Genomic DNA, 108,235 nt, shown 5'->3' on the forward strand with positions numbered 1-108,235 from the left:
GCCAGAAGGGCGTCCAGGCAAGGAGTCACAACCAGGCCAACGGGCGCCCTTCGCCATGGTCGCGGCCAGCGCAAACATCGGACTCATTCATCTAGGCCGCTCCCGCCGCCAGCTCGAACCACACCACCTTCCCGACCCCGTGCGTCCGCACGCCCCAGGCGTCCGCGAGGGACTGCACCAGGAGCAGGCCCCGGCCGTGCGTGCTGTCGCCGGCGTTCGGCGTGCGGGGCTGCGGGCGGCGGGAGACGAAGTCCCGCACCTCGACCCGCAGTCCGGCCGGTCCGACGGTCGCCGTCAGGACCGCCTCGTGATCGGTGTGGACGAGCGCGTTGGTGACGAGCTCGCTGGTGAGCAGTTCCGCGATGTCCGACCGCCCCGGTTTCCCCCAGTGCCGCAGCAGCTCGCGCAGTGCCCGCCGCGTCTCGGGGACGGCCCGCAGGTCCGCCCGCCCGAGTCTGCGCCGTAGCTGGGACGCCGGCGCCTGCCCGACGGCGCCGTCGGCCTTGTCCTCCACTGTCCGCTCCGCCGAGGTGCCCGCGATCACGGTCGAACCGCTGCCTCGTGCCTGCCTCTTCATGACCCCCGCCCGCGTGCCGATGTCGGTTTCCCTCCTGCTCGAACACGTTCACGGGGATGCTTGCCCCGTCGACACCCGGGCAGTCATGTCGAATCGTCAACGACCAGGTGTTCGGCCACGGCCCGGGCGGGCGGGCGGTGTCCCGGACGGTGGGTGACCCGTCGGCGCCGCGGGCCGAGCCGCCCGCCGACAGAGCCGCGACCGGTGGCCTGTCCCTGGTGGAGACGCGCCGGGAGCGCGCGATGCGGCCGACCGTGCGTCCCGCGCGGTACGGGGCGGGGGTGCCGTGGGTCCTCTCCGTGCGGCGTGTGCCCGATGAGCCGCTGCCGCCGGGCCGGGCCGTTCGGGTCTCCCACGAACGCCTGGCGACGGGCGCCGAGCCGGCGAAAGACCTGGTCGACGAGGCGGCGCCGGCAGGAGGGGCGGGTTCCGGAAAGGTGGGCGGGCGGCCGGGTCGAGGCGGTGATCGCACGCGGCGGCACCGGCGGCCGGCCGGGCGCCCAGGTGGAGGGGCTGCCGTGCGGGGGCGCGCAGGGCCCTGAAGGTGCGTGCACCCGCGCGACCGGCATCCGCCGATCGGCGCGCCCGCGCGCCGGGTGGTGAGCCGGTGCGTCCGCCCGCCGGGCGGGCGCCGATCCGGCCGTCCCGCACGCTTTCGGGCCTACGCACCCGGCGGACGTGCTGACCGCCCGGGATGGGCCGCTCTGCCGATGCGCCGCTGCCGAGCCGGCCGTACTCGGGGAAGAGGTGTGACGGCTGATGCCGGACGTCGGGACCTGGAGGAGCTGACGCACGGGCTGGATCCGCGGTGGGCCCACGCCCCCGGGAATCAGGCGCCTGCTCCGTCGGCTGCGCCGCCGTCCTCCCCCAGCCGCCGAAGTTGGCCGGAATCCGCTCGTCCTCACCCGGGCACTCGGCTGTTCGTCACCCGCACGGTTCGCCGTACGGCTCGTGACGGGCGTGGGCGTGGCCGCGGTGGCGGTCGCGGTTACGGTCGTGGTGGTGCGGGGCCGCCGCCCTCCCGACCCCCGTGGCGGGAGGGCGGCGGCCCCGTCTTTCCCGGTGGTCCGCCGGGTGTTCTCCAGTGGTCCGGTGGTCCGGTGGCCCACTGGTCCGGTGGACTTCGGATCAGTGGAGCTTGTCGACGGCCGTGACGGTCGTCTTCTTGAAGGCCTTGACCGGCGCGTCGCCGAAGTCGCCCATCTGACCCCACTGCACGAGGGTCACGGTCCGGCCGTCCCGGCCGACCGAGAGCAGATGGACGTCGGTGGCGCCCCAGGAGGTCTCGGTGTGCAGACCGTGGACGCGAGCGCCCTCCTCGACCTGGAGACTGCCGTAGTCCCTCACGGCTGCCTCCGTCTCCGGGTCGGCCTGCTCGATCTCCGTGGCGCAGGTGCGCATCTCCTCGTTCAGGCGGTTCGCGAGCGCCTTGGCCTTGGCAGTGCTGCCGACGACGATCGTGACCTGCACGGCGCCGGTGTCGAGCTCGGTGCGGAACTCCCGGTGGCGGGCGTCGTAGCCCGGCAGTGCGTCCGTCACACAGCCGAGCAGCGTCTCCGGAACGCCGTCCTCGATCGTGTCGGCCGTCCATGCCGACGAGGGGTGCGGCGGCAGGTCCTCGGCCGAGAGGAAGCCGGGCACCTTCGGGGCTGCGCCCGCCGGGACGGCGAGCACGGTCCCGAGGGCGAGGCCCGCTGCGGCCAGTGCGGTGAGCGCTGCCGCTCGGGTGCAGTTGGGCATGGGTGTCCCCCGTGGGTCGATGAGTGAGTACGTGCGTGAGTGCGGTGGGTGCGTGGCGCGGGAAGGCCGCCGGTACGCCGGGTGATCGGTCCCGCTCAGCCCGGCGGCGACACCACGAGCATCGGCCGTCGCCCTGGCCGGCGGCAAGCTCCGGCGGCCGGTCGGCGGGCATGGAACCATCCCAGGCCGTCTGACGTGCAGGTATATGAGTGCCTGGGATGCCGTCCCGGGTCGGGGCAGGACGACGGCGACCACGGAGGAACGGTGTCGACCGGTGACGGTGCGGACGACGTCGCGCAGTTGGCGGCGCTGCTGACGGATCTGAAGGCTCGGACGGGGCGGAGCTACGGCTCACTGGCGCGCCGGCTCGGTATGAACACCTCCACGCTGCACCGGTACTGCGCCGGGGAGGCCGTACCCCAGGACTTCGCGCCCCTGGAGCGGCTGGCGGAGTTCTGCGGGGCGGGGCCGCAGGAACGGCTCGAGCTGCACCGCCGTTGGCTCCGGGCGGTGGCGGCACGGCAGCGGCCCCGTACGGCCGGCACCCCGGACTCGGTGGAGAGGCCCGCCGCGCACGCCGCGCCGGGCTCGGCACTGGCGCCGGAGGAGCCCGCCACGCACGAACACCCGGCCACGGACGGGCCGGGCACCGATCGGCCGACGGACGGGCGGTCGACGGACGGGGGGCCGAACACGGGCCGGGCGGCCACGGACGGGCCGCCGGACACGGACCCGTCGGCCACCGGCATACCTGCCGCGGACGGGCGTCCGACCACCAACCGACCCGTCACGGGCAGGCCGGCCTCGGACAGACCGGCCTCGGGCAAACCGTCCGCGAACCGACCGGCCGCGGACAGGCCGGCCGCGCCCGCCGCCCGGCCCCGCCCCTGGCACCGCCGTCGCCGCACCCCGCTCCTCGCCGCCCTCGCCTGCGCGTTCCTCGCCACTCTCGGCACCCTGTCCGCGCTGCCCGGGGACGAGGACCCGCCCTCCGGCACGGCCCGTTCCTCGTCCACCCCGCCACGGACGACGGCCCCGGCGGGCCCGCACCCCACCCCGACGGCCTCCCCTTCCCTCCCCCCTTCCGCTTCCGCCAGCCCGCACCCTGCCTCCACCCCGCCGGACCCGCGCTCCGGCAAGCCGTCACCGTCCGCGCCGGGCGCCCCGTCGCCCGGCGGCGCGACCGAAGCCGCCGTACCCCTCACCTGGACCGCCGACTCCCAGGCCTGGGCGCAGGGTTGCGGTCACGACTACGTCATCGGGCGGCCTCCGGCCGAGGTTCCGCCACCGCCCGCCGCGCAGGACGCCGGGCGGTGGGCGGCGGCCGAGGGCGCGGTGCACGGGCGGGAGACCAACGTGGAGATCTCCGTGCAGGGCCGCAGCTCCACCGCCGTCGTACTGACGGCGCTGCGCGTCCGCGTCGCCGGACGCACCGACCCCGCGCCGGGCAACGCCTACGCCATGGACCAGGGCTGCGGCGGCTCGATCAGCCCCCGCTCCTTCGCCGTCGACCTGGACAAGGACCGCCCGGTCGCCCGGCCGGTCCCCGGCAACGACAGCGGCACGCCGATCCCGGCGGTCCGCATGCCCTACCGCGTGTCCGCCGAGGACCCGGAGGTGCTGCTGGTCACCGCGCGGACGCAGGCCTGCGACTGCTCCTGGTACCTGGAACTCGACTGGTCGTCCCAGGGCCGTACCGGCACGGTGCGCATCGACGACCACGGCCGGCCGTTCCGCACCAGGAGCATCACGGGCCTGCCGCGCTACATGTACGACACGTCGGCGCGCCAGTGGACCCCCTACCGGTAGGGACAGGTCCGGCGGTCGCCCCCCTAGGGGCGGGGCACGTTGCGCAGGTTGGACCGGGCCATCTGGAGCATCCGTCCGACTCCGCCGTCCAGCACGATCCTGGACGCGGACAGCGCGAACCCGGTCACCATCTCGGCGCTGATCTTCGGCGGGATGGACAGGGCGTTGGGGTCGGTGACGACGTCGACGAGGGCCGGGCCCTTGTGCCGGAAGGCGTCCTTCAGGGCGCCGGCCAGGTCCTTGGGCTTCTCGACGCGCACGCCGTGGGCGCCGCAGGCGCGGGCGACGGCGGCGAAGTCCGGGTTCTTGTTCGTGGTGCCGTGGGAGGGCAGTCCGGCGACCAGCATCTCCAACTCCACCATGCTCAGGGAGGAGTTGTTGAACAGGACCACCTTCACCGGCAGGTCGTACTGGACGAGGGTGAGGAAGTCGCCCATGAGCATGGAGAATCCGCCGTCGCCGGACATCGACACGACCTGCCGCTCGCGGTCGGTGAACTGGGCGCCGATCGCCATGGGCAGCGCGTTCGCCATGGAGCCGTGGGAGAAGGAGCCGATGATGCGGCGGCGGCCGTTGGGCGAGATGTAGCGGGCGGCCCAGACGTTGCACATGCCGGTGTCGACGGTGAACACGGCGTCCTCGTCGGCGAGTTCGTCGAGGACGGAGGCGACGTACTCGGGGTGGATGGGGACGTGCTTGTCGACGTTGCGGGTGTACGCCTTGACGACTCCCTCCAGGGCGTCCGCGTGCTTCTTCAGCATCTTGTCGAGGAAGCGCCGGTTCTGCTTCTCCCGCACCCGCGGGATGAGACAGCGCAGGGTCTCCCGGACGTCGCCCCAGACCGCCAGGTCCAGCTTGGAACGGCGCCCCAGGTGTTCGGGCCGTACGTCGACCTGGGCGATCTGCACGTCGTCGGGCAGGAAGGCGTTGTACGGGAAGTCGGTGCCGAGCAGGAGCAGCAGGTCGCACTCGTGGGTGGCCTCGTAGGCGGCGCCGTAGCCGAGGAGGCCGCTCATGCCGACGTCGAACCTGTTGTCGTACTGGATCCACTCCTTGCCGCGCAGGGCGTGCCCGACCGGGGACTTGACCTTCTCGGCGAACTCCATGACCTCGGCGTGCGCGCCCGCCGTGCCACTGCCGCAGAACAGGGTGACCTTGTCCGCCGCGTCGATCATCCGCACCAGCCGGTCGATCTCGGCGTCGCCGGGACGGACCGTGGGCCGGGTGGTGACGAGGGCGGTCTCGGCGGCCTTCTCGGGGGCGGGTTCGGCGGCGATGTCGCCGGGGAGGGACACGACGCTGACGCCGCTGCGGCCGACGGCGTTCTGGATGGCGGTCTGCAGCAGCCTCGGCATCTGCTTCGGGCTGGAGATCAGCTCGCTGTAGTGGCTGCACTCCTGGAAGAGGCGGTCGGGGTGGGTCTCCTGGAAGTAGCCCAGCCCGATCTCGCTGGACGGGATGTGGGAGGCGAGGGCGAGGACCGGCGCCATGGAGCGGTGGGCGTCGTAGAGGCCGTTGATGAGGTGCAGGTTGCCCGGGCCGCAGGAGCCCGCGCAGGCGGTGAGCTTTCCGGTGATCTGGGCCTCGGCGCCCGCCGCGAACGCGGCGGTCTCCTCGTGCCGGACGTGGACCCAGTCGATGGCTGCGTTGCGGCGGACGGCGTCCACGACCGGGTTCAGGCTGTCGCCCACGACGCCGTAGAGGCGTTCGACCCCGGCACGGACGAGGATGTCGACGAACTGTTCGGCGACGTTCTGTTTGGCCATGGTGCTCTCATGCCCCTTCGGTCTCCGCAGATCCCCTCGGACCCTCCGGTTCCATGAATCCACAGTGAACGCCGTCATGCCTCCCACACGGCGGCGGCCGTACGGTCGTCCGCGTACCCCTTGACCCGGACCTGGACGTCGGCGAGGAACGCGGCGAGGCCGGGCGGGGTGGGCTGCGACCACCGCTCCGCCAGGTGGGCGGGCAGTTCCGGCTCGCCGCGCAGGGGATCGGCGAGGCCGTCGGTGCACATCAGGAGCGTGTCACCCGGGCGGGCGACGGAGGCCCGGAAGCGGAACGGTTCGCGGGGCGGCTCGGGGGCCGGTTCGTACGGGCTGGGCGGGATCGGGATGCCCAGGTCCATCGTGAGACGGTCGCCCTCCGGCGTCTCGGAGGGCGGGGAGCCGAACCCGACGACCGGCTCGCCGACGACCTCGCCGACGCCCGGTTCGATGTCCTGCCAGTGGCCGTCCCTCAGGCGGAACAGCCCGCCCGGGCCGACGCCGAAGAAGACCCGGATCCGGCAGGCGGGGTCGGCGGGCAGCAGGAGGCAGCGCAGGGTGGCCGAGTACTCCTCGGGTTCGAGGCCCTGTTCGGCGGCGCCGGCGCGCAGGCGGCCGAGGCTGCGGTCGGTGAGGCGGTGCAGGCCCGATTTCAGGTCGCCGCGGCGGGCGGCCCTTATGTCCTCGGCGAGCCGGACGTGACTGCGGCCCACGGCCCGCCCGATCCACCGGCACACCTCGGCGGCCGCCCGGTGCGCCCCCGGGGTGGCCCGGGCGCCGGTCGCCATCGCGACCAGGATCAGCGCCTGCTCGCCGGCGCCGAAGCGGGCGGTGAGGAGGCTGTCGCGGCGGGGCTCGCCCCGGTAGCGCGCCGAGTCCCCGCGCACCGACGCGGCCCGCAGGAGACAGGCGCCGTAGCGGGCGCCGTCCAGCACGGTGTCGGAGACCAGGTCGTCGAGCTCGTCCGGGTCGGCGGGCGGCAGCGCGGTGGGCTCGGCGTCGTAAGTGGGCGGCCGGGAGCCGACGTGGGGCGGGGCGGTGGGGCGTGCGGTGTGCCGCGGGGCGGGCGCGGGGGCGGTTCCGCCGAACGGCGCCGCCGTGCCGGTGGCGGAGGTGGTGGAGCCGCTCGGGGCACGCGGGGGTGGGGGCGGGGTCGCGGGGGGCGGCCCGGGGGGCGGCGGAGGCGTGGGCGGTTCCGCGGGCCGGGCGGAAAGGGCGTCGGTGGGCGTGCGGGACGCGGGGACGGACGGGGTCGGCGCCGTCTCCGTGGGCGTACGGCCGTGGGGAGTACGGCCGTGGGGGTCGGCGGGCGACGAGGGGCGCCGGGCATTCCGCCGGTCGAATCCCGGGGGCAGCGGATCGGGCGGGAAGGTGGTGGGGCCGGGCGGTGTGGCCGGCGGGGGTTCCCACGGGGCACGCCGGTGTGCGCGGGGACGGGCGTCGGCAGGGGCGGTCGGCGGCGTTCCGGCGGTGTCGGAGACGGGGGCCGGCGCGTCGGCAGGGACGGCCTGCGGCGTCCCGGCGGTGTCGGAGACGGGGGCCGGTGGCGTCCCGGCGGTGTCGGAGGCGGCGGCCGGCGCGTCGGCAGGGACGGCCTGCGGCGTCCCGGCGGTGTCGGAAGCGGGGGCCGGTGGCGTCCCGGCGGTGTCGGAGACGGGGGCCGGCGCGTCGGCGGGGCCCGTGTCCCGCCTGCCCGACGGGTCGACGCGCCCCTCGCCCACCGGCCCCGTGCCCGGGGCCAGGGTCGGGTCCTCGGCCCGGCCGCCGGGGGCACCGCTCCGTGGTGGGGGGATCGACGGCATCGACGGCATCGACGGTGGAGGCATGGCCGGCCGGGGCGGAGCGGTGGGCGGTGGTGGTGGCGGGACGGCGTCCTGCCGCATCCACCAGTCGGCCTGCCGGGTCGGCGCCGGTCGTTCGGGACGCCCGGACCGCTCAGGAGGCCCGGCCGGTCCGGGACGCCCGGGCTGTTCCGAAGGCCCGGCCGGTTCGGGACGCCCGGCCGGTTCGGGACGCCCGACCGGTTCGGGACGCCCGGCCGGTTCGGGCCCCTCGGCCGGTCCGGGTGGCTCTGCGTGCTCGGCACGCTCGGCCGGTCCGGGAGGCTGGGGATAGTCGGCACGCTCAGCCGGTCCAAAAGGCTCGGGACACCCGGCACGCTCGGCCGGTCCGGGAGGCTTCGTCCGACCTGTCGTCCCCTCGGAATCGGACTCCGCACCGGTTGTCCACTCGGCACCAGCGGTCCCCTGCACCCCAGGGGTTCCCCTCGCACCGGCGGTACTCTCCGAACCGGTCGCACCCCCCGGACCCGGAGGCCGCACCGCACCGGCCGCCGAGGCGAACCGGTCGTCCAGCGAGTCGGCGGCGGCCGCCGGTCCGGTGTCCTCCGTCGAGTCGTCGTACAACTGCCCCCACCAGTCGTCCTCGTGACCGGTGGGCCTTCCCCCCTGCTGGCTCATGCCCCCGATTGTCCACCCCAAGGGCCGTATGAAAACGGGGCATCGGGAAAATGCGACCTGGCGTCCCGCACCGAACGGCACTCCGGACAGCGCTCGGAACGGCTCGCAGAACGGCGCTCCGAACGAAGAGTCGAGGGGCACGCCGAACGGGGGTGCGAGGAGGCGGCTTCGGAGAGGCCGCCGGGCGGTCCCACCCCCCACGGGAGAACCGCCCGGCGACTTCGGGTGACCCTGGGCCCAGATCCCCTTGCGCCCCTGCGCGCCCTGAGCCCGGATCACGTTCCGGGTGCCCACCTGCGCCGTACCGATGCGGTCGGCGGTCACGAGTGTGCCCCGTTCACCTGGAGACCCGCTGTGACGGATTCTCACCTCGCGGCCGCGGATGATCACCACGACCGCCGTGGGCACACCTTGGCAGAGCGACCCCGGGTAGGGCGATGATGTGCGGCGGCGGGATTGCGCCGTGGCGGTTTCCCGCCACGGGGTACGGCGGAGCGGCCGGGAGGACGACACCGATGCTGGGAGCGATCGGGCTCGACGAGACACACGAGTCGGCCTACCGGGCGCTGGTGTCCGTGGGCGCCGCGGACGTACCGGACCTCGCGCGCCGGCTCGTCCTCGGCGAGCACGACACCGAGCGCGCGCTGCGCCGGCTGGAGCGGCACGGGTTGGCGGCGCAGTCCTCGGGCCGGCCCGGCCGCTGGGTCGCCGCGCCGCCCGGCGTCGCGCTGGCCGCGCTGCTCACCCAGCGGCGGCACGAGCTGGAGCAGGCGGAACTGGCCGCTGCGCTGCTCGCCGAGGAGTACCGGGCGGCGGCGGCCGAGCCGTCGGTGCACGACCTGGTCGAGGTGGTGACGGGCGCCGCCGCGGTCACGCAGCGTTTCCTGCAGATCCAGCTGGGCGCGAGCGACGAGGTGTGCGCGCTGGTCACCGGCACGCCGGTGGCCGTGACCGGCGTGGACAACGACGCGGAGGAGCAGGCCGCGGCCCGCGGGGTGCGCTACCGCGTGGTCCTGGAGCGGGCGGTCCTCGACCAGCCGGACGGCATCACGGAGCTGACCGCCGCGCTCGGGCGGGAGGAGGAGGTACGGGTCGCCGACCGGGTGCCGACGAAGCTCGTGGTGGCCGACCGCTCGCTCGCCCTGGTGCCACTGACCGGCCGTTCGGCGGAGCCCGCCGCGCTGGTGGTGCACGCCAGCGGGCTGTTGGAACTGCTGTCGGGCCTGTTCGAGTCGGTGTGGCGGGAGGCGCTTCCGCTGCGGCTCGGCGCGGACGGAGTCGCCGAACAGGCCCCGGAGGGCCCGGACGCAGCCGACCTGGAGATCCTCTCCCTGCTGCTGGCCGGACTCACCGACGCGAGCGTCGCCAAACAGCTCGACCTGGGCCTGCGGACCGTGCAGCGCCGGGTGAAACGGCTGATGGAACTGACGGGGGTGACGACCCGGCTCCAACTGGGCTGGCACGCGTACGAGCGGGGCTGGGTGACCAGGGAGCGGTAGGCGGCCGACGCGCGGGCCCCCCGGCCCTCAGCGCCACAGGCACCGGCCTTCACCGGCACGGGCACCGGTCGCACCGGCACGGGCAGCACCGCAACCGCCACCCCAACCGGCATGACCTGCGTGCACTCCCGCATTCCGGCACGCTGGGCAGATGGGAGTGTGGGAACTCCTGCTGGTCGGCCTGGTCATCCTGCTCGGCCTGTGCGGAGTGCTGGTGCCCGGGGTCCCGGGTTCGTGGCTGGTGTGGGCCGCGATCCTGTGGTGGGCGTTGAAGGACCCCCAGCCGGTGGCCTGGGCGGTGCTCGTCGGGGCGACGGTCGTGCTGTTCGTGTCCCAGGTGGTGCGCTGGGCCCTGCCGCCCCGCCGGCTGCTCGTGTGCGACGCGACCCGCCGCATGGCGCTGTACGCGGGCACAGGGGCGTTCCTCGGTTTCTTCCTCGTCCCCGTCCTCGGCGCGATCCCCGGCTTCCTGGGCGGGATCTACCTCTCCGAACGGCTGCGCCTGGGCCACCCCGGCGCGGCCCGCGCCTCCCTGCGCGCGACCATGCGCGCGGGCGGCTCCGGCATCCTCGTGGAACTGTTCACCTGCCTGCTGGTCCTGGGGGCGTGGCTGGGGGCGGTGCTGTGGGGGTGATCGCCGGAACCGCCCGGACCACGGGACCGCACGAACCGCGGAATCGCTCGGACCACGGGACCGTCGGGGCGCGCCGGGACCGCCGGGACGCGCCGGGACGCGCCGGGACGCGCCGGGACCGCTCCTAGTGCGGCACCGGCGCGTTCCCGAGGAGGTTCTCCCGTCCCCACGTCCCCAGCGGAAGCAGCGCCTCGTTCAGGGATTCGCCGCGCGGCGTCAGGGAGTACTCGACGCGCGGTGGCACCTCGTCGTACTCCTCGCGGTGCACGATGCCGTCGGCCTGGAGCTCACGGAGCTGGGCGGCGAGCACCTTCTCCGTCACGCCCGGCAGTGAGCGCCGCAGCTCGCCGAAACGGCACGGCTTCACGTGCAGCTCCCAGAGGATCAGCACCTTCCACTTGCCGCCGATGACGTCCATCGCCGCGTCGGTCCCGCACACGTACGCCCCCGGCCGCCGGCCGATCGCCATGCCCGCCCCTCCCCTGCCTGGATGCTTTCCCGGTGGTAACCACCCACTCGAAAGTACGTACTTGAGCAGGCCGGTTCCCGCGAACGAGCCTAGTCGCCATGACCGACAACACCCGTTCTCCGATCACCCTGCTCGGCGCCGGCGCCATGGGCGCGGCGCTCGCCCGCGCCTGGCTGGCGGCCGGGCACCCCGTGACCGTCTGGAACCGCACTCCCGCCCGTGCCGAAGCCCTCGCCGCCGAGGGCGCCACCGTGGCCGCGAGCGCGGCGGAGGCCGTGGCGGTGAACCGGCTGGTGATCGTCTGCCTTCTCGACGACGCGTCCGTCGGCGAGGCCCTCGAGTCGGCCGGCCTCGCCGGCCGCGACCTGGTGAACCTCACCACCGGCACCCCCGCACAGGGACGGGCCCGGGCCGCCTGGGCGGAGGCGCGCGGCGCCCGCTTCCTGGACGCCGGCATCATGGCCGTACCGCCGATGATCGGCGTTCCGGAGAGCGGGGCGTACGTCTTCTACAGCGGCTCCGCCGATCTGTTCGAGGAGCACCGGGAGGCCCTCGCCGTCCCGGCCGGGGCGGTGTACGTCGGCGCGGACGCGGGCTTCGCCGCCCTGCACGACGTGGCGCTGCTGAGCGCGATGAGCGGCATGTTCGCGGGCATCCTGCACGCCTTCGCCCTGATCCGGCGGGAGGACGTCGCGCCGTCGGACCTCGCGCCGCTGCTCGTGTCGTGGCTCGGCGCGATGGCGCCCATGGCACTCCAGACGGCGGAGCGGCTGGAGAGCGGCGACTACACCGAGGGAGTGGTCTCCAACCTGGCCATGCAGGTCGCGGGCAACGTGACCCTGTTGCGCACGGCGCACGAGCAGGGGGTCACCCCGGAGCTGCTGACGCCCTACATGGCGCTGCTGGAGCGCCGGCTGGCCGACGGGCACGGGGGCGAGGACCTGACGGGGGTGGTCGACCTGCTCGTGTCCCGTGCGGCCGCCCTCACAGCGAACCCTCCAGCGTGAGCAGCCGTACCTTGCGCTCCAGGCCGCCCGCGTAGCCGGTGAGGGAACCGTCCGCGCCGATGACACGGTGGCAGGGGCGGACGATCAGCAGAGGATTGGCGCCGACGGCGCCGCCGACGGCCCGCACCGCGGCCCGCGAGGCTCCGACGCGGGCGGCGATCTCGCCGTACGTCGTGGTGGAGCCGTAGGGGACGGTCTCGAGGGCGGCCCACACGCGTTCGCGGAAGGCCGTGCCGTCGGCGCGCAGTGGAAGGCGGAACTCCTTGAGGTCGCCGGCGAAGTAGGCGGCGAGCTGCTCCTCGGCGGCGCGGAAGGGGCCGGGGTCGTGCCGCCACCCGTCCTGGACGGTCCGGCCGCCCTTCTGCCCGGGGACGGACACCGAGGTCAGGGCGCCGTCGGGGTCGGCGGTGAGGAGCAGCGGGCCGAGCGGGCTGTCGACGCCGGTCCAGTACACGGGATTGATCGGACCGGTCGGACCGACCGGACTGACGGGGCTGCCGCCGGGGCCGAGGGGGCTGCCGGGACTGAGGGGGCTCATCGGGGTTCCTCCGCTGCGCGCAGATGGTGAAGGGCGTAGGTGCGCCAGGGGCGCCAGGTGTCGGGGACGTCCACGCCGGGTGGCGCGACGTCGGGGTCGCCGAGCGCCCGCGACCGGATCGCCGCCGCCGTGCGGCCGTCCACGCCGGGCAGGGCGAGCAGCGCCTCCTCGGCGTCGTCCCGGTCGGCGCCCGGATCGAGGCGTACGGTGCCGTCGGCGAGGGCGGCGGCGAGCGCGCCCAGGGGTCCGGGGGCGTCCGCCAGAGCGGCGGGTTCGGGGAAGAGGTGGGTGAGGCTGCCGCAGGGCGCGTCCAGGGACTTGCCGCGGGCGCGGACCAGGCGTTCGGCCTCCGTGCGGCCCACCAGCGCGCGCACCGCGTACTCCTCCGGGTCGGCCGCGCCCGGCGCCCGCACTCCGGGGCGGGCGGCGACCAGCGGGGCGAGCCGCGGGTCGGCGCCGAGCCGTTCGTCGACGGCGTACGGATCGGAGTCGAGGTCGAACAGGCGCCGCAGCCGCTGGACGGCGGTGGTGAGGTCGCGCGGGTCGGTGAGGTGCAGGCGGGCGTCGAGCCAGCCGCCGGGGTGGACGGCGCCGGCGCGGCCGGTGTCGCCCGCCCGCTCGTCCACGGCGACGACGCCGGTGCCGTACGGAAGGCGGAGCGTACGGCGGTAGGTGCGGCCGCCCGGTGGGCCGGCCACCTCCTCGACACCGGCCACGGCCTCGCCTTCGAGCAGGTCGAACACGGCCGTCGCGTGGTAGGGGCCCCGGTGGGCGAGCCGCAGCGGTATCCCGGCGCCGGGCGCGGCCGTGCGGCCCTGCCGTGGGGCGGCGGCCCGCAGCTGGGTCGGGGTCTGCGCGTACACGGCCCGGACGGTGTCGTTGAACTGGCGCACGCTGGCGAACCCGGCCGCGAAGGCGATCTCGGTGATCGGCAGGCCGGTCGTCTGCAGCAGTACCCGCGCGGTGTGGGCGCGCTGCGCCCGCGCGAGGGCGACGGGCCCGGCGCCCAGCTCGGCGGTGAGCTGCCGCTGCACCTGCCGTGCGCTGTAGCCGAGCCGCACGGCGAGTCCGGCGACGCCCTCCCGGTCGACGACCCCGTCGCCGATGAGCCGCATGGCCCGCCCCACGACGTCGGCCCGCACGTTCCACTCGGCCGAGCCGGGCGCGGCGTCCGGGCGGCACCGCCGGCAGGCCCGGAACCCGGAGCCCTGCGCGGCGGCGGCCGTCGCGAAGAACCGCACGTTGCGCCGTTTCGGCGTCACGGCGGGGCAACTGGGCCGGCAGTAGATCCCGGTCGTCTCGACGGCGAAGAAGAAGGCGCCGTCGAACCGGGCGTCCCGGCTGCGCACCGCCTCGTACCTGGTGTCCTCGTCCATCACGGCTCCCAGTCTTCGCCCGCGACGGGGAGGGTGCTAGCGGAAATCGGACGTGGCGTTGAGCACAGGGAGACCGACCCGCGGCGCTCCGCGCCCCCACCACCGAGCCGAAGCGGGCCCGCCCCACCACCGGACCGAGACCGAGGCTACGGCCGCGGCCGCCGGCCCGGAGGTGCGGACCCGCCCCCACAACCGGACCGACCGAAGCAACCCCGCCCGACCACCGGCCCGAGGCCGCGGCCCCGGCCGCCGACACGGAGGCACGGGCCCGCCCGACCACCCGACCGATCGAAACAGACCCGTCCCACAACCGGACCGAGGCCACGACCCCGGCCGCCGACACGGAGGTGCGGGCCGGCCCGCCCCGGCTCACCGGAGCCCGGCCCGCTCACCCCCACTGCCCCCGCTTGGCCCGCCAGGCCGCCCGCCCCGCCGCCTGCTTCCGCTTCCAGTCCTGTCGGATGTCGGCCCGCACACGGGCGTCGGACTTGGCGACGATCCACTGGTTCTCGCGGACGAGCTTGCGGTAGCTGTCCAGCCGGCGGACGGGGAGTTCGCCGTCCTCGACGGCAGCCAGGACCGCGCAGCCGGGCTCGTACTCGTGGGCGCAGTCGTGGAAGCGGCAGCCCCGGGCGAGTTCCTCGATCTCCGAGAAGACCCGGCCGACGCCGCCGCCGGCGTCCCAGAGCCCGACGCCCCGCAGTCCGGGCGTGTCGATGAGGACGCCGCCGCCGGGCAGTGGCAGCAGGTTGCGGGTGGTCGTGGTGTGCCGGCCCTTGCCGTCCATGTCCCGGGTGGCCCGGACGTCCATCACGTCCTCCCCCAGGAGCGCGTTGGCGAGCGTCGACTTGCCCGCGCCGGAGGCGCCGAGCAGCGCGGAGGTGCCCCGGCCGAGCACCGTCGTCACCTCCTCGACGCCGGTGCCGTGCAGCGCGCTGACGGTGAGTACGGGGACTCCGGGCGCACTGCGCTCGACGTCCTCGACGAGGTACGCCAGCACGGCCGGATCGGACACGAGGTCGGCCTTGGTGAGCACGACGACGGGCTGGGCTCCGGACTCCCAGGCCAGTGCGAGGAACCGCTCGACGCGCCCGAGGTCGAGTTCGACGGCCAGGGAGAGGGCGATGACGGCGTGGTCGACGTTGGCCGCGAGGACCTGTCCCTCGGACCGCTTGGATGAGGTGGAGCGTACGAAGGCGGTACGGCGCGGCAGACACGTCCGTACGTACCGCGGGGTGCCGTGGGCGTCGACGGCGACCCAGTCGCCGGTGCAGACGACCCGCAGCGGATCGTGCGGGGTGACGAACGCGGTGTCCGCGCGGACGACACCGTCGCCGGTGACGACGTCGCACTGCCCGCGGTCGACCCGGACGACCCGGCCGGGCAGCAGCCCGCGCTCGGCGTGGCCGGCGAACTCGGCCTCCCAGCGGTCGTCCCAGCCGTAGGCGGCGAGGGCGTGCGGGGAGGGCGGGGAAGTGTCCCCGGAAGCCGGGGCGGCCGAGGAGTGCGGGGAGGTGGAGAGGTTCAAGGAAGACCCTTCACAGGGCGGTTCCGGGGGCGCGCTCAAGGGCGCGCGGAGTTTTGAGTGGTGGTCAGCCGGAGACCGCGGAGGTGGAGTGGACGAACGTCTGGTTGCTGTGGACAGCACCCGTGGTGGCGACAGTCATCGGTCACACCTCCTGTTCCTCGACCCGGCCGACGGCAGCGGCGGACGGCCGCTGCGGAAGCCCGCTCAGCATAGGCGGCACATGGTGCGCGCCGCGAGCGGAATACGGTGAGCGGGTCATCCCGACGGGCCCGTGGTAGCCGGACACCCGCCCGGGCTCGACCGGTCCGCCGCTCCGGTCGGCGGGCGGCCCGCACCACCGGGACGTGAGGGGAGGCGCGGGTCGGTGCCGCGCGCCCACGCGAGCCGTCGGGGGTCGCCGTGCCGCGGGCGACCGTGCACCGGGGCGGTGAGAACGGGCAGGGTAGGCTGCCTGTCCGGAATGGTCATCTTCCGTCGGGATGAGCCACGGACGGCGGATCGCTGAGGAGACCGAGTGTGGAGGCCACGCACGACATGGGGGTATCCGCTCAGGCGCCTGGCGAAGCGGCGCTGGAGGTGAGCCCGTTGGCGGGTCGTGCCGGGATATGTGTCAGCGGCGACATCAGTGTCGTCACCCGGTTGTCCTGGGAGGCGGCACTGGCCGAGTTGGCCCTCCGCCACACGGACGTGTCCTATGTGGAGCTGTCGGGTGTCGGGTTCGTCGACGTGGCCGGGGTGTCGGCGCTCGCGGTCACGGCCATGAACCTGCCGGGCGGACGGCTCGTCGTGGAGCATCCGCCGCCCCAGGTGCCACGGGTGCTGGACCTGTTCTGGCCGGCTCTGTGCGGGATCGAGGTGGCGCCCCGATGAGCATCGTGTCCCTCGACGAGTCCTTCGCCCATCCGGCGTTGTTCTACCGCACAGCGCGGGAGTACGCCGAGCGGATGGTGTCGTTCGTGCGGGAGGGTCTCGCCGCGGGCGAGCCCGTGGCGGTGGCGGTGCCCGGACCCAACCTGCAGCTGATCACGGCCGCACTGGGAGCCGACGCCGCGGACGTCCTCCTCCTGGACATGGCCGAGGCCGGCCGCAACCCGGGCCGCATCATCCCCGGCGTCCTCAGGGCGTTCTCCGACGCCCACCCGCACGGGCGGGTGCGGATCATCGGCGAGCCGGTCTGGGCCGGGCGCAGCCCGGTGGAGTACCCGGCGTGCGCGCAGCACGAGGCGCTGATCAACGCCGCCTTCGAGGGCCGCGCGGTGACGATCCTGTGTCCGTACGACGAGGCCCGGCTGGACGCGGACGTGCTGGCCGACGCCCGGCTCACGCATCCCACCGTCATCGTCGACGGCCGTGAGCAGACCAGCGACGTCTACGACTGGCGGGCCGTCGTCGGCCGCTACAACGAGGCGCTGGTCCCCGCCGCCGAAGCCGCCGTCCGCGACTTCGGCGCCGCGGAGCTTCCCGAGGTGCGCCACTTCGCCGTGGGCCGGGCCAGGACGCTGGGTCTGGCCGGGCAGCGGCTGCAGGACGCCGAGCTGGCCGTGGCGGAGCTGACCACCAACAGCGTGCTCCACGGCGGTGGTCGGGGGTCCCTGGGGATCTGGGCCGAGGGCGGACAGGTCGTGTGCGAGGTCCGCGACCGGGGGCGGCTGACCGACCTGCTCGCCGGGCGCAGGCCGCCGGAGCGGGGGCAGATCGGCGGCCGGGGGCTGATGCTGGTCAACTACGTGGCGGATCTGGTGCGCGTGCACACCTCGGACGAGGGCACCACGATCCGCTTCTACCTCGGTCGCTGACACGGCGGTTGGCCCTGACACGGCGGTTCGTCCGACTCCCCGGGCTCCGCCCCTCGCCCCGAGCCCGTCGTCGGGCGGGCGCCGCGCGGGCGGGCCACGCATGCCGGGATTGTGAAGTTCGCCTGTTTAGCATCTAGATGCCTGCCGCCCGCGCAGGCTCCGGCCCGTGGGCCGCGGACGCACCCATGTTCACGGGAGCCCAGGCCCATGCGCCCGACAGGCCGTCACAGCCCCCTGCTCCACCGGCCACCGGCCCCCCACGATCCCGAAGTGCGCGCCGCGGCCCGCCACTTCGGCCGCCGCAGGTTCCTGACCCTCGGCGCCGCCGCCGCGGCCCTGGCCTTCGCCACTCACGTGCCCGCGACGGGTGCGGCGGCCGCCCGCGAACTCGACGCCGCCCGGATCGCCGACGACCCGTTCACGCTGGGCGTCGCCTCCGGGGACCCGCTGCCCCACGCCGTGCTGCTGTGGACGCGGGTCGCGCCCGCCCCGTACGAGCCGGGCGGCGGTCTGGCCGGGCAGTCGGTGTCCGTGTCCTGGGAGGTGGCGCGGGACGCGGGTTTCGCCTCGGTGGTCCGCAGCGGCACCACCCTGGCGTTACCGGACCACAACCACACCGTCCACGTCGACGTCGACGGGCTGGAGCCCGACCGCACGTACTACTACCGGTTCAGGACGGGCGGCTGGATCAGCGAGACGGGCCGCACCCGTACCGCGCCCGCGCTCGCCTCCGCCGTCGCGTCCCTCTCCTTCGCCGCCGTGTCCTGCCAGGCGTACCACGACGGCTACTACACGGCGCACCGGCATCTCGCCCAGGACGACGTGGACGTCGTCTTCCACCTGGGGGACTACCTGTACGAGTACGCCGTGAACTCCGCCGGCGGCGCCCGCAACTACACCGACCGGGTGCTGCCGGACGTCTTCGACCGGGAGACGGTCACCCTGGAGGAGTACCGGCTGCGGTACGCCCTCTACAAGAGCGACCCCGACCTGCGCGCCGCCCACGCGGCGCACCCCTTCGTCGTCGCCTGGGACGACCACGAGACGGAGAACAACTACGCCGGCGCCGTCGACGAAAACGGCAGCCCGGTCGAGGAGTTCCTGCTGCGCCGCGCCGCCGCCTACCGCGCGTACTGGGAGCACCAGCCGCTGCGCGCCGCACAGCGCCCCGTCGGTCCCGACATGCGGCTCTACCGGCGGCTGCACTGGGGCACGCTCGCCCAGTTCGACGTCCTCGACACCCGGCAGTACCGCTCCAACCAGGCCTACGGCGACGGCAAGCACGTCCCCGGGCCCGAGTCGGACGACCCGGCGCGCTCGATGACCGGGGCGGCCCAGGAGCGGTGGCTGATCGACGGCTGGAGGGCCTCGGAGGCGCTGTGGAACGTGATGCCGCAACAGGTCTGCTTCTCCCAGCGCAGGCTGGACCTCGCCGAGCAGGCGCCGATGTCGATGGACGCCTGGGACGGCTACCGCGCCTCCCGCGACCGCGTCCTCGCCGGGGCGAAGTCGGCCGGGGTGGAGAACCTGATGGTCCTCACGGGCGACATGCACGTGGGATACGCCTTCGACATCAAGGACGACTTCGACGACCCGGCGTCGCGGACCGTGGGCACCGAGATCGTCGCCACGTCGATCGCCAGCGGCAAGGACGGCGCCCAACGCCCCGCGAACTGGCAGACGTACCTGACCGCCAATCCCCACCTGAGGTTCTACGACGGCCGCCGCGGCTACGTCCGGGTCCGGCTGGACCGCGCCCGGGCCCGCGCCGACTTCCGCACCGTCTCCGCGGTGACGACCCCGGACGCCCCCGTCTCGACGGCGGCGTCCTTCGTGACGGAGGCGGGCAGTCCGGGCCTCGTGCCGGTGTGACCCGCCCCCGGCGCAGGCTGGTCAGGAGGCGGTGCACTCCCGTCCGTTGAGGCTGAAGTCGTACGGAGCCGTGTTCGTGCCCTGCCAGGAGGCGAGGAAGCCGAAGGAGAGGGAGCCGTCGGCGGGGACGGTCCTGTTGTAGTCGGCGGCGGTGGCGGTGACACGGGTGCCGTGCTGGGAGAAGCTCGCGTCCCACATCTGGTCGACCTTCTGGCCGTCGCGGAAGGACCAGGCGACGCTCCAGGAGGAGAGGGCCTGCTCGGTGGTGACGGTGACCGTGGCCTGGTAGCCGTCGGGCCACTGGTTGACCAGGTCGTAGTCGACCGCGCAGGTCGCCGCCTGCCCGGTCCCGGCGGTGGAGGAGCTGGTGCCCTGGGGTTCCGGGTCGGGTCTGCCGGTCGTCGTGGGCGTGCGGCTGGCGGAGGGCTTCGGCGAGGGGGCGGCGGAGGCGGTCGACGAGGTCGAGGGGTCCGACGGGGCGGGGACGGCGGGCGGCAGGGACGGGTTGCCGGGGCCGGCCACCGGGGTGCTGTCGGAGGGTGAGCCGCCGTGCGCGGAGGTGTCGTCGCCGTCGCCGAACGGCATCAGCGACACCGCGAGGGCCAGCGCGGAGACGAGGACGGCCGCGACGAGGAGGCCGTTGCGCAGGACGCGCGCCTTGCCCGCGGCGGCGTCCACCGGCTCGCCGTCCGGTTCCGGCGCGTCGGGGCGGCCGGCGCTCATGCGGACCTCGGCGGCGCGGCGGCGGCGCTCCAGGTAGGCGAGGCCGCCCCAGCCGATGACCCCGCCGGCCAGGGCGGCGGGCAGCCCGCCGCCGTGCAGGCGCAGGCAGGCCGCGGCCTCCGCGCACTCCACGCAGGTGGCGAGGTGGCGCGAGAGGTCCTCGGGCGTGTCGGCGACGGGTGAGCGGGTGACGGCGTCGAGGAGCCGGACGTAGCTGCGGCACTCGGCGTCCAGCGGCGTGTCGAGGTGGTTGCGGTGGCAGCGGTCCCGGAACAGGCCGCGGACCTGGTTCAGTTCCTCCATGGCGGCGGCCGGGTCCAGCCCCTGCCGGCGGGCGACGGCGCGCAGCGGCAGCGCCTCCACCTCCGCCAGCCACAGCAGCGCCGCGTCCGGCTCCTGCATGTCGCGCAGCCCGCGCAGGGCGATGGGCCGGCTCAGGGGCGGGCCGGTGTAGCGTGCGGCCTTGTCCGAGTTGAGCCACAGCCGCAGGTCGGGGTCGAGCTTGTGGCCCTGCCCCTGCGCCTCCCAGGCGGCGGCCGTGGTGCGTACGGCGGTCAGCAGGAGGGGGATGCGGGGCAGCCGGGACGCGCGGCGGCCGGCGCTGTGCCGGGTACCGCCCTCGGCGGCGCGGGCCTCGCGTATGCCGAGCGCGAACGCCTCGCGGGCCAGTTGGTTGGCCGCCGTGGAGCCGGACGTGCACAGGTCGGCGTACGACAGGACGGCGTCCCAGCACTCCGAGAACAGCGCGGCCTCGGCGTCGTCCTTCGGGGTCGGCAGGTCGGGCATGGGTCTCCTGCATCCACAAGCAAGGTCAACTCGCCATGTCGCCAATGAAGTTGGGGGAACCTCGCGGCAGGGCCAGAGCTTTTCACGTCTCCCACACAACTGACAAGCGCCCTGTTCAGATGTCAGCACAGGGCGGACGCGCCCCCCACGACGCCGGTGTCCGGCACCTGTCGTACGGACGACGCCTGCCCTGTGACTCAACGCCGTACCGCCTCTCTGAACGGCGTCATCAAAGCGTTATCGGACGGGCGCGGTCTCCTCCGCCGGCAGGCTGTCCATGAAGGAGCTGACGGAGAAGACGGCACGGCCGGGTCCGGGCGGGCCGTAGCCGGGGGGCGAGGACAGGCCGAAGTCGTCCATCGTGGCCCGGTAGGCCTCCAGCAGGCGGATGTGGTACTCCAGCGGCGCGCCCTGCGGGTTGGCCTTGCCGAGGGGGGTGGTCGGCTCCGGGCACCAGGTGGTGAAGCGCGGGGTGATGCCGTGCGACATGAAGAAGCGCAGGCCCTCCGTCGTCGAGGCGATCGCCTCGTCGACCGTCGTGAAGCCGAACGGCTCGGCCATCTCCACGCCCGCGACGAAGTTCGGGATGACGTTGCGGGCGCCGAAGACCTCCGCCGAATCCAGGATGCGCTTGTGCCACTCGTCGCGGCCGACGTAGCGCTCCTTGCCCGGGCAGTACAGCTCGAACAGGCGGCGGTCCCACACCTCGTAGTTGGGGTGGTAGATCTGCACGCCGTAGTCCTTGAAGCGCTGCACGTCGTCGCGCGGGAGGGCCTGGGCGACGACCTTGCCGATCCAACGGCCGGGGAAGCGCTCCTCGATGGCCTTGGCGTAGTGGCCGTAGAAGTCGGCCTCGTCGCGTCCGGAGACCGTCTTGGTGATGGCGCCGCCGGTGAGGGTGTAGGCGGTGGAGGCCTTGGCGGTGTCGTACCGGTCGATGATCTCGAGGGCCTCCAGGACCTCCTCGACGTCCTTGACGCCCGTGTAGGGCCGGCCGGCCGCCTTGTGCTGGCGCCAGTTGTGGTTGATGTCGCAGTACTGGCACTCCTCCTTGGCGCCGAAGTACTGGCAGACCCGGAAGACGGTCAGGTAGATCAGGTAGCCCCACTGGATGGTGGGGGCGACCTCCATCACGGACTTCCCGTTGGAGAGGGTGTGCCGGTAGTACTCGGGCATCGGCGGCACACCGACGTCGGCGATGCGCTTCCCGTCGAGGTAGAGCCCGAGGAGCCCTTCGTCGTCCGCCGCCACCCGGTACGGCGAGGACGGGTTCACCCGCACCGAGACGACCGTCCGCCGCAGGTCGTACGGGCCGCCGGTGAGGATGATCTCCTCCGGGGGGCGCCGCAGCGCGGCCTCGCCCAGCTCGGGGAGGGTGCCGTGGTCGAAGGAGAAGATGAAGTACGACTTCGGCTTGACCTCGCCGCTCTCGTTGTCGCTGAGCGCGGAGGGGTCGAAGGCCACACCTCCGCGCAGCAGGTCCTCCTTGAAGACGGCCTCCCGCGGCACATGCGGAAAGCGCTCCATCAGATCCTCGACCAGCGCGGTACGGCTGCCCATCCGTCTCTCCTCCCGGCTCAGGCGTACGACTCCTCACGGTATGCCCCGGGGTCGGCGGGGGTGGGGGCGGGGGGCCTCGTGTTGTGCGAGCCACGTGGGCTCGGTGACAGGCGCGAGGGGCAGGGCGAAGCCCGCAACCACAGCACCTTTCGCCCCGGCCATCCCAAGAGATTTCTTTTGGCGCCGGGAAACAACCTCAGGTTTATTTTGTCGCACAGCATGTGGCGCAGCGATGCGCTCACTGCCATACTCCGGAACACGTCCATCGCTCGGGAGCCACGCACTTCGTGACTTGCTCTCGGTCACCTGACCTGAACACCGAAGCCGGAAGGGATCATGATCCTACTCGGAAGGCCAGCGTCTCCCGGCCGGGTAAAGGGCAGAGCATGGCGCTGGCAAGGAACAGTTGTTCCCCGTATGGACATCGCTTTGTTCACGGGCCCCCTGCGATTGGATGCCGTGGCCGAGTTAGGCCAGGTACAGGGGGTCGTGGCGGCAATCGGAGGCATCACCTCACACCCTGCCAACATTCTCCGAGCCAGGGGGATCCCTCTCTTGGTCGCGGTATCCGGTGTTGAGCAGATCCCCGACGACGCATATGTGGATCTCGACTGCGACGCAGGCAGGCTCACGGTGATGGCGTGCGGTTCAGGTATCTGATAGGAGTGCCGTTCACAGGACACGGCTCCGATATCCAGTCGTATGTCGGTAGCCAAGCCGAAGACATCTCCTCGGCGACTGTGGTGCCGGCGGCCAGAGTCGGTGCGCTCGACTATGAGCTTCTTAGACCGGCGTTCACCGCAGCGCCCACCGTCATCGGACTGCCAGAGGCGAGCTTCTCCTTCGATCCGAAGAGCAACTCGATCACGTACGACGGCATTCCTTCACCGCGAGCATGCTGGCATCGCCTCCGCACCGACGAAGAACTCTTCTCCAGCTGGATCTCCAGCCGACGGTCCGCCATGCACACTCTGCGCGCACTTCTGACCGATCTCGGAGAAGAGATCCGGCACGGCCGACCCGAAACCTTGGGCAGAGCAACGCGGTCGCTGGTGGACCACCTGACCCTGCACGGCGCGAGCATTTTCTTGACCGTACTGTTCGATGAGCACGTCTTCGACGAATGCGCATACATCCTGCAGGCAGTTCCGGACGACGCCACCAGGAACTTCCTGTACAGCCGCGTGCTGGCCTCCCGACACAGTCTGGCTTATCTGTCGGTCCCCCCGACCCTGCTGCATCTGAAGAGGATCACACTCCCGCTGCGGGAGATGTTTCCACCCCCCGCTACAGCTGATGCCTCTCTTGATGTTCACGCAGGCCACATACAACGTCTTCACCGCAATTCCATCAGCGCGGCGGAGTGGAGATACTACAACCTCGTGCATGACATCTACGACGCCTCAGAAGAACTTTCCGTCACTTGGATCAGCGTGGTGAGTTTACTTTCCGCAAGCCTGACCGACCTCTTCCACGCCGACCTGCTCGAATCCATGCAGAACGGCAGCTCCAAATTGATCGACCATCTTCCCGAGGGATAAAATGGAAATCTACCCACTCGGCGTATGGGCCCTGTCGACCCTGGGGGAAACAAGCTCCTTCATGGTCGACACCGGCACTTCACGGCTCATGATGGACGTGGGGCTGAATCCAGGTTATTCCCTGACGAAGCACTCCGTTCCACTCACCACGATCACGCACATCTTTCTTTCCCACTGCCACAGCGACCACATGCAGGGCTTCGCGAACCTTGTCTTCACCCGTGATGCCCAGCAGCGGTTGCACGGACCCGCCCCAGCTCTGCGGGTCATGGCATCCACCGAAGACCTCGCCAGGGCACAGAGCCTGCTGCGCATCTTCTATCCCGAGCGCACGTTCCCCATCGAGTGGGTGCCCGTCGAGCCAGGTGCCGCCGTTGAGCTGGGCACCTACGCCCTGGAATTCTTTCCGACGCACCACACGGTCACTGGACTGGGCTTGGTGATGAAAAACACCGAAGAGAACACCAAGTTGCTCGTCTATTCCTCGGACACAGCCCCGTGTGAGGCACTACGGGAAGCCGCGACAACTGCACACACCCTGATCGGCGAGTGCTTCGGAACAAGAAGCGATTTCGGCCCCATCGCGGAACGGTTGAAGCACATGTGTGCTGAAGATTTGGCCGAAGTCGCCGCAGAGGCGAATGCCCGCCGCGTCATTCCATTCCACCTACAGGCACCCTATGCGTCGGATGATCGGCGTAGTGAGCTCATCAACGTCATCAGGTCGACGTTCTCCGGCGAGGTCCTGGATCCGGTTCCCAGTCGGCCCATCGGGCTTGCTTTCGATTGAGGTGTGCACTCGATGCTGGTATCGCTCAAGACCCGTATTGTCGGCCTCATCACCATAGATTTCGGTGAGATCAAGTCACTGAGCGAGGTCCGGATCGGCCTTTCTACATCACACCGTTCTCTTTCCGTGTCCGACGTACGGAGAAACTCCCATCATTTCGACACGGAGCATGCCAAGCCTCTGATCAAGATCCAGCACCGGGATCCGACCCCGGTGACCAACCTCTCCGTCGACCCTTTGGAGGTCGGGCACGCAGACGCCAGAAGGGCCCATCTCGAACTTCTCCGGGGCGCTCAGTTTCGCGAGCACCTCATCCTGAGCGCCAGCGGCATCGGCTGTCTGGTCTTCGTGACGGAAATCCAGAAGCCGCTCGACACCGACCAGATCATCTTTCTCAGCAATGCACTGGTGCGCGAGAGGTCCACGCTCGCACTGTCTGACGGGTCCACCTTTGACATCCCGCGCCGTATCGAATTCTTACGCACAACCCTGGATCCGTTCATAGAATCCGCACGCACAGACTACGTCCGCACGTATTCAATGATCCATCTCATCGAGCTCTCCCCGGAAACTGTAAATGCGGCCACCGACAGCGGGATGTCTCTTTACGCTCGATATGAGAACGAGTTCCACGCGCTGTCCGTACGCGTCATCGAAGCTTGGCAGCGACGCTTCCCCCAAGGCTCTCGTTACCCGGACGAACCGAACAGTTCACTTTCACCCGTCGGCGTCCTCAAGATGAACATGCGCAACACGGTGTTCTATGAGCACCCGTACGACGAAGCCGAAGTCGAAGATCTCTACTATCTGGCCATGGTGGAGATCCGCATCTGGGACCTGCTGATCACCGCACAGCTACAGTTGGTGCAGGCCCAACTGGCCCAGTACGAACACTTCGAGTTCGAGGAGATATCACCCGAGCTCGCCAGACGTCTGCACCTCAGTTCGCTTCGAACATTCAACGAGTTCTACGGCTATTACCTCTCGACCAGCAAACGTGCACGCCATTTCTATCGACAGGCCTACAAGACGTTCGACGTGGCAGACCTGCTGGCCCTGCTGCGCGACAAAACCAACCAGCTCGACGCCATCGTCGTCCGCATCAGGGAGACGAGCGTGGGTCTGCACCAACGAGAACTGGTCGCGCACCAGAGGGACCTGCTGGAGCAGTCGACCGAGTCGATGCACCGGGACCGCGCCGTGACGAGGGTGCTGAACCTCATCAGTCTCGTGACGGGCCTCTCCCTGGCCCTGCAGCTGAAGACGAGTCTGGGACTCGGCGACGACTGGCGCCTACCGCTGTTGGGCGGCGCATGCCTCGCCTACGCCGCCCTCTACGCCGCAGGACGGTGGTCCCGCGGCGCCCGCAACCTCAGGCTGAGAGAGGAGATCCGGGTCACCGGGGTCACCTCGGCGGAAGCACTGCTCGACGAACTGCTGAGCCGGAACGTCCGCCGGTCGGTGCAAAACATCGGTCAGTCACGCCAACGCGTGTCCTGGGTGGTTCGCCGGGAGTGGCCCTCCCACCAGGTCGTGCGGTTTCAGATGGTCTTCGCCTTGGCCGGCACGGGAACCGAACGGGAAGCACTCCTCACGGCAGAGGCCTCCATGAGTCTGTGGAGATGGCGCAGGCGGCACCGCGCCGCAGAGCAGTTCCAATCGACGCTGAGACAGCACATGGAAGCCATCGGGGCGCGCCGGGCGAACCAGCCGTGACGGACCGGTATCCGCCCAGCGAGGGCCGTGCCCGCTCTCATCGGGCTGACCGGAAGGATGTGTTCAGAACGACCTACGCAGTATGGGCAGGCCGCTTCCAGCCGTTCCACCTCGGCCACTTCCGCACCATAAGGAGAATGGCCCGACTGGGGCGGCCTCTGACGATCGCCGTCATCGCGACAAGCGCCGCGTCCGGTCGAGGTGCTTACGGCAGGAGGGCTGCCGAGGCAGGCGCGGCCTGCCGTAACCCACTGACCGTCTGGGAACGGATGGAGATGATCCGCCTGGCACTCTCCGCGGAACCCTTGCCCGTTGAACTGAGGGTGATCGGAGTACCGCGGCCAGATGTGGACTGGCATCTCACTGCGAGCTTCTATCCGAGCGCCAGGGTCATCTATCTCACCGATCGCGACGAATTCGAATCGGTGAAGCTGCGACACTACACGTCCCTGGGCGAGGACGTCGTGGTCGTCGGCGTCAAGGACCTGCCAACTGTCTCCGCCTCCGAGGTACGGGCACGCATCCGTGCGGGCGCGGAGTGGCAGAGCATGCTGCACCCCGCAACGGTCGATTATTTCAAGGAAATTCACGGACCCGAACGGCTGACGGGAACGAACCGATCTCCAGGCATCGAGTGATGGCGTTGACGATACGAGAGCGTTCGAAAATTGTACTCATGGGAGGCTATCCCGGAGCGGGTAAGACGACGCAGGCGGCTTCGCTCGCCCGCGTCACAGGTGCCACCGTTTTCTCAGCCGGGCTCCTGCTCAGGGAAGAGGCACACAAGGGGTCGGCCCTCGGAACTGAGTTCCTCTCCTACAGCTCCCAAGGAATCCGGTCACCGGATCGCGTCGTGTGCGGGATTCTGCGTTCTCCTCTCTCCCAGAGTCTCGCGGCGTCACCGGAAGCCCTCATTTCGGACGGCTTTCCCAAATCAGTGGCGCAACTTGATTTCCTCGAAGACATATCAGGCTCGCCGGTGATGGGCATGATCTACCTGGATGCGCCGGAAGAAGTTCTCCTGACGCGGGCGAGCCAGCGACGGTATTGCGCGTCCTGTGGCCCGGCCCGGCGAGGGGCGGCAGACCTCTGCGCACGTTGTCGAAGGCCTCTCCAGGTCCGATATGACGACGACGTTGAGGTCATCAGGAACCGTCTGCGCACCTACGCCGCGAGCAATCGGGAGGTCGTCCGACTTCTGGAAGATCGCGGGGTTTTGACACGGATCGACGGGACCGGCAGTCCGGAGGCGGTGTCCGCGGGTGTCGTCGCCGCATACCGTGGGCTGCTCACCGGGTAACCGCGTCACCGGAGGTCGGTCTCGGCCACTGCTCCAGCGGACGAGGTAGGTTCCAGCGAGGACTCGCAGACCGCACATCCGGAAGGACGGCACCCATGACGTCGACCGTGACGAACTGGGCGGGCAACATCACCTTCGCCGCGAAGGAGCTGCACCGCCCGCGCACCCTCGACGCGCTGCGCCTGCTCGTGGGGGGCAGCGAACGGCCGGTGCGGGTGCTGGGCAGCGGACACTCGTTCAACCGGATAGCCGAGCCGGCGCCCGGCGGCGTGCTGCTGTCGCTGGACGCGCTGCCCGTCGAGGTGGACGTCGACACGACGGCGCGGACCGTGCGGGTCGGCGGCGGGGTGCGGTACGCCGAGCTGGCCCGCCGGGTCCACGCGCACGGACTCGCGCTGTCCAACATGGCCTCGCTGCCGCACATCTCGGTGGCCGGGTCGGTGGCGACCGGCACACACGGGTCGGGGGTGCGCAACAAGTCGCTCGCCGCCGCCGTCCGGGAGGTGGAGCTCGTCACCGCGGACGGGCACCTCGGCGTCATGGGGCGGGACGACGCGCGGTTCGGCGGCGTCGTGACCTCGCTGGGCGCCCTGGGTGTCGTCACCGCCCTCACCCTCGACCTGGAGCCCACGTTCGACGTCGAGCAGCACCTGTTCACCGAAGTGCCCCTGGACGGGCTGGACTTCGAGGCGGTGGCGGGGGCCGCGTACAGCGTCAGCCTGTTCACCGACTGGCGCGCGCCCGGCTTCCGGCAGGCGTGGCTGAAACGGCGCACCGACCAGCCCCTGGCCGACGTCCCGTGGGGGCGGCCGGCCACGGAGGCGCTGCACCCGGTGCCGGGCATGCCGGCGGTCAACTGCACCGAGCAGTTCGGGGTGCCGGGGCCGTGGCACGAGCGGCTGCCGCACTTCCGGGCGGAGTTCACGCCGAGCAGCGGGAACGAGCTGCAGAGCGAGTATCTGCTGCCGCGTGACCACGCCGTCGACGCGCTGTATGCGATCGACGGGATCCGGGAGACGGTGGCCGGTGTCCTGCAGACCTGCGAGGTGCGGACCGTCGCCGCCGACGAGCAGTGGCTCAGCCCCGCGTACGGGCGCGACTCGGTCGCCCTGCACTTCACGTGGGTGGCGGACACGGAGGCCGTGCTGCCCGTCGTACGGGAACTGGAGGCCGTCCTGGACCCGTTCGCGCCGCGGCCGCACTGGGGCAAGGTCTTCACCGTGCCGGCCGAGGTGGTGCGCGGGCGGTATCCGCGGATGAACGACTTCCGGAAGCTGGTGCGGGAGCTGGACCCCTCGGGGGCGTTCACCAACGCGTTCCTGGCGGACGTCCTCGACGTCGAACTCGACCTCGACCCCGGCCTCGACTTCGACCCGGACCAGTGAGGCACTCCCTCCCCACCGACTTCGTAAAGCCCCTTTCCTAACCCCTTGTCGAACCTCCCGGGGACGCCATAGCCTGACGCCGCGCCGGTGCCGACCCCGCCCCGGCCCGCCCGGCACGGAAGGGAGGGGCTCTCCGGTGAAGCGCACGTCACGCGACATCCGCACGGCGAACCGCTACGAGGTGCTGCGTCAGATCATCGCCCGGTCGCCCACCTCCCGGCAGGAGCTGGCCGCCGCCACCGGGCTCAGCCTCGCCACCGTCGCCACCCTCGTCGGCGAGCTGCTCGACCTCCGCATGATCACCGAGGTCGGGTTCGAGGACTCCGCGGGCGGCCGCCCGCGAGGTCTCGTCGCGGTCAACGCCTCGGGGGGTGCGCTGATCGGCGTGGACATCGCGGAGACGTACGTCCATGTCGAGCTGTTCGACCTCGCGCTGAACGTGCTGGCCCGCGCCGAGGAGGACATGCGCCCCGGGGAGAGCCGCCCGGAGCAGGTGGTCGGCCATGTCGCCGCGGCCGCCGGATCGGTCGTCGCGCAGGCCGGTGTCGAGGCCGCCCGGGTGCTGGGCGTCGGCGTGAGCGTGCCGGGACAGGTGGACCGGGACACCGGCGTCTGCGAGTACGCCCCCAACTGGGACTGGCACGACGTGCCGCTGCTCGACCTGCTCTCCGAGCACATCGCGTACCCGTTGTACCTGGACAATCCGCTGCGCGCCTGCGCGGTGGCCGAGCTGTGGTTCGGGGCCGCGCGCGGGCACGGGGACGCCGTGGTCGTCAACCTCGGGACCGGGGTCGGCGCCGGTCTGGTCCTGGGCGGCGGGCTGCACCGCGGGGTGAGCAACAGCGCCGGCGAGTGGGGGCACACCACGCTGGTGCTCGGCGGACGGCCGTGCCACTGCGGCAAACACGGCTGCGTGGAGACGTACGTCGGCGCGCCCGGCATCATGCAGAACCTGCGCGAACTCAGCCCGCGGAGCCCCCTGTTGCACGCCGAGGACCAGACGGCGACCGTCGACGCACTGGCCCGGGCGGTCGCCGCCGGGGACCCGGTGGCCGTCGAGGTGATCCGGGAGACCGCCCGCTATCTGGCGGCGGGCATCGCCGACCTGGTCAACCTCCTCAACCCGGAGGTCGTCGTGCTGAGCAGCTGGGTCGCCGCCCGGCTCGGCGAACCCCTGCTGCGCGAGGTCCGCACGGCGGTCGCCCGGCACGCGCTGCACCGACCGCTGGCCTCGACCGAGATCGTCCTCTCCCCGATCCCCACCGACCCGGTGTGCCTGGGCGCGGCGACGTTCGCGCTCGAAGGAGCCTTGCAGGCCGTCGGGCAGCGCAGGCGATCCCCCGACAGGCCCGGCTCCGTGGCCGGTTGACCCTCCGGCGCTCCGCGCCGTCCGCCCCCACCCTTTCCTCACGTCCGGTATTCCGAACGCTACACAACGCTTCGAACAGGCTTCGTCCAACCCCTTGCCGAAGCCTTAGCCGAAGGTTAACGTCCCGCACCGCAACGCCAATCGAGCCATCTGGCGCTGAAGCCGTCTGAGCCGCAGCCGTACTCGAGACAAGGACGTCAGCATGTCGGCAATGAGCAACAGCAACTGGTCCCGCCGTTCACTGTTCCGTGCCGCAGCGGGCATGGCCGCCGCCGGGACGCTGGCCGCGTGCGGCAGCAACAACGGACGCAGCGGCGGGGCGGGTTCGGGCGTCCACCTCACCCAGTACTTCCACGCCTACGGCGAGGCGGGGACCGAACAGGCCATCAAGAAGTACGCGAGGGCCTACGACGAGGCCGACGTGACCACGCAGTGGATCACCTCGTCGGACTTCGAGAACAAGCTCTTCGCGACGCTGCTCACCGAGAACGCGCCCGACCTCTTCGAGTTCCACCCGCAGATCCAGCTGATCAAGAGCGGCCAGGTGGCGGACCTGACCGACATCATCAGCCCGGTCAAGGACGACTTCAACCCGGCCGACATCGCCTCGCACACGGTGGACGGGAAGACGTACGGCGTCCGGATGATCGACGACCCGCAGTTCTTCTACTACCGCAAGTCGATGCTGGAGAAGGCCGGGGTCGGCGTGCCGACCACGTTCGACGAGCTGATCGAGGCCGCCGCCAAGCTCACCACCGGCAAGGTCAAGGGCCTGTACATGGGCAACGACCTGCACTCGGTGATCAACCCGATGATCTGGGCGGCCGGCGCCGACACGCTCGACGAGAAGAACCAGATCGCCTACCACACGCCCGGCGTCGTCGAGGGCATCAGGAAGATGCGGGGGCTCTTCACCAGCGGACACCTTCTCCTCGGCGCCCCGACCGAGTCCTGGGACCCGTCCTCCTTCAACCAGGGCCTGTGCGCCATCCAGTGGTGCGGTATGTGGGCGATGCCGCAGGTCCAGGAAGCGCTCGGCGACGACTGGGGGGTCTTCCCCTTCCCGAAGGTCACGGACGCCGGCAAGCAGTCCGTCTACAACGGCGGCTGGTCGATGTTCGTCAACGCCAAGGGCAAGAACGTCGACGCGGCCAAGGAGTACGTCAAGTGGCTGTGGATCGACCAGAAGGAGTACCAGGAGGACTGGGCCACGTCCTACGGCTTCCACATCCCGCCGCGCACCTCGATCGCGCAGTCCGCCACCAAGCTCAAGTCGGGCAACGCCGCCGAGGGCGTCAGACTCTTCAACGAGTTCGGGCACTTCGACAACATCGGCTGGACCCAGGCCATGATCACCTCCCTCGAGGACGTCTTCGCCAACTCCGTCCGCAAGGACATGGACCCGGAGGCCGCCCTCGACAAGGCGGACACGGCCGTCAACCGCGAGCTCGAGAAGCTCTTCGGATAGACCGCCGGGCAGGTCACGACATGTCGACGACGAAGACGCCGGACCTCGCGCCCCCGGCCCCTGCGAAGACGGCCCCGGCCAAGCCACGGCGGGGTCTGCGGGGCAGCCCCACCTTCAACTTCTGGGTCTTCACCGGGCCGTTCCTCATCGGCCTGGCGATCTTCATCTACGCGCCGATCCTCTGGAGCGTCTGGCTCAGCTTCTTCGAGGCCCGCTTCACCGTCACGCCCGACACGTTCATCGGCTTCGACAACTACACGTACATGCTGACGAACCCCGACTTCGTCGGCTCGCTCGGCACGTTCACCGTCTTCGCCGCGTTCATCGTGCCCACCACCTGGGCGTTCTCCCTGGGGCTCGCCCTGCTGGTGAACCGGCTGCGCTTCATGCGGGCGTTCTTCCGTTCGGTGTTCTTCCTGCCGACCGCGTGCAGCTACGTGGCGGCCTCGCTGATCTGGAAGATGTCCATCTTCAGCGGGGTCCGCTTCGGCCTGATGAACACGGTCCTCGGCTGGTTCGGGATCGAGAACATCGCCTGGCTGGCCGACCCCAACCCGCCCTGGTACTGGCTGGTCATCGTCACGGCACGGCTGTGGCTGCAGTCCGGCTTCTACATGATCCTCTTCCTGGCCGCGCTGCAGAACATCCCGGGCGAGCTGTACGAGGCCGCCGCGATCGACGGCGCCAGGCCGGGCTGGCAGACCTTCCGGCACATCACCCTGCCCCAACTGCGCGCCACCTCCACGGCGGTGATCCTGCTGCTGCTCATCGCCGCCTACCAGGCCTTCGACGAGTTCTTCAACCTCCTGTCGAAGACCACGTGGGGGCGTCCACCCCTCGTCGAGCTGTACTACAAGGCCCTGGGCGAGAGTCAGGACTACGGCGCCGGCAGCGCGGGAGCCGTCATCCTGACCGTCCTCATCTGTCTCGTGACCCTGTTCCAGGGCAGGATCATGGGCTTCGGAAGGGGGGACGAGTCCAAGTGACCGCCACCATGCCCGAGCTGGACAAGACCCCGCCGTCCCGCGAACCCCGCCGTGCTCGGCGCGGCGGGAGCGTGATGAGCTCCACCGGCCTCTACGTGGCCACCGCTGTCGCCGCGTTCCTCTTCCTGGTCCCCTTCTACCTGCTGGTCCGCAACGCCCTGTCCACCGACGCCGAGATCACCGGGGAGAACTGGAAGTTCTTCCCCACGGACCTCCAGTGGGGCAACGTCGGCGACCTGTTCGAGAACTCGTCGGTGCCCTTCGCCCGGTCGCTGTGGAACTCCACGGTCGTCGCCGTCCTGCACACCGTCGGCGTCCTGCTGGTGTGCTCCCTCGCGGGCTACGGCCTGGCCCGCATCCCGTACAAGCACGCCAACAAGGTGTTCTACGTCGTCCTGGGCACCCTGATGGTCCCGACCGCGGTGACCTTCGTCCCCAGCTTCGTGCTGGTCTCGTCCCTCGGCTGGGTGGACACCTACCGCGGCCTGATCATCCCGGGCCTGTTCAGTGGTTTCACGTGCTTCCTCTTCCGGCAGTACTTCCTGGGGTTCCCCAAGGAGCTGGAGGAGGCGGCGCGCGTGGACGGGCTGGGTTACTGGGGCGCGTACTGGCGTGTCGTGGTGCCCAACTCGCTGAACTTCTTCGCGGCGATCGCGACCATCACCTTCATCAACGGGTGGAACGCCTTCCTGTGGCCGCTGGTCATCGGCCAGGACCCGAGCGCGTGGACCGTCCAGGTCGCGCTCTCCTCCTACACGACCGGTCAGACCGTCGTGTTCCACCAGATCTTCATGGCGGCCACGATTTCCATCCTGCCCCTGGTGTTCGTGTTCCTCTTCCTCCAGCGCTGGCTGGTGCAGGGGATCGCTCAGTCGGGCATCAAGGGCTGACGTCCTCTTCTCACGACCTGGAGACCGATGACTTTCCGCACCACCTCCCCGTCCGCCGACTACGTCGAGGACGTCTCGCCGGGCAGCGGGGCCCTTCCGCCCCGAGCCTGGTACGCCTCCTCGGACGCGCGATCCCTGTCGCTGAACGGAAGCTGGCGGTTCCGACTGTCGGCGACGGCCGACGCCGAGGACGACTCGTTCGCGGCGGAGGGCCACGACGCCGGGGACTGGGCCGAGGTCACGGTCCCCGGCCACTGGGTCCTCCAGGGGCACGGCTCCCCCGTCTACACCAACCACCTCTACCCCTTCCCGGTCGACGCTCCGCGCGTCCCGACCGAGAACCCGACCGGCGACCATCTGCGCGTCTTCGACCTGCCGGAGGACTGGCCCGACCCGGCCGAGGGCGGTGCGGTCCTGCGGTTCGACGGCGTGGAGTCCTGCGCCCGGGTCTGGCTGAACGGCACGGAGATCGGCGAGTTCAAGGGCTCACGGCTGCCGCACGAGTTCGCGGTCGGCGGTCTGCTGAAGACGGTCGGCAACATACTGGCGGTCCGCGTCCACCAGTGGTCGGCGGGCTCGTACCTGGAGGACCAGGACCAGTGGTGGCTGCCGGGCATCTTCCGTGACGTGACGCTGCTGCACCGCCCGGCGGGCAGCGCGCTCGACTTCTTCGTGCACGCCTCCTACGACCACGTCACGGGCGAGGGCACCCTGCGCGTCGACTCCGACGTCGACGGGCGGGTGACCGTGCCGGCCCTGGACATCGATGTCGCGACGGGCGAGCCGGTGACGGTCCCCGTCGAGCCGTGGAGCGCGGAGACGCCCCGGCTGTACGACGGTGAGCTGGTCACGGCGGGCGAGCGCGTCCCGCTGCGGATCGGCTTCCGCACGGTCGCCCTGGAGGACGGCCTGATCAAGGTCAACGGCCGGGCGGTCCTGTTCAAGGGCGTCAACCGGCACGAGTGGCACCCGGAGCGGGGCCGCGCGCTCGACCTGGAGACCATGCGCGAGGACGTGCTGCTGATGAAGCGGCACAACGTGAACGCCGTCCGCACCTCCCACTACCCGCCGCACCCGGCCTTCCTCGAGCTGTGCGACGAGTACGGGCTGTGGGTGATCGACGAGTGCGACCTGGAGACCCACGGCTTCGTCGAGCAGGACTGGCGGGACAATCCCGTCGACGACGACCGCTGGACCCCGGCCCTGCTCGACCGTGCCGCCCGCATGGTCGAGCGGGACAAGAACCACCCGTCGGTGGTGATCTGGTCCCTGGGCAACGAGGCCGGCACCGGACGCGGCCTGACCGCGATGGCCGAGTGGATCCGCGGGCGCGACGCCTCCCGCCTCGTGCACTACGAGGGGGACGTCGACTGCCGGGACACGGACGTGTACTCGCGCATGTACGCCTTCCACGAGGAGGTCGAGCGCATCGGCCGCGGCCTGGACGGCGGCACCCTCAAGCGGCGCCGCCTCCCCTTCATCCTCTGCGAGTACGGCCACGCCATGGGCAACGGCCCCGGCGGCATCGCCGACTACCAGCGGCTGTTCGAGTCGCACGAGCGGCTCCAGGGCGGCTTCATCTGGGAGTGGATCGACCACGGCGTCAAGGACGACCGCTACGGCTACGCGTACGGCGGCGACTTCGGCGAGGAGCTGCACGACGGGAACTTCGTCTGCGACGGCCTGCTCTTCCCGGACCGCACCCCCTCCCCCGGGCTCGTCGAGTTCAAGAAGGTCGTCGAGCCGGTCGCGATCAGCGGCGACGGCGCGGACGGCGCCGTGCGGATCGTCAACAAGCAGGACTTCGCGGACCTGTCGGCGCTGGCCTTCACGTGGGCCTTCCAGGTGGACGGCGAGACGATCGAGTCGGGCAGTCTGCCGGTACCGGCGCTGGCGGCGGGCGAGTCGGCCGAGGTGAAGCTGCCCGCGCCGCCGGAGGGCGTCCCCGGCGGCGCGGAGACGCAGTGGACGGTGCGGGCCGTCCTGGCCGAGGACACCGCGTGGGCGCCGCGGGGCCATGTCGTGGCGTGGGGTCTGCTGCCTGTCGCCGCACGGGCGTTGCCGTCCGTCGCCGCGACCGAGGGGCCGGTGCCCGACGGCGCTCTGATCACCCTGGGTCCGGCCTCCTTCGACGCCCGCACGGGGGCGCTGCGGACCATCGGATCCGTGGAGGTGACCGGGCTGCGCCTGGACGTGTGGCGGGCGCCCACCGACAACGACGAGGGCGCGCCCTGGCAGTCGGACGTCCGGCACGGCGAGCTGTGGCGCAAGCTGGGCCTGCACCGGATGCGGCACCGGCTGGACGCGGTGGAGTCCGGCGGCGACGCGCTGACGGTACGGACGCGGGTGGCGCCCGCCGGCTGGGAGGTGGGTCTGGCGACGGTGTACCGGTGGACGTCGGACGGGAACCGGCTGCGGCTGACGGTGTCCGTGACCCCCGAGGGCGACTGGACGGTGCCGCTGCCCCGGCTCGGCGTCCGCTTCGGCCTGTCCGAGGCCGAAGCGGTGACGTGGTTCGGCGGCGGTCCCGGCGAGGCGTATCCGGACACCCGTGCGGCGTCCCAGGTCGGCCGTTGGCGGTCGACCGTGGACGGTATGCAGACGCCTTACGTGCGTCCGCAGGAGAACGGCGCCCGCGCCGACGTGCGCTGGGCCGAACTCGGCGGACTGCGGATCGAGGGGGACCCGGAGTTCTGGTTCAGCGCCCGGCGCTGGACGAACGAGCAGCTGGACGCGGCACGGCACCGCACGGATCTGGTGCCGGGCGGAACGGTGTGGGTCAACCTGGACCACGGCCAGCACGGCATCGGCTCGCAGTCCTGCGGTCCGGGCCCGCTGCCGCGGTACTACCTGAACGCCGCGCCCGCCGAGTTCTCCTTCGTGTTCTCGGAGGTCCGCTGACCGATCCGACCGACCGAGGGTCCCCGACGCCCGCGAGCCGGCTGACCGATCGCCCCGTTGATCTGCGTTCCGACGCGGTGTCGACGTCTCCCGCGGCCGGCCGGCTCACCACCGGCCGGTCCCCGGACGTGCACGTTCTCGCCCCATCTCGCCGGGAGCTTCCTCGCGTGAGCGGCGGTATCGAGGTGCGCGGCGGCGGAGTCTCGCGCTACGCCGGGGTGAACGCCTGACGGCCGCGGTTTCTGACGGCGGCGGCCGGGACGGATGACGGCCGCTGACTTCCGACGGCGGTGGCCGCCACGGATGACGGCCGCGGGCGCCGCCGGTGCCGCCGTGCCGGTGGTCATGCCGCCCGGTACGCCCGCAGGAACGCCGCGACGCCTCCCGTGATCAGCCGTTCCGTCTCCTCCTGGGGCAGGGGCCGTACCCCGTAGTGGGACCGCTGGGTGACGGTGTGGGAGATCAGGGCCATGAAGTGGCCGGCCGCGAGGGCCGCGTCGCCGTGCACGTCGAGCAGGCCGGCGTCGGCGAGGGCCTCCAAGGCGTCGGCGAGGGCGCGGGCGGCCGGGGCCGGTCCCGCCTCCCGCCATGCCTGCAGAACCTCCGGCGGGACGTGGTCGGCTTCGGCGTGTATGTGGCGGACCAGGGCGAAGTGGTTCGGGTAGTCGGCCATGAGGCCGACGAAGCCGCGGGCCAGGGCGACGAGATCGCGCTCCAGGTCCTGCGGGCGCGGGGGGCGCTCCGGGTCCAGCACGGAGTGCAGGCGGGCGATCTGGGCGTCCTTCACCTCGGAGGACGTCCAGGTGACGACCGTGCTGAAGAGCTCCGCCTTGCCGCCGGGGAAATGGTTGTAGAGCGTGCGCGTGGACACGCCGGCCTCGGCGGCGAGCGCGTCGACCGAGGCACGCGCGTAGCCCTCCCGGCCGAAGACGGTGCAGGCCGCGCCGGCCATCGCGACCCACTTCTCCACCTTGCGGGGCGGGAAGTCGCGTCGCGCCTTCTCCAGCCACGCCTCGTTGGTGCTGCCCACGCCCGTCTCCTCACGTGTCGCGGCTCGGCGGCCTGGGTCTGACGGCCTACGACCAAAGACCCATGCGCCCTACTTACAACGGGCGTTGTAGTTATGACAACGCCCGTTGTAGCTTACCGAACGTGAGGCCGCGGGCCGCGGCCGTGCAGCCAGCCCACCACGGGATCCGGGAAGCAACGAGGGGGAACACCCATGTCCACGACCACCGTCGAGCACGAGACCCCGCTGCGCGTCGCCGTCGTCATCGGCAGCGTCCGCGAGGGGCGGCAGGGGCGCGCCGTGGCCGACTGGTTCGTCGCCACCGCCGCGGGCCACGACGGACTCGACCTGGACGTGATCGACCTCGCCGACCTCGACCTGCCGCTGGTCATGCCCGGCTGGGGCGGCGCACCGAGCCCCGAGGCCGCGGCCGCACTCGCGGACGTCACCCCGCGCCTGGCCGCCGCCGACGCGTTCGTCGTCGTCACACCTGAGTACAACCACAGCTTCCCGGCCTCCCTGAAGAACCTCATCGACTGGCACCACGGGGAGTGGCAGGCCAAGCCGGTGGGTTTCGTCTCCTACGGCGGGCTGGCGGGCGGGGTCCGCGCGGTGGAGCAACTGCGACCGGTCTTCGCCGAATTGCACGCCGTGACCGTACGCGACGCGGTCAGCCTGCACGGGCCGTGGTCGGGTCTCGGGGAGGACGGCGCGCCCCGGGACACCGCGGTCTGCGAGGGCGCCGCCAAGGGCATGCTCGGGCAACTCGACTGGTGGGGACGGACGTTGCGGACCGCCCGGGCGACCCACCCCTACCAGGGCTGAGGTGCGGACATGACCGCGACAGAGGCCACCGGAGGAGGCGTCCGGGCGCCGGGGGACGCCCTCCGCCCCTCCTCCTCGGCGCTGAACCGCATCCTCCTCGTCGTGACCACCGGCTCGGTGATGTCGGTCCTCGACATCACGATCGTCCACATCGCGATGCGCAGTCTCTCCGAGACGTTCGGCGCCCCGCTGGAGACGATCCAGTGGACCGCCACGGCGTACGCCCTGGCGCTGGCCGCCGTCATTCCGACGGCGGCGTGGGTGATGGCCCGCATCGGCGCGAAGCGCGCCTATCTCACCGCGCTCGCGCTCTTCACCCTCGGCTCGCTGCTCGCGGCGTGTGCCTGGGACGCGCCCAGCCTGATCGCGTTCCGGGTGGTGCAGGGGCTCGGCGGGGGGCTGCTGATGCCGGTCGGGATGGGCATGGCGATGGCCGCCGCCGACCGGGAGCGGTTCGGCCGCACGATGGCGCTGCTCGGCCTGCCGATCCTGGTGGGCCCGGTGGCCGGCCCGGTGCTCGGCGGCTGGCTGCTCGACACCGCGTCCTGGCGGTGGATCTTCCTCGTCAACCTCCCCATAGGGGTGGTGGCGTCGGTGCTCACCGCGCGGCTGCTGCGAACCGACGCGCCCCGCGGGCCGGCCGCGGCGCCGAAGCTGGACGTCGCCGGCCTGCTGATGCTCTCGCCCGGCCTCGCGCTCCTGCTGTACGCGCTGGCGCGCGGCGGCGAGCGGGGCGACTTCACCGCTGCGGGCACGCTGGCGCCCGCCCTGGCGGGAGCCGCCCTGGTCGCCGGCTTCCTGCGCCGCGCCCTGACCGTCCGCCATCCACTGCTGGACCTGCGGCTGTTGGGCGACCGGACCTTCGCCGTCGGGATCGGCACCCTCGCACTGTTCACCTGCGGCTACTTCGGTTCGATGCTCCTGGGGCCGGTGTACTGGCAGCAGGTGCGGGACTGGAGCGCCACGTCGACCGGTCTTCTCGGGGCGCCCGTCGGGCTTGCCGTCGGCACGACGATGCAGATCGCCTCCCGCAAGGTCGACACGGTGTCCCCGCGCGCCCTGATCCGGGCCGGGATCCTGGTGGGGGCGCTGGGCATGGCGCTCACGGGCCTGCTGATCGGGGTGGCGGACGTCCCGGCCTGGCAGCCTGTGTGCGCGTCGACGCTGATGGGCATCGGCGCCGGAATGGTGCTGATGCCGACGAGCACGACCGCGAGCCGGGACCTGCCCACGGACCGCATGGCCGCGGCGGGCACGGCGCTGAGCATCAACGCGCAGGTGAGCGCGTCGGTCGGCACCGCACTGATCTCGGTGGTCCTCGGCTCGGCCGGCCCGGAACCGTCCGGCTTCCGCACGGCGTACCTGGTCGCCGCGGCACTGCTGGCGCTGGCGCTGCTGCCCGCGGCGCGGTTGCCGGGGCGGCGGGACTGAGGAGACGGGCGCGGGGGCCCGGCCCGGCTCAGCTCCTCCGTATCGGCGTCACCAGCGCCACTCCGGCGATCGCCACGCAGCACCCGCCGGCCAGCAGCCCGACCGGCGCGGTGCCGTACCGTTCCGCGGCCCAGGTGAGGACGGCCGCGCCGACCGGGGCCGCCGCGTACTGGAGGGTCCAGAAGGCGGAGGTGACACGGCCCAGAAGGGGTTCGGGAGTGACCTCCTGGCGCAGGGACATGGAGCAGGTGCCCGCGACGGCCACGCTCGCCAGGAAGGCGGCGGCGAGGACGGCGACGACGGTGACCTCCTGCGCGCGTCCCAGACCCGCCACGGCGAGGCCGCTCACCGCGACCGCCGCCGTCCAGGTCGGTCCGAAGCCCAGCTTCCGGCGCACCCGGGCCACGAGCAGGGAGCCGGCGACGGTTCCGAGGGCGCCCGCCGCGAGCACCGTGCCGACGGTGCCGTCGTCGTGGCCGAGGTCGTGCTTGAGGTGGTAGATGACCAGGTCGTTCAGGCCCAGGGTGAGGAAGCTGAACAGGAACAGCAGGGCGGTGAGGGCGCGCAGCACGGGATGGCCGTACAGGAACGTCACCCCCGTGCGCAGGTCCCGCCACAGCCCGGACCGCTGTCCCGCCCGGTCGTCGGCGGGCCGCTCACGGATCCGTACGACGGCGAGGCAGGCGGCCGACACGCCGAAGCTGGCCGCGTCGACGCCGATCGCGGCGGTCGGGCCGGTCCAGGCGGCGAGCAGACCCGCGCCCAGCGGCCCCAGGACGCCGGCCGCGGCGGCCGTCGCGTTGAGCCGCCCGTTGGCCTCGGTGAGCCGGGCCGTGTCGACGAGTCCGCGCACGACGGTGACGTAACCCACCGCGAAGAACATGCCGACGGCCTCGCAGACGGGCAGCACCGCGTACAGCAGCCAGATCCGCGGCCCGCACAGCCACACCAGGGGGATCACCCCGTACAGGACCATGCGGACGAGGTCGCAGACGACGAGCAGGCGGCGCCGGTCGACCCGGTCCACCACCGCCCCGGCGAACACCGCCGCCACGACCGAGGCGGCCCCGCCCACCGCCGTCAGCAGCCCCATGCGGGCGAGGGAGCCGGTGGCCTCCAGGACCAGCAGGGGCAACGCGACGAGGGCGAAGGAGTCGCCGAGGAAGGACAGGGTCTGCGCGGCCCAGAAGATCCCGAAGTCCCGCTGCCGCCACAGCGGGCGGCCGGTTCCCGGCGTGACCTTCCGCGCCCGGCTGTCGCGCGCCTCGTGCGTCACCCGGCCCCCTCGTACGTCACCCGGTTCTCCCGTGCGCGCCAACTCCCGAAGCAGCCTACGTCGTTGGGTGCCGGTCCACCGTGCGTCCCCCGAGGATCGGCCGCCCACCGCTGCCGGCCTCTCCACCGAGCGCGCCGGGCGAACGCGTGACCTCGGTCCCCCGGCCGGTGCCGGCCCTCGGCCCGGCACCGGAGCCCCGGGCGTGCTTTCGCGCCCCCGGTCGGGGAGCATGACGCGCATGGACGACCTTTTCGACGCGCCGCGCCCCCGCGAGGTCCGGCCCGGCGAGTACCCGGTGTGGGACGAGGCGCTGGCGCTCGTCAACCGCGATCTGGCCGCGCTCCTGCCGGACCGGGGCCCGTTGCGGCTGCTGGCCCTGCCGCCCTGGGAGCAGGAGGACGCGGAGCGCGAGCACGTGTACGTCGCCCTGCCGGACGGCCGGTGGCACGGCAACGACCTCTGGCACGGGTCCGAGGAGACCCTCGGCGCCGCGCTCGACGCCGTCGCCGAGGCCGCGCAGGACACGGTCGTCGCGTGCCTGTGGCAGGTGTGGCCGGTGTGCGCCGAGCACCGCGTCGGGATGCACGCGCGCACGGAGGACGGCCGCCCGGTGTGGTGGTGCGCGGGCGGCCGCCGGCCGGGGGATCCGGCTCATGTGCGCGCCGCCGTCGGCGAGTTGGACGGGCTGCACCGCCCGCGCAGGGCCCGCCGCAAGAGGCGGTGACCTCAGTGGTCCGCGCAGCAGGGCGTCGGATCGGGCACCTCGAAGGGGACGAGTGCGCCGCCGACGGCGGGCATGGCGGTGAGGACGAGCCGCCCGTCCCGCCACTGCGGCCGCACATGATCGCGTGTCACCAGGCTGGTCGCCGGGTCGGGCGGGCCGGGCGCGTCGCCCAGCACCGTCACCACGTCGATGGCGGACGCGGACAGCACCTGCTCGACCGTCAGCGTGCCGTGGAGGGCGTCGGCCCCGGGGTAGAGGACGGCCCGGCCGACGCTGTCCGGCGCTCCGTCCGTCACCGCGTACCCCCGGGCCACGAGCAGCCCGCGCACCGCCTCCGCCGACTCCGCCTCCCGAGCCGTGAGGGAGACGGCGACGCGCGGCCGGCCGTCCCGCACGAGGTGGGTGCAGCCGAACACCGCCTCGGGGAGGGGGAGTTCGGCTGCCCAGGTGTGCAGCAGGTGATCGGCCGAGCGCAGGTCGCGCAGACCGGCGTCCACCGTGAGGGCGTACCAGGTCACGACGGCAGGACCCACACGGGGTTGGAGTAGAACCACAGGTCGAGCCACGGGTCGGCGTCGCCGACGACGTCGATCGCCGGTCCCGCCGGGTCGACGGCCGCGCCCATCGCGCCCACGGCGGATCGGTTGCCGTCGGTGCCGCGCAGGCGGACGTACGAGGGCCGGTCCACGCGCCCGAGCGGGTAGGTGAGCCGCACCGTGCCGGTGGACTTGTTCACCTCGTACGACGAGACGACCTTGGCCGTCGGCGCGGTGAAGGTGTCCTGGTCGGCGACCGGTCCGGTGACGTCGCCCTGGATGACGTCGACGCGGGCGAGCTTCGGCGTGAAGCCCGCCCAGTTGGGGCCGCCGGCGAGGGCGATGTCGACCGTCAGCGTCACGGACGTGCCCTTCTTGACGTGCAGGGCGCCGCCGAGCGTGGCCCAGCGGCCGCCACCCGTCACGCGCACGTCGAGGCCGCCGATGAGCTGACCGTGGTCGACCCAGATGCGGCCGGCGCGGATGCCGTCCATGACGGCGGCGTAGGAGAAGCCGTCGGCGCCGACGTGGGTGCGGCTGTACTGACCGGGCCAGTAGTCGCCCTGGGTGATGTCGATCTTCCCGCCGTAGACCGGGTCCTCGTACTTGCCGTTGGCGTTGAAGTCGCCGCCCGGGCCGCGGACGGCGGTGTCCCCGTAGACCTGGTGGGAGTCGGAGTTGGCGGTGATCCACCAGGGCTTGCCCTCGGCGAGGAGGCTGTCCCACAGGCCGCCGACGGTGGCGGTCATCCAGTCGAAGCCGCCCCAGGTGCGGTAGCTCTCCAGCGGGTAGCCGGGGAAGGAGTTGGCGCTGGGGTTGTTGTCGTAGATACCGCGGGCGCGGGCCATGCCGAGCGGGGCGGGCAGACCGGCGGCCTGGTGGCCGGGGGCGCCCTCGAAGCCTACGGCGATCTGGTGGCCGGCGTGCGTCGCGTCGCGCCAGGCGCGGATCTCGTGCGGGGAGTCGACGCCGCGCCGCGCCGGGTGGTTGGCGAGCATCAGCGCGTCCTTGACCTTGCGGCGGCGGACCTGGTCGCCGAGGAAGGCCAGGCCGGCCACGGCGAGGGCCTCGTTGGCGGGCGTGGAGTCGGAGGCGTTCCTGACGCTGCCGTCGTAGTCGGTCTCGAACTGCTTGAGGACGGAGACCTCGTTGCTGCCGGGGTGCACGAAGACGGTGCCGTGCTCGGCTCCCGGGATGTTCCACTCCAGGCCCTGGAAGACGAGGGTGTCCTCATGGGCGGCGCGGGCCTGCCGGATGTCCGGGTTGACCTTCTCCACGCCGATCTTCGCGTGCGTGGCGCTGCCGTGGTCGGTGATGACCAGCCAGTCCATGCCGTGCCGGGCGCCCTGGCGGACCTGGTCGACCACGCGGTACTTGCCGTCGCTGCTGTACTGCGTGTGGATGTGGTGGTCGCCGGCCAGCCACAGGAAGCCCTTGCTGCGGCGGCCGCCGGTGGTGGCGGCGGCCGGGGAAACGGCCGTCTGCCCGAGGACGCCGGCGGCGGTCAGGCCGGCGCCGAGGAGTCCGGCGCGGCGCAGCAGGGAGCGGCGCGACCGCTGCTCGGGGTTGAGGGCGTCGTCGGGCACGGAGGCGTCGAAGGCTGCGGGCAGGGCCGGAGTGCCCTCGGACCCGTGACCGTGGTCGTGGTCGTGTCCGTGATGGTGGTGGTGATGCCCGTGCGTGTGGCCGTGTCCCATGGTGCCCTCCCGGTTGCCGCTGCTTTCCGCGGCTGCCTTCCACGGCGCTGGTGCGCCGCGTGTGGAGGATCCAGGCGCAACATGAATCCCGGGCGACCGGGCGATGATCGTCGGCCGTCCCGGGCGCGTCCGACTGGCCTCGTCCCTCACTGTTTCCTCAACTGCCCTTGCGCGTCACACTGTTGGGCATCGAAGGTGAGCAGCGTTCAGGTTCCCGCTCCGTTTCCCTCCCCCACCCGGAGACACCCCCACCATGAGACGACTCCTCGGCACCCTCCCGGCCGCCGCCCTGGCACTCGCCGGCCTCGCCGGCACCGGCGCCTCGCCCGCCGCGGCCGCCACCACCGGCACGTTCGACGTCCTGACGTACAACGTGGCGGGCCTCCCGGAAGGCCTGAGCTCGGGCAGTCCGGAGACGAACACCCCGCTGATCTCCCCCCGGCTGGGTGCGTACGACATCGTCAACGTCCAGGAGGACTTCAACTACCACGCGGCCCTCTACGCGGGGGACGACCACCCGTACCGCACCGCGACCAGCGGCGGTGTGCCCTTCGGCGACGGCCTCAACACACTCTCCGACGTCCCGTTCGAGGACTTCGAGCGGGTGAAGTGGAACGCCTGCACGGGCACCAACTGCCTGACTCCGAAGGGCTTCTCGCTGGCCCGGGTCCGCCTGGCCGAGGGCGCGTTCCTGGACCTCTACAACGTCCACACCAACGCCGACGCCACGGACGACGCGCTGGCCGCGCGCCGCGCCAACATCGAGCAGCTGTCGGACTTCATCCAGGCCAACTCCTCCGGCAACGCGGTGATCGTGATGGGCGACACGAACACGCGCTACACCCGCGCCGGCGACAACATCCGCACCCTGGCCGGCGAGAACGGCCTCACGGACGCGTGGGTACAGTTGGTGAAGGGCGGGACGCCGCCGGCCCAGGGCGCGGACGCGCTGCTCTGCCCGACGTCGGCACCGCCGAACGACTGCGAGGTCGTGGACAAGATCCTCTACCGCGGCAGCAGACTGCTGTCCCTGACGGCGACCCGCTACGGCAACGCGTGGGCGTCCTTCCTGGACTCCGCGGGCGGCAACCTCTCGGACCACTTCCCGCACACGGCCGCCTTCTCCTACACCCTCAACCCGTCCCTGAGGGCCGGCGACTTCTTCGGCGGCCCGCACGGCACGGCGTTCAACGACGCGGACGACCTGCCGGCGGCGCCCTCGCCCCGCACGCTGACCCTGAGGGGCGGCTCCCGCCTGGACGCGGTGTCCCTCGCGCACGACGGCGGCACCACCCTCGCCCACGGCGGCACGGGCGGCACGGCGTCGTCCCTCACCCTCGCGACGGGCGAGCACCTCACGTCCGTGAAGCTGACCCAGGGTCAGAAGAACGGCCGTACCAGGCTCTTCTCGGCGGCCTTCACCACGGACAAGGGCCGCACCCTGTCGGCCGGCACGGCGACCTCGGACGCGAAGACCTTCACCGCTCCGTCCGGCTGGCAGATCGTGGGCTTCACGGGACGCTCGGGTGACGAGGTCGACAAGCTGGGTGTGCTGTACGCGCCGATCGGCTGAGCCGGCACCCGGGGACGCCGGGAGGCGGCCGCCGGGGACGCCAGGAGGCGGCCGCCGGGGACGCCAGGAGGCGCCGCCGGGGACGCCAGGAGGCGCCGCCGGGGACGCCTCCGTCCGTACGATCCCGTGACGGCCGTCCGGACGGAGGGCGCTCGACACGGAGGTCACTCGACACGGAGCCGGTGTCAGTGCCGGTCCGCCGCCCTGCGCCGCGGTCAGACGCGGGAGACGGTCCCGCAGCCTTCGGAGTCGTCGCGCTCGACGCCCTCGCTGCGGTCGTACGGGTCCTCGGTCGGCCCGGTCGGCGCGGCGCCCGTGGGGGCGGAGGTCGTGAACTGCGGGTGCATGAATCCGTCGTAGACCTCGCACGCCGAGTTGGCGAGCTCCTGGTCGTACTGGAGGAGGAGCAGCCGGCCGGAGGTGACGTCGTAGTGCGCGGGGTCGGAGAGTTCGACGTCGAGCACGCGGCGCACGATCGTACGGGTGACCTCGGTCGAGCCGTCGGCGCGGGCGACCGGATAGACGAAGGTGTAGTCGGCGTGGACGGCGACGCCCGCGAACTCCCCCTTCTTGAACGTCATGCGACCGCGTGTCTTGACCACGTCACCGACGAGCCGGATCTCGTCGGGGTCGAAGCGGCTGAACAGCGACAGCGGGTCGTGGTCCTTGTCCGGGGAGCGCAGCGAGGCGGTCAGGTGGTCGACGACCTCCGGCTGCTTGGGGTCGAGCACCGACAGGGCGGCTGTGGGGCGTTCGCCGCGCAGCGTCTTCGGATCGAGGTTCGCGCCGATCAGCAGTTTCCTGGTCAGCAGCAGTGCCTGCTCGACCCGTTCCTTCGGGACGGAGCCGACGGCCTTCGCGGCCGGCAGGACGACACCGGCCTCACCGTCGGCCCAGTTCAGAGCCGGGGAACCGGCGAACGGCCGGTCGAGGGTCGGGACCTGCTCGGGAGCCGGGGCGGGCGCTGCGGTCGGGGCGGCGGTCTCCGCGGGCAGCGGCGCTCCCTCGGCGACCCGCGGCTCTCCCATGTCGAGGGGGTCACCGGGCAGCAGCGACGGCTTCAGCGACACGGCGACCACGCCGAGCGCCACGGCCACCCCGAGCACCGCCCACGTCTTCCGGCGCCGGCCGGCCCGCCCGTCCCTCTCCCTCCAGGCGGGCCCGGTGCGCCACCCGTCGGGCTCACCCTGGTGCCGCAGCCGCTCCGTGACCATGCGGGCACGTGCGGAAGGCTCCTTGGGGGCGGAGGCCGCCGCCCCGCTCTCGCTCTCGCTCTCCTGGAGAAACGCCTGCCACTCCTCGTCGGAGGGGGACGAGCCGTTCCCTGGCTCTCGGGGGGATCTGCCGACCACGGTGGCGTGTGCCTTCCTCTAGCTCTCAGGTTGTTCTTCGGACTGCGGGGTGGGGTCGTCCGCCGCTGATCACAGGTTCGCCGGCCTGCCGACCCACAGGTCCACAGGTCCACGGGTCCACTTGGTTCGGGGCTCGGGGCTCGGGGCTCGGGGCCGCGCGCATGTCAGCCCTGACCGGCCACCGACCCCGGAATCGCCGTTTCCACGGGATCACCGGGCTGCCAGTCCTCCGGGGTCCACTCGGGCGTGGGAGACGGACGGTCGGGTGCGGGCGGAGGGTTCTCGCCACGGTTCGGGTTCTGCGGCACGGACCTCGACCCGCCCGTCCCACCACCGTCCGACCCGGAACCTGAACCGGCCCCCGTCGACGTACCGGAACCGGAGCCGCTCGACGTACCGGAGCCGCCGCCCGTCTGCGACGACGGATCCTTCGTCCTCCTCGCGGTCGGGACCGGGGTCTTCGACGGCACGGTCGAGGGGGACGCGGACGCGACAGGACTCGCGGTGGCGGTCGGCGAGAGAACACCACTCACCGACGCGGACACCGAACCCGTCGGCGAACGCTCCCCCTCCGCCGGCTCGCCGGCCCCCGTGTCACCGGCGGCCGAACACCCGGCCAGGCACAGGGCGGCCACGGCCACGACCGTCGAAGGCAGCCACAACGGCAGGGCATGGCGTGTTCTGTCAGCCACGGAGCGGTGTGCCTTCCTGAGGTCGGCGCCGAGACCGGGAAGGGAGCCCCACCCGAATGATCATGAGTGCGCAAGATCTAAAGGATCACCTAAGAGAAACACAAGACGTTCACAGCCCTCACTCGCACGGAAGTGAACAGGATCACGCCGCATTCGGCGCCAAGCCGCAGCATCCAGACACCCGCGACACCCCGACCCCCGGCCCCGGCAGCCCTAGGATTCTTCCGAGCTTCCGAGCTTCCGAGCTTCCGAGCTCCGCGCCCCGCGCTCCCCTGACCCCGGTCCCCTACCAGCAAGGCGCCCCATGCCCCGAGCCGGCCTCACCGCCGACCGTCTGGTCGCGGCCGCCGCCGATCTCGCCGACGAGGTCGGGTTCGACAACGTCACCCTCTCCGCGCTGGCCCGCCGTTTCGGGGTCAAGGACGCGAGCCTGTACTCCCACGTCAAGAACCTCCAGGACCTGCGCACCCGCGTCGCGCTGCTCGCCGGGGGCGAGATGATCGACCACATCGCCGCGGCCGTCGCCGGACGCGCCGGCAAGGAGGCGCTCGCCGGTTTCGCCGAGGCCTACCGGGAGTACGCGCTCCGGCACCCGGGACGGTACGCCGCCACCCAGATCCCCGTCGACCAGGACCTCCTCGCCGACGCCCCCGCCCTGCGCCGCACCGCCGAGATCACCTACGGCATGCTCCGCGCCTACGGCCTGGAGGAACCCGACCTCACCGACGCCGTGCGCCTGCTGCGCAGCACCTTCCACGGCTACTGCGCCCTGGAGGCGGGCGGCGGCTTCGGTGCGCCCCGGGACGTGCGGCGGTCGTGGGAGAAGGCGATCGACGCGCTGCACACCGCCCTCACCCACTGGCCCCGGGAGGAGCTCCCCTCCCGCTAGACGGTGTGCGCCCGCCCCCGGACCGTGTACGCCCGCCCGCGCTACTCGCCCCGCTCCGCCGCGCCCCGCTCCGCCGCGCTCCGCTCCACGCAGAACTCGTTCCCCTCCGGGTCCGCGAGGACCGCCCAGCCGGTGCCGTCGGGGTTGCGGCGGTCGTCGACCAGGGTGGCGCCGAGGGCGAGCAGGCGCTCGACCTCCTCCTCGCGGGTGCGGTCCTGCGGCTGGAGGTCGAGGTGGACGCGGTTCTTGACCGTCTTCGCCTCCGGGACGGTGACGAAGAGCAGGCCGGCGCCCTCGATCAACGCGTCCTCGTCGCCCGGCTCGTCGTCCTCGTGGACCGGCTGGCCGAGGACCTTCGCCCACCAACTCGCCAGAGCGTAGGCGTCGGAACTGTCGATCGTCACGTGGCGGATCATGGAAGTCATACGCGGATTCTTGTGCACCCCCGCACACCCGGCAACGAAGGTGCTCCGCCCGCACGACGACCGACGGCCGGCCTCCCGTCGGACAAGGCCCGCCCCGCGTCGGACACGGCCCGCCCCCCGTCAGACATGGTCCGGCCCCCGTCAGACATGGTCCGGCCCCCGTCAGGCAAGTTTCCGGCCTCCTGCCGGGCAAGACCCGGCCTCCCGTCAGGCAGGACCCACCCACCTCAGGCGTGCCCGGCCACCCGTACGGCGTCCGACGAGAGGTCCACGCGGACCGTCGAGCCGTCGCTCCAGCGGACGTGGATCCCGCCCGCCGCCTCCACCCGCACCGACGCGGCCTCCTCCAAGGGTGCGGGATCGGGCGCGGCGGTGAGCCGGGCGAGGGCGACGAAGAGGCCCTCCCCGTCCGCGGTCACCCCCGTGAGGGCGTCGTCCAGGCCGAAGACGGGCACGGTCTCGGCGCGCACCTCGCCCGCCGCGGCCCACCCGGTCACCCGTACGGGTGTCCCGGGCCGCGCTCCTGTCACCAGATGCGCCCGCACCTCCGCGGCTCCGCGCACCAGCACGACGCTGGTCACCCGCGCTCCCCCGCCCGCCAGGTGCCGGGACGCCGCCCAGCCGTTCCCGACGCCCAGCGGCTCGATGCCGGTCCGGCTCGGGTCGTCCCCGACGATGACGCTGTTGTCGTACGAGGGCGAAGGCGCCGTCACCGTCGAGTAGGCGAGCCGGGTGTAGTGGGGGTCGTAGCGGACGTCCTCGCTGCCGTGGTTGTGGAGGCGGACCAGGCCGTCCGAACTCGTCGACTGCAGCAGCCAGTTGGGAGCGGCGATCGGTGTGGCCGCGTCCGCCCGCTCCGCCGGGCATGCCGCCTCCCGCGCCGTCCACACCTCGTGCTCGGGCGGCAGCAGCAGGCAGAGGAAAGCCTTGCTCGCCCAGTACGGGGAAGCCGGGCCCGAATAGCCCTGCAGGACGGCCGGGTCCGGGCCGTGCCAGCCGAGGGTCAGCACGCCGCGCTCGTCGACGGCGTCCCGCTCGAGAAAGTACTTCAGGGCGCCGGAGGCGAGGCGGCGGGTCTCGCCGGGCGGCAGCGGGGTGTGGCCGGTCAGCGCGCCGAGCCACAGGGGGGCGGTCGTCGCGAAGCGGTAGGTGAGGGAGCGGCCCTGGTGCAGGGGGGCGCCGTCGCCGCCGAACAGGCGCGCGTAGTCGGCGAGATGGGTTCTCAGGCGGCCACCGTATACATGCAGCAGTCGACTGTCGTCCGCGAGCCAGGCGTGCAGGACCGGGTAGAGGTGCATGGCCCAGCCGTTGTAGTAGTCGAAGGCGCGGCCCTCGCCGTCCGTGTACCAGCCGTCGCCGGCGTACCACTGCTCGATGCGTTCCAGGCCGCGGTCGATCGCCTTGCGGGAGGCCTCCGGCTCGTGGCCGACGGACTGGAGGAAGCCGCCGACGGTGACCGGGAACAACTCCCAGTTGCAGGGCCACGGTTCCGCGGTCAGCGCGTCCCCGAGCCAGGCCGCCGTCCGTTGCCGTACGCCGTCGTCCAGGCGGTCCCAGAGCAGGGGGCGGGTCAGACGGAGAGCGAGGGCGATGGACGCCGCCTCGACGAGGGGCTGACCACGGTCCTCGATGCGGGGCCAGACGCCGGCGACTCCGGCCGCGAGCCCGTCCGCGTAGCGTTGCAGGGCGCTCTCGTCGCGGCGGAAGGCGGCGAGGAGGAGCGTGCGCGCGTATCCCTCCAGGCCGTCGGAGAGGCGGCCGGACCAGCTCGTGCGGTCGCCGGGGAGGTGGTAGAGGGCGCGGTCCTCGGTGGCGTACGGCTCCACGGCGGCGAGCAGGGCGTCGGCGGCCGCCTCCCAGTGGGCGCGGGTGTAGCCGGTGCGCGGGCTGAGGGTGCGGTCGGGCGGCGGCAGGTGCATCGGCGTTCCTTCCGTCGGGGGCCGGACGCGGATCCGGCCGGCTCCGGCCGGGGGCCGGACGCTGGGCGCCCGCTTCCGGTCGAGGGCCGGGGCCCGGAGGGCGTCCCGCTCCCGGGCGAAGGCCGGGGCCCGCAGGGCGTCCCGCTCCCGGGCGAAGGCCGGGGCCCGGGAAGCGTCCCGCCTCCGGGCGAAGGCCGGGGCCCGGAGGGCGTCCCGCTTCCGGGCGAAGGCCGGGGCCCGGGAGGCGTCCCGCTTCCGGGCGAAGGCCGGGGCCTGGGGGCGTCCCGGTTCCGGTCGGGGCGCCCCCAGGGGCTCATCCCACCCGTACGGTGCCCCTCGGCACCAGATGCAGGGCGACGAGTTCGTCGCGGACCAGGCCCGCGTACACCGTGGCCCCGTGCACGGAGGTGTGGGTGTTGTCCCGTTTCTCGTTGTAGAGGTACAGCGCCTTGGAGCCCGCGACGCCCAGTGACTCCACCAGCGCCTTGGTCCTGGCGGTCAGGTCGATCAGCGGGACGTCCTGCGCGGCGGCGACGGAGCGGATCACCGCCGGGTGGTCGACGCCCAGGCCGTTGACCAGCAGGGCGGTGCCGTTGTTCAGCGTGCCGTCGGCGTTGAACCAGCGGCGCACGATCGGGGTGACCAGGACGGGCTCGCCGCCCCGCGCGTGGACGCCCACCACCAGCGTCTCCAGGTTCGCCCGGTAGGTCGCCTCGTCGGTGGTCTTGTCGTTGTGGGCGAGCTGGATCAACACCAGGTCTCCGCGGCCGACCTGCGGCTCGACGGTGGCCCACAACTGCGGGTTCCCCAGATAGGTGACCGTACTCTCCCCGGAATCGGCGTAGTTGGCGACCGAGACGCCCCTGCGCAGGTACTGCGGGAGTTGCTGGCCCCAGCCTGCGTAGGGGTCGCCGGGCTGGTCGCACACGGTGGAGTCGCCGACCAGGAAGATCTGGCGTGCGTGCCGGGCCGGGGTGACGCGGATGTCGGCGAGCGCGGGGGCCGAACCGCCGAGGACGAGGTCCAGGCCGGGGGTGCCGGCGGGGCCGGTGGGTTCGCCCTCGGGGGTGCGGACGTTCACCGTGAAACTGCGGGCGACGCGTTCGCCGGCCGGGACGGCGGTCTCGGGGAGCAGGGAGCGCCGGGTCTCACCGCCGATCGCGGTGCTCGACGCCGTCTCGCCGCCGAGCAGGACCGTCACGTCGTAGGTGCCGGGCGGGACGTCGAAGTGGCAGGCGCCGGCGGTGCACCGGTCGAAGCCGAGGGCCGGTCGGGCGGTGTGGGCCTGGGCGGCGGGGACGGCGGTCAGGGCGGTGGTCAGGGTCAGCGCCGCCAGCACGGCTGGGGTGAAACGTCTCACTGCGGTTTCCTCCGTCACGGCGACAAGGGCTGGCGGCTGGACCGTACCGCCTCCGGCAAGCGCTTTCTAGACCTCGACGCAATTTCGCGGGATCCCCAACTTTCAGCGTGTGAAAGCCCTTTCGCGAAATCGATTCAACTGTCACCCTCTCCCTCACCCGCACCCCCACACCTCCCGAAGGAGGCTCCCCCCATGTCCGGAACCGACAGCCCCAGGCCGGTCCGACGCCGTACCTTCGTGCTCGGAACCGTCGGCGTCACCGCCGCCGCCGGCTCGGCCGCCCTCGCCGGTCCGCTCGCCGCCCCCGCGTCCGCCGCGGCTTTCGGCTACACCGACGACGGTTCGCACTACGTCGTCGACACCGGCGCCCACCTCGTCTTCAAGATCAGCAAGACCAACGGCGACCTCACCTCCCTGGTCTACCGGGGCGTCGAGTACCAGGGCTACGGCGGCATGAACTCGCACATCGAATCCGGCCTCGGCGCCTCCACCGTCACCATCCGGCAGTCCGGCTCGACCATCCTGATCTCGGTCGCGTACGGCACCCTCAAGCACTACTACGCGGCCCGCAGCGGCGAGAACAACATCTACCTGTGGACCGACAAGGCCGACACGTCCGTCTCAGCGACCCGCTACATCGTCCGCGTGAGGAAGGGCCTGTTCCTCAACGACGAACCCGACTCCTACACGTACGCCACCTCGACCGTCGAGGCGTCGGACGTCTTCGCGAAATCCGACGGCCAGACCCGCTCCAAGCACTTCTCGCGGCTGCGGGTGATGGACTACGACTACGTCGGCTGGGCCTCGGGCGGCGTGGGCCTGTGGATCGTGCGCAGCAACCACGAGAAGGCCTCCGGCGGCCCCTTCTACCGCTCCCTCCTGCGCCACCAGAGCGCCGACGGCGGCGGCCTGTACGAGATCCTCCACTACGGCCAGAACCAGACCGAGGCGCAGCGCTTCGGTCTCCAGGGCCCGTACGTCATCGCCTTCACGGACGGCGGCGCGCCCTCCTCGTCCCTGTTCCCCGGCACCCTGACCACCTCGTGGGCGGACTCGCTCGGGATTCCCGGGTACGTCGGGGCGAGCGGGCGGGGCCGGGTCGCCGGCGTCGGCATCACGGGACGGAACACGGCGTACCCGTACACGGTGGGGCTGGCCAACCCGGCGGCGCAGTACTGGGGTGCGGCGCGGGCCTCCGACGGCTGGTTCTCGATCGGCGGGGTGCTTCCGGGGACGTACACGCTGACGGTCTACAAGAGCGAGTTGGCTGTATACAGTACGCAGGTCACCGTGTCCGCCGGGTCGACGACCACCCTCAACACCCTCGCGATCCCGTCGTCCAACGACCCGGGCAACGCGAGCGCGATCTGGCGGATCAACGACTGGACCGGCACGCCGAGCGGCTTCAAGAACGCCGACCTGATGACGTACGCGCACCCGTCGGACGTGCGGGCCGCCGCCTGGACCGGCAACGTGGTCATCGGCAGCGGCAGCGAGACCTCGGCCTTCCCCTGCTACCTCTGGAAGGACGTCAACAGCGGACTGCTCGTCTATTTCAGGCTGACCGCGGCCCAGGCCGCCGCCGCGCACACCCTGCGCATCGGCGTGACGACGGCCTACGCCAACGGCCGCCCGCAGGTCGTCGTCAACGACGCCTGGACGTCGGCCGTCCCCTCTCCGCCCACCCAGCCGACCACGCGGTCACTGACCAACGGCTCGTACCGGGGCAACAACCACACGTTCACCTACGGCATCCCGGCGAGCGCGTGGCTCACGGACACCGGTCGGTACAACGTGCTGAGGATCAACGTGGTGAGCGGGTCGGGGACGAGCGGTTTCCTCAGCGCGGGCACGGCGATCGACGCGATCGACCTGCTGGCCTGACCGTCCGCCGGGCCGTCAGGTGCCGCGCGCCCACTGCTGGTTGGTTCCTCCGTTGCAGGTGTACGTGATGATCGCGGCGGAGTTGGCGGTGGACGCGCCGTTCACGTCGAGGCACTCGCCGGTGGCGCGGGACGTGACGTTGACGTAGCTGCCAGTCGTGGTGAGCGACCACTGCTGGCCGGTGGACGCGGAGTTGCAGTTCTCCTGGGTGACCGTGTTCGCGTTCTCCTGGACGCACAGGGAGCTGTTCCTGACCACCAGCTGGTAGTAACCGCTTCCGACGGACTTGAACCAGTACTTCTGGTTGTTGCCGCCGTTGCAGTCGTACTGCTTGATCTGGGCGCCCTGCCAGAGCGACTGGCTCGTCACGTCCGCGCACCTGCCGCTGTGCCGGGCGATCAGCGTGTTGTACGTGGCGCTGGTGCCGGTGACGGTGCCGGCGGCCGTGTCGAGGGTGATCTCCGGCGACCAGGCCATGGACATCGACGTCGAGCTCGGGAAGGTCAGCGGCAGCCACACGTACCGCGAGTCGTTGACGGTCCCGCCGAAGGAGTTGCCCCAGCGGTCGCCCATGTACAGGTACGAGGTGCCCGAGGATCCCTGCACCGGCAGAACGTATGCGGTCTGCGAGCCGTACGCCGTCGAGTCGCCGACGTTCGTCATGGCGGTCCACGGGCCGGCGAGGCTGGTGGCGGTGGCGTACTGCTGCTGGTTGGGGTTCCAGCCGGTGGCGCCCGAGGTGAGCATGAAGTAGACGCCGCCCCGCTTGAAGAGGGCGGGGGCCTCGCGGTGACCGCCGTGCCACGGGTCGGCGACCAGGCTCGCGATGCCGGTGTAGTCGGCGGTGAGCCGGTAGATGTGCAGGTCGTAGTTCTCGCGGGCGGCGGAGACCATGTAGCCGGCGCCGTCGGTGTCGACGAAGACCGTGATGTCGCGGGACATGTGCTGGCCCAGCGGTCGGAAGCTGCCCCGCCAGGTGTAGTCGCCGTCGACCGTGTCGGAGACGGCGACGGCGGCGCGCGCCTCGCTGTAGTCGGTGCCGTTCTCCTTGTGCATCCACATCACGAACGTGCCGGTGGAGGCGTTGTACATCACCTTGGGGCGCTCGATGTTGGCGGTCGCCAGCTCGGGGTCGCTCGCCTGGGTCAGGACGTGGTTGCGGAACTCCCAGTTCTTCAGGTCGGTGGAGCGGTAGGCGTCCACGTACCGGAAGGTGTTGTCGGCGTTGCGGTGCTCACCGAACCAGTAGTAGTAGTTCCCGACCTTGAGGACCCCGCCGCCGTGAGCGTGCAGGGCGTTGCCGGACGTGTCGGTGAACCGGGTGCCGTTGGCGATCGTCTGGGGTGCGGCCTGGGCCGGTGCCGCGGTGACGAGTGCACCGGCCAGCGCCAGACAGAGGGCGAGCAGGATCGCGTACGCACGTCTCATCTCACGCACTCTCCTTCACGGTGTCGGCGACGGGAACGCCGATGTCGGTGGGGGCCGCCCGGGGTCCGGCCGGAACGGGGGCTGCGGACCCGGGGGCGGTCGGGGCCGTTCAGGGGGTCGCCGTCGGTCTGCTGGTAGGGGCGGGCGCGGTGGAGCAGGACGTCGGTCTCGCCGTCCTCGGCGACCGTGAACGCGTTGCGATCGGCCGTCGTTCGGCATGACGAACGACGGGTGGAATGGCGAACGCCGAAAAGGTAAGGGTGCGTTCCGAGCTGGTCAACGGGTTGGACGAGACCCGGGAGAAAGGCCTTTCACAGCGTTCCGAATCTCGGGACGGGCGCCGGATTTCTGTTATCGGCCGACGTTCCGCCCGTCTCCGACAACGTGCGCAGCCATACCCACAGGACAGCAGCGGCCGTCGGCGCCCTCGCGGCGGTCGCCGCCCTCACCGTCGTCCCTCCTCCGGCGGCCGCCGCCGGCACCCGGGACGTCACCGCGGACGTGCTCGCGGGCCGGGACGTCACCCTCGACGGCGACACGGTCGTCACCGTGCCGTCCGGCACCACCAGGTACGACGGCGTGTTCCGCGGCGAGGGCACCCTCACCGTGCGCGGCTCCGGAACCCTGATGTTGACCAGGAACAGCGACTTCACGCTGCCCAGGTCACGGCAGCGGCAGACCGTGCGCACGCTCGGCGGCGACCACCCGTACGTCACCGTGACCGACCCCGATCCGCCCGCGATCACCGTCGAGCGCGGCGCCACCCTCCAGTACGGCGACGGCGGGACGACCGGGCTGATCGGCCACTTCCCCTACGACACCCCGGCGTTCCGGCTCAACCAGGACAACATCCGGGTCGACGGCACCCTGCGGCTCTCCCTGAGGAGCGCCTACAACCTGGGCACCGTCAGCGGCTCCGGGCTGATCACCCAGCCGAGGTTCCTCTGGGGGACCTGGGACCTGTCGGGCACCCACTCCTTCTCCGGGGTGATCGACAACGGCACCCAACTGAACGCCGGACGGCCGGAGTACGCCACCTCACTGCCCAACGTCCGCAAGATCCTCAACCAGGGCACCTTCACCGTGGACACCCCGCCGGCCCGGACCGTCACCATGGGCATGGACTTCTACCAGCGCGAGTACGGCAGCGACATCAACGTCCAGTCCCGGCCGGGCGGCAAGGTCGTCCTGACCGGCCGGTACAGCTGGTCGGACCAGGGCGGCGACACCGACCCCTCGCTCAGCGACCCCGCCCTGAACTGGACGCCCGCGCACAAGAACGTCAACAAGCGCGGCACCGACATCAAGGGTGCGGACGTCCGGTGGGGCGACGGCACCACCGACGAGATCTTCATGCCGGGCACCGCCGAAACCGTGTACATCAACCTCCTCGCGGCCCGCTCCCGTTCCCGGCTCACCTTCGACTACAGCGGCCCGGTGACGCTCGGCGCCCCCATCGGCGGCGGCCGGTTCCACGACACGCTGTCCGCACCCGGCGCCGGGGACATCGTCATCGCCGGCACCAAGGGCAACGACGTCACCTTCGCGGCCGCGCAGTACTACGACGGCTCCACGACCGTCGAGAAAGGGGCGGTGCTGCGGCTGGGCTCGGGCGCGGCGGACGGCGACGGCTCGCTGCTCACCGGGACGCAGCGGCGGCGGATCGTGAACGACGGGACGCTGGTCGTGCGCAACACCAGGACGGCGATCTCCCTGTCGCGGCTCGGCGGCAGCGGCTCGTTCGTCCAGTCCGGGGCCGCCACGACGACGCTCGAGGGGGCGTCGGTGACGTACACCGGGACCACGACCGTCCGGAGGGGAACCCTGGCCCTGCGGGACGGGGCGACGCTCGTCAACAGCCGGGCCGTGACGCTGACGTCGGCCGGGGCGCGACTGGACACCGGGGGTTCGGCACTGCGGGTGACGAGCACGCTCAGCGGCAAGGGCACGGTGAAGGGGAGCGTCACGAACGAGGGTGTGGTGGCGGGCGGGCTGACGGTGACCGGTGACTACACGCAGGACGACCAGGGCCGACTGGTGGTCGGGAACGCCCCGTTGAAGGTGGGCGGGAAGGTGCGGCTGGCCGGGCACCTGGACCTGTCCACGGCCGAGGCGGACCCCGCGCAGGAGATCACCGTGCTCGACCACAGCGGGCACGCCCCTGTCACCGGTGCCTTCGAAGGGTTGGAGGAGGGCGGGGAGGTGAAACTCGCCGACACCGTTCACCGGATCAGTTACCGGGGCGGGGACGGGAACGACGTCGTCCTGACGGCGACCTCCGCGAGTCCCTCGACGGCGGGGCGCGGTCAGGGGGCTCCGGGGGCGGTGACCACGGACCCGCGGAGCGCGACCGCCGTCGGCGGCGGCCTCGGATGGTGGCCGTACGTACTGGCCGCGGGGTTGCTGGCCGGACTGATGCTGCCGGTGAGCTGGCGCACGTGGGGCGGCAGGCGACGCAGGGGTGGCCGGCACGCCGCCTAGGGGTGGACGCCGTCGCTCAGGCAGGGGTGGGCCCGTCGCTCAGGCCTGGGTGGGCCCCGTCGCGCAGGCAGGGCGGACCCGGGCGAGGCGGGCCGTGATCGCGCTCGGCGTCCCACATCGTGGGCACCCTGTTCAGGAAGCGGACACACGGGGCCGGGCCCCGCGGCTTCGACTAGCGTCGGGTCATGACCAGCGACACCCCTTCCCCGCAGGCCCCGACCCTCGCCGAGGCGCTCGCCTCCGGAGCCGTCGTGCTCGACGGCGGCATGTCCAACCAGCTCGAGTCCGCCGGGCACGACCTCAGCGACGAACTGTGGTCGGCACGGCTGCTGGCCGAACGGCCGGAGGCGATCACCGAAGCGCACCTCGCCTACTTCGAGGCGGGCGCGAACGTGGCGATCACCTCCAGTTACCAGGCCACCTTCGAGGGTTTCGCCCAGCGCGGGATCGGCCACGAGGAGGCGGCGCGGCTGCTCGCGCTGAGCGTCGACCTGGCCAGGGAGGCCGCGCGACAGGCCCGGGACAAGGGGGTCAGGCGCCCGCTGTGGGTGGCGGCCTCGGTGGGGCCGTACGGGGCGATGCTCGCGGACGGCTCCGAGTACCGCGGCCGCTACGGGCTCACCGTCGACGAGCTGGAACGTTTCCACCGGCCCCGCCTCGAGGTGCTGGCGGCCTCCGCCCCCGACGTGCTCGCGCTGGAGACCGTGCCCGACGCCGACGAGGCCGAGGCGCTCCTGCGGGCGGTGCGCGGGCTGGGGGTGCCTGCCTGGCTGTCGTACAGCATCGCCGGCGACCGCACCCGGGCCGGGCAGCCCTTGGAGGAGGCGTTCGCCCTGGCCGCCGACGTGGAGGAGGTGATCGCGGTCGGCGTCAACTGCTGTGCCCCCGAGGACGTGGAGGGCGCCGTGGCCACCGCGGCACGGGTGACCGGCAGGCCGGTGGTCGTCTACCCCAACAGCGGCGAGGCCTGGGACGCCGAGGCCCGTGCGTGGAACGGCCGCTCCTCCTTCGCCCCCGAACAGGTCCTCGGATGGCGGGAGTCGGGCGCGCGGCTGATCGGCGGCTGCTGCCGGGTGGGCCCGGAGGCGATCGCGTCGATCGCGCGGACGCTGGCGACGGCGTAGCGGTCCGCGCGGTGCCGGGCCGGTCCCCGGACGCCCCGGGCGAGCACCTGCTGCCGGGGAGCACGTGGTGGTGCGCGACTCGGTGGCGGGGGTCGGCAAGGGGTCACGGGCGGGACGGTGAGGCGCGGGGCGCGGAGGCGTGGGGCGCGGAGGCATCGGGCGCGGGCATAGGCGCGGTGGGAGACGGTGGCGCGGTGGGCGACGGTGGCGCTGGCCGCGGGCGTGCGGTGAGGCGGTGGCGCGGGGCGGGGCTGTCAGTGGCGGCGGGCTCCGCCGACGCGGCGCAGACGGCGGACCGCCGACCGCAGCTCGGTGCCGCGCAGGGGGCGGGCGGTCAGCGGGTCCGGGGAGACGGGGACGGCGAGTTCCGGGCGGGTGGAGGCGGCCGTCCACAGGGCCAGTTCTCGATCCCGTGGACCGTACGCGGTATGCAATATTCGGTCCTCCTCGCCGAAGACGCCTACCGGATGCGTCTCGTCCCACGCCTCCCAGCCGGGGTCACCGGTCGCCGCGAACCGCACCCACGCCCCGTGCATCGCGTCGGCCAGCTCCTGCGGGGCGCCCTCGCCGGCGAGCTTCGCGGACTCGGGCACGTCCCCGGTGTCGAAGACGAAGCCCAGCTCCAGGGCGTGGCAGGAGCCCAGGCCCGGCCGTAGCGACGGCCAGGCGAACTCGTACACGTACGACGACCCGGGCCGGGAGTCGGCGAGGCGCTGCAGCGGCAGCCGCAGCAGGTGGTCGGTGACCATCTGCCCGACGGTCTCGGCGGTGCCGGCCTCCGGGTGCAGGGCCCGGTAGCCGCGCGGCACCTCGTGGCCGCAGTGGCAGCGGGCCATGGCGCCGGCCAGGGCGACGGCGCCGAGGCGGTCGACGCGTTCCAGCAGGCCGCCGGGGACCAGCCACAGCCGGTATTCGTCGCGGGTCCAGCCCAGCAGCAGGTCGACGCCGCGGGCCGCGTCGCCGTCGACGAGCGCCTCCAGGGGGTGGCGCGGGACCAGGTCGCCGTCGACGACGATCCCGAAGGCGGGGCCGCCCAGGATCGGGCTGCTGAGCCGCCCGATCTCGGCCTGGGTGCGCAGCAGCAGGTCCCGGTCGACCGTCGCGAACGCCTCCGCGGTGGCCGGGACCTTCAACCGGTTCGCCATGCGGCGGACCATGCGCCGGACCTTGTCGCGCTCGAACGCCTCCGGCGGCCCGCTCTGCAGGACGGCCCGCCGGAAGAGGCCCTGGGCCTGCGGGGCGGCGATCAGGGCGCCGATGCTGATGGCGCCCGCGGACTGCCCGGCCAGGGTGATCTGCGCGGGGTCGCCGCCGAAGGCCCCGATCGACTCGTGCACCCAGCGCAGGGCGGCGAGCTGGTCGCGCAGGCCGGGGTTGGCGGGGGCGTCGGGGAACAGCCCGTACCCTTCCACGCCCAGCCGGTAGTTGATCGACACGAAGACGATCCCGTCCCGCGCGAAGGGCCGCCCGTCGTACACGGGCACCGCCGACGACCCCCTGGTGAGTGCCCCGCCGTGCAGCCACACCAGGACCGGCAGCCGGCCGCCCGGGCCCGGGTCGGGCGTCCACACGTTGAGGTTGAGACAGTCGTCGCCCGGCACGACCGGGTCGGACAGGTACTGCGCGAAGGCCTCCGAGTACGGCGGTTTCGGCGCTGTGGGCCCGAAGGCGCCCGCGTCGCGGACTCCGTCCCAGGGCTCGGGCGGCACGGGCGGCCGGAACCGGCGGGGCCCGAAGGGCGGTGCCGCGTACGGGATGCCCCGGAAGACGGCGACGCCGTGCTCGTACCGGCCGCGTACAGCTCCGTACGGAGTGGTCACCACGGGGTCGGTGTCGGGCCTCGCCACGGGGTTCGTCCGGCCTGCCGTCATCTGCCCACCAGCCCTTCGCCGCGCTCGTGCACCGGTAACACCAGAGCACCACAGGGGCGTCCGGTATTCCGGTGCACGGGCCTTGGACTGGGCTGTTCGGCGTACATCAGGGTGCCGAGGCCCAGCTGGTCGCAGCCACCTCTGGTGGAGCCGTGGTCCCCGCCGCCGCCCTCGGGGGCGACGGAGAGGGTCCGGGCGATGTACCTGTCGTCCAGGCAGAAGCGCCGGTCGTAGTGGTATGGAGCATCGCCAGGATCGGGCGGACGACCCCTGCGACACCGCCTACGACAGCGTCGACCACGCCGGCGACAGCGAACCGCTCACCATCACGCCCCCGGACGGAAGCACGTTTCACGTAAGCCTCGATTCACCCGCCTCCGCCGTCCCGGCCTGGGCCAACGACCCGCGTGACGCGGCAAGTTGCCTGAGCCGCACGGCAGCAGATCTCCACGGGGGTGATACGTACGACCGATTGCCCCCGCCTCCACCCGGACCTACGGTGGAAGGCGCTTTCAGAAAGCGTTTCCCCCGCGCCTCAGGAGAGTCATGCCCAGCGCCCAGCTGCCCGGGGCCGTGTTCGCCATGGATCCGGTGCATCTGCCCCTGCTGTTCCCCGCGCCGCTCCTGGCCCGGCTCCGGCGGACGGCCGAGATCGACCCGGCGGTCGTCGTAAGGGACTTCACGTCCCCCGCCGCCGCCTCCGCGCTGGCCGGCGCCGACGTCCTGATCACCGGCTGGGGCTGCCCCCACCTGAGCGCGGAAGCCCTGGCCGCCGCGCCCCGGCTGCGCGCGGTGCTGCACGCCGCCGGCTCCGTCCGCTCCCTGGTCGGCGAGCCGCTGTGGAGTCGTGAGATCACCGTCTCCAGCGCGGTCACCGGCAATGCCCTGCCCGTCGCGGAGTACACCCTCGCGATGATTCTTCTCGCCGGGAAGGACGCCTTCACCCACCGCGAGCGCTTCCGCCGCACCCACGTCCACCCCGCCCCCGAGGAGACCGCGGCCACCGGCAACCTCGGCCGCCGCGTCGGCGTCATCGGCGCCTCGCGCGTGGGCCGCCGCCTGCTGGAGCTGCTGCGGCCGCACGACTTCGAGGTCCTGCTGCACGACCCGTACGTCGACGCCGCCGAGGCCGCCGAACTGGGCGCCCGGCTGCTGTCCCTGGAGGAGCTGCTGCGCCAGAGCGACATCGTCAGCCTGCACGCGCCCGACATCCCCGAGACCCACCACATGCTCGACCGTGCCCGGCTCGCCCTGGTCCGCGACGGCGGCGTCCTGATCAACACCTCGCGCGGCGCCCTGGTCGACCACGCCGCCCTCACCGACGAACTGGTCGCCGGCCGGCTGCACGCGATCCTCGACGTCACCGAGCCCGAGCCGCTGCCCGCCGACTCGCCTCTCTACCGGCTCCCGAACGTCTTCCTCACCCCGCACATCGCGGGCTCCCTCGGCAACGAGCTCGAGCGGCTCGGCCTCATCGTCGTCGAGGAGCTGGAACGGCTGGCCGCCGGCCTGCCCCTGGCCCACGAGGTGCGCCGGGCGGACCTGGCGCGGGTGGCCTGACGCCGCCCTCGGGCCACCCGCGGAGGTTGCTCACAGCCTTCCCTGACGAGACGGGTGCAGGGGAGGTGACGGTCGTCGGGGTCGACGTGCGTGCGCCGGTCGTCCTCGGTGTGACGGTCGAGGGAGTGGACGCGCGCTTCCGGTACGTCCGTGAGGTTGTGCGGGTGCCGGTCGGTCCGCCGCGGACCGCGGCCGGCTCTCCGACGACCACGGAGGGCGGCTGCGTCTCACGGGGACTTCGGCGGGCGTCCACGTGCGGGACCCGGTCGACGCGTCGTTCACCGCATGTCCGGCTGACGTGCACGCCTGTCTGGGTCGGTCGCGCCGTGTGGCCTGGGCGTCTTCACCGCCGCAAGATCCGGCGACTCCCGGTGTCTTCCCGTCATGCTGAGGCACACCTAGGATAGCAAGCGCTTTCTGCGAGCCGTCGGTGTGGATCGGCTCCGAAAGGGCGGTGGTCGAACTTTCGCTGGCCCTCGGGCGGGCCGGAGAGGTGGTAGCCGATGGTCCGCACGGGAAGTGCGAGCGTGACGGCCGGACCGACCCTGGCGGTCGTGGCCCGCGAGGCGGGCGTGTCCGTGCCGACGGCCTCCAAAGTGGTCAACGGGCGTGAGGACGTGGCTCCCGAGACCCGACGCCGTGTCACGGAGGCGCTCGACCGCCTCGGTTACGTGCGCAGACCGCGCTTCGACGCGACGAAGCCGCCCCGGCTGGTCGACCTCGTCGTGCACTCGCTGGAGAGTTCCTGGTCGGGCGCGGTGTTGCACGGTGTGGAGGAGGCGGCGCACGACGTGGGCCTGGACGTGGTCGTCTCCGCCGCGCTCGCCCGCACCCGGGCCGGCCGTCCGCAGCGCGGCTGGCTGGACAAGCTCACCGCACGCGGCTCCGCCGGGGTGCTGTTCAACCTGGCCGAGCTGACCGAGTCCCAGTACCTGTGGCTGGAGCAGCACCGCATTCCGTTCGTGATGATCGATCCGGTGGTCGAGCCGCCCCCGGGGGTGGTGTCGGTGGGCGCCGCGAACTGGCAGGGCGGGGTGACGGCGACCGAGCATCTGCTGGCCCTCGGCCATGAGCGGATCGCGGTGATCGCCGGTCCGCGCCGCAGGATGTGCAGCAACGCCCGGGTGGCCGGGTACCGATCGGCGCTGGCCTCGGCAGGCCTGGGCCACCGCCCCGAGTACGTCCGCAACGGCGGCTTCGACGAGACGGTCGCCCGCCACCGTATGCGCGAGCTCCTCGATCTGCCCGAGCCCCCGACGGCCGTGTTCGTCTGCTCCGACCGCATGGCCCTCGGCGTCTACCAGGCGGTGGCGGAGCGGGGGTTGAGGGTGCCGCGCGACGTCAGCGTGGTCGGTTTCGACGACCTCCCCCAGTCCCGCTGGACCACCCCCGCGCTGACCACTGTCCGCCAGCCGCTGGCGGAGATGGCGGCGACGGCCTTACGGCTGCTGGTGCGGATGATGGACGGCGAGCGCCCGGAGGGGACGCGCACGGAGTTGTCGACGCGGTTGGTCGAGCGGGCGAGCACGACGTCACCGCCGCCGGCCTGACGCGCGTGGTCACCGCGCGGGCGTCACCGGGCGCCTCCGCGGTCCCGGTGCCCGGCGGCCCAGTCGATGCCGCCGCGCAGGTGGGCCAGGAAGTCCGCGTCGCGGTAGGCCTCCGCCGTGTGGCCGAGGGCCGTGTAGAAGACGCGGCCCGCTCCCTGTTCGCGGCACCAGGCGAGGGGGTGGTCGGCGCCCATGCCGCCGCCGTCGTAGGAGGACTCGTCGGCGGTGAGGAGGACACGGGCCCGGTCGCGCGGGTTGGTGCGGAAGTCGTACCACTCGTCGGTGAAGTCCCAGACGGGGGGCAGGTGGCGGGTGGCGGGGTGGGCGCGGTCCTCGACGACCGCCTTGCCGGGCTGGAGGGCGGGGTGGCGGGCGAAGCGGGCGCCGAGGAGTTCGCCGTAGTACGGCCAGTCGTACTCGGTGCAGGCCGCCGCGTGGATGCCGGCGAAGCCGCCGCCCTCCTCGACGTAGCGGGCGAGGCGTGCCCGCCCGTCCGGGGTCAGGACCTCGCCGCTGGTGGAGAGGAAGACGACGGCCGCGTAACCGTCGAGCGGGGCCTCCAGCGCGGCCGGGTCCTCGGTGTGGTCGACGGTGTGCGCCCCGAGTTCACGTACGGCGGTGACGGCGTCCGGAATGGAGTCGTGGCGGTAGGCGGTGGTGCGGGTGTACACCAGCAGGCGGGCGGTCATGTGACCCGACTCTATGGGGAGGGGAGCGCGAGACCCAGAGCTGCGATCCGGGCGAAATTTTCGCGGAGTGAGCGGCGCGACGGCAGCGTGCGCGGCGTTCGTCAGCCCCCGGCGTCGACGTCGTTGTCCGGAGCTCCGTCGCCCACCGGCGGCAGGTCACCCCGTTCCACCGGTGTGCCGCCGGCCGGCGCGGGCGGCAGGAGGGCGTCGAGTTCGTCGGCGGAGGGACGGTGGACCTCGCGGGCGGCCTCGCGCAGGACGTCGCGCGGCACGCCGGTGCCGCCGATCCGGATGAGGTACCCCTCCTTCGGCAGCACGTACTCCGCGCCTCCCCCGCCGCCGCGGTACCAGGCGTCGCCGTCGCGGGTGCACTCGGCGCGGGTGCCGGAGGAGTCGGCGGGCGGCTGGGTGGGGCAGGTCTCGGCGGTCATCGTGCCGCGGTCGACGGTGAGCGTGAGCTGGGTGCCGTTCTGCTGCGAGACGTACGTGGCGGAGAATCCGTCGCCGCCGTACACGCCGACGGACTGCTGGGCGAGGGTGTAGCCGGAGGCCTCGGTGACGTGCACGAACTCGGGGGCGATCCCCAACGCCCGCGCCCGCGCCTTCAGTTCGGCCGGGTCCGCGGCGCCTGCCTCCTCGCTGCCGCAGGCGGTGAGGAGGACGGGGGTGAGCAGCAACGCCGACAGGGCGCGCACCGTACGGATCATGCGGCCATCCTGCCGCACAGGTGTTCCACAGGCGCAGCCTTTTCCGGGCATGGGGCGCGTAGTCTCGGGCGTGATGAACACGATTCCGTCACGGCTCGACCATCTGGTCCTCGCGACCCCGGATCTGGCGGCGACGGTCGCCGAGTTCACCCGGCGCACGGGGGTGACCCCGGCTCCCGGCGGGGTGCACGTCGGGCTCGGCACCCGCAACCACCTGGTGGGACTGGGCGGTCGCGCCTACCTGGAGATCATCGGCCCGGACCCGGAGCAGCCGGCACCGGCCGGCCCGCGCCCCTTCTGTGTCGACGGGCTCGACAGGCCGCGCACCATCACCTGGGCGATCAGCCCGCCCGACCTGGACCGTGCGGTCGTGGCCGCGCGCGCGTCCGGCTACGACCCTGGTGAGGTGCGGGAGATGAGCAGGCGCCGGCCCGACGGCACGGTGCTGGAGTGGCGGCTGACCGACGGCGGCGCCCCGCACCCGTCCGGCCTGGTCCCCTTCCTCATCGACTGGGGCTCCACGGTCCACCCCTCCGCCTCGGGACTGCCCGTCACTCCCCTGTCGGAGATGACGGCCACCGCCCCCGACCCCGACGAGATCCGCCCTCTGCTCGCCGTGCTCGGCACGAGCCTCACACTCGCGGAGGGGCCGGTGGGCATCTCGTTCACGGTGGACACGCCGAACGGGCCGGTGACCTTCACCTGACGGACCGGGCGGGCCTCAGCGGTCGCTTCTGCCCGATCCCGGGATCGTGTATGCCCGGTGACCGCGGTATGCAGAATTCCGTAGGCCCGGTGCCTACGGTATGGGGCATTCTGTATGCCCCGCGCCTACCGTATGCCGCATCCTGCATACTCCGCGCCTACGGTATGCGGCATTCTGCACACCCCACGCCTACGCCTACGCCTACGCCTACGGTATGCCGCATTCCGCATACCCCCCGTACGCCGTACCCCGCGTCCGATTCGTTCAAGACCGCTCCCGGACCCCCGCCTACGGTGGCCGCATGACTCCACGATTCGATGCCATCGGCCTGGTCGTCTCCGACATGGCGGCCTCCGTCGCCTTCTACCGCCGCCTCGGCTTCGCGTTCCCCGAGGGCGCCGAGCGGGAGCCGCACGCCGAAGCCGAGCTGCCCGGCGGTCTGCGGCTGTTGCTGGACACCGAGGAGACCGTCCGGTCCTTCCATCCCTCCTGGCAGGCGCCGTCGGGGGGCGGCCGGTCCTCGCTCGCGCTGCGCTGCGAGGGGCCGGCCGAGGTGGACGCGGTGTACGAGGAGTTGGTGGGCGCGGGGTACGACGGTGAGCTGAAGCCGTGGGATGCCTTCTGGGGTCAGCGGTACGCCGTCGTGCACGACCCCGACGGCAACGGTGTCGACCTGTTCGCGCCGCTGGAGCCGTAGCGCGCCGCCGCTAGCGCAGCAGGTCCGTCAACGTCGTCCCGGTCAACTTCCTGACGTCTCGGGCGAGGTGGGCCTGGTCGGCGTACCCGGTGCGGGCGGCGGTGTCCGCGTACGGGAGGCCCGCCCTGGCCAGCGCGAGGGCGCGTTGGAGGCGCAGGATGCGGGCGAGGGTCTTGGGGCCGTAGCCGAAGGCGGCGAGGGAGCGGCGGTGCAGCCGGCGTGCGCCGAGGCCCAGTTCGTCGGCGGCCGCGGCGACGGGGCGGCCCGCGGCGAGGGCGGCGACCAGGCGGCGCAGTTCGGGGTCGGGCGGGGTCGCGCCCTGCCGGGCCGTGTGTTCCAGCGCCAGTTCCTCCAGGCCCGTGGCGGGGTGTGCGGCGGCCTCGACGCGGGCGCGCAGGCGCCGTACCCGGGCGGTGGGCCACAGTTCGGTCAACTCCACGCGCCGGTCGCGCAGTTCGTGGGCGGGGACGCCGAAGAAGGCCGGCGCGGTGCCGGGGTAGAAGCGCAGGCCGGCCCAGGGGGTGGGCGCGCCGTCGGGGGTGTGGGCGCGGGTGTCGGGGCCGGCGACGAGCAGTCTGCCCTGGTTCCACAGCAGGTCCATGCAGCCGTCGGGGAGGACGGGACGGGCGCCGGTGCCGGCCGGGGTGTTGGTCCACACCACCGCGCCGGTCAGCCGGGAGGGGCGTTCCTCGTACACGTACGCCAGGCTACGCCGCCGTGGCCGGGGGGGCGGCGGGGCTTCTGTGCGGCTCGGGGCCTCTGTGCGGCTCGGGGCCTCTGTGCGGCTCGGGGCTTCTGTGGAGCTCGGGCTTCTATGCGGCTCGGGTGCGGTGTTCCTGGGGGCTGATGCCGTACACCCGCTTGAAGGCGCTGGAGAGTGCGAAGGCGCTGCCGTAGCCGACCTGGCGGGCGATGGCGGCGATGGTGTCGTCGGTGTCGCGCAGCCGGTCGGCGGCGAGGGCGAGGCGCCAGCCCGTGAGGTAGGTCATCGGGGGTTCGCCGACGAGTTCGGTGAAGCGGCGGGCGAGGCCGGCCCGGGAGACGCCCGCCTTCGCGGCGAGGGTGGCGACGGTCCAGGGGTGGGCGGGGTCGTCCTGGACGAGGCGCAGGACGCGGCCCACGACGGGGTCGGCCATCGCCCGGTACCAGGCGGGCGCCTCGGCGTCGGGCCGGGAGAACCAGGCCCGCAGGGCGGCGATGACGAGCAGGTCGAGGAGCCGGTCCAGGACGACCTCCTGGCCGGGTTCGTCGCGTCCGATCTCCTCCGTGAGGAGGGGGGTGAGCGGGCACTGCCACACGTCGGAGGTGAGGGAGAGCAGCGGTGGCAGCGCGTCCAGCAGCCGGCCGCTGATCTCGCCGTCCATCATGTACGTCCCGATGAGCACGACGGTGGAGCCGTCGAGGCGGTCGCCCCAGGCGCGTACGCCGAGGTCCATGGATCCGTTCAGGGGCCGTCCGTCGGGGTAGGCGCACTTCCCTTCCGGGAGGATGAGCGCCTGGGGGGTGGTGGTTGGGTCGTCGGCGCAGGTGTAGGCGCCGGGGCCGCGTGCGATGGCGAGGTCGCCGGCGGCGAGCCGGATCCGTTCCCCTTCGTCGGGTACGACCCATGCCTCGCCGCGTGCCACCAGCATCACCGTGAGGGGGGCGCGGTCCTCGACGCGTACCGCCCACGGGGGGTCGAAACACGCGCGGATCATGAGGGCGCCACGGGCGCGTGGACCCTCCAGCAGGCCTGCGAGTGCGTCCATGCGGTCAGCGTAGACGCGTGCTTATGGGAATGAGCCGTTCGGCGATGGGCCGTTGCCGTGTGCGGCAGTTGACTGGTGGCATGACACAGAACAAGGCACAGAACGCGACACACGACGCGGCACAGAACACGGCACAGAACACGGCACGGGACGCGGCGCAGGACACGGCGCGGGACATGACCGTGGTGGTGACCGGCGCGACCGGCCGTACGGGCGGGCGTGTGGCGCGGGCGGCGCGGGCCGCGGGGCTCGCGGTGCGGGAGGCGTCGCGGGCCACGGGCTTCGACTGGCGGGAGCGTTCGACGTGGGCGGGGGTGCTGGCGGGCGCGGACGCGGCCTACCTGGCGTATCCGACGGACATCGGTTCTCCCGAGGCGGCCGGTGCGGTCGGTGGGGTGGCGCGGGAGGCGGTCTCGCTCGGGGTGCGGCGGCTGGTGCTGCTGTCGGCGCGGGGTGAGGAGCGGGCGCGTCCGGCGGAGGAGGCGTTGCGGGGGTCGGGCGCCGAGTGGACGGTCGTGCGGGCCGCGTGGTTCGCGCAGAACTTCAGTGAGGGTCCGCTGGTGGAGGAGCTGCGGCTGGGCGGGGGGCTGGTGTTCCCGGCCGCCGAGGGTCTGCGGGAGCCGTTCGTCGACGTGCGGGACATCGCGGACGTGGTGGTGGCGGCGCTGGTGTCGGGCGGGCGGTATGTGGGGCGGGAGATCGACGTGACCGGGCCGCGGCTGCTGACGTGGGGCGAGGCGGTGGCGGAGGTCGGAGCGGCGGCCGGGCGGGAGCTGTCGTACCGGTGCGTGCCGGCCCGGGAGTACCGGGAGCGTCTGACGGGGTTCGGGGTGCCGGACGCGGAGGCCGGCTTCCTCGTGGAGTTGTTCGAGGAGCTGCTCGACGGCCGGAACGCCCGCCTGTCGGACGGTGTGCGCCAGGTCCTCGGCCGTGCGCCGCGCGACTTCGCGGCGTTCGCGAGGGAGGCGGCCGGGGCGGGGACCTGGGCGTGACCTGGGCGTCGGCGGTCAGGTGTCGCCGGGTGGGGTTTCCTCGCCGGTGCCGTTGGCGTTGCTCTTGGGGGAGGTCTTGGCGTGGGTGCGCAGTCGGCCGGTGACGTCCTCGGGGGGCAGGAAGCGGGACCAGCGTTCGGGGAACTCGGACGGCATGTCGGGGTCGTCGGGGTCCTCGTGGGCGCGGGCCGCGGCCAGACGGGCGACGTACTCGGCGGCCTCCTCCTGGCGCAGCCGTTCGTTGGCGGCGCGGGCCGCGGCGGTGGCGGCGGCGGGCCAGACGCGGTCGATGGCGGCGTTCACGGCGGCTCCGACGAGGACGGCGAACGCGGAGACGCCGATCCACAGCAGGACGGCGACGGCGGCGGCGAGGGAGCCGTAGATGGTGGCGCCCTCGATGGTGTTCTGCAGGTAGATGCGCAGGAGGAAGCTGCCGAGCACCCACATCGCGAGGGCGACCAGGGCGCCGGGGACGTCCTCGATCCACGGGGAGCGGACGGGGACGGACACGTGGTAGAGGGTGGTCAGGAAGGCGATCGACAGGACGATGACGACCGGCCAGTACAGGACCTGGACGACCGTCGCCGACCAGGGCACGATCCGTACGACGGCGTCGGGGCCGGCGACCATCAGCGGCAGGGCGACGGATCCGATCAGCAGGGCCGCGATGAACAGCAGGAACGCGACCAGGCGGGTCTTGACGATGCCGCGGACGCCGTCGAGGCCGTACATGACGGTGATGGTGTCTATGAAGACGTTGACGGCGCGGGAGCCCGACCAGACGGCGAAGAGGAAGCCGATGGAGATGACGTCGGGGCGGCCGCCCTTCATGACGTCGTCGAGGATGGGCTGGGCGATCTGTGCGACGCCCTTGTCGGAGAGGACGGTGCGGGAGGCCTCGAGGAGGTTGGTCTCGAGGCTGCTGATGGTGTCGGTGCCGGTCCAGTCGTCGACGTAGCCGAGCAGGCCGATGAGGCTGAGGAGCAGGGGCGGCACGGACAGCAGGGTGAAGAAGGCGGCCTCGGCGGCGAGGCCGAGGATGCGGTACTCGATGCAGGAGTTGACGGTGTCCTTCAGGAGCAGCCAGGCGGTCCTGCGCTTGGAGACGTTGCGGTAGAGGGCACGCGCGCGGTGGAGACGCCCGGTGGGGCCCTCGAATCGCTCGGATGACTGACTTGCTGGCTGCACGTCCTAACGGTATCCGCCGTGTGAGGCTCGGCTCACCTCGGTGGGGCGTGCCGTCATGGTCGGCCGTGGGCGCGGGGCGCGTCGGGGCGGGCCGTGTCGTGTCCGGTGGTCATGAGCGGCGCGCCCGGGGGTACGTTCGCGGTATGGCAGGCAGCACGCACACCGTGACCAACCAGCCCCCTCCCCTGCTCGGGTACGACGTCTACGGCGCCGACCGGGCCCTGGTGGACGCCGTGGAACGGCATCTCGATCCGGGGCTGCTGGAGGAGGCGCGCAGTGAGCTGTCCGCGCTGGGCAGGGCGGCCGGGTCGGCGCAGCTCCACGAGTGGGCGATCCAGGCGAACGCGTATCCGCCGGTCCTGCACACGCACGACCGCTACGGCCATCGGGTCGACGAGGTCGAGTTCCATCCGGCCTGGCACCGGCTGCTGGGCAAGGGTGTGGGGGCGGGGCTGACGGCGGCGTGGGTGCGGCCGGGCGGGCATGTGCGGCGGGCGGCGGGGTTCGTGGTGTGGACGCAGGTGGAGGCGGGCAACGGGTGTCCGTTGTCGATGACCCATGCGGCGGTGCCGGCGCTGCGGGCGGATCCGGCGCTGGCCGCCGAGTGGGAGCCGCGGCTGACGTCGACGATCTACGAGCGCGAGATGCGGCCCGCCCACCTGAAGGCGGGGGTGCTGTTCGGGATGGGGATGACGGAGAAGCAGGGCGGCAGTGACGTCCGGGCGAACACGACGTCGGCGCGGCCGCTGGCGCAGGAGGGGACGTACGAGCTGACGGGGCACAAGTGGTTCTGTTCGGCGCCGATGTCGGACGCGTTCCTGGTGCTGGCGCAGGCGCCGGAGGGGCTGACCTGTTTCCTGGTGCCGCGGGTGCTGGAGGACGGCACGCGGAACGTGTTCCGGTTGCAGCGGTTGAAGGACAAGCTGGGCAACCGGTCGAACGCGTCGGCGGAGGTGGAGTTCGACGGGACGTGGGCGCGCCGCGTGGGTGAGGAGGGGCGTGGGGTGCGGACCATCATCGGGATGGTCGCGGCGACCCGGTTGGACTGTGTGCTGGGTTCGGCGGGGCTGATGCGGGCGGCCGTGGCGCAGGCGGCGCATCACTGTGCGTACCGGGAGGCGTTCGGCGGGAAGCTGCTCGACAAGCCGTTGATGCGGAACGTCCTCGCCGATCTCGCGCTGGAGTCGGAGGCGGCGACGGCGCTGGGGCTGCGGCTGGCGGCGGCTTATGACGACGGTGGTGAGCAGGAGCGGGCGCTGCTGCGGGTGGCGGTGCCGGCGGCGAAGTACTGGGTGACCAAGCGTTGTGCGCCGGTGGTGGTGGAGGCGGCGGAGTGTCTGGGGGGCAACGGGTACGTGGAGGAGTCGGGGATGCCGCGGCTGGTGCGGGAGTCGCCGTTGAACTCGGTCTGGGAGGGTGCGGGCAGTGTGCAGGCGCTGGATCTGCTGCGGGCGTTGCGGCGGGAGCCGCAGGCGCTGAACGCGTGTCTGCTGGAGGTGGGGCGGGCGCGGGGTGCGGATCACCGGCTGGACGCGGCGATCAAGGATCTGCTGACGGATCTGGCCGACCTGGAGGGTGCTGAGGCGAGGGCGCGGCGGCTGGCGGAGCGGTTCGCGCTGGTGCTGCAGGGGTCGTTGCTGGTCCGTTTCGCGCCGCCGGAGGTCGCCGACGCGTTCTGTGCGTCGCGGTTGGGCGGGGACTGGGGGGCGACGTTCGGGACGTTGCCGCGCAGTCTGGATCTCGGGGCGCTCGTGGAGCGGGCCCGGCCGGTGGCCTGACCTGGGCGGGGCGGGTGCGGGGGTGGTGCTGCGCCGACACGGCACCACCCCCGCCGCAATGGCCCTGCGAGGCCAGTAACGCCGCTCGGGACGGCGTGGGACAAGTTTCAAACATCGGGTGGATGTTGGCCAGGGTTGCAGGGGGTTGCAACGTGTTGGACTCGGTGTCCGGAGTGTGCCCCTCCGTGCTGCGTGGACGGCAAGATGGGTCCCTCGGTAAGACCGGAAACAGTCGGGTCGGGAGCTTGACATCCGGTTCTGTGCGTGTGTCCTGCGGGAGGCCCCAGTGGCGAAGTCGCCGATGAACGTGCCGCGGCTCGCGGCCGTCGACGCCGCGCGGGCGGCGCGGATGCTCAGTGAGGTGCGGGAGGCGAGGCTGGCCGGGCAGCGGGCGCGGATCGCGCCGCGTCCGGTGATCGAGCAGTCGTGGGAGCGGATGCTGCGCAGCGGCGTGGATCCGGATCACGATGTCAGGGCGGGGTTGCTGAGTGCCGAGGAGGTGCGGCGGCGGCGGGAGGAGTCGCCGCTGCGGGAGGTGCTGCCGGTGTTGCGTGAGGGGTTGCTGTCGGTGGCGGACGTCGCCCATCACATCATGGTGGTCGCCGACGAGGAGGGCCGGGTGCTGTGGCGGGAGGGCTGTTCCCCGGTGCTGCGGAAGGCCGACGGGCTGGGTTTCGAGCTGGGCGCGGACTGGGGGGAGGACGTCGTCGGCACGAACGGTGTGGGGACTCCGGCGGTGGTGCGCCGGCCGGTGCAGGTGTTCGCGGCCGAGCATTTCGTGCGTTCGCACGCGACGTGGACGTGTGCGGGTGCTCCGATCTCGGATCCGCGTGACGGCCGGCTGCTGGGTGTGGTGGATGTGAGCGGGCCGTTGGAGACGATGCATCCGGCGACGCTGGCCTGGGTCGACTCGGTGGCGAAGCTGGCCGAGGCGCGGCTGCGGGAGCTGCATCTGGGGTCGCTGGAGCGGTTGCGTGCGGTGGCGGCGCCGGTGCTCGCGCGGTTCGGTGGCCGGGCGGCGGTGGTGGACGCGTACGGGTGGACGGCGGCGGTGACGGGGATGCCGTACGTGAACCGGATCGCGTTGCCGAAGTCGCCTTCGCCGGGGCGCCGGTGGCTGCCGGCGCTGGGGTTGTGCTCGCTGGAGCCGTTGGCGGGTGGCTGGCTGGTGCGGGTGTCGGAGGGGGCGGCGGAGCCGATGGCGTCCGGGGGGACGCGGATCGTGCTGGATCTGACGCGGCCGCGCCGCTGGTCGGTGGCGGTGTCCGGTGGGGCGGGGTCGTGGTCGCACGAACTCAGTCCGCGGCACGCGGAGTTGCTGTATCTGCTGGCGGTGCACCGGGGTGGGCGCAGTGCGGCGGGGCTGGCGGGGGACGTGTTCGGTGACGGGGGGCGGACGGTGACGGTGCGGGCGGAGATGTCGCGGGTGCGGCGGTACCTCGGGGGGCTTTTGGAGCATCGCCCGTACCGGTTCCGGGAGGATGCGGAGGTGGAGGTGCTCCTTCCGGACGATCCGAGGGATCTGTTGCCGCACTCGGTCGCGCCTGCGGTGGCCGGGGCGCGGACGACGGATTCCGTACCGTAGGGCGGTCGGGTCATCCCTTTCGTGCCGTGTAGCGCCGTACGTCACGGCGTGTTCCGTACAACTGCGAGGTCTTCGTCCCGGGTTCGCGCGGACTGCCGTAGCATCCCCTGAGGGTCACCCCACCTGCTCCTCGGTCAACGTACGGATCGTCAGGCGCAGTTGGCCCGCCTCGGGAGGACGAATGAAGCATCGTGGCCGACATCGCAGGCGCCGACGGGGCAGGGCGGTGCGCGCGTTCCTGACCGGTACCGCGCTCGCGCTCACCGCCGCGGCGACCATGATCAGTGCTTCTCAGGCCACGGTCACGGACGGTCCGGGGGCGGTGAAGCCGCTGACCGCCTCCGCCGACAGGGAGGCGCTGCGGTTGTCGGAGCACCTGGTGCCGCAGGCCGCTCTGGACCGGCTCGCCGCGGAGATGGGTCCGCCGGTGGGGGTCGGCGCGGTGCTCGCCGGCGCGGACCGCACCCTGCGCGACGGGGCGCACTGCACGGACGAGGAGCGGTGGGCGCTGCCCGTCTCGCCGGCCGCCTCGCGGGCGTACTGCTGGAACGGCGCCGACACCGAGGGGTGGCAGCCGGGCGCGGTCACCACTTCGGGTGACGCGGACGACGACGGGCTGTGGGGCGCCCATCGGGTGATCCTGTCCGGCTGGTCGCGCGGCGGCGGCGGTCCGGCCGCGGGCCGGGGTCCGGCCCGGGTGGCGTTCGTCGACGCGGGCGACCTGGAGCGGCTCACCTACACCTGGGCGTTGCTCGCCGTGCCGGTGGACGGGGGCCGCGACTACCGGGGGCTGGTCTCCCCCGTGTCGGGCATGGCCTGGTACCAGGACAAGCTGCTGGTCACGGCCGACGAGGGCGGGCGGACCGCGCTGTACGTCTACGACGTGAACCGTGTCCAGCGGGCGACGGTGATCGGTGAGGCGGTCGGCCGGGTGCCGGGCGGCTGGTCGGCGCACGGCGCCCGGTACGTCCTGCCGGCGATCGCCTCCTACCGGCTGGGCGGCGGGCCGGACGCGCCGCACCCGACGGGTGTCTCCGTCGACCGCAGCACCGCTCCCGACACCCTGGTGGCCGGGGAGTGGACCCTCGACGGCGGGGACCGGGGTGCCCGGCTGTGGCGGTACGCCTTCGACACGGCGCCCGGCCGTGCCGGTTTCCTCGCCGCGGACGCCGCCGGGCGGGTCGGGGCGATCGAGGCGTACCGGACGGAGGCGACCGGGGTGCGGGGTGTGCTGGCGCACGAGGACGCCTGGTACCTGACGCAGGGGGCCGCCGGGGACGAGAGGCGGGGAAGGCTGTGGCGGCAGGATGCGGACGGTGCGCGGGCCGTGACGTGCGGCTCCGACGGCGCGTACGGCTGCTGGAGTCCCGGCACGGAGTCCCTCTCCTACTGGGCGGCGACCGGTGAGGTGTGGACGCAGTCCGGCCGTGTGCTGTTCTCGCTGCCCTTGGCCGCGATCGACAGATCAGCGGAGTAGATGATTCCCTGGCGAGCATGACCAACATCCCCGTGACCACGTGGTCCCTGGAGCAGACCGCGCCGGGCGACCTCCTGCCGGCGGCCGCGCCCGAGGGCGACGTCCGGATCGTCCGCTCCGAGGTGCCCTCGCCGGAGTTCAGCCGCTTCCTGTACGCCTCGGTGGGCGGTGACATCCGCTGGGTGGACCGGCTGGGCTGGAGCTACGCACGCTGGGAGGAGCATCTGGGGCGTCCGGGCGTGGAGACGTGGGTGGCGTACGACCGGGGCACCCCGGCCGGGTACGTGGAGCTCGACCCGCAGGACGACGGGGTCGTGGAGATCGTCTACTTCGGCCTGATTCCGGCGTTCCGGGGGCGGCGGATCGGCGGGCACCTGCTGTCGTACGGTGTCGCCCGCGCCTGGGATCTCGCGGACCGCTGGCCGGCGCTGTCGCAGACCAAGCGGGTGTGGCTGCACACGTGCAGCAAGGACGGCGAGTACGCCATGGACAACTATCTGCGCCGTGGTTTCAAGCTGTTCGACACGAAGGTGGAGGAGGAGGCCGAGGTGCCCACCCCGGGGCCCTGGCCGGGCGCGCACTCCGCCTGACATACCGCCTCTGACCTGCGCGGACAAGAGAACGCGCAGCTCATGTGACCGACAACACCCTTGTCTCATTCTTCGGGACAAGGGTGTCCACATGACGGATGAAGCTGGACTGTGTCCAGATCGCCATGACACGCTTCCGTCATGTCTGGAACTGGAATTGCCTTGGTGAGTCGGCGGCACGTCGACCTCGGCCGCATGTCCAGCGCCATCTGTCCGGCGCGCTGACGCTGCGTCCATCAGTGGCCGCGGGCCACGGAGCAGCACCGCCGACAGTCCCTTCCAGTCCCCCTGCGCAATGACGCGCAGGCATGCCTGCGCGCGCGTACGCGCAGGTCAGAGCCTCCCCCGTCGCTGTCCCGAAGGACGTATTCACCATGGCCGCCACCCCGCAGAACCCTGCCGCCTCCGCGCCCCGCCGCAAGGTGAGCCGTCACCGCGGCGAGGGTCAGTGGGCCGCGGGTCACTTCACCCCGCTCAACGGCAACGAACAGTTCAAGAAGGACGACGACGGTCTCAATGTGCGGACACGCATTGAGACGATCTACTCCAAGCGGGGCTTCGACTCGATCGACCCCAACGACCTGCGCGGCCGGATGCGCTGGTGGGGCCTGTACACCCAGCGCAAGCCCGGGATCGACGGCGGCAAGACCGCGATCCTGGAGCCGGAGGAGCTCGACGACGAGTACTTCATGCTGCGCGTCCGCATCGACGGCGGGGCGCTGACCACGCGGCAGCTGCGGGTCATCGGCGAGATCTCGCAGGAGTTCGCGCGCGGCACCGCCGACATCACCGACCGGCAGAACGTCCAGTACCACTGGATCCGCATCGAGGACGTGCCCGCGATCTGGGAGCGGCTGGAGGGTGTCGGCCTGTCGACGGTCACGGCCTGCGGCGACACCCCGCGCGTGATGATCGGCTCGCCCGTCGCCGGCATCGCCGAGGACGAGATCATCGACGCCACCCCCGCGCTGGAGGAGATGAAGCGCCGGGTCCTGAACAACCCGGCGTACTCCAACCTCCCCCGCAAGTTCAAGACGGCCATCTCGGGGTCGCCGCTGCTGGACGTGGTGCACGAGATCAACGACGTCGCGTTCGTCGGCGTCGTGCACCCCGAGCACGGCCCGGGCTTCGACGTGTGGGTCGGCGGCGGTCTGTCCACCAACCCCAAGCTGGGCGTGCGGCTGGGCACCTGGGTGCCGATCGACGAGGTCCCGGACGTCTACGAGGGCGTCATCTCGATCTTCCGCGACTACGGCTACCGCCGGCTGCGCAACCGCGCCCGGCTGAAGTTCCTCGTCGCCGACTGGGGTGCGGAGAAGTTCCGGCAGGTGCTGGAGGACGAGTACCTGGGCCGCAAGCTGGTCGACGGACCCGCCCCCGAGCAGCCGGTCCAGCAGTGGCGCGACCACATCGGCGTGCACCGGCAGAAGGACGGACGCTTCTACGTCGGTTTCGCCCCGCGGGTGGGACGCGTCGACGGCGCCACGCTCACCAAGATCGCCGACCTGGCGGAGGCCCACGGCTCGGGCCGGGTGCGCACCACCGTCGAGCAGAAGATGATCGTCCTCGACGTCGAGGAGGGCCAGGTCGACTCGCTCGTCGAGGGCCTGGAGGCGCTCGACCTCACCGCCCGGCCGTCCTCGTTCCGGCGCGGCACCATGGCGTGCACCGGCATCGAGTTCTGCAAGCTCGCCATCGTCGAGACCAAGCAGCGCGGCGCGCAGCTGATCGACGAACTGGAGCGCCGTCTGCCGGACTTCGACGAGCCCCTCACCATCAACCTCAACGGCTGCCCGAACGCCTGCGCCCGTATCCAGGTGGCGGACATCGGTCTCAAGGGCCAGCTCGTCCTCAACGACAAGGGCGAGCAGGTCGAGGGCTACCAGGTGCACCTGGGCGGCGCGCTCGGCCTGGACGCCGGCTTCGGCCGCAAGGTCCGTGGTCTGAAGGTGACCTCCGAGGAGCTCCCGGACTACGTCGAGCGCGTCCTGAAGCGGTTCCAGGCGGAGCGCGAGGACGGCGAGCGGTTCGCCACCTGGGCGGCCCGCGCGAGTGAGGAGGCCCTCTCATGAGCGAGCGGGCGGCGCCCTTCTACTGCCCGTACTGCGGCGACGAGGACCTCCGGCCGAGCGAGGAGGGTCACGGCGCCTGGGAATGCGGTGCGTGCAACCGCGCATTCCGGCTGAAGTTCCTCGGGCTGCTGGCCCGGGGCGTTCAGCGCACCGACACGGGAGGGGACCGGATATGACGGCGGTTCAGCAAGACCGCGGCACCGAGGAGTTGAAGGCGCTCGCCGAGCAGGCGGGACGCGACCTGGAGGACGCCTCCGCACTCGAGATCCTCCAGTGGGCCGTGGACACCTTCGGCCGGGAGTTCTGCGTGACCTCCTCCATGGAGGACGCGGTGGTCGCGCACCTGGCGTCGCGCGTCATGAAGGGCGTGGACGTGGTGTTCCTCGACACCGGCTACCACTTCCCCGAGACGATCGGCACCCGCGACGCCGTCGAGGCCGTGATGGACGTCAACGTCATCACCCTCACCCCGCGCCGGACGGTGGCCGAGCAGGACGCCGAGTACGGGCCGAAGCTGCACGACCGCGATCCCGACCTGTGCTGCAAACTCCGCAAGGTGCAGCCACTGGAGGAGGGCCTCAAGGGCTACCGGGCGTGGGCGACCGGGCTGCGCCGCGACGAGTCCCCGACCCGGGCGAACACCCCGGTCGTCGGCTGGGACGAGAAGCGGCAGAAGGTCAAGATCTCCCCGATCGCGCGCTGGACCCAGGACGACGTGGACGCCTACGTCGCCGAGCACGGCGTCCTCACCAACCCCCTGCTGATGGACGGCTACACCTCCGTCGGCTGCGCCCCCTGCACCCGCCGGGTCCTGGAGGGCGAGGACGCGCGCGCCGGCCGCTGGGCGGGCCGGGCGAAGACCGAGTGCGGGCTGCACGGATGACGAGGACCACCGCCGCTCACACGACGTCCACAGCTCCGGCTGTTACTGATGTTGTTACCGATGCGATCACTGCGACCCAGGAGAATCACGTGACGACCGGAGCCACCGTATGGCTCACGGGTCTGCCGAGTGCCGGCAAGACCACCATCGCGTACGAGCTGGCCGGCCGGCTGCGCGAGGAGGGCCACCTCGTCGAGGTGCTCGACGGCGACGAGATCCGCGAGTTCATCTCGGCGGGCCTCGGCTTCAGCCGCGAGGACCGGCACACCAACGTCCAGCGCATCGGCTTCCTCGCCGACCTGCTCGCCCGCAACGGCGTCAAGGCGCTGGTGCCGGTGATCGCGCCGTACGCCGACAGCCGCGACGCGGTCCGCAAGCGGCACGAGGCGAGCGGGACGGCGTACCTGGAGGTGCACGTGGCGACCCCGGTCGAGGTGTGCAGCGAGCGGGACGTCAAGGGCCTGTACGCCAAGCAGGCGGCGGGCGAGCTGACCGGCCTGACCGGCGTCGACGACCCGTACGAGGCGCCCGAGTCGCCGGATCTGCGGATCGAGTCGCAGGACCAGACCGTGCAGGAGTCCGCGGCGTCGGTGTACGCGCTGCTCAGCGAAAGGGGACTGGTGTGACGACCGTCGTCAAGGCCGGAGAGGGCACGACGAGCCCGTACGCCCTCAGCCACCTCGACTCCCTGGAGTCGGAGGCGGTGCACATCTTCCGCGAGGTGGCGGGCGAGTTCGAGAACCCGGTGATCCTGTTCTCCGGCGGCAAGGACTCGATCGTCATGCTGCACCTGGCGCTGAAGGCGTTCGCGCCGGCGCCGGTGCCCTTCTCGCTGCTGCACGTGGACACCGGGCACAACTTCCCGGAGGTCATCGAGTACCGCGACCGCACGGTGGCCCGGCACAACCTGCGGCTGCACGTCGCCTCGGTGCAGGACTACATCGACCGGGGTGTGCTGAAGGAGCGTCCGGACGGAACCCGCAACCCGCTGCAGACCCTGCCGCTGACGGAGAAGATCCAGTCGGAGAGGTTCGACGCGGTCTTCGGCGGCGGCCGCCGCGACGAGGAGAAGGCCCGGGCGAAGGAGCGGGTGTTCTCGCTCAGGGACGAGTTCTCCCAGTGGGACCCGCGCCGTCAGCGTCCCGAGCTGTGGAACCTGTACAACGGGCGGCACGCGCCCGGCGAGCACGTCCGTGTGTTCCCGCTGTCCAACTGGACCGAGCTGGACGTCTGGCAGTACATCGCCCGCGAGGGCATCGAGCTCCCGGAGATCTACTTCGCGCACGAGCGGGAGGTGTTCAGCCGCAACGGCATGTGGCTGACCGGCGGTGAGTGGGGCGGCCCCAAGGACGGCGAGACCGTCGAGAAGCGGCTCGTCCGCTACCGGACCGTAGGTGACATGTCCTGCACCGGTGCCGTCGACTCCGACGCGGTGACGCTGGAGCAGGTCATCGCCGAGATCGCCGCGTCCCGGCTGACCGAGCGCGGCGCCACCCGCGCCGACGACAAGCTCTCCGAGGCCGCGATGGAAGACCGCAAGCGCGAAGGGTACTTCTAAGCATGAGCACGACCACGACCGAGGAGCTCTCGGCCACGACCCTGCTGCGGTTCGCCACCGCCGGCTCCGTCGACGACGGCAAGTCCACGCTCGTCGGACGGCTGCTGCACGACTCCAAGTCGATCCTCACCGACCAGCTGGAGGCCGTGGAGCGCGCCTCCGCCAGCCGCGGCGCGGAAGGCCCCGACCTGGCACTGCTCACCGACGGCCTGCGGGCCGAACGCGAGCAGGGCATCACCATCGACGTGGCCTACCGCTACTTCGCCACGCCCCGGCGCCGGTTCATCCTCGCCGACACGCCCGGCCACGTGCAGTACACCCGCAACATGGTGACGGGCGCCTCCACGGCCGAGCTGACGGTGATCCTGGTCGACGCCCGCAACGGCGTCGTCGAGCAGACCCGCCGGCACGCGGCGATCGCCGCCCTGCTGCGCGTCCCGCACGTCGTGCTCGCCGTGAACAAGATGGACCTGGTCGACTACCAGGAGTCCGTGTTCGCCGCGATCGCCCAGGAGTTCACGGCGTACGCCACCGAACTGGGCGTGCCGGAGGTCACCGCGATCCCGATCTCGGCGCTCGCCGGGGACAACGTGGTGGAGCCGTCCGCCCACATGGACTGGTACGGCGGCCCGACCGTCCTGGAGCACCTGGAGACCGTCCCGGTCAGCCACGACCTGGCGCACTGCCACGCCCGGCTGCCCGTGCAGTACGTGATCCGGCCGCAGACCGCCGAGCACCCCGACTACCGCGGCTACGCGGGCCAGATCGCCGCCGGCACCTTCCGCGTCGGCGAGGCGGTCACCGTCCTGCCGTCCGGGCGGACGTCGACGATCGCCGGGATCGACCTGCTGGGCGAGCCGGTCGACGTGGCGTGGACGACGCAGTCGGTGACCGTGCTGCTGGCGGACGACATCGACGTCTCGCGCGGCGACCTGATCGTGCCGAGCAAGGACGCGCCGGCCACCACGCAGGACGTGGAGGCCACCGTGTGCCACGTCGCCGACCAGCCGCTGACCGTCGGCCACCGGGTGCTGCTCAAGCACGGCACCCGCACGGTCAAGGCGATCGTCAAGGACATCCCGTCGCGCCTCACGCTCGACGACCTGTCCCTGCACCCGCACCCGGGACAGCTCGTCGCCAACGACATCGGCCGGGTGAAGATCCGCACCGCGGAGCCGCTGCCGGTCGACTCCTACGCCGACTCGCGCCGTACGGGCTCGTTCATCCTGATCGACCCCAGCGACGGCACCACGCTCACCGCGGGCATGGTGGGCGAGTCGTTCGCCTCCCCTGAGCCGGTCAAGGACCACTCCGAGGACGACGGGTGGGACTTCTGAGGATGAACTCCACCGACTACTTCTCGACGTTCGCGAAGGAGGGCGGCCGCGTCGGCAGCGGCGCCCGCGGCAGCGGGCAGGGCGGGGTCGCGCGATGTGGGCGGTGACGTACGCGCACTGCCCGCGCGCCCGCACCCCCCACCGCCGCAAGCGACGACCTGCCGACCTCCCGGCCACGACCTGAGAGACCGTGACCGCCGGGCCACCGAGAGGAACACCTCCCGTGCCTGCCTCATCGAGCCTGCGCCGCGCCTTCGCGGTGCTGGCCGCGCTCCCGCTGCTGATCCTCGCCGCCTGCGGGTACGGCTCCCAGGCGGACGACACCGCATCCGCCCAGAAGGTCGCGGCCGGGGCGGAGAAGATCGACGGTCTCGACTCCGTGAAGATCGGCTACTTCGCCAACCTGACCCACGGGACCGCCCTCGTCGGCGTGAACAAGGGCTTCTTCCAGAAGGCGCTCGGCGCCACCCAGGCCAAGTACCAGAGCTTCAACGCCGGACCGTCCGAGATCGAGGCCCTGAACTCGGGTTCCATCGACATCGGCTGGATCGGCCCGTCCCCGGCGATCAACGGCTACACCAGGGCCGAGGGCAAGAACCTGCGGATCATCGGCGGTTCGGCGTCCGGCGGGGTGAAGCTCGTCGTGAACCCCGACAGGATCACGTCCCTGAAGGACGTCAAGGGCAAGAGGATCGCGACCCCGCAGCTCGGCAACACGCAGGACGTGGCCTTCCTCAACTGGGTGGCGGAGCAGGGCTGGAAGGTCGACGCGGAGAGCGGCAAGGGCGACGTGTCGGTCGTCCGCACCGACAACAAGGTCACCCCGGACGCCTACCGGTCCGGCTCCATCGACGGCGCGTGGGTGCCGGAGCCGACCGCGTCCAAGCTGGTCGCCGAGGGCGCGAAGGTGCTCCTCGACGAGGCGACGCTGTGGCCGGACGGGAAGTTCGTGATCACGAACATCATCGTGCGGCAGGACTTCCTGGAGGAGCACCCCGAGGCGGTCGAGGCGGTGCTGAAGGCGTCGGTCGAGACCAACAAGTGGATCAACGCCGACCCGGAGGCGGCGAAGGCCGCGGCGAACGCCCAGCTGAAGGCGGACTCCGGCAAGGAACTGCCCGCGGAGGTGCTGGACCCGGCGTGGACGTCGATCCGGTTCACCGACGACCCGCTGGCCGCCACCCTCGACACCGAGGCGCGGCACGCGGTCGAGGCAGGTCTGCTGGAGGACCCGCTGCTGAAGGGCATCTACGACCTCACGCTCCTGAACAAGGTCCTCGCGGCCGAGGGTGAGAGCACCGTCGACGACGCCGGTCTCGGCGCCGAGTAACCCCGAAGTCGGAAGAGATCCCAGGAGGTGACGACCATGGCCACGACCCTCGCCAAGGCGGACAGCGCCGAGTCGGTGGAGTACGCCGCCCGCATCGACCACGTATCGAAGTCCTTCGCCGGGCCCGCAGGGCAGCAGCTCGTCCTGGACGACATCAGCCTCGATGTCGCGCCGGGCGAGTTCGTCACCCTGCTGGGGGCCTCCGGCTGCGGCAAGTCGACGCTGCTGAACCTGGTGGCGGGGCTCGACCGGCCCACCGCCGGCTCCATCAGCACCGACGGGCGTCCGGCTCTGATGTTCCAGGAGCACGCCCTGTTCCCGTGGCTGACCGCGGGCAAGAACATCGAGCTCGCCCTGAAGCTCGGCGGAGTACCGAAGAACGAACGCCGCGACCGCGCCGAGGAACTCCTCGAACTGGTCCGGCTGAAGGGCTCCTACGGCAAGCGGGTGCACGAGCTGTCCGGCGGTATGCGCCAGCGGGTGGCGATGGCCCGCGCGCTCGCCCAGGACGCCCGGCTGCTGCTGATGGACGAGCCGTTCGCGGCGCTCGACGCCATCACACGGGACGTGCTGCACGACGAACTGACCCGGATCTGGGAGGAGACCGGACTGTCGGTGCTGTTCGTCACGCACAACGTGCGGGAGGCGGTGCGGCTCGCGCAGCGCGTCATCCTGCTGTCCTCCCGGCCGGGCCGGGTGGCCCGCGAGTGGACGGTCGGCATTCCGCAGCCGCGCCGCATCGAGGACGCGCCCGTGGCCGAACTGTCCCTGGAGATCACCGAAGTCCTGCGTGGGGAGATCCGCCGTCATGGCCAGCACTGAGACGAAGACGACGGACGCCCCGGCCGGAGGCGACCAGAAAGTCGCCTCGGTGGAGGCGGGCCTGGACGCCCTGGAGACCGGCGTCGTCACCCGTACGCCGTTCCGGCAGACGTTCACCAACAAGATCCTGCCGCCGATCATCGCGATCGCGGTGGTCCTGGTGGTCTGGCAGTCGCTGATCACCTTCGGAGTCGTCGACGATCCGACCAAGCTGCCCTCGCCGGCCGATGTGGGAGGCGAGTTCCGGGAAGCGTGGCTGGAGGGCAGGCTCCTCGACTACATCTGGACCAGCGTCTCGCGCGGTCTGCTGGGCTTCCTGCTGGCGCTCGCCATCGGCACCCCGCTGGGCCTGCTGGTCGCCCGGGTGAAGTTCGTGCGCGCGGCCATCGGGCCGATCCTGTCCGGACTGCAGTCGCTGCCGTCGGTGGCGTGGGTGCCGCCGGCCGTGATCTGGCTGGGCCTGAACAACTCGATGATGTACGCGGTGATCCTGCTCGGCGCGGTGCCGTCCATCGCCAACGGTCTGGTCTCCGGCATCGACCAGGTGCCGCCGCTGTTCCTGCGGGCGGGCCGCACGATGGGCGCGACCGGTCTGAAGGGCGCCTGGCACATCGTGCTCCCGGCCGCGCTCCCCGGCTACCTGGGCGGGCTGAAGCAGGGCTGGGCCTTCTCCTGGCGCTCGCTCATGGCGGCGGAGATCATCGCCTCGTCGCCCGATCTGGGCATCGGGCTGGGCGCCCTGCTGGAGAACGGCCGCAACGCCAGCTCCATGGCGATGGTGTTCGAGGCGATCATCCTGATCCTGTTCGTCGGCATCGCCATCGACCTGCTGATCTTCAGCCCGCTGGAGCGGCGCGTGCTGCGCGGCCGGGGCCTGCTGGTGAAGGGCTGAGTCCCATGCGCACCAGGCCGGTTCTCCTCGTCATCGCCCACGGCAGCCGTGACCCGCGGCACGCCGCGACCGTGCACGCCCTCGTGCGGAGCGTGCGGTCGCTGCGGCCGGGCCTGCGGGTGGAGACCGGGTTCCTCGACTTCAACGTCCCCTCGGTGCAGGGGGTGCTGGAGTCCCTGGCGGCGGAGGGCGTCCGGGACGTCGTTGCCCTCCCCCTCCTGCTGACGCGCGCCTTCCACGCGAAGGCCGACATCCCGGCGGTCCTGCGGGACGCGCCGCCGCAGCTGCGGATCCGTCAGGCGGAGGTCCTGGGCCCGTCCCCGCTGCTGCTGACCGCCCTGGAACGGCGGTTGTACGAGGCGGGGCTGACGCCCGCCGACAAGTCCTCGACCGGGGTCGTGCTGGCCTCGGCGGGGTCCTCCGACCCGGAGGCGATCGCGGTGATCGCCGACATCGCGCGGGAGTGGTGGCACACCGGTTGGTGCGCCGTGCGGCCCGCGTTCGCCTCCGCATCCCTTCCGCGCACCGAGGACGCGGTGCGCGAACTGCGGGAGATGGGCTGCTCGAGGGTGGCGGTGGCCCCCTACGTCCTGGCCCCCGGCTTCCTGCCGGACCGCATCGCGCGCGGCGCGGCCGACGCGGACGTCCTCGCCGAGGTGCTCGGCCCGGCCCCCGAGGTGGCGCGGGTGCTGTTGGAGCGGTACGACGAGGCCCGCGTGCCCCGGCTGGCCGCCCTCGGCGCCTGAGGCCGCCCTGTCCCTCCGGCCCTCGTGGGGTCGCGGGGCTGGGCACGCACAACGGCGGAGCAACGGGGGCGGCCCGCGACCCGCGCCGACGCGTGAGACGAGCGGCGGGGGATGGGACCGCCGGCGCGCGCCGGTCAACGCCCCCAGCCGCACGGATCCTCGCCTGTAACGCCGCACGTCGCGGCCTCACCCGTCACGCCCCCAGCCGCGCGTCCCCGCCCGTCACGCCCGCGGCCGCGGACCCCCGCCCGGTCACGCCCCAGCCCCGGACCCCCGCCCGTCACGCCTCCGTCGCCCCGTTGCGAATCCCGCCCGTCACGCCCGCGGCCGCGGCCCCCCGGCCGTCACGCCCCCAGCCGCGCATCCCCGCCCGTCACGCCCCCGTCGCCCCGTTGCGAATCCCGCCCGTCACGCCCCCAGTCGCGGATCCCGTCCGCTCGCCGCCAGTGCCCGCTCGAACACCGGCGCGTCGGCCGGGACCGCTACCGGGGCGGCGAAGCCGTCGTACTGGCGGTAGAGGTCGGCGTGGCGCTCGACGACGTCGAGGACGAGGCCGGCGGCGGCGTCCGAGACGTGGAAGGTCTGACCGGTGGTGACGGCCACGTCCCAGCCGTGGACGGCCATCTCCTTGATGATCATCCCGGCCAGGTCGGCGGCCGGCAGCGCAGCGGGCCCGAGGTCGACCTCGCCCTCCCAGACCTCCGGGTCGGCCCACGCGTCGACCGCGCGGTCGAGCTGGGCGGCGTAGGCGGCGGGCCAGCCGGGGTCGGCGGTGAAGTCGCGGGCGACCAGGTCCTCGGGGAGCTGCTGGCGCAGGGCGCGGTGCTCCAGGCCGTGGGAGGTGTAGAGGACCCAGTGGTTGACCAGGGCGCGCAGGTCCCAGTCGGTGCAGTGGGTGGGTTCGTTCAGGCGGGCCGCCGGGACGCCGCGCGCGACGCGCGCCGCCTCGGCCGCACATTCGGACATGTACCGGTGCGTCTCGTCGTACTTCATGCCCCTCACGCTAGGAGCGGCGCGCTCAGGGCTCTTGAACAAACGCGACAGCCTCGTCGGCCAGCCGGACCAGTTCCCGCACCGGCAGCGAGCCGGGAGCCCGGCGCTCCCGCGCGAACGCGTTGGCGAGCCGTTGCAGCAGCTCGTTCAGCGGTGTCGGTACGCCGTGCAGGCGGCCGAGCAGCACGATCTCGCCGTTGAGGTGGTCGGCCTCGATGCTGCCGGCGCCACGGCTCAGGGACTGCCAGGAGGAGCCGCCGCCGCGCCGGACACCCTCCAGCGGCACCAGGGTGACCTTGTCGCCCCGGGCGGCCGCCTGCTCCTCGGCGCCGGCGTACGCGATCCCGGCGGCCCGCAGTACGGCCTCCCCCTCGGCCCGCACCCGCCGGTACAGGGCGGCGGCCTCCTCGCCGTCGACGGGACCGCTCACCGCCTCCAGGGTGTTGCCCAGGTTGGACAGCAGTTTGGCGTACTGCCAGCGCGCCACGTCCGGGACGACCGGCGCCTCGAAGTGCGCCTTCTCCAGGTCGGCGGCGACACGGCGCACGGTGTCGTCGGTGCCGTGCGGGTGGCGGCCGAGGTGGAGGACGCCGGTGAGGGGGCTGCCGGCGGCGGAGACGACGCCGGGTTCGACGTGGGTGGCGGGCAGCCAGACGCAGACGCCGTAGACGTGCCGGAAGCGGCGCAGGGCCAGGCGCTGGCTCTCCACGCCGTTCTGCGCGCAGACCAGCGGCAACCGCTCGGCCGCCGTGCCGCCGCCCTCGACCGGCGCCGGACCCCACGCCTGGAGGGCCGCCTCGCTGTCCTGCGTCTTGACCGCGAGGACCAGGACGTCGTCGGCGCGCAGGGTGCCGAGCGCCTCGGGTCCGTCGGCGACGGGCAGCCGGAACGTCAGTTCGCCCTCCGGCACCCTCAGCCGCAGCCCGTCCTCGCGCAGCGCCGCGTGGTGCGCGCCGCGCGCGACGAGCACGACCTCCTGCCCCGCCTGCGCGAGCCGCCCGCCGACGGTCCCACCGACCGCCCCTGCCCCGATGATGATGTAGCGCATGGGGCGAGCCTCGCACACCTGTGCGCGGGCCCCCGCCCGGATGGCCGAATGTCCTGACGTGAGCCCTGGGCCGCGCCTTCAGGCAGTCCCCTCCGTCGCCCCTCGCGTCATCTCCACCAGCTTGACCACGGTGTTCCAGTTGCGGGTGGTGGCGATCAGGTTCTTGTTCACCCGGGGCCGGGACAACTGCTCGGCGAGTTTGGAGCGGCCCAGCCCGTCGGGGGCGTACAGGTACAGGGCGCGGTCGCCGAGGCGGAACTCCTCGGGGAGGTGGGCGGCCCGGTCGATGCCCGCGAAGCGGTCCGGCTCGACAGGGACGGAGAAGTAGGTGACGTGCAGCTGCTTCGCCTGCAGGTCGGCGGCCGGGAACGGGCAGGCCTCGGCGACGGCCTTCAGGTAGGCGTGGTCGCGGACGATCACGTCGACGGCGAAGCCGAACTGCTTCTCGATCGCCCGGGTGATCTCCCGGGCGAGACCGTCCTCGTCGCCGTGGCCGGAGGTGAAGACGGCCTGGCCGCTCTGGAGGTAGGTGCGCACGTCGTCGTGGCCGAGGCCCTCGAGGAGGGCGCGCAGGGCGGCCATCGGGAGCTTCCTGGCGCCGCCCACGTTGATGCCGCGCAGCAGCGCCGCGTACGTCGTCGTCATCCGCACACGATAGGGCGGCCGTCGTGCCCCGTGGGGGCGGGCACGACGGCCGCGACCCCGGGCCACGGGGGCTGGGGTCGTCCGAAACTCTCGTCGATCGGCGGCGCCCGGATCAACTTCTCCCCGCGCCCTGTGACTTGATCGACAAGGTTGCGTAATGACATATGTCGACAAGGCGAGCGCCGCCCGAGGAGCCGGGCGGCTGCCTCGCTTCCCTGATCACGATCCCCGAGATCCTCGAAATAGATGTAAGGGGCCATCTCCTCCCCAGCGGTGACACGGCGGCGTACGAGGGGAGGACCCGGGCGGCCCGGACTTCACCGGGCAGCACGACGAGATGGTTTTATGCGGCCCATACCTTCGAAGCGAAAGGTGGCCGCAGGGGGCCGCCACCACACCTCGAGGGGGAAAGCCCGTCATGGGGAACGGAGATTCGCGGGTGCGGGGCATCGCCGCGCGGGCCGGCGGCTGGAGTGCCCGGCATCGTTGGGCGGCCGTCGGCATATGGGTGCTGTTCGTCGTCCTGGCGATGGGGCTCGGGTCGGCGGCCGGCCGGGTCGACGTCAAGGACAGCGACCAGCTCAAGGGAGAGACGCACACCGCCGCCAAGATCATTGAGGACGCCGGGATCGAGGAGCCCGCGAGCGAGACCGTCCTCGTCCAGGCGAAGGGTGACGGTCTGAAGGCGACGGACACCGAGTTCCGGCAGGCCGTCGAGGCGGTCGTCGAGGCCGTCGAGGCGACCGGCAAGGTCGCCGACGTCACCTCGCCGTACGACACGCGGACCATCTCCGAGGACGGCCGCAGCGCGCTGGTGCAGTTCGACATCACCGGCGACTCCGACACCGCGGCCGAGCGGGTGGAGCCGGTCCTGAAGGCCGTCGAGGGCGTGCAGAAGGAGCACGAGTCGCTGCGGATCGAGGAGATCGGCGGCGCCAGCATGATGAAGACGTTCGACGAGGCGTTCGGGGACGACTTCAAGAAGGCCGAGTACTCCGCGGTGCCGGTTGCCCTCGGCATTCTGCTCATCGCCTTCGGCGCGCTGGTGGCCGCGCTGCTGCCGGTGCTGCTGGCGATCACCGCGATCATGGCGACGATGGGCCTGATGGGCGTCGTCAGCCACGTCATGCCGATGAGCGACACCGCGAACTCCGTGATGCTGCTGGTGGGTCTGGCCGTCGGCGTCGACTACTGCCTGTTCTACCTGCGCCGGGAGCGTGAGGAGCGGGCCGCCGGCCGGGACCCGCAGACCGCCCTGCGGATCGCCGCAGCGACCAGTGGCCGCGCGATCGTCGTCTCCGGTGTCACGGTGTGCGTGGCGATGGCGGGCATGCTCTTCACCGGTCTCGCCGAGTTCGAGGCGATGGGCCTGGCCTCGCTGATGGTCGTCGCCGTCGCCATGGTCGGTTCGGTGACCGTGCTGCCCGCGCTGCTGTCCCTGCTGGGCGAGCGCGTCGAGAAGGGCAAGATCCCCTACCTGCACCCGGAGAGCCGGCTCCGCCGCAACCGTGGGCGCGGCAACCGCGAGAGCCGGTTCTGGACGGCCGTGCTCAAGGGCGTGCTCGCGCGTCCCGTCGTCTCGGTCGCCGTGGCGACCGGCGCGCTGCTCGCGATCGCGGCTCCCGCACTCGGCATGAAGACGCAACAGCTCACCCTGGACAAGGAGTTCGGCGACTCGCTGCCGATCGTCCAGACGTACAACCGGCTCAACGAGGCGTTCCCGGGCGGTTCCGAGCCGGCCGAGGTGGTCGTCAAGGCGGACGACATCAACGCGCCCGAGGTGAAGTCCGCGCTCGCCGACTTCCGTGAGCAGGCGATCAGTTCGGGTGCCTCGCGCGGTCCGGTCGAGATCAAGCTGCACGACGCGCAGAACATGGCCTTCGTGTACGTGCCGCTGGTCGGCGGCTCCGACCTGGACAAGGCGGGCGCGAGCCTGGACACGCTGCGCGACGAGGTGCGCCCCGCGACGCTCGGGAAGGTCGACGGCCTCGACGCGCCGATCACCGGGCAGGTGGCCGGTTCGAAGGACTTCAACGACCAGTTGGCCGGAGCCGTCGTCCCGGTCTTCGCCTTCGTCGTGGTCTTCGCCTTCGGTCTGATGCTGCTGTCGTTCCGCTCGCTGACGATCGCGCTCACCTCGATCGTGCTGAACCTGCTGTCGGTGGGTGCGGCCTACGGCATCCTCGTGGGGGTCTTCCAGCACGGCTGGGGCGCTTCCCTGGTGGGCGCGGAGGGCGTCGGCGCCATCATCACCTGGCTGCCGCTGTTCCTCTTCGTCATCCTGTTCGGCCTGTCGATGGACTACCACGTGTTCGTGGTCTCCCGGATCCGCGAGGCACGGCTGCGGGGCCGCACGACGAAGGACGCGATCGCGCACGGCGTGGTCACCACGGCGGGTGTGGTCACCAGCGCCGCCGTCATCATGGTCGCCGTGTTCGCGATCTTCGGGACGCTGTCCATGCAGTCCATGAAGCAGATGGGCGTGGGCCTCGCGGCCGCCGTCCTGATCGACGCGACGATCATCCGGGGCGTACTGCTCCCGGCGGTGATGGCGCTGCTCGGCGAGCGCAACTGGTACCTGCCGAAGTGGCTGCACCGGCTGCCCGACCTCACCCACGACGAGTCGCCGGAGGCGGTCGCGCCGACGGCACGGGACGACGAGGGTGAACCGGTGAGGGTCTGACCCCGCCGGCGAGGGTCTGAACCCTCGGGCGCCGAGGGCCCGTTGACCTCACGGGGGTGGTCAACGGGCCCTCGCGTGCGCCGTGACGGCGGGCCCGGCCCCCGAGGCCGGCGTCGCACCGGCTCGCTAGGCGGCCGGGGTGCGGACCTCCAGGACGTCCGCGTCACAGCGCACGATCTCCAGTACCCGGCCCGCACGCCCGTCCTCGAAGGACACCTCGACACGGCGGTCCCCCACCTGCCGCCAGCGGCCGCGCACCGTGTCCGGGGCGTCCCCGCGCCCCACGGGGTGGTCGACGAAGGTGCCGTCGGGGGCGAACTCCATACCTCGGCGGCCACGCGCCGGAGGGAAGGGGTGATCGGCGGGCCGGTAAACCATCACGTCGCCGTGGTCCTCCTCGTAGGAGTGCAGCCAGGACCGGAACAGGTCCGCCGGGAGCTCTCGCATGGGGCGGTACCCCCTTGCCACCTCGGGATCGGTTGGCGGATTCATGCCTGTTTGCCTAGAATTTTCAGTGTATGGGCTCAGGGGCAGTCGGCAAGCGCCCACCCCGTCCGGCGTCGTCGGCCCCCAACAGCGTGTGACGAGCACGCAGTTCCCCCGCCGCGATCGCGGCTTCCGCACTGTCCTCGAGGAACGCAGTCATGTCCGACGCGCAGTCATTCCTCCGCACCACCTCCGACGACTACAGCCGCTGGTGCGGCGCCATGGAGGTGCATCGCAGGCTCCTCGACCTGAACCCCGAGTACGCCGAGAACCGGGTCCTGATCGAGAACACCGCGTTCGCCTACGAGCACAACGAGCGGTTCGCCGCCCGGCAGGGTGTGATCGACATCCCCGTCGTGGTGCACGTGGTGTTCAACACGCCCGAGCAGAACATCAGCGACGCGCAGATCCACAGTCAGATCGACGTGCTCAACCAGGACTTCCGGGCCGCCAACCCGGACCTCGGCAGCGTTCCCTCGGTGTGGCGGGACCTGGTCGCCGACGCGCGCATCGAGTTCCACCTGGCCCGGACCGACCCGCTGGGACGGCCCACGTCCGGCATCACGCGGACGCAGACCGGCAGCGGCGACTTCGACACGGACGACCTCGTCAAGTTCACCCTGAGCGGCGGCCACGACGCCTGGCCGGCGAACGCGTACCTCAACATCTGGGTCTGCCTGCTGCGCCGCGGCCTGCTGGGCTACGCCCAGTTCCCGGGCGGCGCGGCCGCCACGGACGGCGTCGTCGTCACCCACACCGGCTTCGGCACGAACGGCACCGCCTCCCGGCCGTTCAACGGCGGCCGCACGACCACGCACGAGATCGGGCACTGGCTCAACCTGCGGCACATCTGGGGCGACGACGAGGGCTGCAGCGGCAGCGACTTCGTGGCGGACACCCCGAACCAGGCCGGGCCCAACCTGGGTGCACCCCGGTTCCCGCGCGTGACGTGCAACAACGCCCCGGACGGCGACATGTTCATGAACTACATGGACTACACCGACGACGCGGCGATGTTCATGTTCACCAAGGGCCAGGCGGCGCGGATGGACGCCACCCTCGACAACGCGCGTCTGTCCCTCACGCGCCAGGCCGTTCCCGTGTGACGGTCACATCCCCGCGTCGGGCGGGCAGTTCGGCCTCGACGAGGTCGGCCGCCCTGCGGGTGCCGCCCTCCTGGGCCATCGATGCCTGCACCTCCTTCAGCCGCCGGGCGACCTCGGGATCGTCGAGCAGGGCGAGAGCCGTCTCCCGCAGCGCCTCGGCCGTCGCCTCCCGCGTCGGCAGGTGCCGGGCGACGCCGAGCGCCTGCAGCATCTCGGCGTTCCCGAACTGGTCCGCGGCCTGCGGTACGGCGATCATCGGGGTCGCCGTGGCGAGTCCCTCCTGGCTGCCGCCGGCGCCGGCGTGGGTGACGAACAGGTCGGCCTGCCTCAGGATCGCCAACTGCGGCACCCACGACCGCACTTCCACGTTCGCCGGTACGTCCCCCAGCTCCGCAGGGTCGACGTGCCGGCCGATCTGGAGCACGAGGTGCCAGCCGGGCAGGCCGGCGAAGGCCCGCACGCAGGCGCGGTAGAACTCGGGCTGCCTGGTGAAGGCCGAGCCCAGCGAGACGAGGACGACCTTCCCGGCGCCGGCGGGCCGGGTCCAGGTGCCCTCGGCGGCGCGGTCGCCCTGGCAGGCGCCGACGAACGTGTGCACGCTCTCGTCGACCCGGTCGGCGTTCGGCTGGAGCGCCTTGGGGGTGAGCACCAGGGAGCGGGCGGGCCGGCCGGTGAACGGGTCGGGGTGCTCGGTGATGCCGTTCTCCCGCAGCCAGGCCTCGAAGCGGGCGTAGTAGGCCTTGCCGCGGGCGGTCTTCTTCGGCTCCGCCCACATCGGTTCGGCGACCTCCTCCTCGTAGCCGTCCCAGGCGACGAGGGTGGGCGAGAGGGAGACCGCGGGCACGCCCCAGCGGTGGGCGAGGACCCGGGCCGGGTAGGAGGCGATGTCGTGCAGGACGAGGTCGGGCTCGTCCCCGTCGTAGGCCTCGATCAGCTGGGGAAGCGCCTGGATGGCGTCGTCCAGGAAGGGCTCCACGTTGTCGAGGAGGGTGGTGCCCCAGGCCGACGGGTCGGCGTCGGGCGAGGGCAGGGTGGAGTGCCAGGGCTTCACCTCGGCGCCGGTGGCGGCGACCTTGTCGGCGAGGGCGGGTGGGACGGCGTAGGTGACGCGGTGCCCGCGCGCGACGAGTTCCCGGATCACCTCCAGGCTGGGGTTCACGTGGCCGTGGGCGGCGATGGAGAACATGGCGATGTGCGCGGGAGCGGTCATGCCGCCGACCGTAAACGAGACGATACGTCTCGTGCAACTTGATTGAGTGGCGCGGGTCAGCGCTGGTAGCGGGCCAGCACCAGGTTCCCGTCCTCCTCCAGTCGTTCCCGCAGTTCACCGAGGCCGATCGCGCCGCTGTAGTACTCCTGGAAGGCGGGCGTGGCGACCTTGTCCTTCCACTCGGGGTAGCCGCGGACGGACTGCGCGGGCGCCGGACGGAGGTGGGCGGCGAGCGCGGTGCCCATGGCCCAGTCGTCCTTCGTGGTGTGCAGGGCCGGGTCGGCGAGCGCCCGGCTGCCGGTGGGCAGCATCCAGTCGCCGAGGGCAAGCCGGACCATGTTCGGTGGCCGCAGCAGGAAGTCGATGAAGGCGGCGGCCTCCTTTTTGTGCGGGCTGTCCTGCGCGATGGACAGGGTCTGCGGGCTGACGCCCTGGGTGAGACCGTCGGGGCCGGCCGGGGCGGGCAGCACCTGCCAGTCGAAGCCCTTCGGCGCCTGCTGGACGATCTGCTGACGGTAGGAGAATCCGAGCGGGACCATCGCGTACCTTCCGGCGAAGAAGCCGGGCAGGGTGTCCGAGCCGCCGCTGCCCAGGAGCGAGCCCGGCGCGCTGCCGTCCTCGCCGACCTGGTCGTGGATGGTGCGCGGCACGACCTCGTCGCCCGCCTCGAAACGGACCGTGACCTTGCCGTCCGCGTCCCGGTGGAAGAGCTGTCCGCCCGCCGAGAGGGAGAGGTTGAGGGTGGCGGAGACGGGGTCCTTCAGCGGCCAGGCCACGCCGTACCTGCCGTCGCCGCTGAGCCGCCCGGTGATCTCGCGGAACTCCGCCCAGCTCCAGGGTCGTTCGGGGGTCGGGATGCGCACCCCCGACTCCTTCAGCCAGGTGGCGTTGGCGATGAGGACGCGCGGCTCCTGGAGGAAGGGCACGCCGTAGACGCCGTCCCCGAAGGTCGCCGTCTCCCAACTGCGCTGCGGGATGTCCGACCTGAGCCGCTCGGGCACCAGGCCGGTCAGGTCGGCGAGGTAGCCGCCGTAGGCGAAGTCCGCGAGGTCGTCGGAGGCGTCGTGGATGACGTCCGGCGCCTCACCGCCCTCGAAGGAGGTGAGGAGCTGGTCGTGGACGCTGTCCCAGCTGCCCTGGACGTACTCGACCTCGACGTCCGGGTGACTCGCGTTCCACTCCCGCACGAGCTCCTTGTTGGCCTCGACGGACTCCTCCTGCCAGGCGAGGGACTGGAAGCGCAGGGTGATCGGACCGTCGTCCGGGCCGCCGCCGCCCGTGCAGCCGGCGAGCAGCAGGACGAGGGCGAGGACGGCCGCGATTCTGACGCGCATCAGCTCTTCACCGCCCCGGCGAGCATGCCGCTGGTGATCCGCCGCTGGATGACCGCGAAGACGACCAACGAGGGAAGGGTGGCGAGGAAGGCGGCGGCCGCCAGCGGGCCGAGGTCCGCGACGCCCTCCGCGCCGATGAAGTGGGTGAGGACGACCGGCAGCGTCTGCTTCTCCGGCGACTTCAGCAGGACCAGAGCGAAGAAGAACTCGTTCCACGCGGTGATGAAGGCGAACAGGCCGGTCGCCACGATCCCCGGCGCGAGCAGCGGGGCGGTCACCGACACCAGCGTCCTGAGCCGGCCGGCCCCGTCGACGGCCGCCGCCTCCTCCAGCTCCACGGGCACCGCCCGGACGTACCCGGCCAGCATCCACAGCGCGAACGGCAGGGCCCACACCACGTACACCATGACCAGTCCGGGCAGGGAGTTGATCAGCCGCAGGTTCTTCAGCACCAGGAACAGCGGGATGATCACCAGCACCAGCGGGAACGCCTGGCTGACCACCACCCAGCCGGTCGCCGCCCGCGCGAGCAGCGTGCGACGCCGGGCGATGACATAGGCCAGGGGTGTCGCGATCAGTACGGCGATCAGCGCGGCCCCGGCGGCGGCCAGCAGGGAGTTGCCCGCGGCGCGCAGCAGTGGCTGTTCGCCGAAGGCCTGCCGGAAGTTGTCGAGGGTGGGGTTCTCGGGGATCCAGGTGGGATGCAGACTGCCCAGTTCCCGGGGGGACTTGAAGGCCGTGGAGACCAGCCAGAGGAACGGGAAGGCGAGGAAGACCAGATACGCGAGCAGGGCGAGGTACTGGCCGACGCGGCCCGTGGTGCTCGTCCTCATGCCTGGTCACCTCCCCTGAGCCGGCCCACCAGGAAGAGAGCGAGGAGCACCGAGATCACCGCGACCATCACGCATCCCATCGCCGCCGCGTAGCCGAACTGCCCGTAGCGGAAGGCCTCTTCGTAGGCGAAGAGCATGGGCAGCCTGGTGCGGCCGCCGGGTCCGCCGCTGGTCAGGACGTAGACCAGGGCGAAGGAGTTGAAGTTCCAGATGAAGTTCAGAGCCGTGATGGCGAGGGCGACGGGGCGCAGCGCGGGCCAGGTGACCGTGCGGAAGCGGCGCCAGGCGCCCGCGCCGTCGACGGCGGCGGCCTCGTGGAGTTCGCGCGGGGTGTTCTGCAGCCCGGCGAGCAGGGCGACGGTCGTCTGCGGCATACCCGCCCAGACGCCGACGACGATCACCGCGGGCAGGGCGGTCGTCAGCCCGCTCAGCCAGTCCCGTCCGTCGCCGAGGCCCAGATCGCGCAGTGTCTCGTTGAGGACACCGGCGTCCGGGCTGTAGACGAGCCGCCACATGATGCCGACGACGACCTCGGGCATCGCCCACGGGACGATCGCCAGCGCGCGGGCCAGCCAGCGCAGCCGCAGATCCTGGTGGAGCAGCAGGGCCAGGCCGAGGGCGAGCAGGAACTGCGGGACGGTCACCCCGACCGCCCAGACCAGCCCGATGCGGAACGACTCCCAGAACAGCGTGTCGTGCCACAGGTCCCTGAAGTTCAGCCCGCCGATCCACTGGGTGGGCGCGGTCCGGCCCGACTGGGCGTCGGTGAACGCCAGCAGGATCCCGTACAGCAGGGGGCCGACGCTCAGCACCAGGACGGGGATCAGCGCGGGCAGGACGAGGAACCAGGCGCCCTGGCCGACGGCGGGGCGTGGCGGCGGGCCGGCACGGGACGCGCGCCACGCGGCCCTGCTGCCCTCGGCCGCTCCTGCCTCGGTGGCTCGCCCTCCGGCGCCTCGCGGCTCGGGCCCTGCCTCCTCGGTCGTCCCCTCGGTCGTCGGCGGCACGCAGCGATCCCCCTTCCCGCGGCGGTGACGGGCCCCGCCATGGTCGTGAAGCCACGGTGCCTCGTCAAGGCACCCTGCACACGGCCCGACCTGTGCGAATGCGAGACTGGCCGTCGGATGGCCGGATACCGACGCCGTCGCGACGGATCCCGCACGAGACGACACGGAGGCGGACGATGGACGAGGCACGCGCGCGGGACGTACTGGCCGCGGCGGGGGTGCTGCCCGCCCCGGCCGCGGACGCGCGACTCCTCGCCCTCGGCGAGAACGCGGTGTTCGCCGTCGAGGACCTGGTGGTGAAGGTGGGCCGCGACGCCGAACTCCTCGACCGGGCCCGGCGCGAGCTGGACATCGCGGTCTGGCTCGCCGAGGCGGACGTCCCCGCGGTGCGGGCGGCCGAGCCTAAGGCCCTGCTGGTCGAGGGTCACCCGGTGACCGTGTGGCACCGGCTGCCCGACCCGGTACGGCCCGCCGAGGCACGGGATCTGGCCGAACTCCTGCGGATCGTGCACGCCCTGCCCGCCCCGCCCTTCGGTCTCCCACCGCGCGACCTGCTGGCCGGCGTGGAGCGCTGGCTGCGGCTCGCGGGGGACGCGATCGACCCGGCGGACGCCGCCTTCCTGCGCGAGCGCCGGGACGGCTTCGCGGCTGCCGCCGCCGCGCTCACCCCGCACCTCGCGCCCGGCCCGATCCACGGCGACGCGCTGCCCCGCAACGTCCACGTCGGCCCGGACGGCCCGGTCCTGGTCGACCTGGAGACCTTCGCCACCGACCTGCGCGAGCACGACCTGGTCGTCATGGCCCTCTCCCACGACCGCTACGGTCTGCCCGCCGAGGCCTACGACTCCTTCACCGGGACCTACGGCTGGGATGTGCGGGAATGGGAGGGCTGCTCGGTGCTGCGGGGCGCCCGCGAGACGGCGAGCTGCGCCTGGGTGGCCCAGCACGCGCCGGCCAACCCCAAGGCGCTGGCGGAGTTCACGCGCCGGGTGGCGTCGCTGCGGGACGGGGACGAGACGGTGCGCTGGTACCCGTTCTGAGCACGGCCCGCGCCGCGGCCCCCCGCGCGCTCCGGCCCGACGTGCCCGGCGCCCGGCCGCAGACCGCCCGCCCGACCCCGTCCGTCACGGCTGCGGGAGCGCGGGGTGCTCCTCAGTCCCGCAAGCGGACGGCAGTACGCGACACCGGCGCGCGCGTGCGCCTCGCCCTGAGGACCTGAAGCCCTGAAGCCCTCAGCTACGGTGAGCCACGGCCCGGGCGGCCTCGGCCGCCACTCTCCCGATGGCCTTCGCCGGCTCGATGACGGGGATCGGGCAGAGTCCTACGCCGACCGGCTGTCCGCCAGTTCCCGCAGCGGCCAGGTTCCTTCCACGACCGCCTGCGCGTCGCCCTTGCGGCGCAGGAAGTCCTGGAAGTCCGCCGCCCATGCGGCGTACCACTCGATCTGGCGGCGGTGCAGCTCCGCCGGGCCGAGGCCCGCGACCTTCGGGTGACGCTCGGCTATCGCGCAGGCCAGGCGGGCCGCGGCGAGGGCGTCGGCGGAGGCGTCGTGAGCCGCGTCCAGGGTGACGCCGTACTCGGCGCAGACCGCTTCGAGGTTGCGCTTGCCGCGGCGGTAGCGGTCGGCCCAGCGGTCGATGGTGTACGGGTCGACGACCGGGGCCGGGTCGAGGCCGTCGAGGCGGTCCCGCAGGGACGGCAGTCCGTACCTGCGCAGTTCGGCGGAGAGGAGGGTGAGGTCGAAGGCGGCGTTGTACGCGACCACCGGGACGCCCGTCCGCCAGTAGGTGACGAGGACGTCCGCGATCGCGTCCGCGACCTGGTCGGCGGGGCGGCCCTCGGCGGCCGCCCGCTCGTTGCTGATCCCGTGGACGGCGACCGCGTCCGCCGGGATCTCCACTCCGGGATCCGCCAGCCACTCCCGGCGTCCCAGGACCTGCCCGTCCCGCACTTCGATCACGGCGCCCGTGACGATGCGCGCCTCGCGCGGGTCCGTCCCGGTCGTCTCCAGGTCGAAGCCGATGAGCAGCTCGCGGTGCCAGGCCATGGTGGCCCCCCTTCTTGGTGGTGCTTCCCCCAGTGGCCTCCACCTTCGCACGCGCCACTGACAATCAGAGGATCGCATTCCGCTTGTGCCGGGGAGACGTCGGGGAAGGGACCGGACACTTCAGGACACCGGACGCGAATCCGCCCAGGCCAGCTCGAACTCCTCGCGGTAGGCGGCGAAAAGACCGCCTTCGTCGGCCTCGTCCGACTTCACCACCCGGCTGCCGTTGCGCAGGACCAGCACCGGCGCCTCCATCCCGCGCATGCGCCGCAGATAGGACTGGACGACCGCGATGCCGTCGGAACCGTCGCCGTCGACGAGGTAGGCACTGAAGCGGGGCGTCTCGTCGTAGACCTGGATCTGGAAGGCGCCCGGATCGCGCAGCCGGGAGCGCACCCGGCGCATGTGCAGGATGTTCATCTCCACGGCGCGGCTCAACTCGCCCCGCTTCATCCCCAGTTCGCGCTCACGGCGCTTGACCGCGCTGGAGGCCGGGTTGAGGAAGAGCAGCCGGACCCGGGCGCCCGCCTCGGCCAGGCGGACCAGGCGGCGGCCGGAGAAGTTCTGCACGAGCAGGTTCAGGCCGATGCCGACGGCGTCGAGGCGGCGGGCGCCGTCGAAGATGTCCTCGGCGGGGAACTGGCGCAGCAGCCGCACCCGGTCGGAGTGGACGGCGACCACGTCCGCGTACCGGTCGCCCACCAGGTCCTCGACGGCGTCGACGGGGAGCCGGCGCGCGGACGGCACGTCGCCACCGGTGCCGAGCATCTCCAGCAGCCGCGCGGAGGCGCGCTCGGCCTGGTTCAGCACGGCCTCGGACAGCGCCCGGTTGCGGGAGACGACGTTGCGCGTGACCTCCAGCTCGTCCAGGGCGAGCTCGACGTCCCGGCGGTCGTCGAAGTACGGCTCGAAGCACGGCCAGTGCTGCACCATCAGCTCGCGGAGCTGCGGCAGGGTGAGGAAGGAGATCACGTTGTCGTCGGCCGGGTCGAGCAGGTAGCCCTTGCGGCGGCTGACCTCGCGGACCGCGACGGCGCGCTGCACCCACTCCTGTCCGGCGGGACCGGCCGCGGCGACCACCCAGTCGTCGCCGTGGACGGGTTCGTAGATGGGGCGCAGCACGGCGGCCACGACGGCGCGCAGCCGCTGCTCCACCAGGTTCAGCCAGATGTAGGCCCGGCCGGCCCGCTGGGCGCGGGTGCGCACCTCCCGCCATGCGTCGGCGTCCCAGTCCAGCTCCGGCCCGATGGCCCCCTCCATCGGCCGGGCCAGCGACACCGTGCCGGGCGGGACGTCCGTGGAGGAGCCGCCCTCGTGACCCTCGTCACCAGGGGGCAGCTCCAGCCCTCCCGAGCCCACCCAAGCACCGCCTTCCGCTCCCCCGAGCACTCCCCGTCCCAACGATCAAGGAAGGGTACTCCGGGAGCGGTCGGCGGTGCAGCCGGATGGACAGGTCGTTTCTCAACTACCGGTGTTCGGGCGCCCGTTCTCGCCCGCGAGGGCGCGCGGAGTGAGCGGATTCATAGCGGTGACATCCCTCGGCGAGATGGAGAATCCCTGCCAGTGGACCGGCATGGGCTGCTGGTCCTCGTCCCGCGCGATGTGGTGGAAGCCGACGTTGACCCAGGCCACGGGGTGGGTGAGCGTCTGCCCGTTCACCCACTTGTCGACGGAGAAGCCGTGCCGGGGGGTGCCGCAGTGGCGCACGTTGTTGCTGGCGTACTGCTCGCACTTGTTGTACTGGGTGAAGTAGATGTCGTGCTTGGTGAAGGCCCGTCCCGGGTACTTGGTGCTGACGCCGGGGACGATCTCGTACGAGCGCGGGTGGCCGTCCTTGTTCTTGCCGGTCGCGCTGACCACGCGCCACCAGCGCATGTTCGCGGCGTCACCCGCGAGTTCCTTGGTGACGGCGGTCCGGGTGGTCTTGTTGGTCGGGCCCTGGGCGCCGGCCGCGGGCGGCTTGACCACCGAGTCGTACTGCTCGATCCGGTTCTTGGAGGAGCCGTCGAGGCCGAAGTCCAGCCGCCAGAAGACGTTGTGGTTGTGGCTGGTGGAGTAGGCCTTGGCGCCCTTGCCGATGGGCCAGCCGCGGCCGTCGCCGGCGTCGTAGTCGAAGGGCGAGAGGCTGCCGGTGGCGCCGACGTTCATGCTGATGGTGCCGTCGTCGGAGAAGCGCCACTCGGTGATGTACTCGTACCAGCTCACCTTGTTGACGGTGTAGACCAGCAGGTCCTTGCCCTGGGCCTGGTAGACCTTGCCCGAGTCGGTCTGCATGCGGTAGGCGTGCCCACGCGCGCGGGTCGTGGTGCACAGGCCCTTCACGTTCGGGGTGTCCGAGTTGTACGCCTCGGGGACCTTCACCGTCTTGATGGTGCCGCCGGGGCACTCGCCGGGGGCCATGTTCACCAGGCCGGAGCCGAAGTTGTAGTCGGTGATGTCGTTGTACTCGTTGCTGCCGTCGTCGTACGGCACGTGGATCTGGGCGATCTTCGCGCTGTTGAGGACCCGGATCGGCTTGGCCTCGCCGGGCGGCTGGTAGGAGATCTTCTCCAGGATGAGGCCGGACTTCGCCTCGAAGCGCCAGCACATGCGCCAGGTGGTGCCGGAGGCGAGTTTCTGCTGGATGCGGTAGGCGGCGCTGCAGTCGGCGGCGGCCGCCGGAGCCGCCTCGGGCCGGGCGGCGGCCGGGCCGGTGCCGGTCGCCGTCGCGCCGGCGGCCAGCGCGGCCACGGACAGGCCGAGGGCGGCCCCCTTGCGGGCACGGCTGATTCTCCGCGGCCGCGGGCCGCTGACGGTGCGCTTCACGGGCATGAGGACATGACTCCCTTGCCTCCCGGTGACGGGAGCTGAAGGTCGGAGAACGGGACGAAGGGGCGGCTCAGCCGGCGAGCCTGCCCACCTTGCGGGCGCTGAGGTCGATCACCAGGGACCGGGCGTCGATCCACGGCCCGTTCCTGACCTTCGGCAGCAGCCGGACGCAGCGGTGCACGCCGCACTGGTCGAAGGCGGCGGGCTGGGCGCCCGGCGAGGCGCGGTACACCATGCCGGCGAGCACCAGCTGGTCCGGCGAGGTGAGCTCCTTGCCGGTGGCGTCCTTGTAGTCCGCCTTCAGGCCGGCGCCCAGCGGGTCGGCGATCAGCAGCCGGGCGGCCTCGGCCTGCTCGGCGGCGCTCAGCGGCGGCTGGACGCCCTGCTGGGTGCCGGTGCTCTCGACCTTGCCGGTGTCGAGGTTGACGGTCTTGGTGACGAGCGTGTCGTCCTTGTAGTCGTAGAACGTCACCTCGGCGCGCCGGGGCGCGCCGGGATCGTCCACCTCGTCCGCCTCCGGCTCGGCGAGGTCCACGCTCACGCGCTGCGGGCCGCGGTCGCCGTCGACGTTCTCGCCGGCGTTGAAGAACTGCCGGCTGAGCGCGATGCGTTCGACCCGCGCGATCTCGTCGTCGGTGAGCGGGTCGCGGCCCTGGCCCCTGGCTCCCTCGGCCGGCGCCTCCTCGACGACTCCGGGCTCCACCGCGGCCGAACCGCCCTGCTGTCCGGCGCCCTGTCCGGCGCTTCCGGATCCCTGCTCTGCGGCCGCCTGTCCCGCGGCCTGTCCGGTGCTCCCTCCCGTTCCGTCCGCCCCTGCCGTGCCCGGCAGGGTGACCGCGATCATCGCGGCCGTAGCGGCGACCGCGATGGCCGTGCCTGCCACCACCTTGCCCAGGTGGCGGCGCACTGTCGTGCGCACATCTTCCCCCTACTCCCCCATTGCCCCGGGAGTACGTGATTGCCCCACTGGTTCGGCATACCCCGGTTCCCGGCGTATGCACTGGTCGACGGGTAAGAGGGGCGTAAGCCAGAGGTGGTTCCCTCACTTTCCGGGAGACTCGATGCCAAGGCACCCCCGACGGGGCGGCACACCTGAAAGAGTCGTATCCATGCAGGTCTGGCCTGGAGAGGCATATCCCCTCGGCGCCACGTACGACGGCGCCGGTACGAACTTCGCGGTCTTCACGGAGGCCGCGGACCGAGTAGAGCTGTGTCTGCTGCACGACGACGGCTCCGAGACGGCGGTGGAACTGCGCGAGAGCGACGCGTTCGTGCGGCACGCGTACCTGCCGGGCGTCATGCCGGGGCAGCGCTACGGCTTCCGCGTGCACGGCCCGTACGACCCCGGGCGCGGGCTGCGCTGCAACTCGGCGAAGCTGCTGCTCGACCCGTACGCGAAGGCGATCAGCGGTTCGATCCGATGGGGCGAGGAGGTGTACGGCTACCACTTCGGCTCCCCCGAGCGGCGCAACGACCTGGACTCGGCGCCGCACACGATGACGTCGGTCGTGGTCAACCCGTACTTCGACTGGGGCGACGACCGGCGCCCGCGCACCGAGTACCACCACACGGTGATCTACGAGGCCCATGTGAAGGGCCTGACGATGCGCCACCCGGGGCTGCCGGAGGAGCTGCGCGGCACGTACGCGGCGCTCGCCCACCCGGCGATCATCGAACACCTCACCGAACTGGGCGTCACCGCACTGGAGCTGATGCCCGTACACCAGTTCGTCAACGACCACCGGCTGGCCGACATGGGCCTGAGCAACTACTGGGGCTACAACACCATCGGCTTCTTCGCCCCCCACAACGCCTACGCCTCCTGGGGCGACCGCGGGCAGCAGGTCCTGGAGTTCAAGTCGGCGGTGCGGGCGCTGCACGAGGCGGGGATCGAGGTGATCCTCGACGTGGTCTACAACCACACCGCCGAGGGCAACCACCTGGGCCCCACGCTGTCCTTCCGGGGCATCGACAACGCGCAGTACTACCGTCTGACCGAAGACCCGCGCTACTACATGGACACCACAGGGACCGGGAACTCGCTGCTCATGCGGTCCCCGCACGTGCTCCAGCTGATCATGGACTCGCTGCGCTATTGGGTGACCGAGATGCACGTCGACGGGTTCCGCTTCGACCTCGCGGCGACCCTGGCCCGCCAGTTCCACGAGGTGGACCGGCTGTCGTCGTTCTTCGACCTGGTCCAGCAGGACCCGATCGTCTCCCAGGTGAAGCTGATCGCCGAGCCGTGGGACGTCGGCGAGGGCGGGTACCAGGTGGGCAACTTCCCGCCGCTGTGGACCGAGTGGAACGGCAAGTACCGCGACACCGTGCGGGACCTGTGGCGCGGGGAGCCGCGCACGCTCGCGGAGTTCGCCTCCCGGCTGACCGGCTCCTCCGACCTCTACCAGGACGACGGCCGCCGCCCGCTGGCCTCGATCAACTTCGTGACCTGCCACGACGGGTTCACCCTGCACGACCTGGTGGCGTACAACCACAAGCACAACGAGGCCAACGGCGAGGACAACCGGGACGGCGAGAGCCACAACCGGTCCTGGAACTGCGGGGTGGAGGGCGAGACCGACGACCCGGCGGTGCTGGAGCTTCGCGCCCGGCAGATGCGCAACTTCCTCGCCACCCTCATGCTGTCCCAGGGCGTGCCCATGATCAGTCACGGCGACGAGATGGCGCGCACCCAGCGCGGCAACAACAACGCCTACTGCCAGGACAGCGAGCTGTCCTGGGTGGAGTGGCCCGATCCCGACCGGGACGGCACCGGACTGCTGGAGTTCACGCGCGCGCTCGTGCGGCTGCGCAAGGAGCATCCCGTCTTCCGGCGCCGCCGCTTCTTCCACGGGCGGCCCGTGGAGGGCACCCACGACGAGCTGTCGGACATCGCCTGGTTCACACCCGAGGGCAAGGAGATGACCCAGCGGGACTGGAACTCGGCGCAGGCGTCGGCACTGACGGTCTTCCTCAACGGCAACGCGATCTCCGAGCCGGGGGCGCGCGGGGAGAGGATCACCGACGACTCCTTCCTGCTGATGTTCAACGCCTCGCCCCGGCCGCTGGAGTTCGTGGTGCCGGTCGACCACGGGCGGCAGTGGCAGGTGGTCGTGGACACGGCGAACCCGGAGGCGGTGACGGGGGGAACGGGCGCCAAGGTCGCCGCCGGGGACCGCCTGACGCTGGTGGACCGGAGCATGACGGTGCTGCAGCGGCCGGCCTAGCGACCGGCCGCCTCGCGGCCGGGGCCCGCGGGCCGTCCACCTGGCGGCCCCGATGACACGAAAGGGGGCAGGGCGGGTACGTAGGTCTCCATGACCTCTGAGCGCCCTGCCCCCCTCGTGCCCACGGCCACGTACCGGCTGCAACTGCAGCCCGCGTTCCCGTTCGCCGCCGCGGCGGCGACCGTGCCCTACCTGGCGTCCCTGGGGGTGTCGCACCTGCACCTGTCGCCCGTCCTGGAGGCGGTCCCGGGATCCCTGCACGGGTACGACGTGGTGGACCACGCGCGCGTGCGCGAGGAGCTGGGCGGCGAGGCGGGGCTGCGGGCGCTGTCGCGCGCCGCGCGGGAGCACGGGCTCGGGCTGGTCGTGGACATCGTGCCGAACCACATGGCGGCGGTCCCGCGCCACAACCGGGCGCTGTGGGAGGTGCTGCGGGAGGGACCGAAGTCGCCGTACGCGCGCTGGTTCGACATCGACTGGGAGGCGCAGGGCGGCCAGGTGCTGCTGCCGGTGCTGGGCGGACCGGTCGGCGACGAGCTCTCACGGCTGCGCGTCGAGGGCGGTGTGCTGCGCTACCACGACCACGTCCTCCCGCTGCGCGAGGGCACCGAGAGCCTGCCCCTGCCCCAGCTGCTGGACGCGCAGTGGTACCGGCCGGTGTGGTGGCGGCTGGCCCGCACGGAGCTGAACTACCGCCGCTTCTTCAGCATCTCGGAGCTGATCGGCGTGCGGGTGGAGGACCCCGAGGTCTTCGAGGCGACACACGCCAAGATCCTCCAGCTGCTGCACGAGGGCGTGCTGGACGGCCTGCGCGTGGACCACCCCGACGGCCTCTCCGATCCGGACACCTACCTGGAACGGCTGCACGAGGCGAGCGGGGGCCGCTGGACGGTCGTCGAGAAGATCCTGGCGGACGGGGAGCGCCTGCCGGGCTCCTGGCCGGTGGCCGGCACCACCGGCTACGACGCGCTGCGCCACGTCGACGGCCTCTTCACCGACCCGGAGGGCGCCGGGGAGCTGCTGGGGCTGTACCGGCGTTTCGCGGCCCCGCAGACGGACCGGGGCGGGGAGTGGGCGGCGACCGTACGGCGGGCCGCGTACGGGGTGCTCTCGCACGAACTGGCCACCGAACTCGACCGGCTGACCCGGTCGGCCGTCCGCGTGTGCGCCGCCTCGCCGGACCCGGCGCTGCGCGACCGGGCGCCCTGGGCGCTGCGCACGGCCCTGGAGGAGCTGCTGGTGCGGCTGGAGGTGTACCGCCCGTACGCCTCGGGCGACGCGGCCACCGTGGTCACCGAGCAGGCCGCCGAGGAGGCGCGGCGCGCCTTCGTCGTGCCCGAGGAGGCGGGGGCGGTCGACGTGGTGCGCTCCCTGGTGCTGGGGCGGGGCGCGGGTCCGGCGGCCGTGGAGTTCCGGACGCGGTTCGCGCAGACGGCGTCCGCGCTGCGGGCCAAGTCGGTGGAGGACACGGCGTTCTACCGGTACGTGCCGCTGCTGTCGGCGAACGAGGTGGGGGGCGATCCGGGCCGCCAGGGGGTGTCCCCGGAGCGGTTCCACGCCTACTGCGCGCGCGTGCAGCGCGACTGGCCGGTCACCGGCACGGTCGTGTCGACGCACGACACCAAGCGCAGCGCCGACGTGCGGGCCGCGCTGGCCGTGCTGACCGAGTGCCCCGGGCGCTGGGCGGACGTCCTGGCGCAGGTCACGCACGCCGAGGAGACGGTGCCGGACGGACAGGCGGCCTGGGCGGCCTGGCAGACGGTGTTCGGACTCGGGCCGGCGGCCCCGGAGCGCGTCCGGGAGGCGCTGCTCAAGCACGTCCGGGAAGCGGGCCTCTACACGAGCTGGACGGAGCAGGAGCCGCCGTACGAGGAGGCGGTGGCCGCGTTCGTCACGGAGGGGCCGTGCGGGGTGCCGGGCGAGCGGGTGGCCGCGCTGCGGAAGGCGCTGGAGCCGCACATCCGGGCGAACGTGCTGGGCACGGCCCTGGTGCACCTGACGATGCCGGGCGTACCGGACGTCTACCAGGGAACGGAGAGCGACTACCTCGCCCTGGTGGATCCCGACAACCGGCGTCCCGTACGGTTCCCGCCCGAGGACCCCGGGCCCAAGGACGGGGTGACGGCGGCGGCGCTGCGGCTGCGCCGGCGGCGGCCGGAGGTCTTCGGGGAGTCCGCGACGTACGAGCCGCTGACCGCCGAGGGACCCGCCGCCGAGCACTGCCTGGCGTTCGCCCGCTCGGGCGAGTCCGTCACGGCCGTGACACGGCTGTCGCTGCGGCTGGCGGAGGCGGGCGGCTGGCGGGACACCCGGTTGGCGCTGCCGCCGGGGAGGTGGGCGGACGTCCTGGACGGCGGACGGGAATTCACGGGGCACGCGCGCGTGGAGGAGCTGTTCGCGCGGCTGCCGGTGGCGTTGCTGGAGCGGGTGGGCTGAGTCGCCGGGGGTGGCCACCTGTGGCGGACGGGACCGCGAGCCCCCTTGCCCAGAGGGACCTGGCCGGACTTCGCCCGGCTCGTCGACCGCCACGGCGGCGTGTGGGCGGCGGCCGGTGCGCGTCCTTCAACGCCGGGGCGTCCGACGCGCGAAGACATCGGTGCGGAACCGCGCCGAGCAGGAGGCCCGCCTCCCGGAGACCGAGCCCACGCCGTGCTCGTGTACGACGGTGAGGAGTGCGTGGGCCGGTGCGGGTTCGGGGCCGGCCGGCGAGCTGCCGCGGGTCAGGCGGCGGGCCTGCGGGGCCGGGGTCGCGCGAGCGGGCCGGGGTCGGGGACAGGCCCGGGCGGCCGGGGGCGGAGGCAATCCCGGGCGGCCGGGGGTGGGGGCGGGCTTGTGCGGCCGGGCCGGCCGAGACGGGCCTCTTCGTCGACCCTACGTACCGGCACCGAGGGGGGTTGCGTCCGCCGGGCTCGACGGCTCC

Annotated in this window: 88 protein-coding genes and 1 pseudogene; 52 read left to right on the plus strand and 37 right to left on the minus strand. The window is 72.2% G+C overall.

What is annotated here, in order from left to right; translation table 11 throughout:
* Positions 1-91 precede the first annotated feature (91 nt).
* Together ACIHAR_RS16470 and ACIHAR_RS16475 are read right to left on the minus strand one after the other, a co-directional pair.
* On the minus strand, positions 92-514 hold the full coding sequence (locus tag ACIHAR_RS16470; protein ID WP_400020190.1) for an ATP-binding protein: 423 nt from the start codon (positions 512-514) through the stop codon (positions 92-94).
* 1,191 nt (positions 515-1,705) lie between these two features.
* On the minus strand, positions 1,706-2,317 hold the full coding sequence (locus ACIHAR_RS16475) for a hypothetical protein (RefSeq protein WP_400019936.1): 612 nt from the start codon (positions 2,315-2,317) through the stop codon (positions 1,706-1,708).
* A gap of 264 nt (positions 2,318-2,581) precedes the next feature.
* On the opposite strand from ACIHAR_RS16475, the gene ACIHAR_RS16480 reads away from it, so the two are divergent.
* The gene (locus tag ACIHAR_RS16480; RefSeq protein WP_400019938.1) at positions 2,582-4,126 is read left to right on the plus strand and encodes a helix-turn-helix domain-containing protein; all 1,545 of its coding nucleotides are present in this window, start codon (positions 2,582-2,584) and stop codon (positions 4,124-4,126) included.
* A gap of 23 nt (positions 4,127-4,149) precedes the next feature.
* Here ACIHAR_RS16480 and ACIHAR_RS16485 read toward each other — a convergent pair whose 3' ends face one another.
* Together ACIHAR_RS16485 and ACIHAR_RS16490 are read right to left on the minus strand one after the other, a co-directional pair.
* Positions 4,150-5,892, minus strand: a complete 1,743-nt coding sequence (locus tag ACIHAR_RS16485; RefSeq protein ID WP_365465205.1) for a pyruvate dehydrogenase — start codon at positions 5,890-5,892, stop codon at positions 4,150-4,152.
* A 74-nt stretch (positions 5,893-5,966) separates the two neighbouring features.
* The gene (locus ACIHAR_RS16490; RefSeq protein WP_400019940.1) at positions 5,967-7,694 is read right to left on the minus strand and encodes a protein phosphatase 2C domain-containing protein; all 1,728 of its coding nucleotides are present in this window, start codon (positions 7,692-7,694) and stop codon (positions 5,967-5,969) included.
* Positions 7,695-8,866: 1,172 nt separating this feature from the next.
* Between ACIHAR_RS16490 and ACIHAR_RS16495 the strand changes: the two genes are divergently transcribed.
* Together ACIHAR_RS16495 and ACIHAR_RS16500 are read left to right on the plus strand one after the other, a co-directional pair.
* Complete coding sequence (locus ACIHAR_RS16495) at positions 8,867-9,850, plus strand: helix-turn-helix domain-containing protein (protein ID WP_400019942.1); 984 nt, start codon at positions 8,867-8,869, stop codon at positions 9,848-9,850.
* A 151-nt stretch (positions 9,851-10,001) separates the two neighbouring features.
* Positions 10,002-10,484 (plus strand): DUF456 domain-containing protein, encoded by a 483-nt coding sequence (locus ACIHAR_RS16500; protein WP_400019943.1) that lies wholly within the window; start codon positions 10,002-10,004, stop codon positions 10,482-10,484.
* A 124-nt stretch (positions 10,485-10,608) separates the two neighbouring features.
* Here the strand turns inward: ACIHAR_RS16500 and ACIHAR_RS16505 are convergent, their stop codons facing one another.
* A complete protein-coding gene (locus tag ACIHAR_RS16505; protein WP_365465193.1) occupies positions 10,609-10,953 on the minus strand; it encodes a helix-turn-helix domain-containing protein in 345 nt (114 codons plus the stop codon).
* A 98-nt stretch (positions 10,954-11,051) separates the two neighbouring features.
* Here ACIHAR_RS16505 and ACIHAR_RS16510 point away from each other — a divergent pair, with 98 nt between their 5' ends.
* Positions 11,052-11,960, plus strand: coding sequence for an NAD(P)-dependent oxidoreductase (locus tag ACIHAR_RS16510; protein ID WP_400019945.1), 909 nt, complete (start codon positions 11,052-11,054; stop codon positions 11,958-11,960).
* Here ACIHAR_RS16510 and ACIHAR_RS16515 read toward each other — a convergent pair.
* The 3 genes from ACIHAR_RS16515 to rsgA form a co-directional block, all read right to left on the minus strand.
* On the minus strand, positions 11,938-12,423 hold the full coding sequence (locus ACIHAR_RS16515) for a methylated-DNA--[protein]-cysteine S-methyltransferase (RefSeq protein ID WP_365465256.1): 486 nt from the start codon (positions 12,421-12,423) through the stop codon (positions 11,938-11,940). The genes ACIHAR_RS16510 and ACIHAR_RS16515 overlap by 23 nt on opposite strands.
* Positions 12,424-12,494: 71 nt before the next feature.
* Positions 12,495-13,874 (minus strand): DNA-3-methyladenine glycosylase 2 family protein, encoded by a 1,380-nt coding sequence (locus ACIHAR_RS16520; RefSeq protein WP_400019947.1) that lies wholly within the window; start codon positions 13,872-13,874, stop codon positions 12,495-12,497.
* A 388-nt stretch (positions 13,875-14,262) separates the two neighbouring features.
* Positions 14,263-15,402 carry a ribosome small subunit-dependent GTPase A gene (gene rsgA, locus ACIHAR_RS16525; protein WP_400019948.1) on the minus strand — a complete coding sequence of 380 codons (1,140 nt, stop codon included), beginning with the start codon at positions 15,400-15,402 and terminating at the stop codon, positions 14,263-14,265.
* Positions 15,403-15,936: 534 nt separating this feature from the next.
* Between rsgA and ACIHAR_RS16530 the strand changes: the two genes are divergently transcribed.
* The 3 genes from ACIHAR_RS16530 to ACIHAR_RS16540 all read left to right on the plus strand — a co-directional run bounded on the left by ACIHAR_RS16530 (position 15,937) and on the right by ACIHAR_RS16540 (position 19,070).
* On the plus strand, positions 15,937-16,272 hold the full coding sequence (locus ACIHAR_RS16530) for an STAS domain-containing protein (protein ID WP_400020192.1): 336 nt from the start codon (positions 15,937-15,939) through the stop codon (positions 16,270-16,272).
* Complete coding sequence (locus ACIHAR_RS16535) at positions 16,269-17,198, plus strand: anti-sigma factor RsbA family regulatory protein (protein WP_400019950.1); 930 nt, start codon at positions 16,269-16,271, stop codon at positions 17,196-17,198. Before ACIHAR_RS16530 ends, ACIHAR_RS16535 begins: the two co-directional genes overlap by 4 nt.
* 207 nt (positions 17,199-17,405) lie before the next feature.
* Complete coding sequence (locus ACIHAR_RS16540) at positions 17,406-19,070, plus strand: alkaline phosphatase D family protein (RefSeq protein WP_400019952.1); 1,665 nt, start codon at positions 17,406-17,408, stop codon at positions 19,068-19,070.
* 21 nt (positions 19,071-19,091) lie between these two features.
* On the opposite strand, the gene ACIHAR_RS16545 is transcribed toward ACIHAR_RS16540, so the two are convergent.
* Both ACIHAR_RS16545 and ACIHAR_RS16550 read right to left on the minus strand, forming a co-directional pair.
* Positions 19,092-20,579 carry a cellulose binding domain-containing protein gene (locus tag ACIHAR_RS16545; protein WP_365465175.1) on the minus strand — a complete coding sequence of 496 codons (1,488 nt, stop codon included), beginning with the start codon at positions 20,577-20,579 and terminating at the stop codon, positions 19,092-19,094.
* Positions 20,580-20,816: 237 nt separating this feature from the next.
* On the minus strand, positions 20,817-22,139 hold the full coding sequence (locus tag ACIHAR_RS16550; protein ID WP_365465172.1) for a radical SAM protein: 1,323 nt from the start codon (positions 22,137-22,139) through the stop codon (positions 20,817-20,819).
* Between the two features lie 417 nt (positions 22,140-22,556).
* Between ACIHAR_RS16550 and ACIHAR_RS16555 the strand changes: the two genes are divergently transcribed.
* The 12 genes from ACIHAR_RS16555 to ACIHAR_RS16610 all read left to right on the plus strand — a co-directional run bounded on the left by ACIHAR_RS16555 (position 22,557) and on the right by ACIHAR_RS16610 (position 36,485).
* Positions 22,557-22,799 carry a PEP-utilizing enzyme gene (locus ACIHAR_RS16555; RefSeq protein WP_400019956.1) on the plus strand — a complete coding sequence of 81 codons (243 nt, stop codon included), beginning with the start codon at positions 22,557-22,559 and terminating at the stop codon, positions 22,797-22,799.
* A gap of 5 nt (positions 22,800-22,804) precedes the next feature.
* The gene (locus ACIHAR_RS16560; RefSeq protein ID WP_400019958.1) at positions 22,805-23,680 is read left to right on the plus strand and encodes a hypothetical protein; all 876 of its coding nucleotides are present in this window, start codon (positions 22,805-22,807) and stop codon (positions 23,678-23,680) included.
* A 1-nt stretch (position 23,681) separates the two neighbouring features.
* On the plus strand, positions 23,682-24,470 hold the full coding sequence (locus ACIHAR_RS16565) for an MBL fold metallo-hydrolase (protein WP_365465164.1): 789 nt from the start codon (positions 23,682-23,684) through the stop codon (positions 24,468-24,470).
* 12 nt (positions 24,471-24,482) lie between these two features.
* On the plus strand, positions 24,483-26,186 hold the full coding sequence (locus ACIHAR_RS16570) for a hypothetical protein (RefSeq protein WP_400019961.1): 1,704 nt from the start codon (positions 24,483-24,485) through the stop codon (positions 26,184-26,186).
* Positions 26,093-26,824 carry a hypothetical protein gene (locus ACIHAR_RS16575; protein WP_400019963.1) on the plus strand — a complete coding sequence of 244 codons (732 nt, stop codon included), beginning with the start codon at positions 26,093-26,095 and terminating at the stop codon, positions 26,822-26,824. The genes ACIHAR_RS16570 and ACIHAR_RS16575 overlap by 94 nt, the downstream gene beginning before the upstream one ends.
* Before the next feature lie 38 nt (positions 26,825-26,862).
* Positions 26,863-27,486: a nucleoside monophosphate kinase gene (locus ACIHAR_RS16580; RefSeq protein WP_400019965.1), complete on the plus strand. Its 624-nt coding sequence runs from the start codon at positions 26,863-26,865 to the stop codon at positions 27,484-27,486.
* Between the two features lie 95 nt (positions 27,487-27,581).
* Positions 27,582-28,871 carry an FAD-binding protein gene (locus ACIHAR_RS16585; protein ID WP_400019967.1) on the plus strand — a complete coding sequence of 430 codons (1,290 nt, stop codon included), beginning with the start codon at positions 27,582-27,584 and terminating at the stop codon, positions 28,869-28,871.
* Positions 28,872-29,007: 136 nt separating this feature from the next.
* Positions 29,008-30,240 carry an ROK family transcriptional regulator gene (locus tag ACIHAR_RS16590; RefSeq protein WP_400019969.1) on the plus strand — a complete coding sequence of 411 codons (1,233 nt, stop codon included), beginning with the start codon at positions 29,008-29,010 and terminating at the stop codon, positions 30,238-30,240.
* A 202-nt stretch (positions 30,241-30,442) separates the two neighbouring features.
* Positions 30,443-31,708: an ABC transporter substrate-binding protein gene (locus ACIHAR_RS16595; RefSeq protein ID WP_400019971.1), complete on the plus strand. Its 1,266-nt coding sequence runs from the start codon at positions 30,443-30,445 to the stop codon at positions 31,706-31,708.
* A 20-nt stretch (positions 31,709-31,728) separates the two neighbouring features.
* The gene (locus ACIHAR_RS16600; protein WP_365465147.1) at positions 31,729-32,694 is read left to right on the plus strand and encodes a sugar ABC transporter permease; all 966 of its coding nucleotides are present in this window, start codon (positions 31,729-31,731) and stop codon (positions 32,692-32,694) included.
* Complete coding sequence (locus tag ACIHAR_RS16605) at positions 32,691-33,584, plus strand: carbohydrate ABC transporter permease (RefSeq protein WP_400019974.1); 894 nt, start codon at positions 32,691-32,693, stop codon at positions 33,582-33,584. Before ACIHAR_RS16600 ends, ACIHAR_RS16605 begins: the two co-directional genes overlap by 4 nt.
* A gap of 27 nt (positions 33,585-33,611) precedes the next feature.
* Entirely contained in the window at positions 33,612-36,485 is a 2,874-nt protein-coding gene (locus ACIHAR_RS16610) for a glycoside hydrolase family 2 TIM barrel-domain containing protein (RefSeq protein ID WP_400019976.1), read from the plus strand.
* 343 nt (positions 36,486-36,828) lie between these two features.
* On the opposite strand, the gene ACIHAR_RS16615 is transcribed toward ACIHAR_RS16610, so the two are convergent.
* Positions 36,829-37,515 carry a TetR/AcrR family transcriptional regulator gene (locus ACIHAR_RS16615; protein WP_365465142.1) on the minus strand — a complete coding sequence of 229 codons (687 nt, stop codon included), beginning with the start codon at positions 37,513-37,515 and terminating at the stop codon, positions 36,829-36,831.
* A 192-nt stretch (positions 37,516-37,707) separates the two neighbouring features.
* On the opposite strand from ACIHAR_RS16615, the gene ACIHAR_RS16620 reads away from it, so the two are divergent.
* Entirely contained in the window at positions 37,708-38,319 is a 612-nt protein-coding gene (locus tag ACIHAR_RS16620) for an NAD(P)H-dependent oxidoreductase (protein ID WP_365465139.1), read from the plus strand.
* Positions 38,320-38,328: 9 nt separating this feature from the next.
* Positions 38,329-39,750 (plus strand): DHA2 family efflux MFS transporter permease subunit, encoded by a 1,422-nt coding sequence (locus ACIHAR_RS16625; RefSeq protein ID WP_365465136.1) that lies wholly within the window; start codon positions 38,329-38,331, stop codon positions 39,748-39,750.
* A 28-nt stretch (positions 39,751-39,778) separates the two neighbouring features.
* On the opposite strand, the gene ACIHAR_RS16630 is transcribed toward ACIHAR_RS16625, so the two are convergent.
* A complete protein-coding gene (locus tag ACIHAR_RS16630) occupies positions 39,779-41,026 on the minus strand; it encodes an MFS transporter (protein WP_400019979.1) in 1,248 nt (415 codons plus the stop codon).
* 238 nt (positions 41,027-41,264) lie between these two features.
* Here ACIHAR_RS16630 and ACIHAR_RS16635 point away from each other — a divergent pair, with 238 nt between their 5' ends.
* Positions 41,265-41,750, plus strand: a complete 486-nt coding sequence (locus tag ACIHAR_RS16635) for a hypothetical protein (RefSeq protein ID WP_365465130.1) — start codon at positions 41,265-41,267, stop codon at positions 41,748-41,750.
* Positions 41,751-41,752: 2 nt separating this feature from the next.
* Here ACIHAR_RS16635 and ACIHAR_RS16640 read toward each other — a convergent pair whose 3' ends face one another.
* Positions 41,753-42,268 (minus strand): hypothetical protein, encoded by a 516-nt coding sequence (locus tag ACIHAR_RS16640; RefSeq protein WP_365465127.1) that lies wholly within the window; start codon positions 42,266-42,268, stop codon positions 41,753-41,755.
* The gene (locus ACIHAR_RS16645; protein ID WP_400019982.1) at positions 42,265-43,983 is read right to left on the minus strand and encodes a PHP domain-containing protein; all 1,719 of its coding nucleotides are present in this window, start codon (positions 43,981-43,983) and stop codon (positions 42,265-42,267) included. The genes ACIHAR_RS16640 and ACIHAR_RS16645 overlap by 4 nt, the downstream gene beginning before the upstream one ends.
* A 253-nt stretch (positions 43,984-44,236) precedes the next feature.
* Here ACIHAR_RS16645 and ACIHAR_RS16650 point away from each other — a divergent pair, with 253 nt between their 5' ends.
* Complete coding sequence (locus ACIHAR_RS16650; protein WP_400019984.1) at positions 44,237-45,556, plus strand: jacalin-like lectin; 1,320 nt, start codon at positions 44,237-44,239, stop codon at positions 45,554-45,556.
* A 215-nt stretch (positions 45,557-45,771) separates the two neighbouring features.
* Here the strand turns inward: ACIHAR_RS16650 and ACIHAR_RS16655 are convergent, their stop codons facing one another.
* The gene (locus ACIHAR_RS16655; RefSeq protein ID WP_400019986.1) at positions 45,772-46,908 is read right to left on the minus strand and encodes a hypothetical protein; all 1,137 of its coding nucleotides are present in this window, start codon (positions 46,906-46,908) and stop codon (positions 45,772-45,774) included.
* A gap of 996 nt (positions 46,909-47,904) precedes the next feature.
* Between ACIHAR_RS16655 and ACIHAR_RS16660 the strand changes: the two genes are divergently transcribed.
* Positions 47,905-48,489, plus strand: coding sequence for a TetR-like C-terminal domain-containing protein (locus ACIHAR_RS16660; RefSeq protein WP_365465115.1), 585 nt, complete (start codon positions 47,905-47,907; stop codon positions 48,487-48,489).
* A 41-nt stretch (positions 48,490-48,530) separates the two neighbouring features.
* Here the strand turns inward: ACIHAR_RS16660 and ACIHAR_RS16665 are convergent, their stop codons facing one another.
* The 3 genes from ACIHAR_RS16665 to ACIHAR_RS16675 all read right to left on the minus strand — a co-directional run bounded on the left by ACIHAR_RS16665 (position 48,531) and on the right by ACIHAR_RS16675 (position 52,193).
* Complete coding sequence (locus tag ACIHAR_RS16665; protein WP_400019989.1) at positions 48,531-48,914, minus strand: VOC family protein; 384 nt, start codon at positions 48,912-48,914, stop codon at positions 48,531-48,533.
* Between the two features lie 227 nt (positions 48,915-49,141).
* On the minus strand, positions 49,142-50,833 hold the full coding sequence (locus ACIHAR_RS16670) for a DUF2264 domain-containing protein (protein ID WP_400019991.1): 1,692 nt from the start codon (positions 50,831-50,833) through the stop codon (positions 49,142-49,144).
* 313 nt (positions 50,834-51,146) lie between these two features.
* On the minus strand, positions 51,147-52,193 hold the full coding sequence (locus ACIHAR_RS16675) for a rhamnogalacturonan acetylesterase (protein WP_400019993.1): 1,047 nt from the start codon (positions 52,191-52,193) through the stop codon (positions 51,147-51,149).
* A 192-nt stretch (positions 52,194-52,385) separates the two neighbouring features.
* Here ACIHAR_RS16675 and ACIHAR_RS16680 point away from each other — a divergent pair, with 192 nt between their 5' ends.
* Positions 52,386-54,077 (plus strand): rhamnogalacturonan lyase B N-terminal domain-containing protein, encoded by a 1,692-nt coding sequence (locus tag ACIHAR_RS16680; RefSeq protein ID WP_400019995.1) that lies wholly within the window; start codon positions 52,386-52,388, stop codon positions 54,075-54,077.
* 15 nt (positions 54,078-54,092) lie between these two features.
* On the opposite strand, the gene ACIHAR_RS16685 is transcribed toward ACIHAR_RS16680, so the two are convergent.
* Positions 54,093-55,505 (minus strand): RICIN domain-containing protein, encoded by a 1,413-nt coding sequence (locus ACIHAR_RS16685; RefSeq protein ID WP_400019997.1) that lies wholly within the window; start codon positions 55,503-55,505, stop codon positions 54,093-54,095.
* A gap of 384 nt (positions 55,506-55,889) precedes the next feature.
* Here ACIHAR_RS16685 and ACIHAR_RS16690 point away from each other — a divergent pair, with 384 nt between their 5' ends.
* Positions 55,890-57,986, plus strand: a complete 2,097-nt coding sequence (locus ACIHAR_RS16690; RefSeq protein ID WP_400019999.1) for an autotransporter — start codon at positions 55,890-55,892, stop codon at positions 57,984-57,986.
* Positions 57,987-58,171: 185 nt separating this feature from the next.
* The gene (mmuM, locus tag ACIHAR_RS16695) at positions 58,172-59,110 is read left to right on the plus strand and encodes a homocysteine S-methyltransferase (protein ID WP_400020001.1); all 939 of its coding nucleotides are present in this window, start codon (positions 58,172-58,174) and stop codon (positions 59,108-59,110) included.
* 254 nt (positions 59,111-59,364) lie between these two features.
* Here the strand turns inward: mmuM and ACIHAR_RS16700 are convergent, their stop codons facing one another.
* Entirely contained in the window at positions 59,365-60,981 is a 1,617-nt protein-coding gene (locus ACIHAR_RS16700; protein WP_400020003.1) for a carboxylesterase/lipase family protein, read from the minus strand.
* 546 nt (positions 60,982-61,527) lie between these two features.
* Here ACIHAR_RS16700 and ACIHAR_RS16705 point away from each other — a divergent pair.
* Positions 61,528-62,541 carry a hydroxyacid dehydrogenase gene (locus ACIHAR_RS16705; protein WP_400020005.1) on the plus strand — a complete coding sequence of 338 codons (1,014 nt, stop codon included), beginning with the start codon at positions 61,528-61,530 and terminating at the stop codon, positions 62,539-62,541.
* Positions 62,542-63,044: 503 nt separating this feature from the next.
* Positions 63,045-64,091 (plus strand): LacI family DNA-binding transcriptional regulator, encoded by a 1,047-nt coding sequence (locus ACIHAR_RS16710; protein ID WP_400020007.1) that lies wholly within the window; start codon positions 63,045-63,047, stop codon positions 64,089-64,091.
* Between the two features lie 23 nt (positions 64,092-64,114).
* On the opposite strand, the gene ACIHAR_RS16715 is transcribed toward ACIHAR_RS16710, so the two are convergent.
* Together ACIHAR_RS16715 and ACIHAR_RS16720 are read right to left on the minus strand one after the other, a co-directional pair.
* The gene (locus ACIHAR_RS16715) at positions 64,115-64,780 is read right to left on the minus strand and encodes a ThuA domain-containing protein (RefSeq protein WP_365465086.1); all 666 of its coding nucleotides are present in this window, start codon (positions 64,778-64,780) and stop codon (positions 64,115-64,117) included.
* Positions 64,781-64,881: 101 nt separating this feature from the next.
* Positions 64,882-65,487 carry a hypothetical protein gene (locus tag ACIHAR_RS16720; RefSeq protein ID WP_400020009.1) on the minus strand — a complete coding sequence of 202 codons (606 nt, stop codon included), beginning with the start codon at positions 65,485-65,487 and terminating at the stop codon, positions 64,882-64,884.
* 73 nt (positions 65,488-65,560) lie between these two features.
* On the opposite strand from ACIHAR_RS16720, the gene ACIHAR_RS16725 reads away from it, so the two are divergent.
* Positions 65,561-66,193 (plus strand): VOC family protein, encoded by a 633-nt coding sequence (locus tag ACIHAR_RS16725; protein WP_400020011.1) that lies wholly within the window; start codon positions 65,561-65,563, stop codon positions 66,191-66,193.
* Positions 66,194-66,494: 301 nt separating this feature from the next.
* The gene (locus ACIHAR_RS16730; protein ID WP_400020013.1) at positions 66,495-66,890 is read left to right on the plus strand and encodes a VOC family protein; all 396 of its coding nucleotides are present in this window, start codon (positions 66,495-66,497) and stop codon (positions 66,888-66,890) included.
* Between the two features lie 10 nt (positions 66,891-66,900).
* Here ACIHAR_RS16730 and ACIHAR_RS16735 read toward each other — a convergent pair whose 3' ends face one another.
* Both ACIHAR_RS16735 and ACIHAR_RS16740 read right to left on the minus strand, forming a co-directional pair.
* Positions 66,901-67,587, minus strand: coding sequence for a helix-turn-helix domain-containing protein (locus ACIHAR_RS16735; RefSeq protein ID WP_365465074.1), 687 nt, complete (start codon positions 67,585-67,587; stop codon positions 66,901-66,903).
* A gap of 115 nt (positions 67,588-67,702) precedes the next feature.
* Entirely contained in the window at positions 67,703-68,638 is a 936-nt protein-coding gene (locus tag ACIHAR_RS16740) for an AraC family transcriptional regulator (protein ID WP_400020016.1), read from the minus strand.
* 176 nt (positions 68,639-68,814) lie between these two features.
* Between ACIHAR_RS16740 and ACIHAR_RS16745 the strand changes: the two genes are divergently transcribed.
* Positions 68,815-69,630 (plus strand): NmrA family transcriptional regulator, encoded by an 816-nt coding sequence (locus ACIHAR_RS16745; RefSeq protein ID WP_400020194.1) that lies wholly within the window; start codon positions 68,815-68,817, stop codon positions 69,628-69,630.
* 15 nt (positions 69,631-69,645) lie between these two features.
* Here ACIHAR_RS16745 and ACIHAR_RS16750 read toward each other — a convergent pair whose 3' ends face one another.
* A complete protein-coding gene (locus ACIHAR_RS16750) occupies positions 69,646-70,818 on the minus strand; it encodes a YihY/virulence factor BrkB family protein (protein WP_365465068.1) in 1,173 nt (390 codons plus the stop codon).
* Positions 70,819-70,961: 143 nt separating this feature from the next.
* On the opposite strand from ACIHAR_RS16750, the gene ACIHAR_RS16755 reads away from it, so the two are divergent.
* The 15 genes from ACIHAR_RS16755 (at position 70,962) to ACIHAR_RS16825 (ending at position 85,888) form a co-directional block, all read left to right on the plus strand.
* The gene (locus ACIHAR_RS16755) at positions 70,962-72,596 is read left to right on the plus strand and encodes an acyl-CoA dehydrogenase family protein (protein WP_365465065.1); all 1,635 of its coding nucleotides are present in this window, start codon (positions 70,962-70,964) and stop codon (positions 72,594-72,596) included.
* Between the two features lie 301 nt (positions 72,597-72,897).
* Complete coding sequence (locus tag ACIHAR_RS16760; RefSeq protein ID WP_365465245.1) at positions 72,898-74,181, plus strand: GAF domain-containing protein; 1,284 nt, start codon at positions 72,898-72,900, stop codon at positions 74,179-74,181.
* 181 nt (positions 74,182-74,362) lie between these two features.
* Positions 74,363-75,658, plus strand: coding sequence for a hypothetical protein (locus tag ACIHAR_RS16765; RefSeq protein WP_400020019.1), 1,296 nt, complete (start codon positions 74,363-74,365; stop codon positions 75,656-75,658).
* A 17-nt stretch (positions 75,659-75,675) separates the two neighbouring features.
* Positions 75,676-76,248, plus strand: a complete 573-nt coding sequence (locus tag ACIHAR_RS16770; RefSeq protein WP_365465059.1) for a GNAT family N-acetyltransferase — start codon at positions 75,676-75,678, stop codon at positions 76,246-76,248.
* A gap of 141 nt (positions 76,249-76,389) precedes the next feature.
* Positions 76,390-76,473, plus strand: a complete 84-nt coding sequence (locus ACIHAR_RS16775; protein WP_310591794.1) for a putative leader peptide — start codon at positions 76,390-76,392, stop codon at positions 76,471-76,473.
* A 149-nt stretch (positions 76,474-76,622) separates the two neighbouring features.
* Complete coding sequence (locus ACIHAR_RS16780; RefSeq protein ID WP_365465057.1) at positions 76,623-78,320, plus strand: nitrite/sulfite reductase; 1,698 nt, start codon at positions 76,623-76,625, stop codon at positions 78,318-78,320.
* Positions 78,317-78,496, plus strand: a complete 180-nt coding sequence (locus ACIHAR_RS16785; RefSeq protein ID WP_365465054.1) for a hypothetical protein — start codon at positions 78,317-78,319, stop codon at positions 78,494-78,496. The genes ACIHAR_RS16780 and ACIHAR_RS16785 overlap by 4 nt, the downstream gene beginning before the upstream one ends.
* Positions 78,493-79,203, plus strand: a complete 711-nt coding sequence (locus ACIHAR_RS16790) for a phosphoadenylyl-sulfate reductase (RefSeq protein ID WP_365465051.1) — start codon at positions 78,493-78,495, stop codon at positions 79,201-79,203. The genes ACIHAR_RS16785 and ACIHAR_RS16790 overlap by 4 nt, the downstream gene beginning before the upstream one ends.
* 65 nt (positions 79,204-79,268) lie before the next feature.
* Positions 79,269-79,829, plus strand: a complete 561-nt coding sequence (cysC, locus tag ACIHAR_RS16795) for an adenylyl-sulfate kinase (protein WP_365465242.1) — start codon at positions 79,269-79,271, stop codon at positions 79,827-79,829.
* Positions 79,826-80,761 carry a sulfate adenylyltransferase subunit CysD gene (cysD, locus tag ACIHAR_RS16800; protein WP_365465048.1) on the plus strand — a complete coding sequence of 312 codons (936 nt, stop codon included), beginning with the start codon at positions 79,826-79,828 and terminating at the stop codon, positions 80,759-80,761. The genes cysC and cysD overlap by 4 nt, the downstream gene beginning before the upstream one ends.
* Before the next feature lie 2 nt (positions 80,762-80,763).
* Positions 80,764-82,098 carry a sulfate adenylyltransferase subunit 1 gene (locus tag ACIHAR_RS16805; protein WP_400020022.1) on the plus strand — a complete coding sequence of 445 codons (1,335 nt, stop codon included), beginning with the start codon at positions 80,764-80,766 and terminating at the stop codon, positions 82,096-82,098.
* Between the two features lie 223 nt (positions 82,099-82,321).
* Complete coding sequence (locus tag ACIHAR_RS16810) at positions 82,322-83,428, plus strand: aliphatic sulfonate ABC transporter substrate-binding protein (RefSeq protein ID WP_400020023.1); 1,107 nt, start codon at positions 82,322-82,324, stop codon at positions 83,426-83,428.
* A gap of 36 nt (positions 83,429-83,464) precedes the next feature.
* Complete coding sequence (locus ACIHAR_RS16815; RefSeq protein WP_365470838.1) at positions 83,465-84,250, plus strand: ABC transporter ATP-binding protein; 786 nt, start codon at positions 83,465-83,467, stop codon at positions 84,248-84,250.
* On the plus strand, positions 84,237-85,142 hold the full coding sequence (locus ACIHAR_RS16820; RefSeq protein ID WP_365470835.1) for an ABC transporter permease: 906 nt from the start codon (positions 84,237-84,239) through the stop codon (positions 85,140-85,142). Before ACIHAR_RS16815 ends, ACIHAR_RS16820 begins: the two co-directional genes overlap by 14 nt.
* A gap of 5 nt (positions 85,143-85,147) precedes the next feature.
* A complete protein-coding gene (locus tag ACIHAR_RS16825; protein WP_388748474.1) occupies positions 85,148-85,888 on the plus strand; it encodes a sirohydrochlorin chelatase in 741 nt (246 codons plus the stop codon).
* 408 nt (positions 85,889-86,296) lie between these two features.
* Here ACIHAR_RS16825 and ACIHAR_RS16830 read toward each other — a convergent pair whose 3' ends face one another.
* The 3 genes from ACIHAR_RS16830 to ACIHAR_RS16840 all read right to left on the minus strand — a co-directional run bounded on the left by ACIHAR_RS16830 (position 86,297) and on the right by ACIHAR_RS16840 (position 88,574).
* Positions 86,297-86,881, minus strand: a complete 585-nt coding sequence (locus ACIHAR_RS16830) for a TIGR03086 family metal-binding protein (protein ID WP_400020027.1) — start codon at positions 86,879-86,881, stop codon at positions 86,297-86,299.
* 25 nt (positions 86,882-86,906) lie between these two features.
* Complete coding sequence (locus ACIHAR_RS16835; RefSeq protein ID WP_400020029.1) at positions 86,907-87,929, minus strand: ketopantoate reductase family protein; 1,023 nt, start codon at positions 87,927-87,929, stop codon at positions 86,907-86,909.
* 78 nt (positions 87,930-88,007) lie between these two features.
* Positions 88,008-88,574: a DUF1697 domain-containing protein gene (locus ACIHAR_RS16840; protein ID WP_365470824.1), complete on the minus strand. Its 567-nt coding sequence runs from the start codon at positions 88,572-88,574 to the stop codon at positions 88,008-88,010.
* Positions 88,575-88,992: 418 nt separating this feature from the next.
* On the opposite strand from ACIHAR_RS16840, the gene ACIHAR_RS16845 reads away from it, so the two are divergent.
* Positions 88,993-91,257, plus strand: a complete 2,265-nt coding sequence (locus ACIHAR_RS16845) for an MMPL family transporter (RefSeq protein ID WP_400020032.1) — start codon at positions 88,993-88,995, stop codon at positions 91,255-91,257.
* 126 nt (positions 91,258-91,383) lie between these two features.
* On the opposite strand, the gene ACIHAR_RS16850 is transcribed toward ACIHAR_RS16845, so the two are convergent.
* Complete coding sequence (locus ACIHAR_RS16850) at positions 91,384-91,704, minus strand: hypothetical protein (RefSeq protein WP_365470818.1); 321 nt, start codon at positions 91,702-91,704, stop codon at positions 91,384-91,386.
* A gap of 197 nt (positions 91,705-91,901) precedes the next feature.
* Between ACIHAR_RS16850 and ACIHAR_RS16855 the strand changes: the two genes are divergently transcribed.
* A complete protein-coding gene (locus ACIHAR_RS16855) occupies positions 91,902-92,849 on the plus strand; it encodes a zinc metalloprotease (protein WP_400020034.1) in 948 nt (315 codons plus the stop codon).
* Here the strand turns inward: ACIHAR_RS16855 and mgt are convergent.
* The 4 genes and pseudogenes from mgt to ACIHAR_RS16875 form a co-directional block, all read right to left on the minus strand.
* Positions 92,824-94,102, minus strand: a pseudogene (mgt, locus tag ACIHAR_RS16860) (macrolide-inactivating glycosyltransferase). The gene ACIHAR_RS16855 and the pseudogene mgt overlap by 26 nt on opposite strands.
* Before the next feature lie 13 nt (positions 94,103-94,115).
* Positions 94,116-95,393, minus strand: a complete 1,278-nt coding sequence (locus ACIHAR_RS16865; RefSeq protein ID WP_400020036.1) for an ABC transporter substrate-binding protein — start codon at positions 95,391-95,393, stop codon at positions 94,116-94,118.
* On the minus strand, positions 95,393-96,226 hold the full coding sequence (locus ACIHAR_RS16870; protein WP_365470809.1) for a carbohydrate ABC transporter permease: 834 nt from the start codon (positions 96,224-96,226) through the stop codon (positions 95,393-95,395). The genes ACIHAR_RS16865 and ACIHAR_RS16870 overlap by 1 nt, the downstream gene beginning before the upstream one ends.
* Positions 96,223-97,233, minus strand: coding sequence for a sugar ABC transporter permease (locus ACIHAR_RS16875; RefSeq protein WP_365470806.1), 1,011 nt, complete (start codon positions 97,231-97,233; stop codon positions 96,223-96,225). Before ACIHAR_RS16875 ends, ACIHAR_RS16870 begins: the two co-directional genes overlap by 4 nt.
* A gap of 176 nt (positions 97,234-97,409) precedes the next feature.
* Here ACIHAR_RS16875 and ACIHAR_RS16880 point away from each other — a divergent pair, with 176 nt between their 5' ends.
* Positions 97,410-98,273, plus strand: coding sequence for an aminoglycoside phosphotransferase family protein (locus tag ACIHAR_RS16880; protein WP_365470803.1), 864 nt, complete (start codon positions 97,410-97,412; stop codon positions 98,271-98,273).
* Between the two features lie 281 nt (positions 98,274-98,554).
* Here ACIHAR_RS16880 and ACIHAR_RS16885 read toward each other — a convergent pair whose 3' ends face one another.
* The 4 genes from ACIHAR_RS16885 to ACIHAR_RS16900 form a co-directional block, all read right to left on the minus strand.
* Positions 98,555-99,280, minus strand: coding sequence for a 3'-5' exonuclease (locus ACIHAR_RS16885; RefSeq protein ID WP_400020039.1), 726 nt, complete (start codon positions 99,278-99,280; stop codon positions 98,555-98,557).
* A gap of 120 nt (positions 99,281-99,400) precedes the next feature.
* Positions 99,401-100,639: an SAV2148 family HEPN domain-containing protein gene (locus ACIHAR_RS16890; protein ID WP_400020041.1), complete on the minus strand. Its 1,239-nt coding sequence runs from the start codon at positions 100,637-100,639 to the stop codon at positions 99,401-99,403.
* A gap of 102 nt (positions 100,640-100,741) precedes the next feature.
* Complete coding sequence (locus tag ACIHAR_RS16895; RefSeq protein WP_400020044.1) at positions 100,742-102,091, minus strand: copper amine oxidase; 1,350 nt, start codon at positions 102,089-102,091, stop codon at positions 100,742-100,744.
* A gap of 67 nt (positions 102,092-102,158) precedes the next feature.
* Entirely contained in the window at positions 102,159-103,007 is an 849-nt protein-coding gene (locus ACIHAR_RS16900) for a Tat pathway signal sequence domain protein (protein WP_365470793.1), read from the minus strand.
* A 190-nt stretch (positions 103,008-103,197) separates the two neighbouring features.
* Here ACIHAR_RS16900 and glgX point away from each other — a divergent pair, with 190 nt between their 5' ends.
* Positions 103,198-105,315 carry a glycogen debranching protein GlgX gene (gene glgX / locus ACIHAR_RS16905; RefSeq protein WP_365470790.1) on the plus strand — a complete coding sequence of 706 codons (2,118 nt, stop codon included), beginning with the start codon at positions 103,198-103,200 and terminating at the stop codon, positions 105,313-105,315.
* Between the two features lie 90 nt (positions 105,316-105,405).
* Positions 105,406-107,751, plus strand: a complete 2,346-nt coding sequence (treY, locus tag ACIHAR_RS16910) for a malto-oligosyltrehalose synthase (protein ID WP_400020047.1) — start codon at positions 105,406-105,408, stop codon at positions 107,749-107,751.
* Positions 107,752-108,235 lie beyond the last annotated feature (484 nt).

Origin of the sequence: Streptomyces sp. NPDC052016, assembly GCF_044548445.1 — a bacterium.
GTDB lineage: Bacteria > Actinomycetota > Actinomycetes > Streptomycetales > Streptomycetaceae > Streptomyces.

What these genes read in the sequence shown, in the direction of transcription:
- ACIHAR_RS16475 (WP_400019936.1), bottom strand. Translation starts at nt 2,317, where the DNA reads ATGCCCAACTGCACCCGAGCGGCAGCGCTCACCGCACTGGCCGCAGCG.
- ACIHAR_RS16485 (WP_365465205.1), bottom strand. Translation starts at nt 5,892, where the DNA reads ATGGCCAAACAGAACGTCGCCGAACAGTTCGTCGACATCCTCGTCCGT.
- ACIHAR_RS16490 (WP_400019940.1), bottom strand. Translation starts at nt 7,694, where the DNA reads ATGCCGTCGATCCCCCCACCACGGAGCGGTGCCCCCGGCGGCCGGGCC.
- ACIHAR_RS16495 (WP_400019942.1), top strand. Translation starts at nt 8,867, where the DNA reads ATGCTGGGAGCGATCGGGCTCGACGAGACACACGAGTCGGCCTACCGG.
- ACIHAR_RS16500 (WP_400019943.1), top strand. Translation starts at nt 10,002, where the DNA reads ATGGGAGTGTGGGAACTCCTGCTGGTCGGCCTGGTCATCCTGCTCGGC.
- ACIHAR_RS16505 (WP_365465193.1), bottom strand. Translation starts at nt 10,953, where the DNA reads ATGGCGATCGGCCGGCGGCCGGGGGCGTACGTGTGCGGGACCGACGCG.
- ACIHAR_RS16510 (WP_400019945.1), top strand. Translation starts at nt 11,052, where the DNA reads ATGACCGACAACACCCGTTCTCCGATCACCCTGCTCGGCGCCGGCGCC.
- ACIHAR_RS16520 (WP_400019947.1), bottom strand. Translation starts at nt 13,874, where the DNA reads ATGGACGAGGACACCAGGTACGAGGCGGTGCGCAGCCGGGACGCCCGG.
- ACIHAR_RS16530 (WP_400020192.1), top strand. Translation starts at nt 15,937, where the DNA reads ATGGGGGTATCCGCTCAGGCGCCTGGCGAAGCGGCGCTGGAGGTGAGC.
- ACIHAR_RS16535 (WP_400019950.1), top strand. Translation starts at nt 16,269, where the DNA reads ATGAGCATCGTGTCCCTCGACGAGTCCTTCGCCCATCCGGCGTTGTTC.
- ACIHAR_RS16540 (WP_400019952.1), top strand. Translation starts at nt 17,406, where the DNA reads ATGCGCCCGACAGGCCGTCACAGCCCCCTGCTCCACCGGCCACCGGCC.
- ACIHAR_RS16545 (WP_365465175.1), bottom strand. Translation starts at nt 20,579, where the DNA reads ATGCCCGACCTGCCGACCCCGAAGGACGACGCCGAGGCCGCGCTGTTC.
- ACIHAR_RS16550 (WP_365465172.1), bottom strand. Translation starts at nt 22,139, where the DNA reads ATGGGCAGCCGTACCGCGCTGGTCGAGGATCTGATGGAGCGCTTTCCG.
- ACIHAR_RS16555 (WP_400019956.1), top strand. Translation starts at nt 22,557, where the DNA reads ATGGACATCGCTTTGTTCACGGGCCCCCTGCGATTGGATGCCGTGGCC.
- ACIHAR_RS16565 (WP_365465164.1), top strand. Translation starts at nt 23,682, where the DNA reads ATGGAAATCTACCCACTCGGCGTATGGGCCCTGTCGACCCTGGGGGAA.
- ACIHAR_RS16570 (WP_400019961.1), top strand. Translation starts at nt 24,483, where the DNA reads ATGCTGGTATCGCTCAAGACCCGTATTGTCGGCCTCATCACCATAGAT.
- ACIHAR_RS16575 (WP_400019963.1), top strand. Translation starts at nt 26,093, where the DNA reads ATGGCGCAGGCGGCACCGCGCCGCAGAGCAGTTCCAATCGACGCTGAG.
- ACIHAR_RS16580 (WP_400019965.1), top strand. Translation starts at nt 26,863, where the DNA reads ATGGGAGGCTATCCCGGAGCGGGTAAGACGACGCAGGCGGCTTCGCTC.
- ACIHAR_RS16585 (WP_400019967.1), top strand. Translation starts at nt 27,582, where the DNA reads ATGACGTCGACCGTGACGAACTGGGCGGGCAACATCACCTTCGCCGCG.
- ACIHAR_RS16595 (WP_400019971.1), top strand. Translation starts at nt 30,443, where the DNA reads ATGTCGGCAATGAGCAACAGCAACTGGTCCCGCCGTTCACTGTTCCGT.
- ACIHAR_RS16600 (WP_365465147.1), top strand. Translation starts at nt 31,729, where the DNA reads ATGTCGACGACGAAGACGCCGGACCTCGCGCCCCCGGCCCCTGCGAAG.
- ACIHAR_RS16610 (WP_400019976.1), top strand. Translation starts at nt 33,612, where the DNA reads ATGACTTTCCGCACCACCTCCCCGTCCGCCGACTACGTCGAGGACGTC.
- ACIHAR_RS16620 (WP_365465139.1), top strand. Translation starts at nt 37,708, where the DNA reads ATGTCCACGACCACCGTCGAGCACGAGACCCCGCTGCGCGTCGCCGTC.
- ACIHAR_RS16625 (WP_365465136.1), top strand. Translation starts at nt 38,329, where the DNA reads ATGACCGCGACAGAGGCCACCGGAGGAGGCGTCCGGGCGCCGGGGGAC.
- ACIHAR_RS16635 (WP_365465130.1), top strand. Translation starts at nt 41,265, where the DNA reads ATGGACGACCTTTTCGACGCGCCGCGCCCCCGCGAGGTCCGGCCCGGC.
- ACIHAR_RS16645 (WP_400019982.1), bottom strand. Translation starts at nt 43,983, where the DNA reads ATGGGACACGGCCACACGCACGGGCATCACCACCACCATCACGGACAC.
- ACIHAR_RS16650 (WP_400019984.1), top strand. Translation starts at nt 44,237, where the DNA reads ATGAGACGACTCCTCGGCACCCTCCCGGCCGCCGCCCTGGCACTCGCC.
- ACIHAR_RS16660 (WP_365465115.1), top strand. Translation starts at nt 47,905, where the DNA reads ATGCCCCGAGCCGGCCTCACCGCCGACCGTCTGGTCGCGGCCGCCGCC.
- ACIHAR_RS16665 (WP_400019989.1), bottom strand. Translation starts at nt 48,914, where the DNA reads ATGACTTCCATGATCCGCCACGTGACGATCGACAGTTCCGACGCCTAC.
- ACIHAR_RS16670 (WP_400019991.1), bottom strand. Translation starts at nt 50,833, where the DNA reads ATGCACCTGCCGCCGCCCGACCGCACCCTCAGCCCGCGCACCGGCTAC.
- ACIHAR_RS16680 (WP_400019995.1), top strand. Translation starts at nt 52,386, where the DNA reads ATGTCCGGAACCGACAGCCCCAGGCCGGTCCGACGCCGTACCTTCGTG.
- ACIHAR_RS16685 (WP_400019997.1), bottom strand. Translation starts at nt 55,505, where the DNA reads ATGAGACGTGCGTACGCGATCCTGCTCGCCCTCTGTCTGGCGCTGGCC.
- mmuM (WP_400020001.1), top strand. Translation starts at nt 58,172, where the DNA reads ATGACCAGCGACACCCCTTCCCCGCAGGCCCCGACCCTCGCCGAGGCG.
- ACIHAR_RS16700 (WP_400020003.1), bottom strand. Translation starts at nt 60,981, where the DNA reads ATGACGGCAGGCCGGACGAACCCCGTGGCGAGGCCCGACACCGACCCC.
- ACIHAR_RS16705 (WP_400020005.1), top strand. Translation starts at nt 61,528, where the DNA reads ATGCCCAGCGCCCAGCTGCCCGGGGCCGTGTTCGCCATGGATCCGGTG.
- ACIHAR_RS16710 (WP_400020007.1), top strand. Translation starts at nt 63,045, where the DNA reads ATGGTCCGCACGGGAAGTGCGAGCGTGACGGCCGGACCGACCCTGGCG.
- ACIHAR_RS16715 (WP_365465086.1), bottom strand. Translation starts at nt 64,780, where the DNA reads ATGACCGCCCGCCTGCTGGTGTACACCCGCACCACCGCCTACCGCCAC.
- ACIHAR_RS16720 (WP_400020009.1), bottom strand. Translation starts at nt 65,487, where the DNA reads ATGATCCGTACGGTGCGCGCCCTGTCGGCGTTGCTGCTCACCCCCGTC.
- ACIHAR_RS16725 (WP_400020011.1), top strand. Translation starts at nt 65,561, where the DNA reads ATGAACACGATTCCGTCACGGCTCGACCATCTGGTCCTCGCGACCCCG.
- ACIHAR_RS16730 (WP_400020013.1), top strand. Translation starts at nt 66,495, where the DNA reads ATGACTCCACGATTCGATGCCATCGGCCTGGTCGTCTCCGACATGGCG.
- ACIHAR_RS16740 (WP_400020016.1), bottom strand. Translation starts at nt 68,638, where the DNA reads ATGGACGCACTCGCAGGCCTGCTGGAGGGTCCACGCGCCCGTGGCGCC.
- ACIHAR_RS16745 (WP_400020194.1), top strand. Translation starts at nt 68,815, where the DNA reads ATGACCGTGGTGGTGACCGGCGCGACCGGCCGTACGGGCGGGCGTGTG.
- ACIHAR_RS16755 (WP_365465065.1), top strand. Translation starts at nt 70,962, where the DNA reads ATGGCAGGCAGCACGCACACCGTGACCAACCAGCCCCCTCCCCTGCTC.
- ACIHAR_RS16760 (WP_365465245.1), top strand. Translation starts at nt 72,898, where the DNA reads ATGAACGTGCCGCGGCTCGCGGCCGTCGACGCCGCGCGGGCGGCGCGG.
- ACIHAR_RS16765 (WP_400020019.1), top strand. Translation starts at nt 74,363, where the DNA reads ATGAAGCATCGTGGCCGACATCGCAGGCGCCGACGGGGCAGGGCGGTG.
- ACIHAR_RS16770 (WP_365465059.1), top strand. Translation starts at nt 75,676, where the DNA reads ATGACCAACATCCCCGTGACCACGTGGTCCCTGGAGCAGACCGCGCCG.
- ACIHAR_RS16775 (WP_310591794.1), top strand. Translation starts at nt 76,390, where the DNA reads ATGTCTGGAACTGGAATTGCCTTGGTGAGTCGGCGGCACGTCGACCTC.
- ACIHAR_RS16780 (WP_365465057.1), top strand. Translation starts at nt 76,623, where the DNA reads ATGGCCGCCACCCCGCAGAACCCTGCCGCCTCCGCGCCCCGCCGCAAG.
- ACIHAR_RS16785 (WP_365465054.1), top strand. Translation starts at nt 78,317, where the DNA reads ATGAGCGAGCGGGCGGCGCCCTTCTACTGCCCGTACTGCGGCGACGAG.
- ACIHAR_RS16790 (WP_365465051.1), top strand. Translation starts at nt 78,493, where the DNA reads ATGACGGCGGTTCAGCAAGACCGCGGCACCGAGGAGTTGAAGGCGCTC.
- ACIHAR_RS16805 (WP_400020022.1), top strand. Translation starts at nt 80,764, where the DNA reads ATGAGCACGACCACGACCGAGGAGCTCTCGGCCACGACCCTGCTGCGG.
- ACIHAR_RS16815 (WP_365470838.1), top strand. Translation starts at nt 83,465, where the DNA reads ATGGCCACGACCCTCGCCAAGGCGGACAGCGCCGAGTCGGTGGAGTAC.
- ACIHAR_RS16820 (WP_365470835.1), top strand. Translation starts at nt 84,237, where the DNA reads ATGGCCAGCACTGAGACGAAGACGACGGACGCCCCGGCCGGAGGCGAC.
- ACIHAR_RS16825 (WP_388748474.1), top strand. Translation starts at nt 85,148, where the DNA reads ATGCGCACCAGGCCGGTTCTCCTCGTCATCGCCCACGGCAGCCGTGAC.
- ACIHAR_RS16830 (WP_400020027.1), bottom strand. Translation starts at nt 86,881, where the DNA reads ATGAAGTACGACGAGACGCACCGGTACATGTCCGAATGTGCGGCCGAG.
- ACIHAR_RS16835 (WP_400020029.1), bottom strand. Translation starts at nt 87,929, where the DNA reads ATGCGCTACATCATCATCGGGGCAGGGGCGGTCGGTGGGACCGTCGGC.
- ACIHAR_RS16840 (WP_365470824.1), bottom strand. Translation starts at nt 88,574, where the DNA reads ATGACGACGACGTACGCGGCGCTGCTGCGCGGCATCAACGTGGGCGGC.
- ACIHAR_RS16845 (WP_400020032.1), top strand. Translation starts at nt 88,993, where the DNA reads ATGGGGAACGGAGATTCGCGGGTGCGGGGCATCGCCGCGCGGGCCGGC.
- ACIHAR_RS16850 (WP_365470818.1), bottom strand. Translation starts at nt 91,704, where the DNA reads ATGCGAGAGCTCCCGGCGGACCTGTTCCGGTCCTGGCTGCACTCCTAC.
- ACIHAR_RS16855 (WP_400020034.1), top strand. Translation starts at nt 91,902, where the DNA reads ATGTCCGACGCGCAGTCATTCCTCCGCACCACCTCCGACGACTACAGC.
- ACIHAR_RS16865 (WP_400020036.1), bottom strand. Translation starts at nt 95,393, where the DNA reads ATGCGCGTCAGAATCGCGGCCGTCCTCGCCCTCGTCCTGCTGCTCGCC.
- ACIHAR_RS16870 (WP_365470809.1), bottom strand. Translation starts at nt 96,226, where the DNA reads ATGAGGACGAGCACCACGGGCCGCGTCGGCCAGTACCTCGCCCTGCTC.
- ACIHAR_RS16880 (WP_365470803.1), top strand. Translation starts at nt 97,410, where the DNA reads ATGGACGAGGCACGCGCGCGGGACGTACTGGCCGCGGCGGGGGTGCTG.
- ACIHAR_RS16885 (WP_400020039.1), bottom strand. Translation starts at nt 99,280, where the DNA reads ATGGCCTGGCACCGCGAGCTGCTCATCGGCTTCGACCTGGAGACGACC.
- ACIHAR_RS16895 (WP_400020044.1), bottom strand. Translation starts at nt 102,091, where the DNA reads ATGCCCGTGAAGCGCACCGTCAGCGGCCCGCGGCCGCGGAGAATCAGC.
- glgX (WP_365470790.1), top strand. Translation starts at nt 103,198, where the DNA reads ATGCAGGTCTGGCCTGGAGAGGCATATCCCCTCGGCGCCACGTACGAC.
- treY (WP_400020047.1), top strand. Translation starts at nt 105,406, where the DNA reads ATGACCTCTGAGCGCCCTGCCCCCCTCGTGCCCACGGCCACGTACCGG.